At 71.3% G+C, this 99,344-nt stretch carries 90 protein-coding genes and 3 tRNA genes (1 of these 93 only partly in view); 68 read left to right on the top strand and 25 right to left on the bottom strand.

The window, feature by feature from the left end; genetic code table 11:
* Positions 1 to 168: 168 nt before the first annotated feature.
* From gltX to EDF27_RS15680, 7 genes are all read left to right on the top strand, one after another.
* Positions 169 to 1,656: a glutamate--tRNA ligase gene (gene gltX / locus EDF27_RS15715; RefSeq protein WP_132049814.1), complete on the top strand. Its 1,488-nt coding sequence runs from the start codon at positions 169 to 171 to the stop codon at positions 1,654 to 1,656.
* Positions 1,657 to 1,664: 8 nt separating this feature from the next.
* A complete protein-coding gene (locus tag EDF27_RS15710; protein ID WP_123704780.1) occupies positions 1,665 to 2,621 on the top strand; it encodes an NAD(P)/FAD-dependent oxidoreductase in 957 nt (318 codons plus the stop codon).
* 45 nt (positions 2,622 to 2,666) lie between these two features.
* Positions 2,667 to 2,738: transfer RNA gene (locus EDF27_RS15705), tRNA-Gln, on the top strand.
* A 691-nt stretch (positions 2,739 to 3,429) separates the two neighbouring features.
* Positions 3,430 to 4,254: a glycosyltransferase family 2 protein gene (locus EDF27_RS15695; protein WP_123653785.1), complete on the top strand. Its 825-nt coding sequence runs from the start codon at positions 3,430 to 3,432 to the stop codon at positions 4,252 to 4,254.
* Positions 4,251 to 5,219 (top strand): glycosyltransferase family 2 protein, encoded by a 969-nt coding sequence (locus tag EDF27_RS15690; RefSeq protein ID WP_123653784.1) that lies wholly within the window; start codon positions 4,251 to 4,253, stop codon positions 5,217 to 5,219. The genes EDF27_RS15695 and EDF27_RS15690 overlap by 4 nt, the downstream gene beginning before the upstream one ends.
* The gene (locus EDF27_RS15685; RefSeq protein ID WP_132049810.1) at positions 5,216 to 8,824 is read left to right on the top strand and encodes a glycosyltransferase; all 3,609 of its coding nucleotides are present in this window, start codon (positions 5,216 to 5,218) and stop codon (positions 8,822 to 8,824) included. Before EDF27_RS15690 ends, EDF27_RS15685 begins: the two co-directional genes overlap by 4 nt.
* 27 nt (positions 8,825 to 8,851) lie before the next feature.
* Positions 8,852 to 9,769 (top strand): glycoside hydrolase family 16 protein, encoded by a 918-nt coding sequence (locus EDF27_RS15680; protein ID WP_132049808.1) that lies wholly within the window; start codon positions 8,852 to 8,854, stop codon positions 9,767 to 9,769.
* 177 nt (positions 9,770 to 9,946) lie between these two features.
* On the opposite strand, the gene EDF27_RS15675 is transcribed toward EDF27_RS15680, so the two are convergent.
* The 4 genes from EDF27_RS15675 to EDF27_RS19805 form a co-directional block, all read right to left on the bottom strand.
* Entirely contained in the window at positions 9,947 to 11,173 is a 1,227-nt protein-coding gene (locus tag EDF27_RS15675) for a glycosyltransferase family 4 protein (RefSeq protein WP_165931527.1), read from the bottom strand.
* Positions 11,174 to 11,177: 4 nt separating this feature from the next.
* Positions 11,178 to 12,722: an oligosaccharide flippase family protein gene (locus tag EDF27_RS15670; RefSeq protein WP_123653780.1), complete on the bottom strand. Its 1,545-nt coding sequence runs from the start codon at positions 12,720 to 12,722 to the stop codon at positions 11,178 to 11,180.
* The gene (locus EDF27_RS15665) at positions 12,719 to 13,639 is read right to left on the bottom strand and encodes a beta-1,6-N-acetylglucosaminyltransferase (RefSeq protein WP_132049804.1); all 921 of its coding nucleotides are present in this window, start codon (positions 13,637 to 13,639) and stop codon (positions 12,719 to 12,721) included. The genes EDF27_RS15670 and EDF27_RS15665 overlap by 4 nt, the downstream gene beginning before the upstream one ends.
* 103 nt (positions 13,640 to 13,742) lie before the next feature.
* Positions 13,743 to 13,916, bottom strand: a complete 174-nt coding sequence (locus tag EDF27_RS19805) for a hypothetical protein (RefSeq protein WP_165931526.1) — start codon at positions 13,914 to 13,916, stop codon at positions 13,743 to 13,745.
* A gap of 158 nt (positions 13,917 to 14,074) precedes the next feature.
* Between EDF27_RS19805 and EDF27_RS15660 the strand changes: the two genes are divergently transcribed.
* Entirely contained in the window at positions 14,075 to 15,385 is a 1,311-nt protein-coding gene (locus EDF27_RS15660; RefSeq protein WP_132049802.1) for a glycosyltransferase, read from the top strand.
* 174 nt (positions 15,386 to 15,559) lie between these two features.
* On the opposite strand, the gene EDF27_RS15655 is transcribed toward EDF27_RS15660, so the two are convergent.
* Entirely contained in the window at positions 15,560 to 16,891 is a 1,332-nt protein-coding gene (locus EDF27_RS15655; protein WP_165931525.1) for a glycosyltransferase, read from the bottom strand.
* Between the two features lie 319 nt (positions 16,892 to 17,210).
* Between EDF27_RS15655 and EDF27_RS15650 the strand changes: the two genes are divergently transcribed.
* The 6 genes from EDF27_RS15650 to EDF27_RS15620 all read left to right on the top strand — a co-directional run bounded on the left by EDF27_RS15650 (position 17,211) and on the right by EDF27_RS15620 (position 22,958).
* On the top strand, positions 17,211 to 18,470 hold the full coding sequence (locus tag EDF27_RS15650; protein ID WP_123653898.1) for an ABC transporter substrate-binding protein: 1,260 nt from the start codon (positions 17,211 to 17,213) through the stop codon (positions 18,468 to 18,470).
* Positions 18,471 to 18,630: 160 nt separating this feature from the next.
* Positions 18,631 to 19,605 carry a sugar ABC transporter permease gene (locus EDF27_RS15645; protein ID WP_123653897.1) on the top strand — a complete coding sequence of 325 codons (975 nt, stop codon included), beginning with the start codon at positions 18,631 to 18,633 and terminating at the stop codon, positions 19,603 to 19,605.
* Positions 19,606 to 19,655: 50 nt separating this feature from the next.
* The gene (locus EDF27_RS15640; protein WP_243698386.1) at positions 19,656 to 20,513 is read left to right on the top strand and encodes a carbohydrate ABC transporter permease; all 858 of its coding nucleotides are present in this window, start codon (positions 19,656 to 19,658) and stop codon (positions 20,511 to 20,513) included.
* Between the two features lie 5 nt (positions 20,514 to 20,518).
* The gene (locus tag EDF27_RS19970; RefSeq protein WP_207909646.1) at positions 20,519 to 20,950 is read left to right on the top strand and encodes a hypothetical protein; all 432 of its coding nucleotides are present in this window, start codon (positions 20,519 to 20,521) and stop codon (positions 20,948 to 20,950) included.
* A 22-nt stretch (positions 20,951 to 20,972) separates the two neighbouring features.
* Entirely contained in the window at positions 20,973 to 21,992 is a 1,020-nt protein-coding gene (locus EDF27_RS15630; protein WP_132049798.1) for a LacI family DNA-binding transcriptional regulator, read from the top strand.
* A 336-nt stretch (positions 21,993 to 22,328) separates the two neighbouring features.
* Positions 22,329 to 22,958 carry an MBL fold metallo-hydrolase gene (locus tag EDF27_RS15620; protein ID WP_132049796.1) on the top strand — a complete coding sequence of 210 codons (630 nt, stop codon included), beginning with the start codon at positions 22,329 to 22,331 and terminating at the stop codon, positions 22,956 to 22,958.
* A 7-nt stretch (positions 22,959 to 22,965) separates the two neighbouring features.
* Here EDF27_RS15620 and EDF27_RS15615 read toward each other — a convergent pair whose 3' ends face one another.
* On the bottom strand, positions 22,966 to 23,823 hold the full coding sequence (locus tag EDF27_RS15615) for a DUF72 domain-containing protein (protein WP_132049794.1): 858 nt from the start codon (positions 23,821 to 23,823) through the stop codon (positions 22,966 to 22,968).
* 102 nt (positions 23,824 to 23,925) lie between these two features.
* Between EDF27_RS15615 and EDF27_RS15610 the strand changes: the two genes are divergently transcribed.
* From EDF27_RS15610 to EDF27_RS15590, 5 genes are all read left to right on the top strand, one after another.
* Positions 23,926 to 24,001 (top strand) — tRNA-Glu (locus tag EDF27_RS15610).
* 39 nt (positions 24,002 to 24,040) lie between these two features.
* A tRNA-Glu gene (locus EDF27_RS15605) sits at positions 24,041 to 24,116 on the top strand.
* Between the two features lie 176 nt (positions 24,117 to 24,292).
* Positions 24,293 to 24,730: a CrcB family protein gene (locus EDF27_RS15600; RefSeq protein WP_123653772.1), complete on the top strand. Its 438-nt coding sequence runs from the start codon at positions 24,293 to 24,295 to the stop codon at positions 24,728 to 24,730.
* Complete coding sequence (gene crcB / locus EDF27_RS15595; protein WP_123653771.1) at positions 24,727 to 25,101, top strand: fluoride efflux transporter CrcB; 375 nt, start codon at positions 24,727 to 24,729, stop codon at positions 25,099 to 25,101. Before EDF27_RS15600 ends, crcB begins: the two co-directional genes overlap by 4 nt.
* Positions 25,098 to 25,700 carry a histidine phosphatase family protein gene (locus EDF27_RS15590; RefSeq protein WP_123704762.1) on the top strand — a complete coding sequence of 201 codons (603 nt, stop codon included), beginning with the start codon at positions 25,098 to 25,100 and terminating at the stop codon, positions 25,698 to 25,700. The genes crcB and EDF27_RS15590 overlap by 4 nt, the downstream gene beginning before the upstream one ends.
* 35 nt (positions 25,701 to 25,735) lie before the next feature.
* Here the strand turns inward: EDF27_RS15590 and EDF27_RS15585 are convergent, their stop codons facing one another.
* Positions 25,736 to 26,149, bottom strand: coding sequence for a GNAT family N-acetyltransferase (locus tag EDF27_RS15585; RefSeq protein ID WP_132049792.1), 414 nt, complete (start codon positions 26,147 to 26,149; stop codon positions 25,736 to 25,738).
* 40 nt (positions 26,150 to 26,189) lie between these two features.
* Entirely contained in the window at positions 26,190 to 27,257 is a 1,068-nt protein-coding gene (locus EDF27_RS15580) for an FUSC family protein (protein WP_123653768.1), read from the bottom strand.
* Between the two features lie 171 nt (positions 27,258 to 27,428).
* On the opposite strand from EDF27_RS15580, the gene leuC reads away from it, so the two are divergent.
* The 6 genes from leuC (at position 27,429) to EDF27_RS15550 (ending at position 33,931) form a co-directional block, all read left to right on the top strand.
* Positions 27,429 to 28,892, top strand: coding sequence for a 3-isopropylmalate dehydratase large subunit (gene leuC / locus EDF27_RS15575; RefSeq protein WP_132049790.1), 1,464 nt, complete (start codon positions 27,429 to 27,431; stop codon positions 28,890 to 28,892).
* Positions 28,892 to 29,488, top strand: a complete 597-nt coding sequence (leuD, locus tag EDF27_RS15570; RefSeq protein WP_123653766.1) for a 3-isopropylmalate dehydratase small subunit — start codon at positions 28,892 to 28,894, stop codon at positions 29,486 to 29,488. Before leuC ends, leuD begins: the two co-directional genes overlap by 1 nt.
* Positions 29,488 to 30,855, top strand: coding sequence for a UDP-N-acetylglucosamine 1-carboxyvinyltransferase (gene murA, locus EDF27_RS15565; protein WP_123653765.1), 1,368 nt, complete (start codon positions 29,488 to 29,490; stop codon positions 30,853 to 30,855). Before leuD ends, murA begins: the two co-directional genes overlap by 1 nt.
* 1 nt (position 30,856) lies before the next feature.
* A complete protein-coding gene (locus EDF27_RS15560) occupies positions 30,857 to 31,678 on the top strand; it encodes a lysophospholipid acyltransferase family protein (protein WP_132049788.1) in 822 nt (273 codons plus the stop codon).
* 121 nt (positions 31,679 to 31,799) lie between these two features.
* Positions 31,800 to 32,813, top strand: a complete 1,014-nt coding sequence (locus tag EDF27_RS15555) for an NAD(P)H-dependent glycerol-3-phosphate dehydrogenase (protein ID WP_132049864.1) — start codon at positions 31,800 to 31,802, stop codon at positions 32,811 to 32,813.
* Between the two features lie 32 nt (positions 32,814 to 32,845).
* Positions 32,846 to 33,931 carry a D-alanine--D-alanine ligase family protein gene (locus tag EDF27_RS15550; protein ID WP_123653764.1) on the top strand — a complete coding sequence of 362 codons (1,086 nt, stop codon included), beginning with the start codon at positions 32,846 to 32,848 and terminating at the stop codon, positions 33,929 to 33,931.
* 192 nt (positions 33,932 to 34,123) lie between these two features.
* Here the strand turns inward: EDF27_RS15550 and EDF27_RS15545 are convergent, their stop codons facing one another.
* Positions 34,124 to 34,609 carry a DUF3515 family protein gene (locus tag EDF27_RS15545; RefSeq protein ID WP_123653763.1) on the bottom strand — a complete coding sequence of 162 codons (486 nt, stop codon included), beginning with the start codon at positions 34,607 to 34,609 and terminating at the stop codon, positions 34,124 to 34,126.
* A 23-nt stretch (positions 34,610 to 34,632) separates the two neighbouring features.
* Here EDF27_RS15545 and thiL point away from each other — a divergent pair, with 23 nt between their 5' ends.
* Positions 34,633 to 35,637 (top strand): thiamine-phosphate kinase, encoded by a 1,005-nt coding sequence (gene thiL, locus EDF27_RS15540; protein WP_243698383.1) that lies wholly within the window; start codon positions 34,633 to 34,635, stop codon positions 35,635 to 35,637.
* 225 nt (positions 35,638 to 35,862) lie between these two features.
* On the opposite strand, the gene EDF27_RS15535 is transcribed toward thiL, so the two are convergent.
* Positions 35,863 to 36,426, bottom strand: a complete 564-nt coding sequence (locus EDF27_RS15535; RefSeq protein WP_123653762.1) for an RsmD family RNA methyltransferase — start codon at positions 36,424 to 36,426, stop codon at positions 35,863 to 35,865.
* Positions 36,427 to 36,620: 194 nt separating this feature from the next.
* Here EDF27_RS15535 and EDF27_RS15530 point away from each other — a divergent pair, with 194 nt between their 5' ends.
* The 7 genes from EDF27_RS15530 to EDF27_RS15500 all read left to right on the top strand — a co-directional run bounded on the left by EDF27_RS15530 (position 36,621) and on the right by EDF27_RS15500 (position 45,779).
* Positions 36,621 to 38,822, top strand: a complete 2,202-nt coding sequence (locus tag EDF27_RS15530; RefSeq protein ID WP_132049860.1) for an ATP-dependent DNA helicase RecG — start codon at positions 36,621 to 36,623, stop codon at positions 38,820 to 38,822.
* 44 nt (positions 38,823 to 38,866) lie between these two features.
* Positions 38,867 to 39,358, top strand: a complete 492-nt coding sequence (gene coaD / locus EDF27_RS15525; RefSeq protein ID WP_123653761.1) for a pantetheine-phosphate adenylyltransferase — start codon at positions 38,867 to 38,869, stop codon at positions 39,356 to 39,358.
* A gap of 71 nt (positions 39,359 to 39,429) precedes the next feature.
* Positions 39,430 to 39,960: a DUF177 domain-containing protein gene (locus EDF27_RS15520; protein WP_123653892.1), complete on the top strand. Its 531-nt coding sequence runs from the start codon at positions 39,430 to 39,432 to the stop codon at positions 39,958 to 39,960.
* A gap of 28 nt (positions 39,961 to 39,988) precedes the next feature.
* Entirely contained in the window at positions 39,989 to 40,192 is a 204-nt protein-coding gene (gene rpmF, locus EDF27_RS15515; protein ID WP_056126067.1) for a 50S ribosomal protein L32, read from the top strand.
* A gap of 13 nt (positions 40,193 to 40,205) precedes the next feature.
* Complete coding sequence (rnc, locus tag EDF27_RS15510; protein ID WP_123653760.1) at positions 40,206 to 40,946, top strand: ribonuclease III; 741 nt, start codon at positions 40,206 to 40,208, stop codon at positions 40,944 to 40,946.
* 3 nt (positions 40,947 to 40,949) lie between these two features.
* Positions 40,950 to 41,921 carry a bifunctional DNA-formamidopyrimidine glycosylase/DNA-(apurinic or apyrimidinic site) lyase gene (mutM, locus tag EDF27_RS15505; protein ID WP_132049786.1) on the top strand — a complete coding sequence of 324 codons (972 nt, stop codon included), beginning with the start codon at positions 40,950 to 40,952 and terminating at the stop codon, positions 41,919 to 41,921.
* A gap of 39 nt (positions 41,922 to 41,960) precedes the next feature.
* The gene (locus tag EDF27_RS15500) at positions 41,961 to 45,779 is read left to right on the top strand and encodes an AAA family ATPase (RefSeq protein WP_132049784.1); all 3,819 of its coding nucleotides are present in this window, start codon (positions 41,961 to 41,963) and stop codon (positions 45,777 to 45,779) included.
* 54 nt (positions 45,780 to 45,833) lie between these two features.
* Here the strand turns inward: EDF27_RS15500 and EDF27_RS15495 are convergent, their stop codons facing one another.
* Positions 45,834 to 46,859, bottom strand: a complete 1,026-nt coding sequence (locus EDF27_RS15495; protein ID WP_123653757.1) for a TerC family protein — start codon at positions 46,857 to 46,859, stop codon at positions 45,834 to 45,836.
* A 223-nt stretch (positions 46,860 to 47,082) separates the two neighbouring features.
* Here EDF27_RS15495 and ftsY point away from each other — a divergent pair, with 223 nt between their 5' ends.
* Together ftsY and EDF27_RS19795 are read left to right on the top strand one after the other, a co-directional pair.
* Positions 47,083 to 47,952, top strand: coding sequence for a signal recognition particle-docking protein FtsY (ftsY, locus tag EDF27_RS15490; protein WP_123653756.1), 870 nt, complete (start codon positions 47,083 to 47,085; stop codon positions 47,950 to 47,952).
* Between the two features lie 59 nt (positions 47,953 to 48,011).
* Positions 48,012 to 48,170, top strand: coding sequence for a DUF4175 domain-containing protein (locus EDF27_RS19795; RefSeq protein ID WP_139199230.1), 159 nt, complete (start codon positions 48,012 to 48,014; stop codon positions 48,168 to 48,170).
* A gap of 141 nt (positions 48,171 to 48,311) precedes the next feature.
* Here EDF27_RS19795 and lipA read toward each other — a convergent pair whose 3' ends face one another.
* Positions 48,312 to 49,295, bottom strand: coding sequence for a lipoyl synthase (lipA, locus tag EDF27_RS15485; protein ID WP_132049782.1), 984 nt, complete (start codon positions 49,293 to 49,295; stop codon positions 48,312 to 48,314).
* The gene (gene lipB, locus EDF27_RS15480; protein ID WP_132049780.1) at positions 49,292 to 50,008 is read right to left on the bottom strand and encodes a lipoyl(octanoyl) transferase LipB; all 717 of its coding nucleotides are present in this window, start codon (positions 50,006 to 50,008) and stop codon (positions 49,292 to 49,294) included. Before lipB ends, lipA begins: the two co-directional genes overlap by 4 nt.
* Before the next feature lie 172 nt (positions 50,009 to 50,180).
* On the opposite strand from lipB, the gene ffh reads away from it, so the two are divergent.
* Positions 50,181 to 51,737, top strand: a complete 1,557-nt coding sequence (gene ffh / locus EDF27_RS15475) for a signal recognition particle protein (RefSeq protein ID WP_123653753.1) — start codon at positions 50,181 to 50,183, stop codon at positions 51,735 to 51,737.
* 181 nt (positions 51,738 to 51,918) lie between these two features.
* Here ffh and EDF27_RS15470 read toward each other — a convergent pair whose 3' ends face one another.
* Complete coding sequence (locus EDF27_RS15470) at positions 51,919 to 53,049, bottom strand: glutamate--cysteine ligase (protein WP_123653752.1); 1,131 nt, start codon at positions 53,047 to 53,049, stop codon at positions 51,919 to 51,921.
* A gap of 125 nt (positions 53,050 to 53,174) precedes the next feature.
* On the opposite strand from EDF27_RS15470, the gene aroA reads away from it, so the two are divergent.
* From aroA to trmD, 8 genes are all read left to right on the top strand, one after another.
* The gene (gene aroA / locus EDF27_RS15465; protein ID WP_132049778.1) at positions 53,175 to 56,339 is read left to right on the top strand and encodes a 3-phosphoshikimate 1-carboxyvinyltransferase; all 3,165 of its coding nucleotides are present in this window, start codon (positions 53,175 to 53,177) and stop codon (positions 56,337 to 56,339) included.
* Positions 56,336 to 57,505, top strand: coding sequence for an acyl-CoA dehydrogenase family protein (locus EDF27_RS15460; RefSeq protein ID WP_207909645.1), 1,170 nt, complete (start codon positions 56,336 to 56,338; stop codon positions 57,503 to 57,505). Before aroA ends, EDF27_RS15460 begins: the two co-directional genes overlap by 4 nt.
* Before the next feature lie 86 nt (positions 57,506 to 57,591).
* Complete coding sequence (locus EDF27_RS15455) at positions 57,592 to 58,440, top strand: SDR family oxidoreductase (protein ID WP_123704734.1); 849 nt, start codon at positions 57,592 to 57,594, stop codon at positions 58,438 to 58,440.
* 2 nt (positions 58,441 to 58,442) lie between these two features.
* Complete coding sequence (locus EDF27_RS15450; protein ID WP_132049776.1) at positions 58,443 to 60,566, top strand: FAD-dependent oxidoreductase; 2,124 nt, start codon at positions 58,443 to 58,445, stop codon at positions 60,564 to 60,566.
* A 168-nt stretch (positions 60,567 to 60,734) separates the two neighbouring features.
* The gene (gene rpsP / locus EDF27_RS15445) at positions 60,735 to 61,145 is read left to right on the top strand and encodes a 30S ribosomal protein S16 (protein ID WP_123653747.1); all 411 of its coding nucleotides are present in this window, start codon (positions 60,735 to 60,737) and stop codon (positions 61,143 to 61,145) included.
* 4 nt (positions 61,146 to 61,149) lie between these two features.
* Positions 61,150 to 61,386, top strand: coding sequence for an RNA-binding protein (locus EDF27_RS15440; protein WP_022905822.1), 237 nt, complete (start codon positions 61,150 to 61,152; stop codon positions 61,384 to 61,386).
* Complete coding sequence (rimM, locus tag EDF27_RS15435; RefSeq protein ID WP_123653746.1) at positions 61,343 to 61,945, top strand: ribosome maturation factor RimM; 603 nt, start codon at positions 61,343 to 61,345, stop codon at positions 61,943 to 61,945. The genes EDF27_RS15440 and rimM overlap by 44 nt, the downstream gene beginning before the upstream one ends.
* A 2-nt stretch (positions 61,946 to 61,947) precedes the next feature.
* Complete coding sequence (gene trmD / locus EDF27_RS15430) at positions 61,948 to 62,646, top strand: tRNA (guanosine(37)-N1)-methyltransferase TrmD (RefSeq protein ID WP_123704730.1); 699 nt, start codon at positions 61,948 to 61,950, stop codon at positions 62,644 to 62,646.
* Positions 62,647 to 62,852: 206 nt separating this feature from the next.
* Here the strand turns inward: trmD and map are convergent, their stop codons facing one another.
* Positions 62,853 to 63,644 (bottom strand): type I methionyl aminopeptidase, encoded by a 792-nt coding sequence (map, locus tag EDF27_RS15425; RefSeq protein ID WP_132049774.1) that lies wholly within the window; start codon positions 63,642 to 63,644, stop codon positions 62,853 to 62,855.
* A gap of 181 nt (positions 63,645 to 63,825) precedes the next feature.
* On the opposite strand from map, the gene rplS reads away from it, so the two are divergent.
* The 9 genes from rplS (at position 63,826) to EDF27_RS15380 (ending at position 71,008) form a co-directional block, all read left to right on the top strand.
* The gene (gene rplS / locus EDF27_RS15420; RefSeq protein ID WP_056126034.1) at positions 63,826 to 64,182 is read left to right on the top strand and encodes a 50S ribosomal protein L19; all 357 of its coding nucleotides are present in this window, start codon (positions 63,826 to 63,828) and stop codon (positions 64,180 to 64,182) included.
* 182 nt (positions 64,183 to 64,364) lie between these two features.
* The gene (gene lepB, locus EDF27_RS15415; protein WP_132049772.1) at positions 64,365 to 65,111 is read left to right on the top strand and encodes a signal peptidase I; all 747 of its coding nucleotides are present in this window, start codon (positions 64,365 to 64,367) and stop codon (positions 65,109 to 65,111) included.
* Positions 65,108 to 65,806 (top strand): ribonuclease HII, encoded by a 699-nt coding sequence (locus EDF27_RS15410; protein WP_123653742.1) that lies wholly within the window; start codon positions 65,108 to 65,110, stop codon positions 65,804 to 65,806. The genes lepB and EDF27_RS15410 overlap by 4 nt, the downstream gene beginning before the upstream one ends.
* A gap of 42 nt (positions 65,807 to 65,848) precedes the next feature.
* Entirely contained in the window at positions 65,849 to 66,172 is a 324-nt protein-coding gene (locus EDF27_RS15405; protein ID WP_111115750.1) for a DUF2469 family protein, read from the top strand.
* Between the two features lie 107 nt (positions 66,173 to 66,279).
* A complete protein-coding gene (locus tag EDF27_RS15400; RefSeq protein ID WP_132049856.1) occupies positions 66,280 to 66,627 on the top strand; it encodes an Lsr2 family protein in 348 nt (115 codons plus the stop codon).
* Positions 66,628 to 66,765: 138 nt separating this feature from the next.
* Complete coding sequence (locus tag EDF27_RS15395; RefSeq protein WP_132049770.1) at positions 66,766 to 67,119, top strand: YraN family protein; 354 nt, start codon at positions 66,766 to 66,768, stop codon at positions 67,117 to 67,119.
* On the top strand, positions 67,116 to 68,648 hold the full coding sequence (locus EDF27_RS15390; protein ID WP_132049768.1) for a YifB family Mg chelatase-like AAA ATPase: 1,533 nt from the start codon (positions 67,116 to 67,118) through the stop codon (positions 68,646 to 68,648). Before EDF27_RS15395 ends, EDF27_RS15390 begins: the two co-directional genes overlap by 4 nt.
* The gene (gene dprA, locus EDF27_RS15385; RefSeq protein ID WP_132049766.1) at positions 68,648 to 69,922 is read left to right on the top strand and encodes a DNA-processing protein DprA; all 1,275 of its coding nucleotides are present in this window, start codon (positions 68,648 to 68,650) and stop codon (positions 69,920 to 69,922) included. Before EDF27_RS15390 ends, dprA begins: the two co-directional genes overlap by 1 nt.
* 33 nt (positions 69,923 to 69,955) lie before the next feature.
* Positions 69,956 to 71,008: a tyrosine recombinase XerC gene (locus tag EDF27_RS15380; RefSeq protein ID WP_132049764.1), complete on the top strand. Its 1,053-nt coding sequence runs from the start codon at positions 69,956 to 69,958 to the stop codon at positions 71,006 to 71,008.
* A gap of 171 nt (positions 71,009 to 71,179) precedes the next feature.
* Here EDF27_RS15380 and EDF27_RS19790 read toward each other — a convergent pair whose 3' ends face one another.
* Complete coding sequence (locus EDF27_RS19790) at positions 71,180 to 71,743, bottom strand: M23 family metallopeptidase (protein ID WP_165931524.1); 564 nt, start codon at positions 71,741 to 71,743, stop codon at positions 71,180 to 71,182.
* Between the two features lie 624 nt (positions 71,744 to 72,367).
* On the opposite strand from EDF27_RS19790, the gene EDF27_RS15370 reads away from it, so the two are divergent.
* From EDF27_RS15370 to EDF27_RS15325, 10 genes are all read left to right on the top strand, one after another.
* A complete protein-coding gene (locus EDF27_RS15370) occupies positions 72,368 to 73,810 on the top strand; it encodes a sugar porter family MFS transporter (protein ID WP_243698382.1) in 1,443 nt (480 codons plus the stop codon).
* Between the two features lie 307 nt (positions 73,811 to 74,117).
* The gene (gene rpsB / locus EDF27_RS15365; protein WP_123653734.1) at positions 74,118 to 75,047 is read left to right on the top strand and encodes a 30S ribosomal protein S2; all 930 of its coding nucleotides are present in this window, start codon (positions 74,118 to 74,120) and stop codon (positions 75,045 to 75,047) included.
* Between the two features lie 83 nt (positions 75,048 to 75,130).
* Positions 75,131 to 75,958, top strand: coding sequence for a translation elongation factor Ts (gene tsf, locus EDF27_RS15360; RefSeq protein WP_132049757.1), 828 nt, complete (start codon positions 75,131 to 75,133; stop codon positions 75,956 to 75,958).
* Between the two features lie 117 nt (positions 75,959 to 76,075).
* Positions 76,076 to 76,795, top strand: coding sequence for a UMP kinase (gene pyrH / locus EDF27_RS15355; protein WP_123653732.1), 720 nt, complete (start codon positions 76,076 to 76,078; stop codon positions 76,793 to 76,795).
* A gap of 46 nt (positions 76,796 to 76,841) precedes the next feature.
* Complete coding sequence (frr, locus tag EDF27_RS15350; RefSeq protein WP_123653731.1) at positions 76,842 to 77,396, top strand: ribosome recycling factor; 555 nt, start codon at positions 76,842 to 76,844, stop codon at positions 77,394 to 77,396.
* Positions 77,396 to 78,394 (top strand): phosphatidate cytidylyltransferase, encoded by a 999-nt coding sequence (locus EDF27_RS15345; protein ID WP_123653730.1) that lies wholly within the window; start codon positions 77,396 to 77,398, stop codon positions 78,392 to 78,394. The genes frr and EDF27_RS15345 overlap by 1 nt, the downstream gene beginning before the upstream one ends.
* 76 nt (positions 78,395 to 78,470) lie before the next feature.
* Positions 78,471 to 79,019, top strand: a complete 549-nt coding sequence (locus tag EDF27_RS15340; protein ID WP_123653729.1) for a DivIVA domain-containing protein — start codon at positions 78,471 to 78,473, stop codon at positions 79,017 to 79,019.
* Between the two features lie 89 nt (positions 79,020 to 79,108).
* Positions 79,109 to 80,077: a lytic transglycosylase domain-containing protein gene (locus tag EDF27_RS15335; RefSeq protein ID WP_243698381.1), complete on the top strand. Its 969-nt coding sequence runs from the start codon at positions 79,109 to 79,111 to the stop codon at positions 80,075 to 80,077.
* Between the two features lie 13 nt (positions 80,078 to 80,090).
* Complete coding sequence (locus EDF27_RS15330) at positions 80,091 to 80,411, top strand: hypothetical protein (RefSeq protein WP_132049755.1); 321 nt, start codon at positions 80,091 to 80,093, stop codon at positions 80,409 to 80,411.
* A complete protein-coding gene (locus tag EDF27_RS15325) occupies positions 80,408 to 81,166 on the top strand; it encodes an alpha/beta family hydrolase (RefSeq protein WP_132049753.1) in 759 nt (252 codons plus the stop codon). Before EDF27_RS15330 ends, EDF27_RS15325 begins: the two co-directional genes overlap by 4 nt.
* 96 nt (positions 81,167 to 81,262) lie before the next feature.
* Here the strand turns inward: EDF27_RS15325 and EDF27_RS15320 are convergent, their stop codons facing one another.
* A complete protein-coding gene (locus EDF27_RS15320; protein WP_132049751.1) occupies positions 81,263 to 83,077 on the bottom strand; it encodes a hypothetical protein in 1,815 nt (604 codons plus the stop codon).
* A 186-nt stretch (positions 83,078 to 83,263) separates the two neighbouring features.
* On the opposite strand from EDF27_RS15320, the gene EDF27_RS19785 reads away from it, so the two are divergent.
* Together EDF27_RS19785 and EDF27_RS15305 are read left to right on the top strand one after the other, a co-directional pair.
* Positions 83,264 to 85,006: a hypothetical protein gene (locus EDF27_RS19785; RefSeq protein WP_165931523.1), complete on the top strand. Its 1,743-nt coding sequence runs from the start codon at positions 83,264 to 83,266 to the stop codon at positions 85,004 to 85,006.
* Entirely contained in the window at positions 85,003 to 86,019 is a 1,017-nt protein-coding gene (locus tag EDF27_RS15305; protein WP_132049747.1) for a tetratricopeptide repeat protein, read from the top strand. Before EDF27_RS19785 ends, EDF27_RS15305 begins: the two co-directional genes overlap by 4 nt.
* A 155-nt stretch (positions 86,020 to 86,174) precedes the next feature.
* Here EDF27_RS15305 and glgB read toward each other — a convergent pair whose 3' ends face one another.
* From glgB to EDF27_RS15290, 3 genes are all read right to left on the bottom strand, one after another.
* Positions 86,175 to 88,796, bottom strand: a complete 2,622-nt coding sequence (gene glgB, locus EDF27_RS15300; protein ID WP_243698380.1) for a 1,4-alpha-glucan branching protein GlgB — start codon at positions 88,794 to 88,796, stop codon at positions 86,175 to 86,177.
* Positions 88,793 to 90,793 carry an alpha-1,4-glucan--maltose-1-phosphate maltosyltransferase gene (locus EDF27_RS15295; RefSeq protein ID WP_243698379.1) on the bottom strand — a complete coding sequence of 667 codons (2,001 nt, stop codon included), beginning with the start codon at positions 90,791 to 90,793 and terminating at the stop codon, positions 88,793 to 88,795. Before EDF27_RS15295 ends, glgB begins: the two co-directional genes overlap by 4 nt.
* Before the next feature lie 173 nt (positions 90,794 to 90,966).
* Complete coding sequence (locus EDF27_RS15290) at positions 90,967 to 93,156, bottom strand: glycogen debranching enzyme (protein WP_132049745.1); 2,190 nt, start codon at positions 93,154 to 93,156, stop codon at positions 90,967 to 90,969.
* A gap of 57 nt (positions 93,157 to 93,213) precedes the next feature.
* Between EDF27_RS15290 and EDF27_RS15285 the strand changes: the two genes are divergently transcribed.
* From EDF27_RS15285 to EDF27_RS15275, 3 genes are all read left to right on the top strand, one after another.
* Complete coding sequence (locus EDF27_RS15285) at positions 93,214 to 94,377, top strand: cysteine desulfurase family protein (protein WP_132049743.1); 1,164 nt, start codon at positions 93,214 to 93,216, stop codon at positions 94,375 to 94,377.
* A 296-nt stretch (positions 94,378 to 94,673) separates the two neighbouring features.
* Positions 94,674 to 95,162, top strand: coding sequence for a hypothetical protein (locus tag EDF27_RS15280; RefSeq protein ID WP_165931522.1), 489 nt, complete (start codon positions 94,674 to 94,676; stop codon positions 95,160 to 95,162).
* 304 nt (positions 95,163 to 95,466) lie between these two features.
* Positions 95,467 to 95,937, top strand: a complete 471-nt coding sequence (locus EDF27_RS15275) for a 2'-5' RNA ligase family protein (protein WP_132049741.1) — start codon at positions 95,467 to 95,469, stop codon at positions 95,935 to 95,937.
* 27 nt (positions 95,938 to 95,964) lie between these two features.
* On the opposite strand, the gene EDF27_RS15270 is transcribed toward EDF27_RS15275, so the two are convergent.
* The 5 genes from EDF27_RS15270 to EDF27_RS15250 all read right to left on the bottom strand — a co-directional run.
* On the bottom strand, positions 95,965 to 96,186 hold the full coding sequence (locus EDF27_RS15270; protein WP_132049739.1) for a hypothetical protein: 222 nt from the start codon (positions 96,184 to 96,186) through the stop codon (positions 95,965 to 95,967).
* Positions 96,187 to 96,261: 75 nt separating this feature from the next.
* On the bottom strand, positions 96,262 to 96,579 hold the full coding sequence (locus EDF27_RS15265) for a hypothetical protein (RefSeq protein ID WP_123704693.1): 318 nt from the start codon (positions 96,577 to 96,579) through the stop codon (positions 96,262 to 96,264).
* Between the two features lie 47 nt (positions 96,580 to 96,626).
* Positions 96,627 to 97,874, bottom strand: coding sequence for an MFS transporter (locus EDF27_RS15260; protein WP_123704692.1), 1,248 nt, complete (start codon positions 97,872 to 97,874; stop codon positions 96,627 to 96,629).
* A gap of 236 nt (positions 97,875 to 98,110) precedes the next feature.
* The gene (locus tag EDF27_RS15255) at positions 98,111 to 98,752 is read right to left on the bottom strand and encodes an NAD(P)-binding oxidoreductase (RefSeq protein WP_132049737.1); all 642 of its coding nucleotides are present in this window, start codon (positions 98,750 to 98,752) and stop codon (positions 98,111 to 98,113) included.
* A 14-nt stretch (positions 98,753 to 98,766) separates the two neighbouring features.
* Positions 98,767 to 99,344, bottom strand: the end of a protein-coding gene (locus EDF27_RS15250) for an MFS transporter (RefSeq protein WP_132049735.1). 883 nt of this gene lie beyond the right edge of the window; only the last 578 of its 1,461 coding nucleotides appear in the window; its start codon lies beyond the right edge, outside the window; its stop codon occupies positions 98,767 to 98,769.

Genomic DNA, 99,344 nt, shown 5'->3' with positions numbered 1-99,344 from the left:
GAAGCTAAGCCTCTCAGCGCCGATGGTACTGCAAGGGGGACCTTGTGGGAGAGTAGGACGCCGCCGGACTCAACGTTGCAAGAACAGGGAACCCCTGGCCACTGGCCAGGGGTTTTCTGCGTTCCGGGGCCGATCCGCACCGGGGCGCCACGGTAGGATCGGTGCGTCATGACTGCGCCATTCACCACCGCCACCGGTTCCGACGTCCGTGTTCGTTTCTGCCCGTCCCCGACGGGCACGCCCCACGTGGGGCTCGTCCGGACGGCGCTCTTCAACTGGGCCTACGCCCGGCACACCGGCGGCAAGCTCGTGTTCCGCATCGAGGACACCGACGCCGCCCGGGACAGCGAGGAGTCGTACGCGCAGATCATCGAGGCGCTGCGCTGGCTGAACCTCGACTGGGACGAGGGCGTCGAGGTCGGTGGCCCGCACGGCCCGTACCGGCAGTCGGAGCGGTCGGGCGTCTACGCGGACGTCGTCGCGAAGCTGCAGGCCTCCGGGCACGTGTACGAGTCCTTCGTCACGCCCGAGGAGATGGAGGCGCGGAACATCGCCGCCGGCCGTGACCCGAAGCAGGGCTACGACAACCACGAGCGCGACCTGACCGAGGACGAGCGTCAGGCCTTCCGTGACCAGGGTCGTGCGCCCGCGCTCCGCCTCCGTGTGCCGGACCGCGACCTCAGCTTCCAGGACCTCGTCCGTGGGGAGATCACCTTCAAGCAGGGCACCTTCCCGGACTTCGTCGTGGTGCGCCCGAACGGCAAGCCGCTCTACACGTTCACGAACCCGGTCGATGACGCACTCATGGGGATCACCCACGTGCTCCGCGGCGAGGACCTGCTGTCGTCCACCCCGCGGCAGATCGCCCTGTACGAGGCGCTGTTCGAGATCGGCCTGACCGAGTTCATCCCGCTGTTCGGCCACCTGCCGTTCGTGATGGGGGAGGGCAACAAGAAGCTCTCCAAGCGCGACCCCGAGTCGAACCTGTTCCACCACCGCGCCGCCGGCATGATCCCCGAGGGGCTCATCAACTACCTGGCGCTCCTCGGTTGGTCGATCGGCCCGGACCGCGACGTGTTCTCCATCGACGAGATGGTGCAGGCCTTCGACGTGGTGGACGTCAACCCGAACCCGGCCCGGTTCGACCACAAGAAGGCCGAGGCGATCAACGGGGACCACATCCGGCTCCTCGAGCCCGCCGACTTCCGTGGACGGCTGAAGCCCTACCTGACCGACTTCATCGCCGACCCGGCGACCCCCGAGCAGGAGCACGTGCTCGAGCTCGCGGCGCCGCTCGTGCAGGAGCGCATGCAGCTGCTCAGCGAAGCCCCCGGGATGCTCGGGTTCCTGTTCACCGCGGACGCCGACCTGGTGGTCGAGGACGACGCGCTCGCGAGCCTCAAGGGCGACCCGACCGAGGTCCTCACCGCCGGCATCGCCGCGCTCGAGCAGCTCGACGACTGGCGCACCGAGGCGATCGAGGGTGCGCTGCGCGCGGCGCTCATCGACGGTCTCGGCCTGAAGCCCCGGGTCGCGTTCGGTCCGCTCCGCGTCGCGGTCTCCGGTCGCCGCATCAGCCCGCCGCTGTTCGAGTCGGTGGAGATCCTCGGCAAGGACTCGACGCTGGCACGCCTCCGCAGCCTCGCGGCTCGCTGACCGCCCCGATGACGAAGGACACCCAGGAGCACGCCGGGGCGCAGTACGACGTCGCGGTCGTCGGCGCCGGCCCGGCCGGGCTGAGCGCCGCGTTGAACCTGGTCCGGGCGAAGCGCACCGTGCTGCTGCTCGATGCGAACCGTCCGCGCAACGCCGCGACGCTCGCGTCGCACGGGTTCCTCACCCGTGACGGCATCTCGCCCCTGGAGCTCAGGAAGCTCGGCCGCGCCGAGGTCGAGCAGTACCCGGAGGCGACGGTCGCGCAGGCCCTCGTCGACGCGGTGACGCCCGAGGACGACGGCTTCCGGGTGCACGGCGCGTGGCGGGGGACCGAGGTCGAGGGCACCGCACGTGCGGTGGTCATCGCCACCGGGCTCCGCGAGGAGTTCCCCGCCCTGCCCTCGCTCCGCGCCTTCTACGGCACGGCGGTGCACAGCTGCGTGGAGTGCGACGGCTACGAGAAGGCCGGTGAGCCGCTCGCCTTCGTCTGCGAGACGCCCGACGTCGTCGACCGCGCGCTCCTCGTCGCGTCCTGGGCGGACGACCTCATCGTCTACACGAACGGGGTCGCTCCGCTCGACGAGTCGGGGCGGTCCCGCCTCACGGCCGCCGGCGTCCGCGTCGACGAGCGCCCGCTGGCCGACCTCGAGGGGGACCGCACCGGGATGACCGGCGTCCGCCTCGCGGACGGGCACGTGGAGCCGCGCACGGGCGGGTTCGTCCGGCCGACGTGGCACGTGGACCTCGACTGGGTGGGGGCGCCGCTCGAGCGCGACGCCGAGGGGCTCGTCGTCGTCGACCGCGTGGGGCGGACGAGTGTCCCCGGGATCTACGCCGTGGGCGACGTCACGCCGCCGGGGCCCGAGCAGCTCATCGTTGCCGCCGGGCACGGGGCGATGACCGCCGCCGCGGTGCACCGGGACCTCGTCGGTGGTCTTGTGGACCTCCGGGATGCTGTACAGTAGATGACCGTGCCCCGGACAACGGGGACGGAAGGCCAGCAGGCCTTTTGGGGTATGGTGTAATTGGCAACACAGCGGTTTCTGGTACCGTCGTTCTTGGTTCGAGTCCAGGTACCCCAGCACTCATGAGACAGGCCCCCGGGAGATCCCGGGGGCCTTCTTCGTGCGCCCAGGCGCGCCCCGCGACGCGCCGCGCGGGCCCGCTCCGCCCGCGCGCGCCACGCCGAGCCCGCTGAGATCGCACTGCTCGTCGCCTCCGCCCCAGGGAGCCGACACGAAGTGCGATCTCACGCCCGGTGTCCGGCCCGGCGCCCGGCGCCCGGCGCCCGGCGCCCGGCGCCCGGCGCCCGGTGCCCGGTGCCCGGCGCCCGGCGCCCGGCGTGCGGCTCGCGCCCGGCGGTGGGCCCGGCCACACGGCGGACGGGAGGCTCGGGGCGGCGCCGCCCCGAGCCTCCCGTCCGGTACATGGTGACGCCGTGGCGGACGCGACCCGTGCCGGTGCGCGGTGACGCCGCGAGCGACGCGACCCGCGCCGGTCCCGCGGGCACCGGACGCGCGATTGCGGGTTTCCGTATCCACGGTCGGCGGCCCGCAACTGACCGCACATCGCATTGACCGCGCACCCGCGCCCAGCGAGGGTGGGAATCCCCAGGAAGCGGTGTACCCCCGCTGTCGAGGGGAACGGCGGTGCACCCTCACCGCCGGGCAGCGAAGCCGACGTACCCGCGTCCCGTCCTCCGTACCCTGCGGACGACCGTTCGCCATTCCGGCGAACTCACCCACTTGCAGCCCTGAACCCGACAGGAGCACCATGTCCGCCAGCACGATCCGGCCCCGAGACCCGCGCGTCTCGGTCGTCATCCCCGCTCGGAACGAAGCGAGGAACCTGGAGATCATCCTCCCGAAGCTCCCGCCCGTGTACGAGGTGATCCTCGTCGACGGCAACTCGGTCGACGACACCATCGCGACGGCGCAGCGGCTGATGCCCTCCGTCAAGGTCGTGCAGCAGACCCGCAAGGGCAAGGGCAACGCCCTCGCCTGCGGGTTCGAGGCCGTCACCGGCGACGTCGTCGTCATGTTCGACGCCGACTGCTCCGCGGACCCGGACGAGATCCCGCGCTTCGTCGACGCACTCGTCGCCGGCGCGGACGTCGCCAAGGGCACCCGGTACGCGCTCGGCGGTGGCAGCGACGACATCACGATCGTCCGCAGCCTCGGCAACCGTGGCCTGAACCTGATCTGCAACGTGCTCCTCGGGACGCGCTACAGCGACCTCTGCTACGGCTACAACGCCTTCTGGGCCGACGCCCTGCCGAAGATCGGGCTGCTCTCCTCGACGCTCCCGCAGCCGACCGACGGCTCGATGCTGTGGGGCGACGGGTTCGAGATCGAGACGGTCCTGACCTGCCGCTGGTCCGCCGCGGAACTGGCGATCACCGAGGTCCCGAGCCACGAGAAGCTCCGCGTCCACGGCACCAGCAACCTCAACGCGATCACCGACGGCATCCGGGTGCTGAAGTCGATCATGCACGAGCGTCGTCGCGCCGCCGACGCGCAGGCCCGTGCCCGCCTGGCTCCCGTCCCGACCCGCGTCGTGCCGACCGCCGTGCCGGCCCTCGACGAGGAAGCGGCGTGAGCACCCCGACGGTCGCCGTCGTCATCTGCGCGTACACGCAGCAGCGCTGGGGAGACCTGCAGGACTCCGTCGAGTCGGCGAAGCGCCAGCCGGACACCACCGAGGTCGTCGTCGTGATCGACCACGAGCCCGAGCTCTTCCTCCGGGCGAAGGCCCGCTGGCCCGAGCTCCGGGTCGTGGAGAACACCGAGGACCGCGGCCTCTCCGGCGCACGGAACACCGGTGTCGCCCTCACGGACGCCGACGTCGTGGCCTTCCTCGACGACGACGCCACGGCGGACGACGACTGGCTGGAGCACCTCGTCGCAGCGCTCGAGCTGCCCGACGTCGTCGGTGTCGGCGGCCGGGCGACCCCGTCGTGGCCGACCGCCACCGGCGCGGGACCGTACCCGGACGAGCTGCTCTGGATCGTCGGCTGCAGCTACGCCGGACTGCCGACGGCCCCCGGTGACGTCCGCAACGTGATCGGGTCGAGCATGGCCTTCCGTCGCGACGTGCTGCTCGGCGCCGGCGGGTTCCGGTCCGGGATCGGTCGCGTCGGCAACCAGCCGCTCGGCTGCGAGGAGACGGAGCTCTGCATCCGGATCGCGCAGGCCCGTCCCGCGTCCCGGATCCGCTACGAGCCGCGCTCGAACGTGTCGCACCGGGTCTCCCCGGACCGCGTCGAGATGCGGTACGTCCGTCGTCGGAGCTACTACGAGGGCATCTCGAAGGCCGTCCTGAGCCGTCGTGTGGGCACGGGTGACTCGCTCGCGAGCGAGTCCACGTACCTGACGAAGGTGCTCCCGGGCGCGCTGCTCCGCGAACTCGGCGGCATCGGCCGTGGTGGGGGACGCCGTGCGTTCGCCATCGCGCTGTCGGTCGCCTCGACGGTCACCGGGTACGCCGTCGGTCGGCTGTTCGGCGGCGTTGTCGTCTCCGCGCCCGCTCCGGTCCCCGCCCCGCAGCCGGTGGGTGCGCCGTGACCCGCGCCACCCTGGCGATGGTCGTCTCGCCGATCGTCACGGGTCCGCTGTTCCCCACGTGGGACGGCGCCCTGTGGGTCGGCGAGGTCGACCGTGCGGACGTGCACGCGTCCAGCCACCGCGACGTCATCGCGCTCGAGGGCGCCGAGGGGTACCGCCGTGCGCGGCTCCTCGTCCGTGACCACGGCGAGCCCCTCGGGTTCGTCGAGGCGGACGTCACGGAGCGCCGGCGCATCGGCGCGACGATCGACGTCCGCACCCTCCAGCGCGCGATCCGGCCGATGCCGGCGCCGACGGTCCGGCCGGCAGCAGACCAGGTGCTGCCGTCCGTCACCGTCGTGCTCTGCACGGACGGTGCCGCCGACCAGACGATGCGTTCGGTGCTCGCCGTCGCGTACGACGACTTCGACGTCGTCGTGGTGTCCCGTGGCGCACGTGCCGCCGCCGGGGCCGACACCGACACCGCTGCCGGCGAAGCGCCCGCCGCGGACGTCGCCGACGTCGCCGACGTCGTCATCGAGGGCCGCCGCGTGCGGACCATCCCGGCACCGGCCGGCGGTCTCGCCGCTGCCCGGAACGCGGGACTCCTCGCCGCCACCGGCGACGTCGTCGCCTTCGTCGACGAGGGCGCCGTCGTGGACGCCGGGTGGCTCCGCGCCATCGGCACCGCGTTCGCCGCGGACGCCGACGTCGCGTGCGTGACCGGACTCGTGCCGAGCGTCGAGCTCCGCACGCCGGCGCAGCGCTGGCGCGACGACCGCACCCCGGCCGCCCGCACGGTCCGCCGCCGGGTGATCCGCCTCGACGACGACCGGGACGACCTCCCGATGCACCCCTTCGCCGCGTCCGCCTACGGCACCGGCGCCAACCTCGCCGTGCACCGCGCCACCGCGCTCCGGATCGGCGGGTTCGACACCGCGTTCGGTCCGGGGACCCGCGTGGGTGCCGGCGACGACCTCGACCTCTTCACACGACTGCTGTTCGCGGGTGCCGCGATCGCCGTCGAACCCGCCGCGATCGCGTGGCAGCGAACGGCCGACGACGTCGCGTCGCTCCGCGCCGCCGCCGCCGCGCACGGCCACGGACTCGGAGCCTGGATGACCAAGAACGCCTTCGACCGGGAGACGTTCACCGCGTCGGTCGACGTCGCGCCCGAGGCCCTCAGCGCCTTCGCCCGCCTCGGACTCGAGCAGGGCGACCACGCGACGGACGTCGACGGGGAGCACGACGCGCACCCGCTCGACGCCGTCGACGAGGCCTTCGTCGCGACGAAGCGTCGCCTCCGTGGCGTCGAGCGACGCTCGGCACTGACGGCGCCGTTCCTCGCCGCGCGTGAGCGCCTCGGTGGCGCCGGCACCATCGACCGGACGGCGCACGGGCGTCACGAGCTCCAGCGCGGGCTCGAGACGGCCGGTGCCGCACGTCCGGTGGCGTCCGACGCGATGGGTCCCGCCGCCCGCCTGGTCGCCGCGGGCATCGTCGTCCTGTCGCTCGTCCTCGCGGCGGTCGGCAGCGTCCTCGGCCTGCCCGCCCTGCGGGGGAGTGCGATCGGGGTCTTCCTCTTCGCCCTGCTCGGCGTCGCACCGCTGCTGCTGGTCCGCCCGATGCCCCTCGCCCGGTTCGCCGTGCTCGCTGTCACCGGGTCGCTCGCCGGCACGATCGCCATCGGGTACACGATGGCGACCTTCCACCTCTGGGTCCCCGCGGTGCCGTTCGTCGGCGTGGTCGTGCTGACCGCTGCTGCCGTGGCGATCGCGGTGCCCCGGGACGTCGCGGACCTGCGCCGTGCGGGTCTCGTCCGCCGGGACCGCCCCGTGCGGGCCCGTTGGAGCACGACCGCCACGGTCACCGCGGGGTCGCTCCTCGGCCTCGTCGTCGTGGTCGTCGCCGCGCTCACGCACATCGGCGACCCGGTCCCCGCCGGGCTCTTCGGGTCGCTCGGCCCGGGACTCGTGATCGGGCTCGCGATCGTCGTGGCCGCCGCGGTCGTGGCGCTCGTGCGCGGCCGTGGGCTCGCCGTGCCGGTCGTCGTGCTCGGTGGTGTCATCCAGCTCGCCCAGGCAATCACGTACGGCGTCCCGACCGTGATGGCGGCCGCTCGGCACATCGGCGTCCTGGAGTACATCCGGCAGAACGGCGGCACGAACCCGTCGTCGGACATCTTCCAGACCTGGTCCGGCCTGTTCGCCGGTGGTGCCTGGGTCGCCGACGTCGGCGGGATCGTGAACGCGATGACCATCGCCGCGTGGGTGCCGGTCCTCCTGGCGTTCAGCACGACGATCGCCGTCGGCGTCCTCGCGTCGCACTGGCTCCCCGGGAACCGGCGTCCGTGGATCGCGGCGTTCCTCACCGCGGCGACCGGCTCGCTCAACACGACGTACTTCTCGCCGCAGTCGACCGGCATCCTGATGTCGATCGTCATCCTGGTGCTCGCGACCGGCCCGCTCCGCAAGGCGGTCACCACCGCCGGGAACACGGCCGACACGAACGGCGCTGCCGCCAAGCCGCGGGCCCGGAAGGTCGGGCTGTCCCGGATCATCGCGATCACCGCGATCGGCATCGTGCTCGTGGTCACGCACCAGATCTCCCCGTACCTGACCGTGGCCGCCCTCGTGGCGCTCATCGTGTTCCGCCTGGTCCGCCCGTGGTGGCTCCCGGTCGTGGTGCTCGTCCCGGCGATCGTGTTCGCCGCGCTGAACGGGGACGTCCTCGGGCGCTTCCTCTCGCTCGCGGCGGTCGGCAAGGTGCTCGACAACGTGCAGCCCCCGACGCACGACCTCACGGTCCTGCCGAAGCCGCTCGTCACCCGGCTGGCGTTCGACATCCCGGCAGCGGCGCTCGTCGTGCTCGGGCTGCTCGCGCTGATCACCGTGCTCCTCCGCCGGGACCGCGTGCACTGGGGTCTCCTCGCGGCGGCGGCGAGCCCGATCTCGCTCCTCGTCGCCACGAACTACGGCCAGGAGGGCATCTTCCGCGTCGTGCTGTTCGCGACGCCGTGGATCGCGATCCTCGCCGCGGCCGTGCCGATGCCCGCCGGGCGCCTGGCCTGGGTCGGTGGACTCGTCGGCCGGGTGATGCGCCCGACGGCCGTCAAGTACACCGTCGCCGCCGCCGGGATCGCCGCGCTGGTCGCGATCGGGGCGTTCGGGCAGACCTCGCTCGACTGGAACCGCGTGATGACCCGCAGCCAGTCCGAGGCCACCCAGCTCTACGACGCGACCGCACCGAAGGGCTCCGTGCTGCTCCTGACCGGATCGGGCAACGCCGTCCCGAGCAACACCGGTGCCCGGTACTTCGACGTCGGCTACCTCTCGCGTGAGGCGCTCGGGGCCTACCCGGACCCGACCGGCACGTACGACGCGACGACCGACGTCGGCGACATCACCAGCGAGCTCGTGAACAACTGGACCGCGACGAAGTACTACGCCCTCGTGGCGGAGCCGTTCGGCGCGTACGACGAGCGTTACGGGTACCAGAGCGACGCCGACTACCAGCAGCTCGCGAAGGCCATGGCCTCGTCGCCGTACTGGCACGTGGTGTGGTCCTCCGGCACGACGGCGATGTACGAGCTCACCGCGGCAGGGCTCCGGCATGCCTCCTCGTGAGCCGGAGCACCCTCCGGTGGCACACCGGTGAGTCCGCTGCAGGCCGACGCCCCGCCCCTCGCGGCGGAGGCGTCGGCCTCGCACGGTGCCGCCCCGGCGCACGGGCTCGGCGTGCCCCGACACGGCGCCGGCCACCGGCGGTGGCACGGACGACGGACCGCCGCGCTGGTCGGGACCCTGGTGCTCGCCGCCGGGGTCCTCGTCGCGTCCACGACCGCGCTGCAGGGCGACGGCACGAACCCGAGCGGAGCGTCCATGCCGACGAGTGACGGCGACGGCTGGAACCGGGTCTTCTCGGAGGACTTCGACACGACCAGTCCGTCCGGCAGCTTCGAGGCGGACTACGCCGACCGGTTCTCCGTCTACCACGGCTTCGCGGACACCGCTGGGACCGGGCGCTACCAGTCCTCGGTGCTGAGCACGCACGACGGCATGCTCGACATGCACCTGCGCACCACCGCCGGGGGCACCCCGCTCGCCGGCGGTATCGTCCCCCTGGTCGACGGGCAGTGGGGTGGCCAGACCTCCGGCCGCTACAGCATCCGGATGAAGAGCGACCCGGTGGACGGCTACGGGGTCGCGGTGCTGCTCTGGAGCGACGCGAACAAGTGGTCGGACGGCGAGGTCGACTTCCCCGAGGGCGCCCTCGGTGCGCCGGCGTGGCTCAACGTGCACTGCCTCGCGGACCCCGCCGAGAAGTGCGTCCACCAGGAGACCGCGGCGTCGCTCGAGCACTGGCACACGTACACGATCGAGTGGACCGCGTCGCGGATGTCGTTCCGGATCGACGGCGCGCTCGTCGGCACGACCACGGAGGACATCCCCACCGCCCGCATGCACCTCGTCGTGCAGGCCGGTTCGAACGACGGCGCGCCGCCGGCGGACGCCGAGGGCTCACTCCTGGTCGACTGGATCACGATCGACGTCCCCACCACGTCCGGCTAGCAAACGGGTCACGGTCCGGCTGGCAGACGGGTCACGGTCCGGCTGGCAGACGGGTCACGGTCCGGCTGGCAGACGGTCACGTCGCACCCGGACGGGAGGCTCGGGGAGCGCCCGGTACGCCGGCCCTGCCACGAAGCGGACCCGCCCGGCGCGCCGGACCGGACCGCACGGGGCCGGTCAGCGGTCGGCGAGCGAGCCCAGGGCACGCAGCAGCGACCGGACGTGCGGGCCACGCCCGTAGCGGTCCCGCACCCAGGCGCGGCACCGGTCGCCGAGCGACGGGTCGAGCACGGCCTCGTCGAGCGTGTCGAGGACCTTGCGTGCCAGCGCCTCGGTGTCGGTCGGGTCGACCGTGAACCGCGCCCACTCCCCGGAGAGGATCTCCCCGGTGCCCCCGGACGCCGCCGCGACGACGGGTCGCCCCGCGGACATCGCCTCGACGACCACGCGGCCGAAGCCCTCCGGTTCGATGGACGGGGCCACGACGATGTCCGCCGCGTGCAGGAGCGGCACGACGTCGTCCCGCTCGGGCAGCACGAGGACCGAACCGTCGGGGAGCGCAGCGATCGCGCGTCGGACGTCGTCGGCGTCCTCGGGTGGCAGCGCCCCGGCGAGCACCAGGAGCGGCGACCGACGTGCGGAACCGGCCACGGGGGGCACGGTGACCGGCAGCCGGGCCGCAGCGGTCGTCAGGACGCGCCCCCAGGCCTCCAGGAGGGCCAGGACGCCCTTCGCCCGCGTGAGCCGACCGTAGTAGAGCACCGTCGGGGTGGCGTCGTCGATGCCGAGCGTCGCGCGGGTGCTGCGGACCTCGGCAGGCGTCGGCGGCGGGAACGCCGTCGTGTCGACCCCGTTCGGGACGATGGTGATCCGGTCGACCGGCACGCCGACGGCCGCCCATGCACGCGCCATCGCGTGCGAGACGGCGAAGTACCGGGTGCGGCCGCCCGCGATCGGTGCGAGGCGGCGGTAGTTCGGGGCGTGGTGCAGGTGCACCGCGAGCGGGACGCCGGACACGATCGACGCGACCCGGCCGAACGGCAGGAACTCCGGCCGGTTCAGCCAGAGGACGTCGAGCCGGGAGCGGCGGATGCGCAGCCCCTCGCGCGCGAACCGGAGGCCGTCGCGGAGCGCCGTCCGGACGCCGAAGCGGTAGTCGGTGGCGTCGACGAGCCGGACGCCCATGCGCTCGAACGGCGCCTGACCGTCCTCGGCGCGGCCGGGTTCCTCCGGACGGTGCCAGAGGGTGACGTCGTGGCCGGCGGCGACGAGCTCACGGGTGTCCTCGAGGACGCACCGTTCGACGCCCCCGGTGATCGCGAGGCCGTTCGTCACCACGCCGATGCGCAGACGTCGACCATCGACGGGGTCCGGCTTCGTCGCCGTCGTGCTGTTCGGTGACACGGACTCACACACTCCCTCGTGCGGCACGGAGCCGACGGAAGAACCAGGGCAGGCACGCCAGGACGCCGGCGATGCGGATCCAGTTCCAGAGGGCGTCCTGCGGGACGAAGACCGACGCGGTCGCCACGAGCAGCGTGGCGGTGACGGTCAGGATGATCCGGAGCCCCGGGCCGCGCCACTCGCGGCGGTCCGGCAGCGCCATCTGCTGCAGTGCGGCGAGCACGAGGTACGCGATCACGGTGGCCACGGCGGCGCCGGCGATGCCGAGCAGCGGGACGAACACCAGGTTCGCGCCGATGTTCACGGCACCGGCGATCGCGGCGATCACACCGACGGCGACACCGCGGCGCTCGACCAGGAGCAGCCGGCCGGTGGCGCCGCTGGCGACGACCGGGAACGCCGTGATCGCGACGATGAACACCACGACGGTGAGCTCGTGGACGCGGTACGACGCCGGCGCGAGGATCGGCAGCGCGACGGGGGAGACGAGCGTCACCGCGAGGAGGACGGGCGCGAGCATCCGGTACAGCTCGTCGCGGGAGTGCATCGCGAGCTGCCGGCGGGCGACGGCGTCACGGAGCGCGGCGAAGTGCGGCGCCCAGGCGGAGTTCGTGAACGTCAGCAGCAGGATGACCGCCGAGCCGACGACGTAGGCGATCTGGTAGCGGGCGACCTCGTCCGGACCGAGCAGCCGCTGCACGACGAGCCGGTCGCCGACGTTCAGCACGAAGTAGGACAGGTTGCCGAGCGTGATCGGGATGCCGAGCTTGAACGCCCGCGCCATGGTCTTCGTGTCGACGAGCCCGGACAGCCGCGGTCGGGTCGCCGCGATGCCGATGACCATCGCCACGACCTGCGCGACGACACCGCCCCAGGCGTAGGTGACGGCGTCGGCGTGCACGAGCGTGAGGAGCCCGAGGCCGATGATCGACCCGCCGATCGAGGACAGCAGGCTCGTCAGCGCGAACACCTTGATGCGGTCCTGCGCGACGAGGAGCGCGAGCGAGATCTGCACGATCGCCGCCGGCCCGGTCCAGAGCACCGCGACGAGGAGGAGCGGGTGGTTGCCGATGAAGCCGGCGGCGTCGCCCCACACCGGGATCGTCGTGAGGGCGAGGACGGTTACGATGCTCGCCGTGACCATGCCGACCGCGATCAGGCCCCTGGCCTTCCGGTCGTCACCGTCCTCCGCGCGCTGCAGCACCGTCGCCTGGTCGATGCCGACGACCGCGAGGACGACGAGCGCCTGGTACAGCGCGATCGCCGACGCCAGCACGCCGAACTCCGACGGCGGCATCAGGTGCGCGAGCACCGGGGAGATCAGCGACGAGACGACGAGCTGCATCGACCAGACGACGACGTAGAGCAGACCGCGGCCGAACAGGACCGAGGAGCCCTTGCGGACCGCCACCGCCCCGGTGTCGAGGGACTCGGGCACCGGAGCGACAGGAGCCTCCGAGACGGACTGGTCGACGACCGGTGCGTCGAGCCCGGCGGCGGCTTCGCGTGCTGCCCTCGCCTCGCGCCGGGTCTGGGGAGGGAGCGTCACGGTGCGACCACCGCCGCTGCCGCCGTCGCCCGTGCACCCTCGCGCAGCCCGAAGGCCCCGTCGACGATGTCGAGCAGGTCCGAGCTCCGGTCCGTGGAGAACTTCCGCGCGAACACGTGCGGCAGCTCCACGTCCGAGGTCGTCCGACGCTCGAGCAGCTGCCCGGCGTCCGGCGTGGTCAGCCACGGCGGGCTCTTCATCGCCGTGCCGTCCCACCCGATGAACCACAGCGCGTGGGGCACGTGCTCGTCGGCGAAGCCCGGGGTCAGACCCGGGGTGCTCAGCACCGACGGCACGAAGGTCTCGTCCGCGATCCAGGAGCGCTGCCAGAACCGGACGAGGTCCGGACGGGTGTCCACGACGTCGACGACCACGGCCGCGTGGTGCCGCGCGAGGACCTTCATCTGCGACCCACCGGCGAACACCACGTCACGGGGGACCCGACGCGGGATCGGCAGCCGCAGCATGTGCTTCCGCCACGCCCAGTGCCGGAACCGCATCCGGCCCATCCCGCCGTCGCGCCCCCACTCTGCCCACGGCAGCTCGTGCACGGCCACGAAGGAGTCCTCGCGGTGCGCCTCGAGCAGGCCGGAGATCTCGGCGGCGTTCGCGAGCGGGTAGTCGCTGCCGGTCAGGACCGCCACGTGCGAGGCGTCCGTCTCGGCGAGGGCGGCCCGGTACCCGGACACCTCGGCCTCGACGTTCTCCCACTTCGCCCATCCGGTGCGGATGCGGGGGAGCACGCGGACACGAGCGGGCAGGCCGTCGGTCATCGCGCGGAAGACCGACTCCGGGGTGCGCGCGTCGCAGTGCAGGAACACCGGGAACGGGTCGAGCGCCTCGACGAGCCGGCGCACGTGCTGGGGGTCCTCGTGGGCGAGGACGATGCACGCGGGAGCGGCGGGGGAGATGGCCATGGAAGCGACGCTAACCGCGCCGTTCCGGGGCGGACAAGGCGATCCGACCCCCTCTGCGGGTTCGCGGCGGTTTCCCGCACCCACCCTGGGAAGCGCCCCCTGATCAGCGCTTCTTGCGGAACTTCCGGCAGTCGCAGAGGGCGCAGTCGCTGCCCGGCCGGTAGTGCTCGTGCGCGTCCTGCACGTGACCGCAGACACAGGTCGCGGCGTCCACCACGACGACGGTCTCCTCGGACGGGAGGACGGCACCGAGCTCGGTCCTGGGGCCCAGCGGCATTCGTCCTCCTCGTGTCCGGCGTGCTGCCGCCGGATCGTCCCTGCGATCTTACGGGCAACGGCCTGGTCGGTGGCGGCAAACCGCAAGAGGAACGGGGGTCGCCGCAACCGGCGTGACCCGCCGTTGCGCCCGTGCGGAGCGCCCCGGAGCATCGGAGCATGACCGACCACCAGGCCACCGCGTCCCGCGTGCTCACGATCGCCCCCGCGATGCCGTCGCCCGACGTGCCCACCTGGGCCGGCGCGGCGTGGGTCGGCGCCGTCGACCGGCAGGAGGCGCTCGCCGCGTCCGCCGTCGCCCTCGCCGGCGCCGAGGGCTTCCGGCGCGCCCGCCTGCTCGTCCGCGACGGACGCGAGGTCGCCGGGTTCGTCGACGTCACCGTCGACGCGGGTGGGGACGTGGACCCGGCCGAGCTGGAACCCGCCCTCCGCGGCCTCCGTGCCACGAGCCTCCCGGCCGCCCCGCAGGGCGACGCGACCGGCCGCATGTCGGTCGTCATCGGCACCCGCGACCGCCCCGAGGACGTGCGCCGCTGCGTCGCCTCGGTGCTCGCCTCCGCGTACGACGACTTCGAGGTGTTCGTCGTCGACAACGCCCCGACCACCACCGCCACCCGCGACGTGGTCGCGTCGTTCCGCGACGACCGCCTGCACTACGTCCTGGAGGCCCGACCCGGCGTCTCACGCGCACGGAACGCCGGTCTCGCCCTCGCGTCCGGGGCCGTGGTCGCGTTCGTCGACGACGACGTCGTCGTCGACCGCCACTGGCTCGCCGCGCTCGCCGAGGCGTACGCCCGCGACGCGGACGTGGTCTGCGTGACCGGGCTCGTGCCGAGCGGTGAGCTGCGCTCCCCGACCCAGCGGTACTTCGACGAGCGCGTGACCTGGGCGCGGAACCTCGACCGCCGGGTGTTCCGCACCGCGGCACCCCCGGCGGACCTGCCGCTCTTCCCGTTCTCGGTCGGCGCGTTCGGCACCGGCGCGAACATGTCGCTCCGGCGCTCGGCCGCACTCGCGCTCGGCGGGTTCGACGTCGCGCTCGGCCCGGGCACCCCGTCCCGCGCGGGGGAGGACCCGGACCTGTTCACCCGTGTGCTGCTCTCCGGTGGGGCGCTCGCCGTGGAGCCCTCCGCCTTCGTGTGGCACAAGCACCGCTCGGACCGGGAGGCGCTGCGCTCCCAGGCGCTCGGCTACGGCACCGGGCTCGGGGCGTGGGTCGCGAAGCTGATGACGCGTCCGCGCACCGCACTGGCCGTGTTCCGCCGGGCGGCCGGCGCGCTCCGGCAGCTCGGGGCGCTCGGGCAGGGCTCGGGGGCGGACCAGGTGTCCGCTGCCGTCTCCGCCGCGGCGACGTGGCCGGTCGACGACGAGTTCCGCGCCGCGACGGCCGGGCTCAAGCGGGTCGAGCTCGTCGCCGCGCTCGGCGGCCCGTGGCGCTACGTGCTCGGGCGCTTGCGCTCGCGCGCGTAGGCCGCGCCGCGCGCCCGCTGGCGCGCCCGCTGGCGCCGCGCTTCGCGTCCGCGGTGCGACCGGGCGCCGCACAACCAAAAGCACCCGGCACCACGGGAATCCGTGGTGCCGGGTGTCTTTCGTTGTGCGAAGCGGCGCCGTTGCCGCCCCGCACGCCCAGGGGGCGCGGCGCGGCTACGCGCGGAAGCGCCCGGCCTCCACGTCGCGCCAGCGCCGACGGCTGCGGAACCAGGCGGCGGGGCCGGCCGGGAAGCCGCGGAGCTCGTGGTACGCCAGCGAGCGCGGGATGTGCGTCGTCGAGGCCTCGTTCGTGGTCTCCGTCGCCGCGTCTCGACGACCGGCGAGCCGGGACGCCATCTGCTTCGCCTTGACCTTCGCGGCCAGCGGCATCAGCCGGGCGAGGACCGTCAGGTGCCGACGGTCCTTCGCGGCGAGCGCGCACATCAGCGCGGTGAACCCGACGCCGTTGCCGTGCAGCTGCTTGTGCAGGTCCTCGATGGTCTGGCGGTGCCGGTGGTGCACGACCGCGTGCGGCTCGAAGCCGATGCGTCCGCCGCGCCACAGCGTCTCGATGAACATCGCGAGGTCCTCGCCGCCGCGGGCGGGGGAGCCGGCGCCGAGCGTGGTGTCGAAGCCGCCGACCGTCTCGATGAGGGAGCGGCGGTACGCCATGTTCGCCCCGGCGCCGTACGCGCCGATGCCGTACACCGCGAAGTGCTTCCGGACGGTGCCGTCGGGCCGCACGGCGGAGACGCGGGCGTGCCGCATCGCGCCCTGTACGTCGTCGGGGACGATCGTGACGGGGGAGAAGGTGCGCTCGGCACTGAAGCCGCCGTAGTACGCCTCGTACCAGATCTGCGCCGGGGTCGTGAGCTCGACGGGCAGGATCACGCCGGTGACGGCGTCGAGGCCGGGCTCGCGGACGAACCGGGTGCCGATGGCGCGGAGCCACTGCGGGTCGACGCGGACGTCGTCGTCGGTGAACGCGATGACGTCGCCGGTCGCCGCTGCCACGCCGGCGTTGCGTCCGGCGGAGAGCCCGGGGCGCCGCTCGGTGACGAGCCGCACGTCGCGACCCTCGAGGAGTGCGGGGAGCGCGTCGATGTCGGGGACCTTCACGCGGTTGTCCACGAGGATGACCTCGTGCCGCGGGTAGTCGAGGTGCTCGAGGACGTCGAGCAGCTTCCCGAGGTCCTCGACGCGGTCGACGACGGTGGAGACCACGACGGAGATCGTCGGGAGCTGGTCGTCGGTGACGGGTGCGTGGTCGTCGAACGCGCCGGCCTCGACCAGGGAGTCGACGAGGGGCGCGAGCGCACGGGTGGCGTCGGCGGGGTCGTCGGTGAGCAGCACGTCGAGGGTGCTGACGGGGTAGCCGTCGCGGTAGCCGATGACCAGCGCGGAGGAGCCGGTCTCGTCGGCGACGAGCTCGGGCAGCGGACCGTCGAGGTTGACGCCGATGACTCGGCGCGGGCCGGGGACGGTGACGGCGGAGAGGGATGCCATGTCGGGGACGCTACGGTCGCCCTCCTGACCCCCACAACGGCAGCCGGTGACCGTGGCGGGGATCATGCGGGACCCCGCACCGCGTCCCGCACGGCGACCACGACCCGCGTGAGCGCTCACCCAGGAACGCTTGGCAACTCCGAAGGTCACACTCAGGTCACGGCTTCGATGCAACCGGTTGCGGAACGCCGGGGGCGGGCGTAGCGTCCACGCCCAGCAGGCAGCGTCGCCTGCTCCAGGAGCGCACCGTCGACACCCGATCGTCGCGCCCTGGTGATCTCGATGAGGAGACAACGCTGTGAAGAACACACGCGCGAAGATGCGTCTTGCATCGGTGGCGGGGGTCGCCGTGATCGGCCTCACCCTCGCGGGCTGCTCGAGCGGCAGCTCGGCATCGGACGACGCCCAGAGCGGCACCGACAGCCACGGCCCGATCACCTACGTCCAGGGCAAGGACAACTCCAACGTGGTCCGCCCGCTGATCGCCAAGTGGAACAAGGCCCACCCGAAGGAGAAGGTCACCTTCAAGGAGCAGTCCGACCAGGCCGACCAGCAGCACGACGACCTCGTGCAGCACTTCCAGGCCAAGGACGACGGCTACGACGTGGTGGACGTCGACGTGGTGTGGACCGCGGAGTTCGCCGCGAAGGGCTGGCTGACGCCGCTCAAGGGCGACATGAAGATCGACACGTCGAAGCTGCTGCCGGCCACGGTGAAGACCGCGACGTACAACGACACGCTCTACGCCGCCCCGCAGACCTCCGACGGCGCGCTGCTCTACTACCGCAAGGACCTCGTCAAGACGCCCCCGACCACGTGGGCCGAGATGATGAAGGACTGCCAGATCGCCAAGGACAACGGCATCGGCTGCTACGCCGGCCAGTTCGCGAAGTACGAGGGCCTGACGGTCAACGCGTCCGAAGCGGTCAACGGCTCCGGCGGCTCGATCCTGAACAAGAGCGGCGCACCGGACGTCGACACCGCGAAGGCCAAGGCCGGCCTGCAGAACCTGGTCGACGCGTTCAAGGACGGGAACATCCCGGCCGAGGCGATCACTTACCAGGAGGAGCAGGGCCGCACCGCGTTCGAGAGCGGCAAGCTGCTGTTCCTGCGCAACTGGCCCTACGTCTACAACCTCGCGAAGACCGATGGGTCCTCCAAGGTGAAGGACACCTTCGGCATCGCCCCGATCCCGGGTGCCGACGGCGTCGGTGCCTCGACGCTCGGCGGGCACAACGCCGCGATCAGCGTGTACTCGAAGCACAAGGCGACGGCGCACGACTTCCTCGAGTTCCTCACCTCGAACGACACGCAGAAGTTCTTCGCGACCCAGGGCTCGCTCGCCCCGGTCGTCGGTGACCTCTACACGGACTCCGAGCTGACCTCGAAGCTGCCGTACCTGCCGACCCTGCTGAAGTCGATCCAGAGCGCGGAGCCCCGCCCGGTCACGCCGTACTACCCGGCCGTGACGAAGGCGATCCAGGACAACTCCTACGCGGCCCTGAAGGGCTCGAAGAGCGTCGACGAGGCGATGAAGGACATGGAAGCCGCCCTCAAGACGGCGACCACCAGCAACTAGCGACACGGTCGCGAGCGGCTCACGCCGCATCGGACTGGAGGCTCGTGGCGGCATCGCCACGAGCCTCCAGACCGCCCCAACGTGCGTTCCGACACCGGCAAGGAGGCCGTCAGTGTCAGCAGCAACCGAGATCCCAGCAGCGATCCCGAATCCCCAGGGTCTGGAGCCGCAGAAGCGGCGACGCGGCGGACTCAACGCGGAACACGGCCGGTGGGCCGTGTACCTCATCGGTCCCACGATCGTGCTCCTCGCGGTCGTCATCGGCTACCCGGTCGTCAGCGCGATCATCCAGTCGTTCCAGCTCGACGCCGGACTCGACAAGGCGACCGGCCTGTTCGTCGCCGGCGGTTTCGCCGGCGTCACCAACTACGTGCACTGGCTCGGTCAGCAGTGCGGCGACACCGTGTGCCCGCCCGGCAGCCTCGGCTCCCAGTTCTGGGTGTCGTTCGGCAACACGTTCTTCTTCACCGTGGTGACCGTGCTCCTCGAGACGCTGATCGGCGTCTGGATGGCGATCATCATGAACCGCAACTTCAAGGGCCGCGCGCTCGTCCGTGCCGCGATCCTGGTGCCGTGGGCGATCCCGACCGCCGTCACCGCGAAGCTCTGGTACTTCATCTTCGACGCGAACGGCGTGCTCAACCACGTCATCGGCCACCAGGTCCTCTGGACCTCCGGCGAGTGGGCGTCCCGGTTCGCGATCATCATCGCGGACACGTGGAAGACCACCCCGTTCATGGCGCTCCTCATCCTCGCGGGGCTCCAGCTCATCCCGGAAGAGGTCTACGAGGCCGGGAAGATGGACGGCGCCTCGACCGTGCAGCGCTTCATGCTCATCACGCTGCCCCTGCTGAAGCCCGCACTCATGGTCGCGATCCTGTTCCGCGTGCTCGACGCGCTGCGCATGTACGACCTCCCCGCGATCCTGACCGGCGGCGGCGGTGGTTCCGGCAACGCCACGACCACGCTCTCGATCCTCGTCGTGGACCAGATCCGGCAGGGGTTCAACTCGGCGTCGGCCCTGTCGACGATCACGTTCCTGATCATCTTCATCGTCGCGTTCCTGTTCGTCCGCTTCCTCGGGGCGAACGTCGTGCAGACGCAGGCAGCACAGCAGAAGGGTGAACTCAAGTGACCCTCGCAGCGGACCGGCCCCGGTCCACCACCCGCTCCCGCGAACGGTCCATCGACCGTGCCGAGGTCCGCGTCAAGCGCGACACCGGCCCGAAGCTCCGCACCGGCATCCAGGCGGTGATCATCGCCGTCTGGTGCCTGCTGCCGTTCTACTGGATGGTCGTGACGAGCTTCCGCGACGTCGGGTTCACGTTCGACCCGACCCCGTGGCCGACGCACGTGACGCTCGACAACTACACGACGGCGTTCGCGACCTCGCTCGGCAACCACCTCGGACGGGCGCTGCTCAACAGCCTCATCATCGGTGGCGTCGTGACGATCATCGCGCTGCTCGTCGGCACGAGCGCCGCGTACGCACTGGCCCGGCTGGAGTTCCGTGGCAAGTCCCTCATCGCCGGGGCGATCCTCGCCGCGTCGATGTTCCCGGGCGTCGCGCTGATCTCCCCGCTGTTCCAGCTCTTCACCGACATCGGGTGGATGGGCACGTACCAGGCGCTGATCCTGCCGAGCATCTCGTTCGTGCTGCCGCTGACGGTCTACACGCTCGCGTCGTTCTTCCGCGAGATGCCGTGGGACCTCGAGGAAGCGGCCCGCATCGACGGCTGCACCCGCGTGCAGGCGTTCCGGCGGATCATCCTGCCGCTGGCGGCCCCCGCGGTGTTCACGACGGCGATCCTGGCGTTCATCTCCTCCTGGAACGAGTACCTGATCTCCTCGCAGCTCTCCAGCGACGCCACGCAGCCGGTGACCGTCGCGATCGCCTCGTTCGCCGGCACCCAGCCGCACCAGGAGCCCTACACGGCGGTGATGGCGGCGGGCACGATCGTCACGATCCCGCTCGTCATCCTGGTGCTCATCTTCCAGCGACGCATCGTGGCCGGCCTCACCGCCGGTGGTGTGAAGGGCTGATCGTCATGGCACTCAAGGCACCGCGCCGTCCCTCCGCACCGATCGAGGAGGCCATGGGCTTCGTCGGGTTCTTCGGCATCGCGTTCCTCGCCGTCACCGTGTTCTGCGAGTTCACCGGTCGTCCCGCGCTCGGCTGGGCGCTCACGCTGCTGGCGTGCGTGCTCGTCATCGTGGTGCTCGACCGCTGGCGGGTCCGGGTCGTCCGGCGCACCGAGGCCGCCGAGGCCGAGGCAGCCGGACGCCCCGTCCGCCGTGATGCGCACCCCGTCGGCGTGCACGTCCCCGGTGGCGAGCAGCCCGTCGCGACGGTCTTCCGGGACCACGCGCACTCCGGGTGGGACGACCCGGCGCCCCGCCGTCCGCGACCCGTCGCCGTGACCGGTGTGGGGCACGGGAGCCGTGACGTCGGTGACGTGACGCACGCCACGGACGGCTGACGGGCCTCCCGGCGGCGTAGCGATGGGGATCCAGGAGATCGCGACCGTCACCGGACTGTCGAAGGCGACGGTGTCCCGCGCCCTGCGTGGACTGCCGTCGGTGGCCGACACCACGATCGACCAGGTGCGGCGGGTCGCCGACGAGCTCGGGTACGTGCCGAGCTCGGCGGCTGCCGGCCTCGCCACCGGGCGGCAGCGCGCGGTCGGCGTCGTCGTGCCGGTGCTCGACCGGTGGTTCTACGTCAAGGCGCTCGGCGGTGTGGACGCTGAGCTGCGGCAGGCCGGGTACGACCTCGTGCTCTACAACCTCGGCGGTCCGGACGGCGACCGTGACCGGGCGTTCCGCCGCTCCATGCTGCGGCAGCGGGTGGACGCGCTCGTGCTGCTCTCCCTCGTCCTCGACGAGACCGAGCGGTCCGAGCTGCAGCTGAGTGAGCACCCGATGATCGTGATCGGCGGGCCCGCGCCCGGCCTCCGGAACGTCGGAGTGGACGACGACGTCGTCTCGCACTTGGCCGTGTCGCACCTGCTCGGGCTCGGGCACCGGCAGATCGCGTACGTCGGCGGGCAGGACGAGGCGGGGATGAACGTCGCGGTGCCGTTCCGGCGGCGGGACGGGTTCCTCGACGCGATGGCCGCAGCGGGTCTCGCCGTGCCGCCGCGGTGGATCGTCGACGGGCGGTTCTCGTTCGCGGGCGGGGTGGCTGCGGGTGCGGCGCTGCTGGACGGTCCGCCGGCTGCCAGTCCCGGCCGCCCGACGGCCGTCTTCTGCGCGTCCGACGAGATGGCGCTCGGGGTGATGCTCACCGCGGCCCGGCTCGGGCTCGACGTCCCCGGGGACCTGTCCGTGATCGGCATCGACGGGCACGAGTACGGCGCGGCGGTCGGGTTGACCACGATCGCGCAGGACCCGGAGGCGCAGGGGAGGACCGCCGCGCGGGCGGTGCTCGCCGAGGTGGACGGGGCCCGGCCGCGGGCGGTGGCGCCGGCGCCGGTGTCGCTCGTGGTGCGGTCGAGCACGGGGGCGCCGCGGGCGCGCTAGGCGCGGGGCGGCGCGGGCGCGGGCGGCGCGGGCGGCGCGGGCGCGGCCGGCGCGGGCGCGGCCGGCGCGGGCGTGGGCGCGGCCGGCGCGGGCGCGGCCGGCGCGGGCGCGGCCGGCGCGGTGCGAGTTGTATTCGCACAGCGGAAACCGGCTCGCACCACGGACGTCCGTGGTGCGAGCCGGTTTCCGTTGTGCAAGGGCAAACGGCACCGGCGCGCCGGCCCGGCCGGCCCGGCCCCGGCCGGCCCGGCCCCGGCGGCCCGGCCCCGGCGGCCCGGCCGGCCCGGCCGGGCCGCCGCCCGCTGCGCCGCGCCGCGCGCGCGTACGCTCGCCGGCATGGACGTCACGAAGCTCGAGCACGCCTGCCAGGTCGTCGAGATCGTCGGATCCCGGCTCGTCATCGACCCCGGCAACTTCACGCGGCCGGTCGACGTCACCGGTGTCGCCGCGGTCGTCCTCACCCACGAGCACCCCGACCACGTCACGCCGGAGCAACTGCAGCGGGTCCTCGACGCGAACCCCGGGGCGCTCGTGTTCGGCCCGGCCGGGGTCGCCGCGGCCCTGCCCGACTTCGCCGTGGACGTCGTCACCGACGGGGACCGCCGCGTCGTCGGGCCCTTCGAGCTCACCTTCCACGGCACCCGCCACAACGTCATCCACTCGTCCGTCCCCGTCGTGGACAACACCGGGGTGTTCGTGAACGGCCGGCTCTTCTACCCGGGCGACAGCTACACCGACCCGGGCGTCCCGGTGGAGGTCCTCGCCGCACCCGTCGGCGCCCCGTGGCTCAAGGTCGCCGAGATGATGGACTACGTCGCCGCGATCGCACCGCAGCGCGCGTACCCGGTGCACGAGGCCACCCTCTCCGAGGTCGGCTACGGCATGCACAACGGCCGGCTCCGGGAGATGATCGAGCCCGTCGGCGCGCTGGTCGTGCTCCGGCCGGGCGAGTCGCTCACGATCTGAGCGCGGATCACCGGCCTGGAGGCTCGGCTCGTCCCCGTCCCGCCGCCCGGGTCCGCAGGCGGTCGCCGACGATCCGGTCGAGGGCCAGCGCGTCCCACGGTGCGTGCCGTTCCGCGTCGTTGTCGAAGTACACGTAGGCGTCCCGGCCGGCGTCGAGGTGGTCGAGGACCGTAGTGGCCCACCGGCCGAGGGCCTGCGGCGAGTACCCGTCGTGGTACGTCCTTGGTGCGCCGTGCAGGCGGAGGTAGGCGATCCGCGCGCCGGTGTCCGCGCGGAAGCGTGGGAAGTCGCCGGCGTGCGAGTCGACGAGCGCCACGCGGTGCCGGCGGAGGACGTCGAGCTGCTCCGGGGTGACGGTCGAACGGAACTCGACGGCGTGGTCGATCGTCCGTGCCGGGTCCTCGGCGACGACCGGCGCGTCCGCGACCTTGTCGTCGTGCCGTGCGGCGAGTTCGGCGGCCGCGGCGTGGGTGTCGGGCAGCAGCGACAGGAAGGTGTCGAGCACTTCGGGGGTCGGGCTGAGCGCTTCCGGCAGCTGCCAGAGCACCGGGCCGAGGGTGTCGCCGAGCTCGAGCGGGCCGGACGCGAAGAAGTTCGCCAGCGCCGTCTCCGCGTTCCGGAGCCGCAGCATGTGCGTGACGTACCGGCCGCCCTTCACCGCGAACCGGAAGCCCGGCGGGACAGCGGCACGCCAGGCCCGGTACCGCTCCGGTCGCTGCAGGGAGTAGAAGGAGCCGTTCAGCTCGACCGTGGAGAACCGCTCGGCGACGTACTCGAGCCACCGCCGCTTGGCCAGTCGTTCCGGGTAGAAGTCGCCGCGCCAGCCGTCGTACTGCCACCCCGAGAGCCCGATCCGCGCGGTCATCGATCCACCGTATGCTCCGAGCGGCATGGCGGCACACCCGGGCGACACGCCTCGTTTTGGCAGGTTGCGAGCCGTGTGCCATACTTGTCGAGTTGTCGGAACGGCCCCATCGTATAGCGGCCTAGTACGCTGCCCTCTCACGGCGGTAACGCGGGTTCGAATCCCGCTGGGGTCACCACAGGTGGCTAGCTTCCGAGTCCGACAACATGCCTGCCGCGGCCCCATCGTATAGCGGCCTAGTACGCTGCCCTCTCACGGCGGTAACGCGGGTTCGAATCCCGCTGGGGTCACCAACCGAAGGTCCTCGTCCACCCGGACGGGGACCTTCGTCGTTCATGCCCGTGCTGGTTCCGCCCCGCTGGCCGTCGAGTGCGCACACGTTGCGCGCGAAGGGCGCCCTGGCCGCAACGACTGCGCTCTCGATCGGCCTGGTCGGTATGGTGGGGCGGCTCGGCGAGAGGAGAACCGCGTGACCGTGCCCCGCGACGCCCGACCACCGCACCTGCAGTGGGGGTACATCGGACTCGTCGTACTCGGCGGGGCGATCGGCACGGCGATCCGCGCGGTGCTCGCCGACCTGCTGCCCGCCGTGGACGGCGTGAGCTGGACCATCGTCGGCATCAACGTCGTCGGGGCGTTCTGTCTCGGGCTGCTCCTGGACACCCTCGCCCGCCGCGGTCCGGACGTCGGGCGACGTCGTGCGCTCCGGCTGTTCGTCGGGACCGGCGTGCTCGGCGGCTTCACGACCTACAGCACCCTGGCGGACGACACGGCGCGGTTGCTCGACGTCGGGCGGTGGGGCGCCGGCTCCGGGTACGCGCTCCTGACCGTCGTGGCCGGTCTCGCGGCGGTCGTCGCCGGGCTCTGGGTCGCGTCGCTGCTGCGTCCGCGTGGAGCCACCCGGTGAGCGCGCTCGAACTGCTCCTGGTGGCGATCGGCGGTGGCGTCGGTGCCGCGCTCCGGTTCGTCCTCGACGGCCTCGTCAAGGCGCGGGTCACCGGCTTCCCCGTCGGCACGGCGATCATCAACGTCACGGGGTCGTTCGTCCTCGGGCTCCTCACGGGACTCGGGGAGTCCGGCACGCTCGCGATCCCGGGAGTCGCCATCCTCGGCACGGGCATGATGGGTGGGTACACGACGTTCTCGACGGCGAGTGTCGAGACCGTGCAGCTCCTCCGATCCGGCAAGACCCGGCTCGCCGTCCTGAACGGCCTCGGCATGCTCGTCGTCTCGGTCGGCGCAGCCGCGCTCGGCCTCTGGATCGGAAGGAACCCATGACCTCGGAACGCCCCGGCGAACTCGTCCTCGTCCGCCACGGAGAGACGGAGTGGTCGAAGAGCGGTCAGCACACCGGCCGCACCGACATCCCGCTCACCGACAACGGCATCGAGCAGGCGGAGCGTGCCGGCCGGTACCTGGCGGACCGTGACTTCGCCCTCGCGCTCTCGAGCCCGCTGCAGCGCGCCCGCGACACCGCGGCGCTGATCGGCGTCGACCCGGAGCTCGACGAGGACCTCTACGAGTGGGACTACGGCGCGTACGAGGGACTGACCACGCCGCAGATCAAGGTGCAGCGGCACGGGCCGTGGGACCTCTGGACCGACGGCGTGCCCGAGGGGGACACCCCCGGCGAGAGCGCTGCCGAGGTCCGGGTCCGTGCGGAGCGCGTGCTGAACCGTGCGCGTCCGGTGCTCGCCGAGGGCCAGGACGCGGTGTTCGTCGCGCACGGGCACGTGCTGCGGGCGATCGGTGCCGCCTGGATCCGGCTCGCGCCGCAGGACGGCGCCGTGCTGAAGCTCGGCACGGCCTCGGTGAGCATCCTCGGGTACGAGCACGGCCGCCCGGTCATCGACGCCTGGAACATCCAGCCCGACTGACGGACGCCGCGACGGAGGTACCCGTCGCTGGCCGACTACCGCAGGACGGCTGCCATCCCCAGGCTCGGAGCGACGTCGTCGAGTCCGAGCGAGCGGTACAGCGGCTGCCCGGGCGGGTCCCCGATGAGCGAGACGTACGCGCCCTCGGGGGCTCGTGTCCGGATGTCGGCGATGAGCCACTCGAGCACGCGCCGCCCGAGGCCTCGGCGCTGGTGCGCGGGGTCGGTGGCGATGTCCGCGATGTGGAAGTACCAGCCGCCGTCACCGAGCACTCGGCCCATCGCGACGGGTGCGCCGTCGGCGGCCACCACGTGACAGGCGGACCAGCTGCCGCTGATCGCCCCGGCTCCCTGGTCCGGACGGACCGGGGTCAGCCCGGAGTCGCGGCGGAGGCGGAGGTAGTCGTCGAGCGGCGGCGGGCCCTCGACGATCCGGTAGTCGTCGTCCATGCCCTGATCCTGCCGGGCGCCGCCGACAAGCGGCCCGGCATCAGACCGTGCGGATGGCGCTCGTGGCGCCGAGCGCGCGGCCTCGCCGACGCTCGATCGCGCGCCCGACGACGAGCAGCGCGACGCTGACGAGGGCGCCGAGCGTGGTCTGCGCGACGCGGTCGAGCGCGAGGAGCTCCGGCGCCTCGGGGAGACTCAGCCACGACACCGCGAGCGCGAGCGGCGTCAGGAACAGCAGGCACACGGCGTAGTTCCGGGCGACGAAGATCTCCGCGAAGAACTGCCCGACGACGGCGATCACGACGATCCACCACGCTCCGGGTTCGAGCAGCAGGATCCCGACCGCGATCACGGTGCCGCCGATCGTGCCGATGAAGCGCTGGAACGCCCGGAGGACGGTGTGCCGCTGCCGGAGCGCCGGCAGCGTCGACACGACCGCGATCACGGCCCAGTACGGGTGCCCGAGGCCGGGGATCGACTCCGCGATCGCGCCGGCGACGAGCGCCCCGACGACGTTGAGCCCGACGGTCTCCCAGAGCGCCCCGGTTCGGAGGATGCCGAGCCCGCGCTCCTTCAGCGGCGCGAGCGGACGGAAGCGGTGCGGGGCCCGCGGGTGCCAGAACCGGCGGATGACGAAGCCGGACATCGCGACGAGCCATGCCCATGCGACGGACCCGAGGATGATGGTCACGACGAGCGGCAGGTCGGCGGGCTTCAGCGGCACGAGCGCGGACACCACGAACGCGAACGTCGGGAAGATCGGCTGTGCGGGGATCGTCCGCAGGGTGCTGAGCGTGCACACGGCCACCACGAGCACCCCGACGAGCCCGACGGCCTGCAACCAGAGCTGCGAGCCGGCCAGGGACACCGCGATCCCTGCGAACATGCACAGGATCTGCAGGCCGCCCGCGACGCCCGTCGTCACGGCACGCTGCCGGTACTGCTCCGTCGCGCCGAAGATCGCGGTGAACCCGGCGAACATCGCGAAGGCCGCGTACCCGGGCATCCCGAGCGCGATGAGCAGGGCGAGCGGAGCGCCTCCAGCGATCGCGGCGCGTGCGGCGCCCTCGAGGTTGACCGTTCGGGTGGAGTGCGCGGGGTTCGTCATGACCCGGCCATTCTCCCACCGCGACAGGTGTTGCAGAACGCACGCCGAGCCTCCCGGCCGGGTGGAACCGGCCCCGTGGCGGAGGTGGGCCAGTTGGTATACCAGTGCTAGAGTGACCGGATCGCGCCGCGACAGCGGTGTCCGACGAACGCGAACCGAAGGGTCGAGAGCATGGGCAGGACGCTCGCCGAGAAGGTGTGGGACGACCACGTCGTCGTCAAGGGTGAGGACGGGAAGCCGGACCTCCTCTACATCGACCTGCACCTCGTGCACGAGGTGACGAGCCCGCAGGCCTTCGACGGGCTGCGGCAGGCCGGTCGCCCGGTGCGCCGACTCGACCTCACGATCGCGACCGAGGACCACAACACCCCGACGCTCGCCATCGACCGGCCGATCGCCGACCCGACGAGCCGCACCCAGATCGAGACGCTCCGTCGCAACTGTGCCGAGTTCGGCGTCCGCCTGCACTCGCTCGGCGACAAGGAGCAGGGGATCGTGCACGTCGTCGGCCCGCAGCTCGGCCTGACGATGCCCGGCATCACGGTGGTGTGCGGCGACTCGCACACCTCGACGCACGGCGCGTTCGGCGCGATGGCGTTCGGCATCGGCACGAGCGAGGTCGAGCACGTCCTCGCCACGCAGACCCTGCCGCTGAAGCCCTTCAAGACGATGGCGATCACCGTCGAGGGCGCACTCCGCCCGGGGGTCACGGCGAAGGACATCATCCTCGCCGTGATCGCGAAGATCGGCACCGGCGGCGGGCAGGGCTACGTGCTCGAGTACCGCGGCTCGGCGATCCGGGCGCTCTCGATGGAGGGCCGCATGACGATCTGCAACATGTCGATCGAGGCCGGCGCCCGTGCCGGGATGGTCGGCCCTGACCAGATCACCTACGACTACGTGCAGGGCCGCGACCACGCACCGGCCGGCGCCGACTGGGACGAAGCGGTCGCGTACTGGGACACGCTGAACACCGACGACGACGCGGTGTTCGACGCCGAGGTGTTCATCGACGCCGACTCGCTCGAGCCGTTCGTCACCTGGGGCACGAACCCCGGCCAGGGCGTCTCGCTCTCCGAGTCCGTGCCGAACCCGGCCGACTACGCGGACCCGAACGACCAGGCCGCCGCACAGCGCGCGCTGGAGTACATGGACATCGAGGCCGGCACGCCGATGAAGGACATCGCCGTCGACGCGGTGTTCATGGGCTCGTGCACGAACTCGCGCATCGAGGACCTCCGGGCCTTCGCGTCCGTGATCGAGGGCCGGACCAAGGCCGAGGGCGTCCGCGTGATGGTCGTGCCGGGGTCCGCCCGGGTGCGGCTCGAGGCCGAGGCCGAGGGGCTCGACAAGGTCTTCATCGACTTCGGGGCGGAGTGGCGGTTCGCCGGCTGCTCGATGTGCCTCGGCATGAACCCCGACCAGCTCGCGCCGGGGGAGCGCTGCGCGTCCACCTCGAACCGCAACTTCGAGGGACGCCAGGGCAAGGGCGGCCGGACGCACCTCGTGTCGCCGCTCGTCGCCGCCGCCACCGCCGTCCGTGGCACGCTCTCGAGCCCGTGGGACCTGGCCGAGGACGATGCACGCACCAACGTCGACGCGATCGCGTCGGAGAACACCGAAGGGGTCCGCTGATGGACAAGATCGGCACCGTCACCGGGATCGCCGCACCGCTGAAGCGGTCGAACGTCGACACCGACCAGATCATCCCGGCGGTCTACCTGAAGCGCGTCACGAAGACCGGCTTCGAGGACGCACTGTTCTCCGGCTGGCGCCAGGACCCGGCGTTCGTGCTCAACCAGCCCGAGTACCAGGGCGCCCAGGTGCTCGTCGCCGGCCCGGACTTCGGCACCGGTTCCTCGCGCGAGCACGCGGTGTGGGCACTCCGTGACTTCGGCTTCAAGGTCGTGGTCTCGCCCCGCTTCGCGGACATCTTCAAGGGCAACGCGGGCAAGCAGGGCCTGGTCACCGCAATCGTGACCGAACCGGAAGTCGAGCGGCTCTGGGCTGCGATCGAGGCGAACCCGGGCATCGAGGCGACGGTGGACCTGGCGACCCAGCGCGTGTCGCTGGGCGATGTGGACGTGGCTTTCGAGATCGACGCTTACACTCGTTGGCGGTTGATGGAAGGGCTCGACGACATCGGGCTCACCCTCCGTGACGAGACCTCGATCACGGAGTTCGAATCCCGCCGGGGAACCTGGCGGCCGAAAACATTGCCGGTGAAGTAGTGAACTCTCTCGTACAGGACGCAGCAGCTGCAGGGGCACGCGTGGGACTCAAGTCGGACGAGATCGTCATCCGCGGCGGGAAGCCGCTGGTCGGACGCATCGAGGTGCGCGGCGCGAAGAACCTCGCGACGAAGGCCATGGTCGCCTCGCTGCTCGGCGACACCCCGTCGATCCTCAAGGACGTCCCGGACATCTCCGACGTCAAGGTCGTCCGCGCGCTGCTCGAGGTGCACGGCGTGCGCATCACCGATCCTGCACGAGGCGAGCTCATCCTCGACCCGTCGAACGTCGAGTCGGCGCACTTCGCCGAGATCGACGCCCACGCCGGGTCGAGCCGCATCCCGATCCTGTTCTGCGGCCCGCTGCTGCACAAGCTCGGTGAAGCATTCATCCCCGACCTCGGTGGCTGCCGCATCGGCGACCGCCCGATCGACTTCCACCTCGACGCGCTCCGCGCCATGGGTGCCGTCGTCGACAAGCAGATCTCCGGCATCCACATCACGGCGCCGAACGGCCTCAAGGGGGCGAACATCGAGCTCCCGTACCCGAGCGTCGGTGCGACGGAGCAGGTCCTGCTCTCGTCGACCCTCGCCGACGGCGTGACCGAACTCCGGAACGCCGCGATCGAGCCCGAGATCATGGACCTCATCGCGATCCTGCAGAAGATGGGCGCGATCATCACGGTCGAGCCGAGCCGCACGATCTTCATCGAGGGCGTCAAGTCCCTCCGTGGCTACACGCACCGTGCGATCAACGACCGCAACGAGGCAGCGAGCTGGGCGTCCGCCGCACTCGCGACCAACGGCGACATCTTCGTCGAGGGCGCGAAGCAGCAGGAGCTCATGACGTTCCTCAACGTCTTCCGCAAGGTCGGCGGCGGCTTCGACATCCAGGAAGACGGCATCCGGTTCTACCGCGAGCTCGACGTCCTGAAGCCCGTCGTCATCGAGACCGACGTGCACCCCGGCTTCATGACCGACTGGCAGCAGCCGCTCGTCGTGGCGCTGACGCAGGCCGAGGGCCGGAGCGTCGTGCACGAGACCGTCTACGAGAACCGCTTCGGCTTCACCGACGCGCTCAACGAGATGGGTGCGGACATCGTCGTGCACAAGGAGGGGCTGCCCGGGCACGACCGCCGTGTCGCCCGCCGCCCGTTCGAGCAGGCCGCGGTCATCACCGGCCCGACCAAGCTGCACGGGGCGAACGTCCGCGTGCCCGACCTCCGTGGTGGCTTCAGCCACCTCATCGCGGCGCTGACCGCGGAGGGCGAGTCGCACATCACGAACGTCGGCATCATCTCCCGCGGGTACGAGCACTTCATCCCGAAGCTGCGGAAGCTCGGCGCGGACTTCGACTTCGCGGGCTGACGTGGCAGCGAACGACGGCCCCGGCGCGCCGGCGTCCGGCCGTGACCTCGACCGGGTCACGACCGGCCTGCCGAACCCCGGCCGCCGGTGGAAGCGCGGCGACCTGAACCTGGCGTTCCGGATCACCGCGATCTTCGTGATCCCGACGTTCCGGTTCACCGCGCGCTACCACTGGCACGGCCCGAACCGCCTCCCCGAGGACGGCGCGTTCGTGCTCGCGCCGAACCACTACACGAACATCGACCCCCTGGTCGTGGGCACCGCGGTGTACATCAGCCGCCGGCAGCCCCGCTTCCTGGCGAAGGCGTCGCTGTTCCGCGTCCCGGTGCTCGGCAAGCTGATGAGCGGCATGGGGCAGATCCCCGTCGAGCGCAGCGGCCGGACCCGGCTGAACGACCCGCTCCGCGGGGGCAAGTCCCTCGTCGAGTCGGGCGGCGCCGTGATCGTCTACCCGGAGGGCACGCTCACCCGTGACCCGGACCTGTGGCCGATGCGCGGCAAGACCGGTGCGGTGCGGATCGCGCTCGAGAACGACGTCCCGCTCATCCCGATGGCGCACTGGGGCACGCAGAAGATCATGGCGCGGTACTCGAACAAGCTCCGGCTGTTCCCGCCGTCCCGCGTGGACATCGTCTTCGGCGACCCCGTCGACCTGTCGGCGTACCGCGGCCGGCCGATCGACCAGCAGATGCTCATCGAGGCGACCGCCATCGTGATGGACCGGATCACCGAGCTCGTCGAGCAGCTCCGCGGGGAGCAGGCACCGGCGAAGCGGTGGGACCCGTCCGCGAACAACCAGAAGGAAACCGGCAAGTTTGAGTGACGCACGCGCCGCCAGCGGACCCGACCGGGCCGCCGCGCCCGGCCTCCGCCCGCACGACGACCACCCGGATCCCACCGCCGCCGCTCGTGGCGCCGTGGACACCGCCGCCATCCGCGTCGTGATGCAGTCCACCGACAAGCCCCGCGTCGCCGTGATCGGCGCCGGGAGCTGGGGGACCACGTTCGCGAAGGTCCTCGCCGAGGGCGGTGCGTCCACCGTCCTGTGGGCACGTCGTCCCGAGGTCGCGCGCGAGATCACCGAGACGAAGCGGAACTCCGAGTACCTGCCCGGCATCAACCTGCCCCGCACGCTGACCGCGTCGACGTCGCTGGCGTCCGTGCTCGACGGCGCGGAGCAGGTCTACGTCTCGGTGCCGTCGCAGACGCTGCGCTCGAACCTCGCCGCGATCCGGGAACTGCTGCCGGCCGGCGTCCCCGTCGTCAGCCTGATGAAGGGCGTCGAGAAGGCCACCGGCCTCCGGATGAGCGAGGTCCTGCTCGAGGGCCTCGGCATCGACCAGGACCGCATCGCCGTCGCGAGCGGCCCGAACCTGGCGCTCGAGATCGCCCGACGCCAGCCCACCGCGGCCGTCGTGTCCTCGTCGAGCGCGGACACCGCCAGCGCCGTCGCCGCGGTCGCGACGAACCCGTACTTCCGGTCGTTCATCAACACCGACGTGATCGGTACCGAGTTCGGCGGGGTGCTGAAGAACCTCATCGCCGTCGCGATCGGCATCGTCGACGGTGTCGGCTACGGCGAGAACACGAAGGCGTCGATCATCACGCGCGGCCTCGCCGAGATGACCGACTTCGCGGTGTCGCTCGGCGCGCAGCCCTCGACGCTCTCCGGGCTCGCGGGCCTCGGCGACCTCATCGCCACGTGCCAGTCGCCGCTGTCGCGGAACAACACCGCCGGGCGCCTGCTCGGCCAGGGGTACCGCTTCGACGAGGTCGTCCGGCAGATGAACCAGACCGCCGAGGGCCTGGCGTCCGTCGCACCGATCCTCGAGCTCGCCGCGGCGAACGGCGTCGACATGCCCATCGTGGGGCAGGTCGCCGAGGTGCTCGCCGGTAGGCTCGATCCGCGCAACATCGCGCCGCACCTCACCGAGACCGACGAGCCCCAGGGCGAGTGACCGGTCCGGCCACTCTGCATCCGGGAGCGCCCATGACCAGCACCACCACCGTCGTCGTCCTGTTCGGCGGCCGGTCCAGCGAGCACGAGATCAGCTGCGTGACCGCCGGCGGCATCATGGACGCGGTCGACCGCGCCGCGTACGACATCGTGCCGGTCGGCATCACGAAGGACGGCGCGTTCACGCTCCAGCCCGACGACCCGGAGCAGTGGGCGCTCGTCGGGCAGCAGCTGCCGACCGTGCCCGACAACGGGACGCGGGTCCGGTTCCCGAGCGCCGCGGAACCGCGCGCACTGACCGTCGAGCACGCGGACGGCAGCGTCACCACGATCCCGGTCGACCTGGTGTTCCCGATCCTGCACGGCCCCTTCGGCGAGGACGGCACCATCCAGGGCCTCCTCGAGACCGCCGGCCTGCCGTACGCCGGGGACGGTGTCCTCGCGAGCGCGCTCGCGATGGACAAGCACGTCGCGAAGGCCGTCCTGGAGCACGCCGGACTCCGGGTCGCACCGTGGACGACGGTGCTCCGCCGCGAGTGGGAAGCGGACGAGCTCGACGTCGCCGAGCGCATCGCCGCGCACGGCTGGCCGCTGTTCGTGAAGCCGGCGCGTGCCGGGTCGAGCATGGGCGTGTCCCGTGTCGACTCGCCCGAGGACCTCGCAGCCGCCATGCGGCTCGGCTTCGAGCACGACAGCAAGGTCATCGTCGAGCCCCGGATCGTCGGCCGGGAGGTCGAGGTCGCCGTGCTCGAGGGCCGTGACGGTGTGCCGCGCACGAGCCTCCCCGGCGAGATCGTCGTCGCCGAGGACGGCTTCTACGACTTCGCCGCGAAGTACCTCGGCGGTGACGAGCAGCTGCTCTGCCCGGCGCCCCTCACCGAGGCCGAGACGGACGAGATCCGCTCCATCGGCGCCCGTGCGTTCGAGGCCATCGGCGGCTCCGGGCTGGCCCGCGTCGACTGCTTCCTCACCGACGACGGTTTCGTCGTGAACGAGGTCAACACGATGCCCGGCTTCACCCCGTTCTCGATGTACCCGCGCTGCTGGGCGGCGACCGGGGTCACCTACCCGGAGCTGGTCACCGAGCTCATCGAGCTGGGGCGCGCGGCGGTCCGCTGACCGCACGACGGCCTGTGGCCGGTTCCGTACCGGACGGGAGGCTCGGTGCGGGCCCGACCCGGGCCTCCCGGCCGGTACCGGGTCGCGTCAGCCCTGCACGTCGCGACGAGCGTCGGGGCGCGTCAGCCCTGCACGTCGCGACGAGTGTCGGGGCGCGTCAGCCCTGCACGTCGCGACGAGCGTCGGGTCGAGTCAGCCCTGCACGTCCGAGGGATCGAGGCACTTGTGCCCGTCCTTCGGCAGGGTCTCGACGGCGGTGCCGATGTCCTGCAGGACCTGACTCGTCGTCTTCGAGGTGTCGATGACGACCTGGACGGCCGGGTCGCGGCCGAAGGTCGTGTACACGATGCGCTTGTCCTGGTCGTCCCGGATCCAGTCGACCGACCCCTGCGAGAAGCACGGCAGGTCGGACACCGTCGGGACCGCGACACCGCAGTGGTAGAGCGCCGCGGACGGGTCGCCCCACGCGGCGGTCGACTGTGCGTTCGTGTTGCGGAGCGCGTACTTCGTGTCCACCGTGTCGGGCAGGCGGACCTGGGCGGCGGCGCACGCGGCGGCGTCAGCGGACGGGGCAGCGGTCATCGCGACGGCGTTCGTGCAGCCCGTCAGGCCGGCAGCCAGGGCGACGACGACGCCGAGCGCGGCGAGGATCCGGGTGGGGCGGCGCACGGTGTCCATCGGCTCCAGGCTACCGTTCTCGTGTGGACGCGAGGGACGAACGGGCTGCGCCGGTGGACTGGACCGGGCCGACGGTGGGGGAGTTGGGGGAGCTGGTCGTGCTCGACCGGGTGACCTCCCGGTTGCCGGCCGGGTCGCCGATCGTCGGACCCGGCGACGACTGCGCCGTGGTCGCAGCGCCCGACGGCCGCTTCGTGGTGACGACGGACATGATGGTGCACGGGCCGGACTTCCGGTGGGCGTGGTCCTCGCCCGAGGACGTCGGGTGGAAGGCCGCGGCGACGAACCTGTCGGACGTCGCGGCGATGGGCGCGGTGCCGTCCGGACTCGTGGTCGCGATCGCCGCGCCGCAGGACACGCCCGTCGCGGTGCTCGAGGGCATCGCGGACGGCTTCCGACTCGCGGTCGATGCGTTGGCGCCCGGGTGCGGCGTGGTCGGCGGGGACCTGTCGACCTCGTCGGCGTTCACCCTCGCGGTGACGGCGTTCGGTGACCTCGGAGGACGGGCTCCGGTGCTGCGGTCCGGTGCCCGCGCCGGGGACGTCGTGGCGGTGTCGGGAGAGCTCGGACGTGCGGCGCGGGGGCTGTCGCGGCTGTTCCGCGACGGGGTCGATGCGTCGGGGACGCCCTCGGCTGCGGCGACCCGGGCGAGCGGCGCCGACGAGGACCCGGACGTGGGACGGCAGCGCCGGCCGGTGCCGCCGATCGCGGACGGGCCGGCAGCTGCTGCGGGTGGGGCGACGGCGATGCTCGACCTGTCGGACGGGCTGGCGATCGACGCGGGCCGGCTGGCGCGGGCGAGCGGGGTGACGCTGACGTTGTCCGTCCACCTCGACGATGTCTCCCTGCACGGCGGCGAGGACCACGGGCTGCTCGCGACGTTCCCGCCGGACGTGGCGCTGCCGGGTGGGTTCCGGGCGATCGGTGTGGTGGTGCCCCGGGGCGCGGCGGACCTCGTCCGCGGCGGCGTGCCCGTGCCGACCACGGGGTGGGACCCGTACGCCGACTGGGACGGCGTCGCGGGCTGAGCCGCGCGCGGGCCGGGCGGTCGGGCGGGCGCCGGTTCGCGCGGGCCGTCGAGCGCGCGGTCGCGCGGGGTCGCGGCGCGGATTCGACACGGCACGAGTCGATCGACCTCTGCCGTGTCGAAGCATGCGGAAGGATCCGGTACGTCCGCATGTTCCGACACCGCACGAGTCGATCGACCTCTGCCGTGTCGGAAGACGCATGCGGACGGGCGCACGGAAGGACGCTCAGGGCGCGGCGACCACGGCCTCCCAGGCGATGGTCTCGCCGTAGCTCCGCTTGCTGAAGGGCTCGAGTCCCGCGGGCCAGGTCGGCTCCGGGGAGCGCTTGCTCCGCTCCACGACGACCACGGCCTCCGCGGTGAGCCGGGGCACCAGCGCTTCGAGGACGTCCGCGATCTCGGACTCGGCGACGTCGTACGGCGGGTCGATGAACACCAGGTCGAAGGTCCGCACGGTGCCCCGCAGGAACCCGAGCACCGGCTGCGCGTGCACGTCGATCCGCACACCGGGGACCCGCTTCTGCACGGCCCGCGCGTTCTCACGGCAGGACGTCGCCGCCGCGGAGGCCCGGTCGACCAGCACGACCTCCACCGCACCGCGCGACGCTGCCTCGAGCCCGAGCGCACCCGTCCCCGCGTACAGGTCCGCCACCGCGGTGTCGTCCACGAGCCCCCGCGCTTCGAGCGAGGAGAACAGGGCTTCCCGCACCCGGTCGCTCGTCGGACGGGTGCCCGACTTCGGCACCCGGAGCGTCAGGGAACCGGCGGCGCCGGCGATGATGCGGGTCATGCTGCAACCGTAGCGGCCACCGGGTGCCCACCAGGCGCTCTCCACAGGCCCGTCCGGTCGTCCACAGGCCCGCCTGGTCGTCCACAGGCCCGCCGGGAGGCCCGGTGCGGGTCGGCCGTCCCGGGTACCGTTGCCGTGTGGTCACCTCCAGAGCCGCCGCACCGGCCGACACGACGCCCGACGACCCGTCGGACGTGCCCGCGGGGACCGACTGGGGGCCGGCGCCGCTCGACACCCGCCTCGCGAACGTCCTGGGCGGCCGCACCGCGAAGGCCGTCGAGAAGGCGTTCGGCTACCGCACCGTGGGGGAGTTCCTCGAGCACGCGCCCCGCCGGTACGCCGAACGCGGCGCACTGACCGCACTCGACTCGCTCGCCATCGGGGAATCGGTGACCATCGTGGCCGAGGTGGTGGACGTCCGGGAACGCACGATGCGGGCACGCCGCGGCTCGATCCTCGAAGCCAAGATCGGCGACGGCAAGGGGCTCCTGACCCTCACGTTCTTCAACCAGGGCTGGCGGACGAAGGACCTCGTCGTCGGCGCGCGGGGCATCTTCGCCGGCAAGGTCGGCGACTACCGTGGCGCCCGGCAGCTGGCGCACCCCGACTACGAGCTCTTCGACGCCGACGACCCCCGGGCCACCGCCGACCCGGAGTCCGACGAGGCGATCCGGTTCTCCCGGCAGCCGATCCCGATCTACCCGGCGACGGCGTCGCTGTCGTCGTGGCAGATCGCCAAGGCCATGGCGGTGGTGCTCGACACCTTGCCGGACATCGCCGACCCGATCCCGTCCTCGGTCCGCACCCGGCTCGACCTGGTGCCGTTCCGGCGCGCCCTCGAGCTGCTCCACCGCCCGGAGAAGGTGGCCGACTTCAAGCGCGCGCAGGACGCCCTCCGCTACCGGGAGGCCTTCGTCTTGCAGACCGCCCTCGTCAAGCGCCGGATCGCCGCGCGTGCGACCGCCTCGACCCCGCGTACGGCCACGCCGGGCGGCATCCTGGAACGCTTCGACGCCACGCTGCCGTTCACGCTCACCGACGACCAGCGCTCGGTCGGCGCGGAGATCGCCGAGGACCTCGCCGGCTCGTGGCCGATGCACCGTCTGGTCCAGGGCGAGGTCGGCTCCGGCAAGACCCTCGTGGCGATCCGCGCGATGCTGACCGTCGCCGAGTCCGGCGGGCAGTCGGCGCTCATCGCCCCGACCGAGGTCCTGGCGGCGCAGCACCTCCGCTCGATCGTGAAGTTCCTCGGGCCCGACCTGGCCGCCGAACTCCGCCCCGTGATCCTCACCGGCTCGCAGTCCACCGACGAACGCCGGCGGGCGCTCCTCGCGGCGGCGTCCGGCGGCTCGCGGCTCGTCGTCGGCACGCACGCGCTCCTCGGCGACCGGGTGGACTTCGCCGAGCTCGGGCTCGTGGTGGTGGACGAGCAGCACCGCTTCGGCGTCGAGCAGCGCGAAGCCCTGCGCACCAAGGGCCAGGCGCCGCCGCACGTGCTGGTGCTCACCGCGACGCCGATCCCGCGCACCGTGGCGATGACCGTGTTCGGCGATCTCGACGTCTCCACGATCGCGGGCATGCCCTCCGGTCGCGCGGGCGTGGAGACGTTCGCGGTCGGGCTCTCGGAGCACCCGGGCTGGGAGTCCCGCATCTGGACCCGGATGGCGGAGGAACTGAGCGCCGGGCGGCAGGCCTTCGTGGTCTGCCCCGCGATCGACGACGCCCACACCGAGGACGACGGCGAGCCCGCCGTCGACGGTCAGGAGGACGCCCCGAAGCGTGCTCCGTCGACGGTGCTGGCGACCGCGGAGCGGATGCGCACGATGCCCGTGCTGCAGGGACGCCGGATCGAGGTCCTGCACGGCCGGATGTCCGGCGACGAGAAGGACCGCGTGATGACCGCGTTCGCTGCGGGCGACGTGGACGTCCTCGTCGCGACCACCGTGATCGAGGTCGGGGTCGACGTCCCGAACGCCTCGATGATGGCGATCCTCGACGCCGACCGGTTCGGGGTCTCGCAGCTGCACCAGCTCCGCGGCCGCATCGGCCGTGGGCAGTACGCCGGCGTGTGCCTCCTCGTGACCACGGCAGAAGCGGAGACGGTCTCGCGGGAGCGTGTGGACGCCGTGGCCGCCTCGGACGACGGCTTCGAGCTGGCGCGGGTGGACCTCGAGCTCCGGCGTGAAGGCGACGTGCTCGGCGAGCGGCAGTCGGGTGGGCGGTCCTCGCTCAACCTGCTCCGGGTCGTGCGGGACGCGGACCTCATCGTCGACGCCCGCGGGGAAGCCGAGCGGCTGCTCGAGGCAGACCCGACGCTCGACGGGCAGGCGGAGCTCCGTGCTGCGCTGGCCCGGCGGCTCGACGAGTCCGACGCCGCCTTCCTCGGCAAGAACTGACCAGGCGGGGCACGCGTCCCCGCCGCCCCGGTATCGTCGGGGGCATGGCGCAGATCGCGGTCGTCCCCGGCTCCTTCGACCCCGTGACCCTCGGTCACCTCGACGTGATCGGCCGCGCGGCCCGGCTCTTCGACGAGGTGCACGTCCTCGTCGTGCACAACCCGGAGAAGCCGTCCGCGATGTTCGACGCGGTCGACCGGGTCCGGCTGATCGAGGACTCCCTCGCCGAGGTCGGTGCCCCGGCGAACATCCGGGTCGGGGAGTGGACCGCCGGTCTCCTCGTCGACTACTGCCGGCAGGTCGGTGCGACGGTCCTGGTCAAGGGCGTCCGCTCCGGTGAGGACGTGGCGTACGAGACACCGATGGCGATCATGAACCGCCACCTCGCCGACGTCGAGACGGTGTTCCTGCTGCCGGAGGCCTCCCGTGCGCACGTGTCCAGCTCGCTCATCCGGCAGGTGTCGACGCTCGGCGGCGACGTGAGCCCGTACGTCCCCGCCGTCGTGGACGCAGCGCTCCGCACGCGGAGCCGCTGAACGCGACACGGCACGCCGCTCCTCGACCTGACGGCGAACCCGCGCTAGGATGGTCGATCGTGTCTTCCCCCGTGAACAGCCCCTACGCCCTGCGCGTGCGTGACCTCGCGCACCGCCCGGGCGAGATGCGCGAGCACACGCTCGACATCGCCGTCCCCGAGACCCTCGGTGCCGGCGTGGTGGCCGTCCGTGAGGGCGCTGACATGCACATCGAGTTGCGGCTCGAGGGCCTCCACGAGGGCGTGCTCGTCTCCGGACACGCCTCCGCTGAGGCGACGGGGCAGTGCTCGCGCTGCCTCATCGACATCTCCGAACCGGTCGAAGTCGATTTCGCCGAGCTGTTCGCGTATGATCCCTCGGAGGATTTCGACTTCCATGTTCACGATGACCACGTGGATTGTGAACCGGTCGTTCGAGACGCGGTGGTGCTGTCACTGCCGTTCCAGCCGGTCTGCCGGCCGGACTGCCCCGGACTCGACCCGGAGACGGGCGAACGCCTGGCAGACCTGGGTGACCGCGCGGCTTCCGAGCCCACGGATCCCCGCTGGGCAGCACTCGGCGGACTGATGTTCGACGACAGCGACCGCACTCCCACCGACTGACCAACCGACCAACCGAAAGAGAACCACCATGGCCGTTCCCAAGCGCAAGCAGTCCCGTGCCAACACGCACGCCCGTCGTTCGCAGTGGAAGGCCGCGCCGGTCCAGCTCGTGAAGACGATCGAGAACGGCCAGGTCACCTACAGCCTCCCGCACCGCGCGAAGGTCGTCGAGGACTCGGCCGGCACGCCCCTGTACATGGAGTACAAGGGCCGCAAGGTCGCCGACGTCTGATCGGACGAACCACATGAGCACGACGTCCGGCTCCGCGGGGTCCAACCCCGCGGGGTCGGACGTTGCTCGTCTGCGTGACCTCCTCGGGGTCCCGGTGGACCCCGAGCTGCTCCAACTCGCACTGACCCACCGCTCGTTCGCGTACGAGCACGGCGGGATCAAGCACAACGAACGCCTCGAGTTCCTCGGGGACTCGATCCTCGGCCAGGCCGTGACGGTGAAGCTCTACCGCGACTTCCCGGACCTCGACGAAGGCGACCTGGCGAAGCGCCGCGCGAGCCTCGTCTCGACGGTCGCCCTCGCGGAGATCGCCCGGATCAACGGTCTCGGCGCCTTCCTCCGGCTCGGCAAGGGCGAGGAACAGACCGGCGGCCGTGACAAGTCGTCGATCCTCGCCGACACCGTCGAAGCGATCATCGGCGCCACGTACCTCTCCGCTGGGCCCGACGAGGCCACCGCGCTGGTGCTCCGGCTCGTGGAACCGCTCCTCATCGACCCGGATCGCTTCGGTGCGGCGATGGACCCGAAGACGAGCCTGCAGGAACTCGCGTCGGCGCAGTCCCTCGGCAACCCGGCCTACCGGGTCACCGAAGAGGGCCCTGACCACGACAAGACCTTCCACGCGACCGTGGTGCTGCAGGGCGAGGACATCGCCTCCGGTTCCGGTTCCAGCAAGAAGACGGCCGAGATGTCCGCCGCGCTCGACGCCTGGACGCGACTCTCCGGCCGCACCAGCGAGACGCCGGCAGCGTAGGGCGTGCCCGAACTCCCCGAGGTCGAGGTCGTCCGCGCCGGCCTCGAACCCGCCGTCAGCGGCGCCCGGGTCCTCGCGGTCCACGTCCTGGACGACCGGGCCCTGACCCGGCACGACGGCCCCGCCGAGGACTTCGCGCACCGCCTGACCGGCCGGACGATCGCCGCCGCCGTCCGTCGCGGCAAGTTCCTCTGGATGCCCCTCGCCGAGCCTGGTGACGACGGACGGCCAGAGGCCCTCGTCGCGCACCTCGGCATGAGCGGGCAGATCCTCCTCGGCCGTGACCGCCCCGCCGCGAAGCACCGACGCATCCTGCTCGAGGTGCAGCCGGCCGGCACGGACCGCGACGGCAGCCCCGAGCAGCCGGTCGAACTCGAGTTCGTGGACCAGCGCACCTTCGGCTCGATGGCGCTCGACGCGATGGTCCCGACGATCGACGGCGCTCCCGCCGGGTTCGCCGGCGTCGTCGACGTGGCCGAGCCGGATGCCCCGTGGCGCCGGAACGTCCCCGGGCAGGTCTCGCACATCGCCCGCGACCCGCTCGACCCGGCGTTCGACGACGCCCGGTTCATCCAGATGGCCCGGAAGCGCTCGAGCGGGATCAAGCGGGTGATCCTCGACCAGGGCGTCGTGAGCGGCATCGGCAACATCTACGCGGACGAGTCGCTGTGGGCGGCGAAGCTGCACTACGACCGCCCGGCCGACCGGCTCCCGCGGTCGAGCCTGCAGCTGCTCCTCGACGAGGTCCGGAGCGTGCTCGCGCGTGCGCTCGAGGACGGGGGCACGAGCTTCGACGCGCAGTACGTCAACGTGAACGGGCAGTCCGGGTACTTCTCGCAGCGGCTCAACGTCTACGGGCAGCAGGGCAAGCCGTGTCCCCGGTGCGGCACGACGATCGTCCGGGAGGAGTTCATGAACCGGTCGAGCCACATCTGCCCCGTGTGCCAACCGCGCCCACGCCTCCGGACGCGTTAGCCTGCCCGGGAGCGAGCCAACGACCCACCCGGAGACCGCATGTACTTGAAGAGCCTGACCATCAAGGGGTTCAAGTCCTTCGCGCAGCCGACGACGTTCGCGTTCGAGCCGGGCGTCACGTGCATCGTCGGTCCGAACGGGTCGGGCAAGTCCAACGTCGTCGACGCCCTCGCGTGGGTGATGGGGGAGCAGGGGGCGAAGACCCTCCGCGGCGGCAAGATGGAGGACGTCATCTTCGCCGGCACCTCGACCCGCGGGCCGCTCGGCCGCGCGCAGGTGCTCCTGACGATCGACAACGCCGACGGGCTGCTGCCGATCGACTACAGCGAGGTGACGATCTCCCGCACGCTGTTCCGGAACGGGGGCAGCGAGTACGCGATCAACGGCGAGAACTGCCGCCTGCTGGACGTGCAGGAGCTGCTGAGCGACACGGGCCTCGGCCGTGAGATGCACGTCATCGTGGGACAGGGGCAGCTCGACAAGGTCCTGCACGCCACCCCCGAGGACCGCCGCGGCTTCATCGAGGAGGCCGCCGGCATCCTGAAGCACCGTCGTCGCAAGGAGAAGACCCTCCGCAAGCTCGACGCGATGCAGACGAACCTGACCCGGTTGTCCGACCTGGCGGGGGAGATCCGCCGCCAGCTGAAGCCGCTGGGTCGCCAGGCCGAGGTCGCCCGCAAGGCGCAGTCCGTCGCCGCGGTCGCCCGTGACGCCAAGGCCCGGATCCTCGCGGACGACGTCGTCCGCCTGCGCCGCGAGCTCCACGAGCACCAGGAGGTCGAGGCGGGCCGGAAGTCCGAGCGGATCGTGCTCACCGAGCGCCTCGACCAGACCCGCGCACGCCAGCAGCACGTCGAGCAGAGCATGGTCGGCGACGACGTCGACCGCGCCCGCACCGTGGTGCACCGGCTGGAGAGCGTCCAGGAGCGGCTCCGGGGGCTGTCGAGCCTCGCGAACCAGCGCTTGATGTTCCTCGCCCAGCAGGCCGACGCCCCACAACAGGGCCCCACGATCACGCCGGAGCGGGTGGCCGGTGTCCGTGCCGAGGCCGACCGGCTCGACGCGCGGGCGACCGAGATGGCGAGCGGACAGGTCGCGGCGGCCGAGGCGGTCCGGAACGCCCGCGCCACGCTCGACGCCCTCGACGAGCGGATCGCCGCGCAGGCCGCGCTCGTCTCCCAGCACGACCTCGACGCCCAGCGCCTCGCCAGCACCGTGGACGTCGCGCGGTCGAAGCGGGGCTCGGCCGTCGCCGACCGTGAACGCCGCGAGCGTGCACTGGCCGAGGCCACCGAGCGCGCCCGCACCGCAGAGGCGGCCCTCGCCGAGGTCGGCACCGACCCGTCCGCCGACACCGACCCGGAGGCGCTGCAGGCCGCGCTCGAGACCGCCCGCGAGCGGCTCGAACGCGCGCAGACCGCCCGCGACGACCTCCGTGACCGGCTGCACGCCCTCGAACGCGAGCGGGACGCCCTCGACGCCCGCGTCGCCGCGCTCGGCATGTCGATCGACGTCCGCGACGGCTCGCAGGCACTCATCGACGCCGGACGCGCCGGCATCGTCGGCCGGCTGGCCGACCGCCTCACCGTCACGCCCGGGTTCGAGGGGGCGATCGCGGCGGCCCTCGACGGGCTCGCCGACGCGGTCCTCGCCGAGGACCGCACCGTCGCGCTCGACGCCGTCGCGCACGCCCGCCACGAGGACATCGGCCGCATCGACGTCGTCGTCGCCGACGGCGGAGCGCCCGGAGCGGCGGACACCGCGGCCGTCCCGGTCCCCGCCGGCGTCCGCCGCGCACTCGACCTGGTCACCGGCCCGCCGGCACTCGCCGCGATCCTCGCCGACACGCTGGTCGCGGTGTCCGACGACGTCGACCTGGAGGCCGTGCTCGCCGCCGCCCCGCACGCCACGGTCGTGACACGCTCCGGTGACCTCGTCCGCGCGGTCCGGGTGACCGGTGGCGGTGAGCGGACCACGTCACGCATCGAACTCGTCGCGGAGCGGGACGCGGCCGTGGAGCGACGCGACGCGATCGCGACCGACGCCGAGGACGCGGCCACGGGCCTCCAGGCCGCGCGGAGCGCCGTGGACGAGGCGAGACGCGCCGCGGACGACGCCGACCGGGCGAGCCGTGCGCATGCCGCAGCGGTTGCGGAGTACGACCGGACCAGCGCCTCGGTGCGGGCGAAGGCGGAGAACGCGAGCGCCGAGGTGGAGCGGCTGCGCGCCGCGCTCGGCGAGACCGACGGCGCCGTGGAGGCCGCAGAGGCCGTGCTGGCCGAGGCGGAGCGGACACGGGAGGCGCACGCCGCCGAGCCGCGGCCGAGCGTGGATGCCTCCGAGCGACCGGCGCTGCTGGACGCGCTCGAGGCCGCTCGGGCCGCCGAGATCGAACAGCGCATCCAGATCGAGACCGTCCGGGAACGCGCGCGGTCCGAGCGGGGGCGCGCCGCCCAGCTCGCCCGGCAGCTCGAGGCCGAGCGTGCCGCGGCGGAAGAGGCGGCACGGCTCGCGGTGATCCGACGTGGGCAGATCGCGACGGCGGAGAGCGTCCTCGCAGACCTGCCCGAGGTGCTCGCCGCGGTGGACCGCTCGCTCGCCGAGGCGCGGGTGCAGCTCGCGACCGAAGAGGCCGAGCGCGCGAAGCGGAACACCGAGCTGCAGACCATCCGGAACGAGGAGCGCGAGCTGCGGGACCGGCTGCAGTCCATCACCGACGGGGTGCACTCGCTCGAGATGGAGATCTACGAGAAGAAGCTGCACGTGTCGGGGGTGCTCGACCGGGCGCAGAGCGAACTCGGGCTCGTCGAGGCCGTGCTCGTCGCCGAGTACGGCCCGGACGTGCCGGTGCCCGTCGACGTGCTCGTGGACCCGCGCGTCCTGGCCCGGAAGCACCGGGAGGCGGAGCGGGCGGCGGCTGCTGCTGCTGCGGCGGACGGCGAGCCCGCTGACCTGGCGGACGAGGACGGCGAGGCCGCTGACCTGGCGGACGACGGCGGCGACGCCGCTGACCTGACGGGCCTCGACGACGGTGACGTGGTGGACCTCGTCGACGCCGAGTCGACGCTGCCGGGCGGCCCCGCGCTCCCCGATGACCTGCCGGACGCGCTGCCGGAGTTCGACGCGACCGCCGACGTCGACCTCGCCGACGTCGAGACCGTGCCCTACGTCCGCGCCGAGCAGGAACGACGCCTCAAGGCCGCCGAGCGTGACCTGGGTCAGCTCGGCAAGGTGAACCCGCTCGCGCTCGAGGAGTTCCAGGCGCTCGAGCAGCGGCACGGGTTCCTCACCGAGCAGCTCGAGGACCTGCAGAAGACCCGCACGGACCTGATGACGATCATCGAGGAGCTCGACCAGAAGATGCAGACCATCTTCGAGTCGGCGTTCAACGACACGAAGGACGCGTTCGACGTCATCTTCCCGATCCTGTTCCCGGGTGGCTCCGGGTCGATCACGCTGACGAACCCGACGGACCTGCTCGCGACGGGCATCGACGTGCAGGTGAAGCCCGCCGGCAAGAAGATCGACCGCCTGACCCTGCTGTCCGGCGGGGAGCGGTCCCTGGCGGCGGTGGCGCTGCTCGTGGCGATCTTCACCGCGCGGCCGTCGCCGTTCTACATCATGGACGAGGTGGAGGCGGCGCTCGACGACGCGAACCTCGGCCGGCTGCTGACCGTGTTCGAGCGGCTCCGCGAAGCGTCGCAGCTCATCGTCATCACGCACCAGAAGCGGACGATGGAGATCGCCGACGCGCTGTACGGGGTGTCCATGCGGCAGGACGGCGTCTCCGCGGTGGTCGGTCAGCGCGTGCAGCGCCGCGAGCCGGCGACGGCGGAGCCGGAGGCCGCCGTCGCCTGACCCGGGGCGCGCCGCCTGCCGGTCCGGGGCGCGCCGCCCGCCGGCCCGGGGGCGCTACGAGGCGTCGGAGGACACCGTGGGCTGCGAGCCCGTCGGGGTCAGCCCCCGCGCCTGCCGCTTGCTCGACACCACGAGCGAGGCGACCGTCGCGACGGCGATCGTCAGCATGATGAACCCGAGCGAGAACCAGATCGGGATCTCCGGCGCCCACTCGATGTGCTCGCCGCCGTTGATGAAGGGCAGCTCGTTGACGTGCATGGCGTGGAACACGAGCTTCACGCCGATGAAGCCGAGGATGACCGCGAGGCCCTGGCCCAGGTAGATGAGCCGCTCGAGCAGCCCGGCGATCAGGAAGTAGAGCTGCCGGAGGCCGAGGAGCGAGAACGCGTTCGCGGTGAACACGATGAAGGCGTCCTGCGTCAGGCCGAAGATCGCCGGGATCGAGTCGAGCGCGAAGAGCACGTCCGTCAGGCCGATCGCGACCATCACGAGCAGCATCGGGGTGAAGAGCCGCTTGCCGTCGACGCGCGTGGTGAGTCGGTCGCCGTCGTAGTGGTCCGAGGTCGGGATGACGCGCTTGAGGATCCGGATGAGCCGCGAGTCGCCCTCGTCGGCGCTGTGGTCGTTCCCGCTGCGGGCCTGGGACCACGCGAGCCAGAACAGCAGCGCCCCGAACAGGTAGAACACCCACGAGAAGTTGTCGATGATCGTGACGCCGAGGGCGATGAACACACCGCGGGCGGCGAGGGCGATCGCGACGCCGACGAGCAGCACCTTCTGCTGGAACTCCTTCGGCACCGCGAAGGAGCTCATGATGATGAGGAAGACGAACAGGTTGTCGACCGACAGTGCCTTCTCTGTCAACCACCCGGCGAAGTACTCACCGCCGGCCTGGTGTCCGCCGAACACCCAGACGCCGATGCCGAAGACGATCGCGAGGGCGATGTAGACCGCGGACCAGATCGCCGATTCGCGGATGTGCGGCACGTGCGGGGTGCGCACGTGCGAGAAGAAGTCGAACACCAGCAACGCGAGGATGCCGGCGATGGTGATGAGCCAGACTGAGGTGGGGACGTCCAACGGAGTTCCTTCAGGTCGGGAGGCACACCCAGGTGATGGGTACGCCGAGGCCTGAAGGTCTCTTCCGTCGCGATCGGTCCGAGATCCGGGCCGCTCACGACCGGCGCCCCGGGCCCGGGTCGTTCCGGGCCGTACTGACGGGGTCACCGAGAGGGAATACTCCCCTTCGTGTCACCGAGCATACCGGGGACCGGCCGGGGGCGCCGCGCCCTAAGCTGGGAGCATGGCGAGTTCCTGGTCACTGTCCTCCCGGCTGCGCGGTCTCTTCCAGCGGAAGACCATCGACGAGACCACCTGGGACGACCTCGAGACGGCGCTGATCGGTGCGGACTTCGGCCCGGACATCTCCGAGGAGATCATCGAGGACCTCCACGCACGCGTCGACCGGTACGGCACGACCGACCCCGCCGACCTGCAGCGGATGCTGCGCGAGGTGCTCGAGGAACGGCTCTCGAAGCTCGATACCACCCTGAAGCTCAGCGCCCGGCCCGCCGTCGTGCTCGTCGTCGGGGTGAACGGCGTCGGCAAGACCACCACCATCGGCAAGTTCGCCAAGTTCCTCAAGACGTACGACCGCACCGTGCTGGTCGGCGCGGCGGACACCTTCCGCGCCGCCGCCGTCGAGCAGGTCGCCACCTGGGCCGAGCGGGCGGGCGTCGACGTGGTCCGTCCCTCGCAGCCCGGGCAGGACCCGGCGTCGGTGGCGTACCAGACGGTCGAGAAGGCCATCGCGGACGGCACCGAGATCGTCGTCATCGACACCGCCGGGCGCCTGCACACCAAGGCCGGCCTGATGGACGAGCTCGGCAAGATCAAGCGCGTCGTCGAGAAGCAGACCGAGATCGCCGAGGTGCTGCTCGTGCTCGACGCGACGACCGGGCAGAACGGCCTCGCGCAGGCACAGGCGTTCATCGAGGGGGCCGGCGTCACGGGTCTCGTCATCACCAAGCTCGACGGCTCCGCGAAGGCCGGGTTCGTGCTCAGCGTGCAGGAGAAGACCGGCATCCCGATCAAGCTGATCGGCCAGGGCGAGGGCATCAACGACCTCACCGGCTTCACCCCGCACGTCTTCGTGCAGAACCTCGTGGGCTGATCTCGGGTACCGTCTTCGCAGTACAGGGATCGTCCAGGTACGTCGGAAGGAGTCCCCACATGCCAGCACTGCTGATCATCGCGATCATCGTCGGCCTCGTCCTGCTCTTCAGCGGCATCTTCGTCGGTGCACTGAAGTTCCTGCTGTGGGTCGGGATCGTCCTCATCATCCTGGCCGTCATCGGCTGGCTGCTGCGGAGCATCCGCGGCCGCGCATAGGCGCGGAACGACCGACGGGAGGCACGGTGCCAGCTGGCACCGTGCCTCCCGTTCGTCGTGGGTCGCGCGCACCCGCCGAAAGCGACACCGCACGCCGGTTCGCGCCGCGCAGACGGCCGCGCGTTGTCGCCTCCGTCGCGGTCAGACCGCCTGACGTCCCGCCGGGGCGTCCACCAGGTGCGCGAGGTGAGCCGGGACCGTGCCGCCGCGCGCGACCGTCGCCCGCGCCCACAGCCGGCCGGCACGGTACGAGGACCGGACCAGGGGCCCGGCGAGGACCCCGGCGAAGCCCATGCCCTCGGCGAGTTCGCGGAGCTCGACGAACTCCTCCGGGCTGACCCATCGCGCGACCGGCAGGTGCCTCGGCGAGGGACGGAGGTACTGCGTCAGCGTGATGATGTCGGTGCCCGCGTCGTGGAGCTGCTGCAGGGCGTCCTCGATCTCGGCGCGCTCCTCGCCCATCCCGAGGATGAGGTTCGACTTCGTCACGAGGCCCGCGTCGCGCCCCTGCGTGATGACGTCGAGCGAGCGCTCGAAGCGGAAGGCCGGGCGGATGCGCTTGAAGATCCGCGGGACCGTCTCGACGTTGTGGGCGAACACCTCGGGCCGGGCGTCGAAGACCTGCCCGAGCTGGTCCGGTCGGCCGTTGAAGTCCGGCACCAGGATCTCCACGCCGGTGCCGGGGGAGTGCTCGTGGATCGCCCGGATGGTCTCGGCGTAGAGCCAGGCTCCGCCGTCGTCCAGGTCGTCGCGGGCCACACCGGTGACCGTGGCGTAGCGGAGCCCCATGTCGGCCACGGAGTCCGCGACCCGGCGGGGTTCGTCGCGGTCGAGGGGGTCGGGCTTCCCGGTGTCGATCTGGCAGAAGTCGCAGCGGCGCGTGCACTGCGAGCCGCCGATGAGGAAGGTGGCCTCGCGGTCCTCCCAGCACTCGAAGATGTTCGGGCAGCCGGCCTCCTGGCACACCGTGTGCAGTTGCTTGTCCTTCACCAGGGCCGAGACGTCGCGGAACTCGGGGCCCTGGGTCGCGCGGGTCTTGATCCACGCGGGCTTGGTCTCGATCGGGGTCTCGGCGTTCCGGGCCTCGACGCGGAGCATGCGGCGGCCTTCGGGGGCGAGGGTCATGCGGGGATCCGTTCCTTCGTGCTCGTGCTCGTGGGCGTCCTCGCGGGCGTGCTCTGCGGGTGCGCGATCCGGGTGCCGGTCTGCATGCCGTGCACCGCGCCCTGGACGCGGGACGCGACCACCGCGGCGATCTCGTCGACGGTCACGGGCCTCCCGGCTGCCCTGGTCAGGGTGGTGACGCCCGCGTCGGCGATGCCGCACGGGACGATCGCCCCGTAGGCGTCCAGCGCGTTGTCGCAGTTGATCGCGATGCCGTGGCTCGTCACGCCCTCGGCGACGTGCAGGCCGATCGCGCCGACCTTGGCGGTGCTGCCGCCGTCCGACCGGACCCACGCGCCGCTCCGGCCGTCGACGCGCTCGGCACGCACGCCGACCGCGGCTGCCGCGTCGAGGATCACCTGCTCCAGGTCACGGACCCACGCGACGACGTCGAGCGGTTCCGCGAGACGGACGATCGGGTAGGCGACGAGCTGGCCGGGGCCGTGCCAGGTGATGCGGCCGCCGCGGTCGACCTCGACGACGGGTGCGCCGTTCGTCGGGAGGTCGGAGGGCTCCGTGCGTCGACCGGCGGTGTACACGGGCGGGTGCTCGCAGAGGACGAGTGCGCCGGGGGAGCGGTCGGCGACGACGTCGGCGTGGAGGGCTCGCTGCAGGGCGAGGCCGTCGGCGTAGGGGAGCAGGCCCGGTGGGCGGACCACCTCGAGTTCCGGCATGCGGCGAGCGTACGGCAGTTCTTGGACTCCGTCCAACAACCGTCCAGCGCGATCACGCCCCGCTGCGGACATCGCGCCCGCGCGTGACAGTGCGCGATGTTCGCACCGGGGCGCGACGCAGGCCGGCCCTGACGGCACGACCCCCAGCGCGGCCCTGTAGAATCGTCGGATCATGGCGCAATTCGGATCCCTCTCTGATCGGCTGACCGAGACCTTCCGCAACCTGCGGACGAAGGGACGACTCTCCCCGGCGGACGTGGACGGCACCGTCCGCGAGATCCGTCGGGCCCTGCTCGACGCCGACGTCGCGCTCGAGGTCGTCAAGGCCTTCACCGCCGCGGTGCGTGAGCGTGCCCTCTCCGACGAGGTCAACCGCGCGCTGAACCCGGCGCAGCAGGTCGTCCAGATCGTCAACGAAGAACTCGTCGGCATCCTCGGCGGCCAGCAGCGTCGCCTCGAGTTCGCGAAGAAGCCGCCGACGGTCATCATGCTCGCGGGCCTCCAGGGCGCCGGCAAGACGACCCTCGCGGGCAAGCTCGGCAAGTGGCTCAAGAAGGACGGCCACACCCCGATGCTCGTCGCGGCGGACCTCCAGCGTCCGAACGCGGTGCAGCAGCTCCAGGTCGTCGGCGAGCAGGCCGGCGTGCACGTCTTCGCCCCGGAGCCCGGCAACGGCGTCGGCGATCCGGTCAAGGTCGCGAAGAACGCCATCAAGGCCGCGGTCGACCAGCAGTACGACACCGTCATCGTGGACACCGCCGGTCGTCTCGGCGTCGACGCCGAGCTCATGAAGCAGGCCGCGAACATCCGCAAGGCCGTCGACCCGGACGAGGTCCTCTTCGTCATCGACGCGATGATCGGTCAGGACGCCGTCACCACCGCCCGCGCGTTCCAGGAAGGCGTCGACTTCACCGGTGTCGTCCTGTCGAAGCTCGACGGTGACGCCCGCGGTGGTGCCGCCCTGTCGGTCGCCAGTGTCACGGGCCGTCCGATCATGTTCGCCTCCACCGGTGAGGGCCTCGACGACTTCGAGCCGTTCCACCCGGACCGCATGGCGAGCCGCATCCTCGACCTCGGCGACATCCTGTCCCTCATCGAGCAGGCGCAGGGCGCCTTCGACGAGGAAGAGGCGCGCAAGGTCGCGGACAAGATCGCGACCGACAACTTCACGCTGAACGACTTCCTGCAGCAGATGCAGCAGCTGCGCAAGGCCGGCTCGATCAAGGGCATGCTCGGCATGCTCCCCGGTGCCAAGGGCATGCGCGAGGCGCTCGACAACTTCGACGAGCGCGAGATCGTCCGCACCGAGGCGATCATCCAGTCGATGACCCCGAAGGAGCGCGAGCTCCCGAAACTCCTCAACGGCTCGCGTCGTCTCCGCATCGCGAAGGGTGCCGGGTCGACCGTCACCGAGGTCAACCAGCTCGTGAACCGCTTCGAGCAGGCGGCGAAGATGATGAAGACCGTCGCTCGCGGTGGTGTGCCGCAGATGCCGGGCATGGGTCCGATCCCGGGCATGCACGGTGGCAAGAAGCAGCAGCAGGGCGGCGGCAAGAAGAAGTCGAAGGTCGGGAACCCGGCGAAGCGTGCGGCGATCGCGGCCGGCACGGCGGCTGCGCCGCAGCAGGCACCGCAGGGGTCCGGTCTGGGTCTCGGCGGCGGCGCCAAGGGCGGCAAGGCGCCAACCGAGGAAGAGCTGGCGAGCCTGCAGAAGTTCCTCGGTCGCTGACGCGACCACGTGAGCGACGGGAGGCCCGGTGCCAGCTGGCACCGGGCCTCCCGTCCGTCGTCTGGTGACGCGCGTTCTTTCCCATCACGGGTGCGCTGGAACGTCGAATCGCGCGTAGGCGGTCGAAACTTCCGACCGCCTACGCGCGATTCGACTGACCACGCGCGAAACGACCCGGGCGTCAGAGGGAGTCGGTGAACTCCTGGACCAGGTGGCGGACGACGGCGCGCAGGTCGCCGCCGTTCTCCTGCGCGACCTTGAGCTGCCGCTGGTACGACGCACCGCGCTCGATCATCGTGTCGAGGTGGTGCAGTTCCTCGAGGCAGCCGAGCCGTTCGGCCACGGGGTCGAGCCGGGTGACGAGGTCGTGCACCTCGTCGGTGACGAGCCGTTCGTCGCCGGCGGTGTTCGTGATGATCTCCGCCTCCATCCCGTAGCGGGCGGCACGCCACTTGTTCTCGCGGATGAACCACGGCTGCATGGTCGGCAGGGTCTCGCCGGCGTCGAGCCGGTCGGAGCACGCGGTGACGAGGCACTGCACGAGTGCGGTGACGGCGCCGACTTCCTGCAGGGTGGAGATGCCGTCGGACACACGGTTCTCGAGCGTGCCCCACTTCGGCGACGGGCGGATGTCCCAGCGCAGGTCGCCGACGCCCTCGATGACGCCGGTGTGGGTGAGGTCACCGACGACCTCCTCGAAGTTCGCCCACGCGCCGAGCTGCGGCGGCAGGCCACCGGTGGGGAGCTGCTGGAACATCAGGGCACGGTTCGACGCGTACCCGGTGTCGGTGCCCGCCCAGAACGGGCTGGAGGCGGTGAACGCCTGCACGTGCGGCACGTACGCGAGCATCGCGCCGAGGATCGGCAGGGCCTTGTCGCGGTCGTCGATCCCGACGTGCACGTGCACGCCCCAGATCAGCATCTGGCGTCCCCACCAGCGGGTCCGGTCGATCAGCGTCGTGTAGTGCTCGCTGTCCGGGGTGATCTCCTGCTGGTCCCAGACCGCGAACGGATGCGTGCCGGAGCACATGACCTGGGCGTCGAGGGGTGCGGCCGCGTCGATGACCTCGCCGATGGTGCCGGACAGCTCGCTCGTCGCGTCGCGCACCCGGGAGTGCACACCGGTCACGACCTCCACCGTGTTGGTCAGGAGCTCCTCGGTGACCTTGTCGTGGTCGCCGAGCCGCTCGTGCACGGCGGCGATGACGGCGGGGGCGCGCGGGGTCAGGTCGCCGGTCTCGCGATCGACCAGCGGGAGCTCCCACTCGACGCCGATGGTCGACGGGCGGGACTCGGTGAAGCGGATGTCCATGGAGCCATCCTGCCGGGGCGTTGTCGGACACGCACAAGGAAGAGTTGTCCCCATCGTGCGGATCGGTTTCTCAGGACCTTCCCACCGGGACTACCGTAGAAGCGCTCAACAGGGAAGAGGAACGCATGCAGCTGGTCGTACGCGGTACGTCCGCACCGCTCGTCGGAGAGCTCGACATCCCGGTCTCGAAGTACCACGCGCACCGCGCGCTGGTGCTCGCGTCCCTGGCGAAGGGGACGAGCATCGTCTCCGGGATCAGCACGACGCGGCAGGTCGAGTGGACCGTCGGCACCCTCCGTGCGCTCGGGATCGACATCAAGCGCCGCGGGAACGAGTACCACGTCACCGGTCTTGGCGGGCGGTACGAAGCGACGGACGTCGTCGACCACGGATCACGCGGCGCCGACGGGATCCTCAACATGGGCTCCTCCGGCACGACGCTCTACTTCATGACGGGCTTGGCGTCCCTCGCGGACAAGCCGATGACCCTGTCGGGCATGAAGTACTTCCAGCGCCGCCCGATCAAGGCGCTGCTCACCTCGCTGACGCAGATGGGCGTCGAACTCGAAGCGACGAACGACTGCCCGCCGGTCACCGTCCAGCCGAAGCGCCCGCGCGGCGGTGACGTGCAGATAGCCGGCACGCTCTCGCAGTGGATCTCCGGCCTGCTCCTCGTCGCGCCCTTCGCCGACCAGGAGACCCGGATCCACATCACCGGCGGCCGTCTCAACGAGCAGCCCTACGTCGAGCTGACGGTGCGCATGATGCGCCAGTTCGGCCTGACGGTGGAGGTCTCCGACGACTGGCTCGAGTACCGGATCCCGGCGAACCAGCAGGCGACCCCGCACGACTACGTGATCCCGCCGGACATCGGGTCGGCAGCGTTCGGCATCGCCGCCGCCGGCATCCGCGAGTCGAACGTGCTGCTCCGCGGCATGACCTCGTTCACGACCGCCGACACGGACCACCCGGAGAGCGAGTTCCTCGACCTCGCGACGGCGATGGGCGTGCCGATGCGCATCGACGAGGAAACGGGCTTCGTGCGCATCGAGCACGACGGTTCCCCGCTGAAGCCCCTCGACATCGACTGCCAGCCGATCCCGGACCTCCTGCCGATCCTGTCCACCATGGCGACCTTCGCCGAGGGCACGACCCGGCTCTGGAACGTGGCGCACATCCGCCTCAAGGAATCCGACCGCGTCGCGGCGATGCTCCAGCTGAACCGGATGGGCGGCCGCGCCGAGCAGGGCGCCGACGAACTCCGTGTCACGGGCGTCGGCGCGGGGGAGCTGCACGGGGCCTCGATGTCCTCGTTCAACGACCACCGCGTCCTGATGTCGCTCGCGGTCGCCGCGTCCAAGGCCGAGGGCGTCTCGGCCATGACGTACCCCCGCGCGTACCGGATCTCGTACCCGACCTTCCTCGAGGCGATGAACTCCGTCGGCCTCGAGATGGAGGTCGGCGACGCCGAAGCAGCGATGGCCGCGGCCGACGCCCGCGCCGACCGCGCGGACGTGGCGAACCAGCACACCGACCTCGGTGAGGACACCGACGCGGTCACCCGCGCCGAGGACCTCCCCGAGCTGACCGGTGTGGACGCCGACCCGCTGGTCCTCAGCGAGAAGGTCCGCACCCTCTCGCAGGAGGACCCGGACGGCCTCGCCGTGATCGAGGTCGGCGGCCCCGAGCCGGTCAACACGACGTGGAAGGAACTGCAGGACGAAGCCGACAAGGTCTCGGCGCTGCTCCTCGAGCTCGGGGTCCGCACCGGCGAGTCCGTCGCGATGCAGCTCCCGAACTGGCGCGAGTTCGTCTCCATCACGCTCGGCGCGATCCAGATCGGCGCCGTCGCGACGCCGATCATGCCCGTCTTCGGCCCGCGCGAGACCACGATGACGCTGGCACGCTCCCGTGCCCGCGTGGTGTTCCTGCCGAACGTGTTCCGGAAGCGCCGTCCCGCACTCGAGCTCCTCGACGTCGTCGACGAAGCGAAGGCGCAGAACCGCCGCCTCGCGGTCGAGCACGTCGTCGTCATCCGCTCGGAAGCCCGCGGCCAGGGGGACACCCCGACCAACCAGGCACCCCTGCCCGCTGATGCCGCCGAGCGCGTCGCCGCGAGCGAGTGGAACTGGCGGTACTTCGACACGGCGCTCGAGAGCGTCCAGGTGGACGTCGAGCAGATCGCCTCGCACGCCCCCACCCCGGACGACATCTGCCAGCTGCTCTTCACCTCCGGCACCACCGGCGAGCCCAAGGGCGTGCAGCACCCGCACCGCACGCTCGGCCTCGCCACGGCGATGCACGTCGCGCAGTCCGGCTTGACGAGCGCGGACCGGATCTACATCCCGTCGCCGCTCGCACACCAGACCGGGTTCCTCTACGGCATGCTCCTGGCGTTCCGCCTCGGCGCACCGCAGGTCATCCAACCGGTGTGGGACGGCCGTGTCGCCCTCGAGCAGGCCTTCGGTGCGGCCGGCGCGACGTTCGTGCAGTGCGCCACGCCGTTCCTGACCGACCTCGTCGACCTGGTCGAGGCCGGGGCACCGCAGCCCGAGGCGCTCCGGATCTTCGTCCCGACCGGTGCCGCGGTTCCCCGTGCGCTGGCCCAGCGGGCGGCGACGGTGCTCGGCACCGCGATCCTCGGTGCCTTCGGCACGAGCGAGACGTGCCTCGGTGCGCTCTCCAGCCCGACCGACGACCCGTCGGACGCGTACGGCCACGACGGCCGTGCCCTGCCCGGGATCACGATCCGCATCGTCGACGACGAGGGCAACGAACTCCCGGCGGACACCGAGGGCAACTTCGAGCTGTACTCGCCGACGATGTTCGACGGCTACCTCGACCGCCCCGACCTCACCGACGACGTCTTCACCGAGGACGGCTGGTACAAGACCGGCGACCTCGCGAAGCTGTCCGAGCAGGGCTTCCTGTCCATCACCGGACGCATCAAGGACGTCATCAACCGTGGTGGCGAGAAGATCCCGGTCGTCGAGATCGAGAACCTGCTCTACCAGCACCCGCTCGTCACCGACGTCGCCATCGTGGCGATGCCCGACGAGCGGCTCGGGGAGCGTGCCTGCGCGTTCGTGGTGTCGGCCCGCGCGGACGAGTCGCTCGACTTCGACGCCATGCAGCAGTACCTCGAGGCTGCGGGCGTGTCCAAGTACTACTGGCCGGAACGGCTCGAGTACATCGCCGAGCTGCCGCGCAACGCGGTCGGCAAGGTCCAGAAGAACGTCCTGCGCGAGCAGGCTGCAGCGCTCGTCGCGACCAAGGAGAACGAACGATGACGATGGTGATGGAAACCGCCGCCGAGCAGGACTTCCAGCAGCTCAAGGCCGAGGTCACCGAGTGGGTGCGCGGCCGTGGCGAAGAGTGGGCGAACGAGATCGAGCGCACCGGCCAGGTCGCGCCGGAGCTCTTCCAGGAGCTCAAGGACAAGGGGTGGCTGAGCCTCGCGGCGCCGACCGAGCTCGGTGGGCGCGACATCCCGTTCTCGCGCTACCTCGAGATCATGGAGATCGTGTCGCGCTCGCACGCGTCGATCCGGATGCTCGTGCACGTGATCAACGGCACCTGGCGCGCGATGGCCCCGTACGCCACCCCCGAGCAGATCGAGGAAGTGGTCAAGCCCTCCGTCGCCGGTGACAAGCTCGTCGCGTTCACGCTGACCGAGGCCACGGCCGGCACCGGCGCGGACATCCGCACCACGGTCCGCCGTGAGGGCGACACCTACGTGATGAACGGCGAGAAGCACCTCATCACGTTCGGCGTCAAGTGCGACTACTGGCTGATCGCGGCCCGGCTCGAGGGCACGACGGGCCAGGACGGCACCGTCGCGTTCCTGATGCCGAACACCGGGCTGCCGGGTGCTGAGGTGATCGACGACTCGGACACCATGGGCATCCGCGGCACCGACCACGCGATCCTCCGCTTCACGGACACCCCGGTCCCGGCCAGCGCGCTCCTCGGGGAAGAGGGCCAGGGCCTCGAGGTCGCGCTCGGCGGGTTCCTCCTGCCGAGCCGCGTCTCGGTCGCGATGAGCGCCGTCGGGCTGGCCGAGCGGGCGAACGAGCTCGCCGTCGAGTACGCCAACGAGCGCGAGACGTTCGGCAAGAAGCTCTCCAGCCGCCAGGCCATCCAGTTCTACATCGCGGAGAACTACGCGGACATCGCCGCTGCGCGTGCGCTCGTCCTCGAAGCCGCCCGCGCCTACGAAGAGGGCCGCCCCGATGCCGGCACGCTCTCCAGCGCCTCCAAGATGGTCGCGGTCGACATGCTCGCCCGCGTCACGGACAAGGCACTGCAGGTGCACGGCGGCCAGGGCTACTGGAAGCGCAACGCGATCGAGCGCGTGTACCGCGACGCCCGCGCGCAGCGCTTCGAAGAGGGCACCAACGAGATCCAGAAGCTGGTCGTCGGCCGCGCCGTCGTGACCGGCCAGGCCGGGTTCTAGCCGCAACCAACCACCGGACGGGAGGCCCGGTGCGGGCCCGCCCCGAGCCTCCCGTCCGTCTCGCACCACGTCAGCAAAGGACACAAGTGACCGACAGCACCGCACCCATCGCGCTCATCACCGGCGCCTCCCGCGGCATCGGCCGTCTGCTCGCGCAGAAGCTCGGCCAGCGCGGCGTGACCGTCGTCGTGACGTACAAGGGCAACGCCGACCTGGCCGAGGAGTCGCTCGCCGACGTCAAGGCCGCCGGTGGCGACGGGATCACCGCCCAGGTGGACATCGAGCAGCCGGAGTCGATCGACGCCCTGTTCGACCTGGTGCGCGACACGTACGGTCGCCTCGACTACTTCGTCGCGAACGCCGCCGCGAGCGCCTTCAAGCCGGTCGCCGACCTGAAGCTGCACCACCTCGACCGCAGCTACGCCACGAACGCCCGCTCGTTCGTGCTCGGTGCCCAGCGCGCCGCACAGCTCATGGACAAGGGCGGCCGCATCGTCGTCGTCACCTCGTACGGCTCGCTCCGCGCGTTCCCGACGTACGCCGCGCTCGGTGCCGCGAAGGCGATGAGCGAGTCCTACATGAAGTACATGGCGGTCGAGTTCGGTCCGCGCCAGATCACCGTGAACGCGGTCAACGGCGGGCTCATCGACACCGACTCGCTCGAGTACTTCTACACGAAGGTCCCCGGCCAGGCGCCGATCGAGACCGTCTACGAGAAGCTGCCGCTGCAGCGCCCGGGCACCGCGGACGACATGGCAGACGCCGTGGACTTCCTGCTCTCCGACAAGGCGTCGTACATCACGGGTCAGGTCCTCTCCGTCGACGGCGGGCTCACCGTCATCGCGCCGCCGTACTGGGCGGACACGACGTCGCCGCTCCGCGACGCGGTGCTGCCGTCGGACGGCTCGGTCACGAACGCCGCGGACGCCTCGTAGCCATGACCGTCGCCGCTCCCGACACCGCCGTCGCGACCGTCGCGTCCCCGTGGACGCTCGGCCCGCTGCACCTGCCCAACCGGGTCGTGATGGGGTCGATGCACACCGGGCTCGAGGTGCACGACGACGGCGGGGTCGGGATGGCGGCGTTCTACCGTGAGCGCGCGGCCGGCGGTGCCGCGTGCATCATCACCGGCGGGATCGCGATCTCCGACGAAGCGCGTGGTGGCCCGGACTTCGCGGTGTTCGGCGTCGACGGCGCGGACGAGCGGTTCCGCCTCGCGGTCGAGGCCGTGCACGAGTCCGGCGGCACCATCCTCGCGCAGCTGTTCCACGCCGGCCGGTACGCGCTCGTCGCGGGCATGACGGACCGGCACGGCGCTCCGCAGCGTGCGGTCGCGCCGTCCGCGCTGCCGTGGGCGGCCGCCCGTGGCGTGGTGCCGACGGAGCTGACCGGCGCGGAGGTCGAGCAGACCATCGAGGACTTCGCCGCCGCGGCGCGGAGCGCCCGGGACATCGGCTTCGACGGCGTCGAGATCATGGCGTCCGAGGGCTACCTGATCAACCAGTTCGCGTCGCCGCTGACGAACCTCCGCGACGACGAGTGGGGCGGCTCGGCTGCTGCGAGGCGGCGGTTCCCGGTCGAGGTCGTCCGCGCCGTGCGTGCCGCGGTGCCCGACCTCGCCGTGACGATCCGGCTCTCCGGCGCCGACCTGATGCCCGGTTCCTCCACGGACGACGACGTCGACGCCCTGGTGCACGAACTCCTGCCGCTCGGGCTCGACGGCATCTCGGTCGGCATCGGTTGGCACGAGTCCCGCACCCCGACCGTGCAGGCCGCGGTGCCGCACGGGGCGTGGCTGTCCTACGCGGAGCGCATCGCCCGGGTGGTGCGCGCCTCGGAGCACCCGGACGTCCGGGTGATCGCGTCGAACCGGATGACGGACCTCCGCGACGGTGAGGCCGTGCTCGCGGACGGGCTGATCGACGCCGTCGCCCTCGCGCGCCCGTTCCTCGCCGACCCCGAGATCGTGTCGCGTTCCCTCGGCGGACGATTCGACCTCGTCAACACCTGCATCGGCTGCAACCAGGCCTGTCTCGACCGCTCGATCATCGGCCAGCCGGTGTCCTGCCTGGTGAACCCGCGCGCCGCACGCGAAGTCGCGTTCCCGGCGCGGCCGACCGCCGAGCCGAAGCGCGTCGACGTCGTCGGCGGGGGACCGGCCGGCCTCGCCGCCGCGGTGGACGCCGCACGGCGCGGGCACCGGGTCACCCTGTGGGAAGCAACGGACACGCTCGGCGGTCAGTTCGGCCTCGCCGCGCTCGTTCCCGGGAAAGAGGACTACGCCGCGACCATCCGGGCCGCGCGCACCGAGCTCCACGACCGGGGTGCCACCGTGCACCTCGGCCGTGCGGCGACCGCTGCCGACCTCGCCGACAGCGAGGCCGTGGTCCTCGCCGCCGGGGTGGTCCCGCGCCTCGTCGACATCGCGGGCGCCGACCTGCCGCACGTCCGCTCGTACGAGCAGGCCCTCCGCGAAGGTGTCCCTGACGGCACCGTCGCGATCATCGGCGGCGGTGGGATCGGGGTCGACACGGCCGCGTTCCTCACCGAGTCCCCGGACGAGGTCGTGCGCGCAGCGGAGTTCGCTGCACGCTGGGACCTCGCCGTGGCGACCGAGGTCGTCGGCGACCTGCCGCAGCGCCAGCCCACGGCGCTCCGGACCCTGCGTCCCGGCGACCAGGTCACCGTGCTCCGCCGCTCGGGCAAGTTCGGGCAGGGCGTCGGGCTCACCTCGCGCTGGGTCGCCCTCGGCCGGCTGCGCGACGCCGGGGTGCGCATGGTCGGCGGTGTCCAGGAGTACCTGCGCATCGAACCCGGTGCGCTCTGGATCCGCGACGAGGACGGCGCGGAGCGCATGGTCCCGGCGGACAACGTCGTGATCTGCGCGGGGCAGGAGCAGGCGATCGACACCGACGGTGACGACCCCACCGGACTGGTGTCGGGCCTCCAGGCCGCGGGGGTGCCGTACGCCGTCGTCGGCGGCGCACGCGACGCCCGGAGCGTCGACGCGGTCCGCGCGACGTCCGAAGCGCTCGAAGCCGTGCGCGCACTCGCACCGTAGCGGCGCGTCCCGGCTCGCTTCTCGGGCCGACATCTGTAAGAATGAACGGTCGAAACGTGTCCGCTCGACCCTCTATCCAGCGGATCACGTATCTCTCGAGCTTCCACCGCGCGTGCCCCCACGCCCGCGGTTCCGGTTCAACCACAACAACACGCAACAGGAGCATTTGTGGCTGTCAAGATCCGTCTCAAGCGTCTCGGTAAGATCCGGGCGCCGTACTACCGCATCGTCGTCGCCGACTCGCGCACCAAGCGCGACGGTCGCGTCATCGAGGAGATCGGCAAGTACCACCCGACCGAGGAGCCCTCGTTCATCGAGGTCAAGTCGGACCGTGCGCAGTACTGGCTCGGCGTCGGCGCGCAGCCGACCGAGCAGGTCGCGGCCCTCCTCAAGCTGACTGGCGACTGGGCCAAGTTCAAGGGCGAGAAGGACACCGAGTCCAAGGTCCAGGTCAAGCAGCCGAAGGAAGCCTTCGTCGTCGACTCGTCGAAGAAGGCCGTCCTGAAGCCCAAGTCGGAGAAGAAGGCCCCGGCCGCTCCGGCCGAGGCCGACGCCGACGCAGAGACGACCGAGGCGTAATTCCTTGCTCGAATCCGCGCTGACGCACCTCGTCAAGGGGATCGTCGATCACCCTGACGACGTGCGCGTCGCCAGTTCCACCTCCGCGCGGGGCGAGGTCCTCGAGGTGCGCGTGCACCCCGAGGACCTCGGCCGCGTGATCGGACGCGCCGGTCGGACCGCCAAGGCGCTCCGCACCCTCGTCACGGCTCTCGCCGATGGCAAGCGGGTGCGGGTCGACGTGGTCGACACCGATTCCTGACGAGGCGACCCAACTCCGGGTGGGTCGCATCACCAAGGCGCACGGGCTCAAGGGCGGTCTCAAGCTCGAGCTCTACACCGACGACCCGGATCGTCGGTTCACGCACGGAGCGGTCTTCACGCTCCAGGTCCCCGACGACTCACCGTGGTCGGGGAAGACCATCGCCATCGACGAGCTCCGCTGGTACAACGGTCACCCGGTCGCCTTCTTCGAGGGCATCGCGGACCGTTCCGGCGCCGAGACGCTCGCGCGGGCGATCCTTTGGGTCGACCAGGACCCGAACGAAGAGACCGGCGAAGAAGACGCCTGGTACGACCACCAGCTGGTCGGCCTGAGCGTCGTCCGTGACGGCGTCACCGTCGGCACGGTCGCCCGTGTCGACCACCTGCCGGCGCAGGACCTGCTCGCCGTGTCGACGCCCGACCGGGGCGAGGTCCTCGTGCCGTTCGTCTCCGCGATCGTGCCCTCCGTGGACATCGCGGCCGGCATCGTCACGGTCACGCCCCCGCAGGGTCTGTTCGAGGACCCCGAGGACACGTCCCGACCCGAGACGTTCTAGCCGTGCGCATCGACATCGTCACGATCTTCCCGGAGTTCTTCGGGGTGCTCGACGTCTCGCTGCTCGGCAAGGCACGGCAGGGCGGGCTCCTCGACCTGCACGTGCACGACCTCCGCTCCTGGACCACCGACCGACACCGCACCGTCGACGACACCCCGTACGGCGGCGGTGCCGGCATGGTGATGAAGCCGGAACCGTGGGCACAGGCGCTGTCCTCGATCCTGCGGTCCGACGGCTCGTCGACGCTCGTCGTCCCGACCCCGGCCGGCACCCCCTTCACGCAGTCGATCGCCCGGTCGCTCGCCGCGGAGTCCGACCACCTCGTGTTCGCCTGCGGACGCTACGAGGGGATCGACGCCCGGGTGTTCGAGTGGGCGGCGTCGCGCTGCTCCGTCGTCGAGCTCTCGCTCGGCGACTACGTGCTGAACGGGGGCGAGGTCGCGGCGATGGCCATGATCGAGGCCGTCGGGCGACTCGTCCCGGGGGTCGTGGGCAACCCCGAGTCCCTGGTCGAGGAATCGCACGAGGACGGCCTGCTCGAGTACCCGTCCTACACGAAGCCCGCCGTCTGGCGTGACCTGTCCGTTCCCCCGGTGCTGCTGAGCGGCCACCACGGGAACGTCGCCGCGTGGCGGCACGAGCAGCAGCTGGAGCGGACGCGGCGCGTCCGGCCGGACCTGCTGCCGGAGGCGGGCGCGTAGGTTCCAGCGGTCTCGCGGGGGTTCCGCGCGTAGGCAGTCGTTTCGCGCGTGGGCAGTCGTTTCGCGCGTGGGCAGTCGTTTCGCGCGTGGGTGGTCGTTTCTTTCGACCCCCGACGCGCGTTTCTGCTTTCTCGCGCGCGCGGCATGGGACGGAACGGTCCACGGTCGGGAGGCTCGTGGCGGGGCCGCCACGAGCCTCCCGGCCGTCACACGGTTGCGTCTGCGCGCTGGGCGCGACGCAGCGTCAGGATCTCGGGACCGGTCTCGGTGACCGCGACGGTGTGCTCCACGTGCGCAGCACGGGACCCGTCGACGCTCTTGAGGGTCCAGCCGTCGTCGTCCTGGTAGAGCTCCGCGGTCCCCTGCATGAGCCAGGGCTCGATCGCGACGACGAGCCCGGGGCGGAGCTTCAGCCCGCGCCCGGGGCGACCGTCGTTCGGGACGTGCGGGTCGCCGTGCATCGTGCGGCCCACGCCGTGACCGCCGAACTGCAGGTTGACGTCGTAGCCGCCCTGGTGCGCGACCTCGCCGATGGCGTGGGAGACGTCGCCCAGCTTGTTACCGGGCGCCGCCTGCGCGATGCCCGCCGCGAGCGCGCGTTCCACCGTGTCGATGAGGCGCTGGTCCTCGGCCTGGTGCGTGCCGACCTGCACCGTGACGGCGGAGTCCGCGACCCAGCCGTCGACGCTCGCGGCGAAGTCGAGGCTCACCAGGTCGCCGTCCTGCAGGGAGTAGTCGAACGGCAGTCCGTGGAGTGCGGCGTCGTTGACGGAGGTGCAGAGGTTCTTGCCGAACGGTGACTTGCCGAAGGACGGGTGGTAGTCGACGTAGCAGCTCACCGCGCCGCGCTCCGCGATCATCCGCGCGGCCACCCGATCGAGGTCGAGGAGGTTCACGCCGACGTCCACTGTCGTGAGGAGCTCGTCGAGCACGTCGGCGACGAACCGGCCGGCGACGCGGAGTCCGTCGAGTTCAGCGGGGGTGCGGAGTTCGATCATGCGTCCATCCTCGCGTGTTTTCTGCCTCCGCTGTTTTGTGCGGTGCGACCTCTGTGGCAGTATGGACAGCTGTGCCCTGGCTGGACTCTGCCACGGGGGAGTCGCCGACACCGGGCACATCACCACTTCATCCAATTCGATCCGCGGCGACCCGTGTGCGTCCGCAGAGAGTGACCCAATCATGAGCCAACTCCTCGACAACGTCGACGCAGCATCGCTGCGTACCGACGTCCCGGACTTCCGCGCCGGTGACACCGTCAAGGTCCACGTCAACATCATCGAAGGCACGCGTTCGCGTATCCAGGTCTTCCAGGGTGTCGTCATCGGCCGTCAGGGCCACGGCCTCGGCGAGACCTTCAAGGTCCGCAAGGTCAGCTTCCAGGTCGGTGTCGAGCGCTGGTTCCCGGTGCACTCCCCGATCATCGACCACATCGAGGTCGTCACCCGCGGTGACGTCCGTCGCGCGAAGCTGTACTACCTGCGCGAACTGCGCGGCAAGGCGGCCCGTCGCAAGATCAAGGAGAAGCGCGACAACTGATCGCCTTCACAGCGAGCGTCCGCGAGCCGGACTCTGCTGGCAGCCCCTCGTCCATGTACGGTTGTGCATCGACGGGGGGCTTTCCCGTTGCGCGGGTCCGGCCCGCGTGGGCCCCTGTTCTGCCCGCCCGCGTGGGCCCTGTTCTGCCCGTTGCGCGGGTTGTGTTCTGAACGAGAGCGGAAATGACCGACACCACCGAGGAACCGGGGCGCAGGCCCCGTCCGCACAAGCAGCGGAACGGTGTCCTGACCTTCCTCCGCGACCTGCTCATCATCTTCCTCGCGGCACTCCTGGTCTCGTTCCTCGTCAAGACGTTCCTGATCCGCTCGTTCTACATCCCGTCCGCGTCGATGGAGAACACGCTGCAGATCAACGACCGCGTGATCGTGAACGAGCTCGTCCCGGACACGGTGTCGCTCAAGCGTGGCGACGTCGTCGTCTTCAAGGACCCGGGCGGATGGCTCACCGGGTCCGAGGTGCCGAGCGTCACGCCGACCTCGCAGCCCGCGAAGGCGATCGACTGGCTCCTGACGCAGGTGGGGCTCGGGACCGGTGACAGTGACGACCACCTCATCAAGCGCGTGATCGGTCTGCCCGGGGACAAGGTGGCGTGCTGCAACGACCTCGGCCAGATGACGGTCAACGGCGTCCCCATCAAGGAGCCGTACCTGAAGCTGCCTGCGGCGGAGACCCGCGCATCCGGGACCGACTTCTCCGTCACCGTGCCGAAGGGCACGATCTGGGTGATGGGCGACAACCGCTACGACTCCAAGGACTCCCGGTACAACGGCGACACCCCGTCCAAGGGCTTCGTTCCGCTGTCCGACGTCACCGGGCGTGCGTTCGTGATCTCCTGGCCGACCAGCAGGTGGACCTGGCTCGACGACTACCCGGACGTCTTCGCCGGCGTGGAGGAGAAGGACAAGTGACCCCCGTCCGCCCGTCGCTCCGCCTCGAGAAGTCCTACTTCGCCGAGGGCCGCGTGACGGTCATCGGGGTGGACGAGGTCGGACGCGGCGCGATCGCCGGACCGGTCGCCGTGGGGGTCGCGGCGGTCACCGTCGACGTGCGCCGGGTGCCACAGGGGCTCGCGGACTCGAAGCTCCTCTCCGCGGCACGTCGTACCGAGCTCGTCCCCGTCGTCACGCGGTGGGCCCGCACGGCGGTGGGCATGGCGTCGGCCGAGTTCGTCGACGAGCGGGGGATCATGCCGGCGCTCGGACTCGCGGGAGCGCGTGCGCTGGCGTCGCTCGCGTCGTCCGGGGTGTCGTTCGACGGCGCGATCGTGGTGCTCGACGGTTCGTTCGACTGGTTGTCGAGCGCCCTGCCGCCGTCGTTGGCGCCGGTCTCGTCGCCGCTCGACGTCGTGGTCCGTGTGAAGGCGGATCGCGACTGCGCCTCGGTGGCGGCCGCGTCCGTCGTCGCCAAGGTCGAGCGTGACGCCCTGATGGTGGCCGCGCACGACGACGCCCCGCACTACGCGTGGGCGTCGAACAAGGGGTACGGGTCGACGGCACACTACGACGCGATCCGGGCGGTCGGGCCGCACGCGCTGCACCGGAAGAGCTGGCTGCACGCCGCGTCGAGCGTCGCGCTGGACGGGTTCGACGAGCTCGTGGGGTGAGGTCGTCCGCGGTGCGCGTGTGCGCCGTAGACTATGGGCGCAATGGATGACGACGAATTCGACGACTACGACCGAGAGGTCGAGCTCGCTCTCTACCGTGAGTACCGCGACGTCGTGGCGCAGTTCCGCTACGTGGTCGAGACCGAGCGACGGTTCTACCTCGCCAACGAGGTGGAGCTCGCGCGTCGCGACACCGAGCACGACTTCTACTTCGAACTGACGATGAACGACGTCTGGGTGTGGGACGTCTACCGTTCCGACCGCTTCGTGAAGTCCGTCCGCGTGCTGACGTTCAAGGACGTGAATGTCGAAGAACTCACCTCGCGTGAACTCGAACTCCCGAAGGAACTCGCACTCGACGAGTGATCGTCATTTCGACGGAATCGCTGTGAAACGCCCAGTGCATTTCCGTGGGTGATGTATTTCCCGCTACGCTGGTCGGGAAATACATCCACCGTGCAGAGGAGTACGTAATGGCGCAGAAGGTCACCGTTCAGCTCGTCGACGATCTCGACGACTCACCGATCGCCGCGGGCGACGGTCGTACCGTCGAATTCGCATTCGACGGATCCACCTACGAGATCGACTTGAGCAACGACAACGTCGACAAGTTCCGTGAAGCGATCTCCGACTACGTCGCCGCAGCGCGCAAGGTGAGCGGGCGCCGCACCGGTGGGACCGCGCCGAAGTCCGCGCCGAAGCGCGGCAATTCCGAAGAACTCGCGAAGGTCCGTGAATGGGCCAAGGAGAACGGGTACGAGGTCTCGACCCGCGGCCGTATCTCCACCCAGGTGCAGGAAGCGTACGCAGCCGCACACTGACCCTGCTCCGCGAAGCCCGGTCGACCGTCATGGTCGGCCGGGCTTCGTCGTTCCTCCACAAGGGCTCTCGAGTGCACCGCCGTCCACAGGTCTTCGTGACGGGCTTGGGTTCTGCGACGGCTTCGCGAGTCTTGCCGCATGGGAACAGCGACATTGGGAGCCCGCGGCGAGACGATCGCCGCCGAATGGCTCGAAGCACACGGCTACACGGTGGTCGAACGGAATTGGCGGTGTGCCCGCGGCGAGATCGACATCATCGCCCGACATTCCGGTGATCTCGTCTTCATCGAGGTGAAGGCCCGCGCCGGCGCCACGACCGGGCATCCGCTCGAGGCGATCACGGCAGCGAAACTCAGTCGGTTGCGGCGCCTCGTGCCCGCCTGGTTCGCGGCACATCCCGAAGCGTCGGCGCGGCACATCCGGATCGACGCGATCGCCGTGCACGTCCTCGGCGCTCGCTCCGTCGTCGAGCACGTCGAGGCGATCGCATGACCGAGATCGGTCGCGCCGCCGCCGTCGCGCTGCTCGGGGTGAGCGGACGTCTCGTCGAGGTCGAAGCGCACCTGACCAGCCAGCTGCCGGGGTTCAGCATCATCGGCCTGCCCGACACCTCCCTCGGCGAAGCCCGGGAACGCGTCCGCTCGGCGGCGACGAACGCCGGGTGCCCGTTGCCGGCACGGCGGATCACCGTGAACCTGACACCCGCGGCGATCCCGAAGCGGGGATCCGGCTTCGACCTGGCGATCGCGATGGCGGTGCTCGCCGCCACGGGCACCGCGCCGCGGGTGTCCGGCCGTGTCGTCTACATCGGTGAGCTCGGGCTCGACGGTCGAGTCCGTCCGGTCCCGGGCGTGATCCCGATGACCCTCGCGGCACGGGCGGCCGGAGCCGACCGCGTGGTCGTCCCGATCGGGAACCTCGACGAAGCACGGGTCGTGCCCGGAGTCGTCGTCCACGGCGTCGACTCACTCCGCGGGGCCGCGATCGATGCGGGGGCGCTCCTGCCCCCGGTCGACGTCGACCCGGTCCTGCTCGAGTCACCCGCCGACACCGCGATGCCGCTCGCGGAACTCGGCGACGTCGTCGGCAACGAAGTGGGCGTCCGCGCGATGATCGCGGCCGCTGCCGGTGGGCACCACGTCCTGCTCCTCGGACCACCCGGAGCGGGCAAGACCATGCTCGCCGAACGGCTGCCGGGCATCATGCCCGACCTCCGTGGTGAAGCCGCGCTCGAAGTCGCGGCCGTCCGCTCCGTCGCCGGGCTCGGATCCCGGTCGTGGACCACACGGCCGCCGTGGGAAGCCCCGCACCACTCCGCATCCGCAGTCGCGCTCATCGGCGGCGGGTCCGGCACCATCCGACCGGGCGCGGTGTCCCGGGCCACCCGGGGGATCTTGTTCCTCGATGAAGCCCCCGAGTTCCCGCGGGTCGTGCTCGATGCGCTCCGACAGCCACTCGAGTCCGGGCGCATCACCGTGCACCGTGCTGCCGGCGCCGCCGAGTTCCCGGCACGGTGTCAGGTGGTCCTCGCGGCGAACCCCTGTCCGTGTGGCCACGCCGGCGCCCGCCCCGACCTCGGCGGTCCCGCGTGCGACTGCAGCCCGACGACCGTCCGGCGGTACCTCGGACGGATGTCCGGGCCGCTGCTCGACCGGATCGACATCCGCGTGCACGTGCAGCGAGTGACGACCGGCGCGATCCGACGTGCCGACGGGGCGACCCCGACGAGTGCGGGCGCCCGGGGGATCGTCGCGACCGCGCGGGACCGGATGACGACGCGGCTCGAGGGCACCGGGTGGGGCACGAACGCCGAGGTCGCGGGCAGTTGGCTGCGCAGAGCCGGACGCTTGGAACCGGGGGCGACGTCGCTCCTCGACCGCGCACTCGACCTCGGCACGCTCACCATGCGGGGATGGGACCGGGTCATGCGCCTGGCGTGGACGATCGCCGACCTGGACGGCGTCGACCGTCCGGGTGAGGCGCAGGTCAGGGCCGCTCTGGCACTCCGGAGCGCACTGTGATGCCGGCGACTCAGGCCCGACCCGAAGCAGTCGACCTGCGGTCGGTTCGGCCGTGGGGTCTGCCCGAGGACACCGCCGACGCCCTCGCGCGCATCGCGTGGAGCACCATCGTCGAACCCGGTGACTCGACCGCGGGCCGGCTCGTCGCGATGCTCGGAGCGTCCCGGTCGCTCGGCCTGGTGCTCGACACGATCAACGGCCGCGGCTCGTCGATCGTGCGTGCCTGCTGGGACTCCGGCGAGGTCACGGGCGACGACCTCCATTCGCTCGAGCCATCGCTCGACGCCGGGCTCGCGCGGTGGCGCCCCCGTGCCGACCGGATCGACGTGGCCGAGGTCGTCCGTGCCGCGGCAACCGTCGGCGGAGCGCTCGTCCTGCCCGGAGATCCGGACTGGCCGACGCGGTTCGACGACCTCGAGGCACACGCACCGCTCGTGGTCTGGAGCCGAGGCACTCCGCTCGCCGACCGGTCACGCCTGGTCCACCCGCCGACGCTCGCCGTCGTGGGGTGCCGGGCGAACACGCTCGCCGGCGCCGAAGCCGCGGCAGAGATCACGTCGTCCGCGGCCGATGCGGGATGCACCGTGGTCAGTGGCGGCGCGTACGGGATCGACGCCGTCGCGCACCGGGTGGCGATCGCCGCGGGCACGCCGACGGTCGCGGTGCTCGCCGGCGGGATCGACCAGCTGTACCCGACCGGGCACGTCGAACTCCTGCGCAACGTCAGCCGGCAGGGGGTGCTCCTCGCGGAGTCGCCGCCCGGCACCCGGCCGACACGGTGGCGATTCCTCGCCCGGAACCGGCTGATCGCCGCGCTCGGGGACGCCGTCGTCGTGGTCGAAGCCGCAGCCAGATCCGGCGCGCTCAACACCGCCAACCACGCGGCGCAGCTCGGGCGGCCGGTCCTCGCCGTACCCGGCGCGTTCTCCTCGCCCGCGTCCGTCGGGTGTCACCGGCTCGTCGCCGACGGTCGTGCCGTGCTGGCCGTCCGCCCCGAGGACCCCGCGCGGGCGGCGATCGCGGCGCACTCCGGAGTGGACCGGTTCGAGGACACCGCGCTCACCCTCAGCGGGCCGGCCGAGGACCCGGAGGTCCTGCGGGTCATCGACGCGCTCGGACGCCGCCGGGCGACCACGACCATCGACGTCGCCCGACGATCGGGGCTCTCGGTCATGGCCGCCACGGACGCGCTGGCACTCGCCGAGCTGCAGGGGCTCGTCCACCGCCGGTCCGACGGTTGGGCGGCCGTCCCACCTCCAGCGAGGCGGTCGTGATCGCGCGTGCACGACCCGCCTACGCTGGGCGGCATGGACGACCACCGAGGCGGTGCTCCCGCTGGAAGGCTCGACGTGGCCGTGGAGGCGTTCCTCGCGCACGCCGCCCACGGGCGCGGGCTCAGCGAACAGACGGTCCGTGCTTACCGCGGGGACCTCGAGGACCTCCTCCGGTCGGCCGCGGTCCGCGGTGTCGAACAGCTCGACGGGCTGACGCTCGACGTCCTCCGCGACTGGCTGTGGGAAGCGAACGAGCGGGGACTGGCCCGGGCGAGCATCGCCAGGCGCTCGTCGTCCGTCCGCGCGTTCACCCGGTGGGCGAGCGAGACGGGGCTCGTGGCGACGGACCCGGGGGTGCGGTTGCGGGCGCCGAAGGGGGCGTCGCACCTCCCGCGCGTCGTGTCCGAGGACCAGGTGCGCGTGCTGCTCGACGGGCTCGCTGCCCGTGCGGCGGGGGACGACCCAGGGGCGCTCCGCGACGTCGCACTCGTCGAGCTCCTCTACGCGGCGGCGATCCGCGTGAGCGAGCTGGTGGGCATCGACACAGCCGACGTGGACCGCGGGCGGCTCACCGTCCGGGTCCTCGGCAAGGGCGGGAAGGAGCGGGTGGTGCCCTTCGGTGTGCCCGCTCGGGACGCGATGGAGGCCTGGCTGTCGCGAGGCCGCCCGGTGCTCCTCGAGCGCGCCGCGGCCGCGAGCTCAGGCTCGGCCGCGGCCGCTGCCGCTGCCGCTGCCGCTGCCGCTGCGGGCGCGGGCGCGGGCACGGGCGCGGGCGCGGGCACGGCGACGGGGAGATCGGCTGTGGCCACGGACGCGCTGTTCCTCGGGGATCGCGGTGGTCGGCTCGGGGTCCGGAGCGCGTACCGGATCGTGGCACGGCTGCTCGAGGACCTGCCCGGCGAGGGGCCGAGCGGACCGCACACCTTCCGGCACACCGCGGCGACGCACCTGCTCGACGGGGGAGCGGACCTCCGTGCCGTCCAGGAACTCCTCGGTCACGCAAGCCTCGGCACGACGCAGATCTACACCCACGTTTCCTCCGCCCGCCTCCGCGAGGTCTACCGCACGGCCCATCCCCGCGCCTGACCGCGCGCAGGTCAGCGACTCGGCTCGGTCTCGGTCTCGGTTCGGTCGCGCGACCGGCTCGTTCCGGCCCGGTCGGCTCGTTCCCGCGGGACGAACTCGTTCCCGCGCGACCGGCTCGCTCCGGCACGACCGCCTCGGTCACGATCGGCTCGGTCTCGCGCGACCAGTGGGTCACCCGGGCCACGCCGACTCGGGCAGCAGTACCGGCCACTCCGCGGCGGGCAGGTAGGGCGTCGGATCGACGTACCGGTCGTCGAGTCGGGCACCGAGGTGCACGCACGGAGCCGTCGCCGGGCAGTGCCCGACGGCGACGGCACCGACGGGATCGCCCTGGCGCACCGCGTCGCCCTTCGCCACGAGTGGAGTGACCGAGTCGAGCGTGCTCACCAGCCCCGAACCGTGGTCGATCGTCACGACCGGGCGTCCGCCGACCGACCCCGCGAACGCCACGACCCCGTCGTCGACCGCCACCGCCGGGAGCCCGAGCGGCGCGGCCACGTCGATCCCGCGGTGTCCCGCCGAGTAGTCGTCCGCGGGGGCTTCCCACCCGCGCTCGACCACGCGAGACCCGGTCGGCCACATCCACGGCGGCTCACCGGTCTCGCCCGGTTCGGTCACGCGCACGGTGACGCTCGCCGGTGCCGGTGCCGGTGCAGCCGAGTCGAGCGGCCCGACCGCGCCCACGAACAGCGCCGCCACGAGGAGCGCGGGCGGTGCCAGGGTTCGTTGATTCATGAGAACCAGCCTCGTGCGCTGGGGCCGCAGCGCACCGGGGCGGAGGTCCATCTGTGGATGGCGGGGCGAGCCTCCAGGCTGTGGGGGAGTCGGCGTTCCTGCGTGCGTCTGCATCTTCCGACACCGCGGGTGTCGTTCGACTTGCGCGGTGTCGACGCATGCGGGTGCATCCGGTACGTCTGCTTCTTCCGACACCGCGGGTGTCGTTCGACTGGCGCGGTGTCGACGCATGCGGGTGCATCCGGTACGTCTGCATCGTCCGACACCGCGGGGCCGTTGCGCGGGCAAGCAGCGACGATGCTGATGTCGTACGACAGCGACCTCGTCGTTCCGCATCGGGCGGGGCCGTTGCGCGGGCAAGCAGCGACGATGCTGATGTCGTACGACAGCGACCTCGTCGTTCCGCATCGGGTTCCGCCCCGCCGCGCCGCCGCCATGCGCCGCCGCCCTGCCGCTCGCCGCTCGCCCCGCCGCCCCCGAACACAACCCGGTTATGACCACCAGCCGATCGGAGAGTAACGTCGGGGCCGCTCCGGACCACGCAACGCCGCTCGGACGGCGAATCGAGCCGACCGCCGGGGCACCGTGCACCATCCCGCACGGCGGCAGAACACCAGGAGCATCGTGTCGAACACAGCCACCGGGCACGGCGAAGACCGTGCGTTCAAGGGGAAGGTCACCGCGTTCGCCATCGCAGCAGCGGTGGGCGGTTTCCTCTTCGGATTCGACTCGTCCGTCATCAACGGCGCGGTCGACGCGATCAAGGGCGAGTTCGGCCTGTCCGAGGCCGCCAGCGGCTTCGCGGTCGCCTCAGCCCTCATCGGCTGCGCGTTCGGCGCGTACTTCGCCGGCCGCCTCGCGGACCGCTGGGGTCGCACCCGCGTGATGTTCTGGGCGGCGGTGCTGTTCTTCGTCTCGTCGATCGGTGCCGGCTTCGCCTTCGCCACGTGGGACTTCGTGATCTGGCGTCTCGTCGGTGGTCTCGGCATCGGGACCGCGTCGGTCATCGCGCCGGCGTACATCTCCGAGGTCTCCCCGAAGGCGATCCGCGGCCGTCTGGCGTCGTTCCAGCAGCTCGCGATCACGCTCGGCATCTTCGCCGCGCTCCTGTCCGACCAGTTCTTCGCGGTCACGGCGGGCGGCGCGTCCGAGGTCGTCGCCGGTCTTCCGGCGTGGCGCTGGATGTTCCTGGTCGGCATCGTCCCGTCGGTGGTCTACGGCATCCTGGCGATCACGCTGCCGGAGTCGCCGCGGTACCTGCTCGCGAAGGGCCGCAAGGACGACGCGCGCGAAGTCATGACGAAGATCGTGCCGCGCGACACCGTGAACACGAGCCTGGAAGAGATCCAGGACGGCATCGAGAAGGAAGCCAAGGAGAAGAAGGGCTCGATCCGCGGCAACCGCTTCGGGCTGCAGCCCATCGTCTGGGTCGGCATCATCCTCGCCGTCCTGCAGCAGTTCGTCGGCATCAACGTGATCTTCTACTACTCGACGACGCTCTGGCAGGCCGTCGGCTTCAAGGAGAGCGACTCGTTCCTCATCTCCACGATCACCTCGGTGGTCAACGTCGCGGTGACGTTCATCGCGATCTTCCTCGTCGACAAGGTCGGTCGGAAGCCGCTCCTCGTGGCCGGCTCCGCGGGCATGTTCGTGTCGCTCCTCATGGTCGCGATCGCGTTCTCGCAGTCGAAGCTCGTGGACGGCGCCCCGAGCCTCCCGGGCGCATGGGGCCTGATCGCCCTGGTCTTCGCGAACCTCTTCGTGGTGTCGTTCGGCGCCACGTGGGGACCGCTCATGTGGGTCCTGCTCGGTGAGATGTTCCCGAACCGCATCCGCGCCACGGCGCTGGGGATCGGTTCGGCGGCGAACTGGATCGCGAACTTCATCGTCACGATCACGTTCCCGGTGCTCTCCGGCTTCAACCTCACGGTGACCTACGGCATCTACGCGCTGTTCGCGCTCGTCTCGCTCTTCTTCGTCATCGCGAAGATCCCCGAGACGAAGGGCCGCTCCCTCGAGGAGATGGGCATCAGCGCCGAGGGCGATGCGGTGAAGGCCAAGTCCTAGCAAGACCGGAAGAACCGGCCTGGAGGCACGGTGCGGGTCCGACCCGCACCGTGCCTCCTTTCTGTTAGCATTTCTCCAGCAGTGCGCTGATGCGCGCTGACTTCGCGTGTCCACAGTGCTTGTCACGGGCAGTGCTCTTCACGGGCAGTGCTTGTCATCGAGCACGGCATCCGACCACCGGTCCCGCTCTCACGAGCGGGCGGTCGTGCGCCAGGACACCAGGGATCGCGACCTCCGGTCGCGTTCGACACAACCGCAACAGGTCCGCAGCACGCCTGCGCGCCGAAACACAGAAGGAGGACGGCACATGGCCGTCGTCACCATCCGCCAGCTGCTCGACAGCGGCGTCCACTTCGGACACCAGACCCGTCGGTGGAACCCGAAGGTGAAGCGCTTCATCCTCGCCGAGCGCTCGGGCATCCACATCATCGACCTGCAGCAGTCGCTGGCCTACATCGACCGCGCGTACGACTTCGTCAAGGAGACGGTCTCGCACGGTGGCACGATCCTCTTCGTGGGCACCAAGAAGCAGGCGCAGGGCTCCATCGCCGAGCAGGCGACCCGCGTCGGCCAGCCGTACGTCAACCAGCGTTGGCTCGGCGGTCTGCTCACGAACTTTCAGACGGTCTCCAAGCGCCTCGCGCGCATGAAGGAGCTCGAGGAGATCGACTTCGACGACACGACGAAGGGCTTCACCAAGAAGGAGCTCCTCATCAAGAAGCGCGAGCTGGACAAGCTCCACAAGACCCTCGGTGGTATCCGCAACCTCACGCGGACCCCGAGCGCGCTCTGGATCGTCGACACCAAGAAGGAGCACCTCGCCGTCGACGAGGCGCAGAAGCTCGGGATCCCGGTCATCGGCATCCTCGACACCAACTGCGACCCCGACGAGATCAACTACCCGATCCCGGGGAACGACGACGCGATCCGCTCCGTCGGCCTGCTGACCCGCATCATCGCGGACGCCGCTGCCGAGGGCCTCAAGACCCGCCACAACGGTGGCTCCGACGAGGAAGCGGCCGAGCCGCTCGCCGAGTGGGAGCAGGAGCTCCTCGGTGGCGAGACGACGACGGCCCCGGCCGCCGACGCCGCGCCCGAGGGCAGCACCGTCGAAGAGAACGACGCTGACGCGCAGGTCGCCGCCAAGGAGATCGGCGAGCCGATCGCCGACGAGGCGAAGAACGCCGAGCCGACCGCTGAGGCCGAGGCCGCTGCGGAGACCACCCCCGCCGAGTGAGTGTCCGAGGGCGTCGGGCCACACGGCCCGGCGCCCTCGACTCCGCTCTCCACACACGCATAGTCCAGAAAGGACGCCATTCAATGGCAAACTTCACCGCTCAGGACGTGAAGAAGCTCCGCGAGGACCTCGGGGCCGGCATGATGGACGCGAAGAACGCGCTCGTCGAGGCCGACGGCGACTACGACAAGGCCGTCGAGCTGCTCCGCATCAAGGGTGCGAAGGCCGTCGCCAAGCGCGATGACCGTGCCACCTCCGAGGGCGTCGTCGTCGCGACCGCCGACAACGGTGCCGCCACCGTCGTCGAGCTCGCCAGCGAGACCGACTTCGTCGCGAAGAACGAGAAGTTCACCACCCTCGCCGACAAGGTCCTCGCCGCGGTCGCCGCTGCGGGTGCCGCCGACGTCGCCTCGGCGAACGAGGCCCCCCTCGACGGCAAGACGGTGCTCGACGTCGTCAACGAGAGCGCCGCGGCGCTCGGCGAGAAGCTCGAGGTCCGCACGGTCCGCCGTGTCGAGGGCTCGAAGTTCGAGATCTACCTGCACAAGACGAGCCAGGACCTGCCGCCGCAGATCGCCGTCGTCGTCGCCTACGACGGTGACAACGCCGCCGAGGCCCGCTCGATCGCGCAGCACGTCGCGTTCGCGAACCCGTCGTACCTCACGCGCGACGAGGTCCCGACCGAGGCGATCGAGAAGGAGCGTGCGACCGTCGAAGCGATCACGCGCGAAGAGGGCAAGCCGGAGGCCGCCCTCCCGAAGATCGTCGAAGGTCGCGTCAACGCCTTCATCAAGGGCATCGCGCTCCTCGACCAGGACTACGCGAAGGACAACAAGATCTCCGTCGCGAAGGCCGCCGAGAACGCCGGCATCACGATCCAGGGCTTCGCCCGCGTCAAGGTCGGCGCGTAACGAACCCATGACGGGGTCAGGAACCAATCGGTTCCTGGCCCCGTTTTCGCGCCCGCGGCCCACCGGCCGCCCGGGCGCTAGTAGATTCCACGAGACTCCGTAACGAAGGGCGAGCACATGACCGACGAGAAGACCGGACGACGACGGGTCCTGCTGAAGCTCTCCGGAGAGGCCTTCGGTGCCGGCTCCCTGGGCGTGAACCCCGACGTGATCGGCAGCATCGCGAAGGAGATCGCCGTCGCCGCGCGTGACGTCGAGGTCGCCATCGTGGTCGGCGGAGGGAACTTCTTCCGCGGCGCCGAGCTCTCCCAGCGCGGCATGGACCGTGGGCGTGCCGACTACATGGGCATGCTCGGCACCGTCATGAACGCCCTCGCGCTGCAGGACTTCCTCGAGCAGGCCGGTGCGGCCACGCGCGTGCAGTCCGCGATCAGCATGACCCAGGTCGCGGAGCCGTACATCCCGCGGCGCGCGGAGCGACACCTCGAGAAGGGCCGCGTCGTGATCTTCGGTGCGGGTGCGGGACTGCCGTACTTCTCGACCGACACCGTCGCCGCACAGCGTGCGCTCGAGATCGGTGCCACCGAGGTCCTCGTCGCCAAGAACGGCGTCGACGGCGTGTACTCGGCGGACCCGAAGAAGGACCCGACCGCCGAGAAGCTGCACCACGTGACCTACCAGGACGCGCTGCTCAAGGGCCTCAAGGTCGTCGACGCCACCGCGTTCTCGCTCTGCATGGACAACGGCATGCCGATGCACGTGTTCGGCATGGAGGGCGAGGGCAACGTCCAGGCCGCGATCCGCGGTGAGCGCATCGGCACGGTGGTCAGCAACTGACCTCCCCGGCTGACTAGACTCGACGACGTACCGAAGGAGAACCACCGTGATCAGTGATGTCATGAGCGAAGCCACCGAGAAGATGGCCAAGGCCGTCGACGTCGCCAAGGACGACTTCTCGACCGTCCGGACCGGCCGCATCAACGCCGCGCTCTTCCAGAAGATCCCGGTCGACTACTACGGGTCCCCGACGCCGCTCGCGCAGCTCGCGTCCCTCCAGACGCCCGAAGCGCGCACGCTGATCGTGACGCCGTACGACAAGACGGCGCTGAAGGAGATCGAGCGGTCCATCGCGACCTTCCCGAACCTCGGCGCCAGCCCCACGAACGACGGCGAGATCGTCCGTGTGACGATCCCGGAACTCACGCAGGACCGCCGCAAGGAGTTCGTCAAGCTCGTCCGGAGCAAGGGCGAAGACCACAAGGTCGTCATCCGCAACATCCGCCGCAAGGCGAAGGACGACCTCGACGCGCTGAAGGGTGAGATCTCCGACGACGAGATCGCCCGCGGCGACAAGGACCTCGAGGCCCTCACGAAGAAGCACGTCGACCTCATCGACGACGCGCTGAAGAAGAAGGAAGCCGAACTCCTCGAGGTCTGATGCCCCGTCGTGACGAGGGCGCTGACCGCCCCACAGCAGATGACCCCCGTCCGGCGGCGAAGGGCCTCAGGCACGATTTCGATGCCAGGGCCCGCGCCGCTCGGACGGACTTCGAGGCGCAGATCCGCCAGCGCCGCGCGTCGTTCGACGCCCGCAACGAGGCGCTGACCGCGCGCACCGGACGGAACCTCCCGGCCGCCATCGCGATCGCCCTGGCGTTCGCGGTGGTGATGCTCGGGTCGCTCCTGATCTGGGAGCCCGCCTTCATGGTGGTCGCCGCCTTCCTGATCGGCTTCGGCGTCTGGGAGCTCGCGAGCGCCATGCGCTTCGCCGGCCGCGACGTCCCGCGGATCCCGAGCGTCGCCACCGCCATCGCGATGGTGCCGGCGGCGTTCCTGGGCGGTCAGGTCGAAGCGCTCTTCACCATCCTCGGTGGGATCGTGCTGATCACGGTGTGGCGCCTGGTCGAGGTCCTGTTCGCCCGGCAGAAGCCGTCGGCGGGCAACGTCTTCCGTGACCTGACGAACGGCTTGTTCGTCCAGGCGTACGTCACCCTCCTCGGCGCCTGCGTCGTGCTGCTCTCCGCGCTCCAGGACGGTGCGCTTTGGGTCGTCGGCTTCATCCTCGTGGTCGTCGCGGTCGACACCGGCGCCTACGCCACCGGCCTGAACTTCGGGAAGCACCCGATGGCCCCCCGGATCAGCCCGAAGAAGACCTGGGAGGGCTTCGCGGGCTCCGTCGCGGCGAGCATCATCGTCGGGATCCTGGTCGCCTGGCTCATGCTCGGGCTGCCGTGGTGGACGGGCGTGGTCCTCGGTGTGCTCATCTCCGGGTCCGCGACGCTCGGCGACCTCACGGAGTCGATGATCAAGCGTGACCTGGGGATCAAGGACATCTCGTCCTTCCTGCCCGGGCACGGTGGTCTGCTCGACCGGATCGACAGCATCCTGCCGTCCGCGGCCGTGGCGTACCTGCTCTACCTCGTCGTCAACCACTGAGCCGCGACCGGGACCCTCGGAGCCGCTGCCCGCGCGTCCAGCTCCCACCAGGGGAGTGTGCTGGCAGAATGTCGGCGTGCCCACGACGTTCCCGACAGCTCCCCGTTCGGTCCTCGGTTACGACATCGACGAGGTCGAGCGTTTCCTCGAGGATGCCCGCAGCGCCTACACGGCCAACGACAGCGCCCCCGGCATCGAGGCGGCGAAGATCCGCGCGACCGCGTTCTCGATGAAGAAGGGCGGCTACTCGACGCAGCACGTCGACGCCGCACTCGAGCGGCTCGAGGACGCCTTCGCCACCCGGGAGCGCGAGCGCGAGATCGCCGACGTCGGGCAGAAGTCCTGGTACGCCGAGGCCCGCACGAAGGCGTCCGACGTGGTGGCCCGCCTCGAACGTCCCGAGGGGCAGCGCTTCCACCGGGTGAACTTCCTGTCGACGGGGTACCACCCCAAGGACGTCGACGCGTTCGCCAAGCGGCTCGACGGGTACTTCCGTGAAGGCAAGCCGCTCAGCCTCACCGAGGTCCGCTCGATCGTGTTCCGACCGAAGCACGGCGGGTACCGCGAGGCCCAGGTGGACGCCCTCCTCGACGCCGTCGTCGAGGTCATGCTCGCGGTCCGGTAGCCCCGAACCGCGCCGCAGACCGCGCGAACCGACGCGCCGGGCACCGGTGCTTCGCTTTCCGTGATCGTTCCGTTATCCTGGACGGACTCATGGGCAGGCACACGGCAGACATTCGATCCGACCGCGCAACCCGGCAGCAGTTCGACCACCCCGTGGTCAGCGAACGCCGCGCGGCACAGAACCGAATCCGCACCGCGGACACCTCGGTTGCTCAGACGAACCCGACGGCGACGATGCCGGCACCCGGGAACGTCGCTCCCAAGTCCGTCGCGGAGAACCGCGTCAGTCCGCAGGTCGAACTCGCTCCGGCGACGCCCGCTGACCCGCGCATCGTGAAGCAGCGCCGCGCGAGCGTCGCCCGCACCACCGCGCCGAAGGCCCTCAAGCCGGTCTCCGAGCGGGGGCTCAACGGTTTCATGCGCAAGCGCGCCACGATCCCCGCGCTCTCCTTCTTCGCCGTGTTCGGCTTCGTCGGCGGTTCGCTCTTCAACCCGCTGCAGGCGGACGTCGCGCAGGCCGCGGTCTCCACGCCCGTCCTGACGAAGGCCCCCGCGGTCCCGCAGCAGTACACCGCGCACGGCACCTACGCCGCGTTCGACGTCACCCGCGACGGCTACGACATCACGAAGCCGGCGCCGAAGGTCGTCAAGCCCGCCGTCACTGCGACCGATGACGCCGACACCGCGACCGACAGCACCGCGGCCAAGACCACGGTCACCGCGTCGAACAGCATCGCCGCCGTCGCAGCGACCCCGGACCCGGGCAGCGCGCAGGCCATCGCACTCCAGCTCGTCACCGCACGCGGCTGGGGGACCGACCAGTACAACTGCCTCGTCTCCCTGTGGAACAAGGAGTCGGGCTGGCGCGTGAACGCCTACAACCCGAGCGGCGCGTACGGCATCCCGCAGGCACTGCCGGGCAGCAAGATGGCCTCGGCCGGCGCCGACTGGCAGACGAACCCCGCCACGCAGATCACGTGGGGTCTCAACTACATCTCCGGCGTCTACGGCACCCCGTGTGGCGCCTGGGGTCACAGCCAGTCCTTCAACTGGTACTGATCGGCGGTTCCGGATGCCGCGCAGCAACCGGCCGCGGCGTCCGCGTGGTCGGGTCGACGATCGTCGCGTCGCGACCCCTGGCCCCGAGGAATCCGGCCTCGACCGCCTGATGAGCGGGTGGAAGCGGACCGAGGTTCGTCGTGGGCGCGAGTACGCCGTGCAGCCGATCTCCGCCGCGTCGGCGCAGAAGGAGTACGTCTGCCCGGGCTGCGGCGGTGCCGTGCTGCCCGGCGTCGCGCACGTCGTGGTCTGGCGCACCGACGGGGTCCTGGGCGATGCCGCCGACCTCGCGTCCCGCCGCCACTGGCACACCCACTGCTGGAGGACCGCATGACCGGTGAGGAGACCCCGACCGACGGGCCCGACACGGAGATCCGCTCCGCCACCGTCCTGCCGGCCCGTCGCACCGACATCGAGCTCATCACCGACGACCACCTGACCCTCGTCGGGGAGCTCGCCGAGCCGCTTGATCGCCCTGCCCGCGGCACGATCGTCACGCTGCACCCGCTCCCCACCGCGCAGGGCTTCATGGACTCGCACGTCCTGAAGAAGGCCGCCGCGCGGCTGCCGGAACTCGCGGACATCGCGGTGCTCCGCTTCAACTTCCGCTCGGTGTCCTCACCCCGAGGCACGTCCGAGGGCACCTTCGGTGAGGGGGTCTCGGAGGGCTTCGACCTCCGCGCCGCGGTCACCGACGTCGTCGACCGCGGATTGCCGACCCCGTGGCTCGTCGGCTGGTCCTTCGGCACCGAGGTCATCCTCAAGCACGCGCTCGAGCACGTCGACGCCGGTACCGTTGCCGGGGTCGTCCTGCTGTCGCCACCCCTGCACCGCACCACGGACGACGAGCTCGCCCGCTGGGCCGCGGTGTCGGTCCCGGTCGTGGCGCTGGTCCCCGAGCACGACGACTTCCTGCAGCCGGCGGAGGCAGCACGGCGTTTCGCGCTCGCACCGAACGTCCGGGTCGTCCCCGTGGCCGGTGCGAAGCACCTCTGGGTGGGGGAGCGCTACGTCCGCGTCGTGCTCGACGCGATCGCCGACCTGGTGGTCCCGGGCAGCGCACCGCTGCCGACCGACTGGCCGCGCTGAGACCCTGCTCCGGGCCGCGTGTGCGCCCGGAACCGGCCGTCTGAGCGCGGTGACCCGGTCTGGAGGCGCGTCACGGGCCTCCCGACCGGATCCGTCTCAGGAGTTGGTGGCGTCCACCCCGGCCGGGGAGTCGTCGACGACCCCTGCGGCATGCGACAGCACGCCCCGGAGGTTCTCGAGGTACCCGGCGACCGCTTCGCGCTCGGTGCGGATCGCGGCGAGGCGGTCCTCCGCCTCGGCGATCTGCTCTGCCGTGCGCTCCTCGGCTTCGGCGACGATGCGGTGCGCGCGCTCGTTCGCCTCGTGCAGGACGGTGCGCGCGTGCTCCTCGGCGTCCGCGGTGCTGGTGCGCTCGAGGTCGTTCGCCTCTTGCTGCAGGCGCTCGGCACGCTCCCGGGCCTCGGTCGCGCGGCGGGTGGCCTCCGCGAGCTGCAGGTTCGCCTCGTCCAGGTACTTCTGCGTCTCGGTGACCGTCTCGTGGTGCTTCTGCAGGTAGTCCTGCTCGGCGTCGTCGCGGCGGCCGGCGAGCTCGGACTCGAGGGTCGTGCGGGCTTCGTCGCGCTCCCGGGCGATCTCGGCGCGGACCTCGTCGCGTTCCTTGGCGAGGTCGGCGCGCGCGGTGTCGATCTCCTGACGGAGGGCGGTGCGCTCGGCTTCGAGGGCGCCGAGTTCGGTGCTGCGGCGGTCGGCGATCTCGGTGTCGACCTCGGCGTGCTCGCGCTCCCGCCGGGCGGCGAGCTCGGCGTCGTGGTCCTGAGCGGCGCGTTCGGCGGCGGCGAGGGCCTCGGCGCGCTCCCGCTCGATGCGGCTGCGGTGCTCCGCGGTCTCGCGGGCGATCCGGTCCGCGGTCTCCTGCGACAGGCGCTCGTTCTCGGCGGCCGTCTGCTCGGCATCGACGCGGAGCTGCGCGCGAGCGGCTTCGATCTCCTGCGCGAGCGCGGTGCGGGCGGACGCCAGCTCACGGTCCCACTCGGCGCGGGCGGCGGCGAGTTCCTCGTCGAGGAGTCGGCTGCGGTCGGCGAGTTCGGCGTCGAGTTCCGCGCGGCGGCCATCGACCTCTGCGGCGAGGTCCGCGCGCCCGGTCGCGATCTCGAGCTCGAGGGCGCGGCTGCGCTCGGCGTGCTCGTGCTCCCACGCGGCGCGACCGTCGGTGATCTCGCGGTCGAGGGCTTCGCGGCGGGTGCGTTCGTCGCGGTCGAGGTCGTCCACGCGTCGGGCGTGGTCGGCATCGAAGACGCTGCGACGGTGCTCGGTCTCGCGGTCGAGGTCCGCGGCGGCGCTCCGGGCGTCCGCAGCTTCGCGCTGGGCGAGTTCGCGGAGCTCGGCGACCTCGTGCTCGACACCGGCACGGAGGGCGTTCGTGTCACGGATCGCGACCGAGCGGGTCTCTGCGGCTTCGGTCACGGCGGCACCGCGGATGGCGGCGGCTTCGTTCCGGGCGTCCTGCGTGAGCATGCCGGCTTCGGCGCGGGCGCGCTCGACGGTGTCGGCGGACTCGGCGCGGGCACGGGCGAGTTCGTTCGTCGCGCGGGTGCGGGCGTCTTCGAGGGTCTCGCGTGCTTCTTCGGTGGCTTCGCGGACGGTGCGGTCGGCCTCGGCGCGGCTGGAGGCACGGAGGCGCTGTGCGTCGATGTCGGCCTGGCTGATCAGCCGGGTGGACTGTTCTTCTGCGACGCGGAGCGTGGACTCGAGGCGTGTGCCGAGTCCGCTGTAGGTGGGGGTGCCGGCTTCGTCGAGCTCGGCCTGCACGTCGGTGAGACGGGTCTGCAGGAGACGGATCTCCTTCGCGGCTTCCGCTCGGTCGTTGTTCGACTTGATGAGCTCGCGACGCAGGTCGTTCAGAGCGCGGTCCACGTCGTCCTTGCGGTACCCCCGCATCTCGGTCCCGAACTCTGCCTCGTCGTTCGCCACGTGTCGCTCCCGCTGCTCCTCCGGACGGCTCGGTGCCGCCCGCGCGTCGAGTGTAGTGGTGCCGCTCGGGCCGCGTCTGAGCCTGTGGAAAGTGCCCCGGGATGCGCCACCCAGCGTCTCTCGCGTATCCTGGGCCGTTGATTCGCGCGCCGATTCCCCCACCCCGGCGCGGAGGGAGAGAGATCCGTGCGATTCGTCCTGGCGATCGTCGCCTTCGTCATCGGGTTGCTGCTCGTCGGCCTCGGTGTGGCACAGCGGACCGTGTTCGCCCCACCGTCGTCCATCGTCGCGCAGTCCTCCACGACCACGAAGGCGCCGGTGACCGTCATCCCGGGCACCGTCCTCAACGCGAACCCGGGGTACCAGCGGATCAACATCGCCGGTTCCGGCACGGTGTTCGCGGCCTACGGCAAGACCTCCGACGTCACGGCGTGGGTCGGTGACGCGGAGCACAACACGCTCCGCTACGACGCCGACACGTCGAAGCTCGTCGCGAAGACGACCGGCAGCGAGTCGACCGTCCCGGACCCGAAGGGCAGCGACCTCTGGTACCAGGAGTACGACGGCGCCGGGCAGTTCACGGTGCGTCTGCCCGCGGACACCTCGGTGATCATCGTGGGCGACGGCAAGTCCGCCGCTCCGGCCGACGTCTCGGTGACCTGGCCGCGTGACACCGCGACCCCCTCGGTCGGCCCGCTGATGACCGCCGGCGGGGTCTTCGTCCTCGGCGGGATCGCCCTGCTGATCTGGGCGTTCCTGCACCAGCGGCGCTCCCGCGGACCGCGTCGTCGGAGCGGTGGCACCCGTCCGCCGCGCGTGCGTGCCTCGCGCCGTGCAGCCGCCGCCGGTGCGCAGGTCCCGTCGCGGTCCCGTCGCGGCCGCCGCTCGATGATCGCCGTCCCGGTGGTCCTCGTCGGTGCACTGGCCCTGACCGGGTGCTCGTCCGAGTACTGGCCGCAGGGCGGTGGCGCCGATTCGGCGACCCCGACCCCGACGGCCTCCGCCACGGGAGCCGCCGAGCAGGCCGAGCCGACCGCAGCCACCCGGCAGCAGATCAGCCGCGTGGTGACCCGCGTCGCCGCCGTCGCCACGAAGGCGGACGCCGACCGTGACTCCACGCTCGCCGAGACCCGCTTCACGGGACCGGCGCTCGAGCTCCGCAAGGCCAACTACGCGATCCGCGCGAAGGACACCGACGTCGACGCCCCGCCGGCGATCTCGGCGTCCGACATCTCGGTGTCGCTGCCGCAGCAGACCGACAGCTGGCCGCGCACGGTGTTCGTCGTGGCGTCCGACCCCGACGACGCGAAGACCGCGCCGCAGGCGTTGACGCTCGTGCAGGAGTCCGCCCGCGACGACTACAAGGTCATGTACGACGTCTCCCTCGAGGCCGACGCCAAGCTGCCGTCCGTCGCCCCGGTGTCGATCGGCACGGCGCAGCTCGCGTCCGACACGAAGCTCCTCGCGCTCGCGCCCGACCAGGTGGCACCCGCCTACGGCGACATCCTCTCGAAGGACACCGACAGCGAGTACGCAGACCTCTTCCAGGCCGAGGGCGACGACCTCCGCGAGAAGATCGGCAAGGCGTACAAGGACAAGAAGTCCGCGTCGCTGCCGGACACCGCGAAGATCGAGTACTCGTCCGAGTCGCCCGAGGACACCGCGATCGCCCTCGCGACGAACGGCGCCGGCGCCCTCGTCTCGGTGAACCTGAACGAGATCGAGAAGGTCACCCCGACCGCGTCCGGCGCCGAGGTGAACACCGAGGGTGCCGTGAAGGCCCTCTCCGGTGTCGACTCCAGCAAGAAGGGCGTGAGCGCCACGTACGGCGTCCAGCTGCTCTTCTCCGTGCCGGCCGTCGGGTCGGACGACAAGATAGTCCTGCTCGGGTTCACGCAGGGCCTGACCGCAGCGAGTGAGGTGCAATGACGAACGTCCCCCCGACCCCGTCCGGACTCCGCGGAGCCGTCGACCTGTCATCCCTGGTCGACCGTGCGCAGCGACCGGCAGCACAGCAGCAGCCCGGCGGCGCCTCCGGTGCTGCCGGCGGCCCCGGTGGCGCCCCGTCCGGCCCCGGATCCGAGACCGGCGCGGACGTCACCGTCCCGTCGCTCGTCGTCGACATCACGGACGACACCTTCCAGGACGTCCTGCAGCTCTCGACCATCGTCCCCGTCATCGTGGACATCTGGGCCGAGTGGTGCGGGCCGTGCAAGCAGCTCTCGCCGATCCTCGAGCAGCTCACCGAGGAGTACGCGGGCCGCGTCGTGCTCGCCAAGGTCGACGCGGACACGAACCCGCAGCTCGTCCAGGCGTTCCAGGCGCAGTCGATCCCGACCGTCGCGGCGCTCATCGGCGGTCGCCCGCTCGGACTCTTCGTCGGCGCGCTCCCCGAGGCACAGGTCCGCGACGTCTACGAGCAGGTGCTCCAGGCCGCCGAGCAGAACGGTGTCTCCGGTCGCGTGACCGTGGACGGCGCTGCCGCCCCGGCCGAAGGCGCCGAGCAGGGCGAGCCCGAGCCGGAACCGCTCCCGCCGCACCACCAGGCCGCGTACGACGCGATCGAGCAGGGCGACTACGCCACCGCGATCCAGGAGTACAAGACCGCGATCGCGCAGGACCCGCACGACCAGATGGCCGTCGCGGGGCTCGCGCAGGTCTCGCTGCTCGACCGGCTGAACGGCCGGACCGCGGACGAGATCCGGAGCGCCGCGGGTGCAGCACCGACGGACGTGTCGGCGCAGCTCGCCGTCGCCGACCTGGACATCAGCGGCGGCCACGTCGAGGACGCCTTCGGGCGGCTGCTCGACCTGGTCCCGACGGTGTTCGGCGAGGACCGCGAAGCACTCCGCGTCCGGCTCGTCGAGTACTTCGAGCTGATCGGTGCGGAGGACCCGCGGGTCGTGGCGGCGCGCCGCCGACTCGCGAGCGCGCTCTACTAGGAGTCCCGGAAAGCGACAGTGCCCACGCGGGATCCGCGTGGGCACTGTCGCTTTTCCGTACCGGACGGGAGCCCTGTACCGGACGGCAGCCCGGTACCGGACGGGAGGCCCGGTGCCAGCTGGCACCGGGCCTCCCGTCCGTGGAGGGGTCGCGACTACCGCGTCAACTTCAGCCAGACCGCGCCGAGCGGCGGCACCACGAGGTGCGCCGACGCCGGGCGTCCGGCCCACGGGGTGTCCTCGGCGGTGACGACCCCGAGGTTCCCGACCCCGGACCCGCCGTACTCGGCGGCGTCCGTGTTGAGCACCTCTTGCCACTGCCCGGCGACCGGCAGCCCGAAGCGTCGCTCGACCGGCACGCCGGAGAAGTTCACGAACACCGCGAGCCGCTCGTCCCCGGTCTTCCGGAGGAACCCGATCGTGGAGTGCGGAGCGTCGCCGCCCTCGATCCACTCGAAGCCGTCGGCCGTGGAGTCGTGCGTCCAGAGCGCCGGCGTGTCCTTGTACACCCGGTTCAGCGCGGCGACGAGGTCCTGCACGCCACGGTGGCCCGGGTCGTCGAGGTGCCACCAGTCGAGCCCGCTGGCCTCGGACCACTCCGAGATCTGCGCGAACTCCTGCCCCATGAAGAGCAGCTGCTTGCCGGGGTGCGCCCACATGAACGCCAGGTACGCCCGGACGTTCGCGAGCTTCTGCCACTCGTCGCCGGGCATCTTGCCGTAGAGCGAGCCCTTGCCGTGCACGACCTCGTCGTGGCTGATCGGCAGCGTGAACTGCTCACTGAACGCGTACACGAACGAGAACGTCAGCTCGTCGTGGTGGTACGCGCGGTACGCGGGGTCGCGCTGCACGTACTCGAGCGAGTCGTGCATCCACCCCATGTTCCACTTCTGGCCGAAGCCGAGCCCGCCGGCACTCGTCGGCTGGGTGACCCCCGGCCACGAGGTGCTCTCCTCGGCGATCATCACGATGCCGGGGTAGCGCTTGTACGCGGTGGCGTTGGTCTCCTGCAGGAACGAGATCGCCTCGAGGTACTCGCGGCCGCCGTGGATGTTCGGCAGCCAGTCGGTCCGGGAGTAGTCGAGGTAGAGGATCGAGGCGACGGCGTCCACGCGGAGCCCGTCGATGTGGAACTCCTCCATCCAGTACAGCGCGTTCGCGACCAGGAAGTTCCGCACCTGCGGCTGCCCGAAGTCGAACACGTAGGTGCCCCAGTCGAGCTGCTCGCCGCGGCGGGGGTCCGGGTGCTCGAACAGGGCGTGCCCGTCGAACTTCGCCAGTGCCCACTCGTCCTTCGGGAAGTGCCCGGGGACCCAGTCCATGATCACGCCGATGCCCGCGGAGTGCAGGCGGTCGATGAGGTACCGGAGGTCGTCGGGGGAGCCGAAGCGGGCCGTCGGTGCGTAGTACCCGGTGACCTGGTAGCCCCACGAGCCGCCGAACGGGTGCTCGGAGAGCGGCAGGAACTCGATGTGCGTGAACCCGAGGTACTGCACGTGCCCGATGAGCTGGTCCGCGACCTCGCGGTAGCTGAGCCCCGGGCGCCACGAGCCGAGGTGGACCTCGTAGACGCTCATCGGCCGGTCGTGCGTGGTCGTCTTCGCGCGGTGCTCCATCCACGCCCGGTCGCCCTCGGACCACTGGTAGTCCGAGCTGGTGATCACGGAGGCGGTGAGCGGCGGCACCTCGGTGCGGCGTGCGAACGGGTCGGCGCGCTCCACCCAGCCGCTGTCGGTGAGGATCTGGAACTTGTAGCGCTGGCCCTCGAGCGCACCGGGCCAGAACAGCTCCCAGACACCGAGGTCGCTGAGCCGGCGCATCGCGGTGGTGCGGCCTTCCCAGCCCTCGAAGTCGCCGATCACGCGGACGGCGGTGGCGCGGGGTGCCCAGACCGAGAACGCCACGCCGTCGACGCCGTCCATCGTGCGGACGTGCGCACCGAGGTGGTGCCAGAGCTGTTCGTCCCGGCCTTCGCCGAAGAGGTGCAGGTCGAGTTCACCGAGCGTCGGCGGGAACCGGTACGCGTCGTCGGTCGTCCACGTGGCGTCGTCGGTGTCCGTCGTCTCGTCGTAGTCGTAGTCCGCTTCGACCCGGTACCGGCCGAGTGCTTCGGCGGTGGCGCCGGCCCAGAGGCCGTCGCCCTCGTGGGTCAGCTCGATGTCGTCGCCGTCCAGGCGGACGAGGCGCACGGCGTGCGCCAGGTGCCGGACGACGCGGACGCTCGTGCCGCCGTCGACGGGGTGCGGGCCGAGGACGTCGTGCGGCTGGGACCAGCGGCCCTCCGCGACGGCCTGGCGCAGCCAGTCCTCGATGGGGGCGGGACGTGGCTCGGCGTGGGTCTGCTCGCCCGAGGCCGAAGCCGACGCAGGGGCAGATGCAGAGGGAGGAGTCGGTGTCGGGCCGGAGGCTCGGGTCGGCTCCGCAGGGACGCTGCGGTCGTCGGGTGCGTCGCTCACGTGCCGCGGGTGCGCCGCGTCGGGGGAGTGCCCCGCGAGCGTGGCCGACTCCTCGACGCCGCGGTCCGGTGCCTCACGGCGCGGCAGGCGAGCACCGGGTAGGTCCTCACCGGGCGCCGACGTCCGCGGTTCGGTCCGCGGAGCGGGCTTCGCGGTGGCCGCCGGGACGCGCGGGGGCGCCGGGGTCGGCGCGGGCGTCGGCGCCGACGAGCTCGGGCGCGCCGCGACGGGCGGGGGTGGCGGCTGGACCGGCGGCACGCTCGGCCCCTGTCCGCGGTCCCGGGGTGTGGTCCGGTCGGCCTCGTTCGGGTCGGTGGTCATCGGTGCGGTCCTTCCACGACGAGCAGGTGCACGGGCTCCTGGAATGCGTCCAGGCGGACGTAGTTCGACGATCCCCAGACCCAGCGGGCGCCGGTCACGACGTCGCGGACGTCGAACTGCTGCTCGGGATCGAGCCCCAGCGCGGTCAGGTCGAGGTGCACGGTGGCTTCCCGAGCGGAGTGGGGGTCGACGTTCGCGACGACGATCACGGTGTCGTCGCGGCCCGAGCGGATGAACCGTCCGGGGAGGTGCTTGGAGTACACGACGATGGCGTCGTCGTCGCTCTCGTGCACGTGCAGGTTCCGGAGCTGCCGGAGTGCGGGGTGTGCGGAGCGGAGCCGGTTCAGCATCGTCACGTACGGGGCCAGGCTCGCGCCTTCGGCTTCGGCGAGCGCGAAGTCGCGCGGCTTGTACTCGTACTTCTCGTTGTCGATGTTCTCTTCGGAGCCCGGTCGTGCGACGTCCTCGAAGAGCTCGTAGCCGGAGTACATGCCCCACGTCGGAGCACCCGTCGCGGCGAGCGCGGCCCGCACCTTGTAGCCGGCACGGCCGCCGAACTGCAGGTACTCGGTGAGGATGTCCGGCGTGTTCACGAACAGGTTCGGACGGAGGTAGTCGCTGGTCTCGTGGGCGAGCTCGTCGAAGTAGTCCGCGATCTCGTCCTTGGTGTTCCGCCACGTGAAGTACGAGTACGACTGCTGGAACCCGGCTTCGGCGAGCGCCCGCATCATCGCCGGGCGGGTGAACGCCTCGGCGAGGAACACCGTGTCCGGGTGCTCGTCGCGGATCTCGCGGATGACGCGCTCCCAGAACCACAGCGGCTTGGTGTGCGGGTTGTCGACGCGGAAGATCCGGATGCCGAGGTCGATCCAGTGGCGCAGGACCCGCTCGACTTCCGTCACGAGCCCTTCCGGGTCGGTGTCGAACTGGATCGGGTAGATGTCCTGGTAGCGCTTCGGCGGGTTCTCCGCGGTGGCGATGGAGCCGTCGGCGCGGGTGGTGAACCACTCCGGGTGCTCGGTGACCCACGGGTGGTCGGGGGAGCACTGCAGCGCGAAGTCGAGGGCGACTTCCATCCCGGTGTTCTTCGCCGTCTCGACGAAGTCGCGGAAGTCGTCTTCGGTGCCGAGGTCCGGGTGGATCGCGTCGTGGCCGCCTTCGGCCGAACCGATCGCCCACGGGCTGCCCGGGTCGTTCGGTCCGGCGTCGAGCGTGTTGTTCGGCCCCTTGCGGGCGGTCTGCCCGATCGGGTGGATCGGCGGCAGGTAGACCACGTCGAAGCCCATCCGCGCCACGCCGGGCAGACGACGGGCAGCGGTGCGGAAGTCGCCGCTCTTCCAGGACCCGTCCGCGTTCCGCTTCGCGCCTTCGCTGCGGGGGAAGAACTCGTACCAGGCGCCGACGCCGGCGCGGGTGCGCTCGACGTCGAGCAGCTGCACGGGGGAGTGCGTGCGGAGCGAGGTGAGCGGAGCTTCTTCGACCTCGGCGGTGATGCGGGGGTCGTCGACGGCGGCGAGGCGCTCGGCGGGGTCGAGGTCGGTGTCGCGGACGCGCGCCGCTGCACGGCTGGCAGCGGGGGAGTCGGTCTCGGTGGCGAGCCGGTCGAGCAGGACCGCACCGTCGAGCAGGGTCGCTTCGGTGTCGACGCCCGCCGCGATCTTCAGGCGTGCTCCGTGCAGCCAGGTGTCCCAGTCGTCGGAGTACGCCTCGACGTGCCAGGCCCAGACCCCCACGTGGTCGACCTGCACGGTCGCTTCGTAGCGGTCGGTGCCCTCGGCGACGAGCCGCAGCGGGACGGTCCTGGTGCCGCCGTCGGGGCGTTCGAGGACGAGGTCGGCGCCGATCACGCCGTGTCCTTCTCGGAAGACGGTCGCGCCGAACGTGATCACCTCGCCGTCGAACGCCTTGCCCGGGAAGCCGTTCGGCGTCCTCGGGGCGAGTTCGGTGATCGGGATGCGCCCGATCTTCGGACGCCGGGGTCGGTCTGCGGTGGCCACGGACCCGACGCTACCCGGCGGCGCCCTCCGTGTTCCCCGGAACGGGCGACCTGTGGACAACTCGTCGGGGCAGTGGGGCCTCACACGCACCGGACGGGAGGCTCGTGGCGGCCTGGCACCGGGCCTCCCGTCCGGTGTTGACGCGCGTCCGCACCCAAGGTGGGCGGCGTGCGTCAGAGGACGTCGAAGACGTGGATGCCGGGACCGTAGGCGGTGAACACCGTGCCGGCCGGCCGGTGCCGGTCGTGGTCGCGGTGCTTCTCGCTCGACCACGCCAGGCGGTACGCGAGCACGTCGTCCCGCACCGGCAGGGCCAGGTCACGGGTCCGACCGCTGCCGTGCACCACGACGAGCACCCGGTCGTACGGCTCGTGCTCCGGAGTCGACTCGACGAACCACTGCACGGCGCGGTGGATCGGCTGGTCCCACCACTCGCCCGTCATGGGGCCGCCGTCCGGCCCGTACCAGGTCATCCGGGAAGCGCTCGGCGTGCTCTGCCCGTCGACCCCGTACCGGTACGGCCGGAGCGCGGGGTGCGCAGCACGCAGTGCCGTGAGTGCGGCGACGGTCTCCGTCATCGCCTCGGCGTCCTCGTCGTCGGACCAGCCGACCGGGGTGAGGTCCTCCGAGACCACGTACGCGTTGTTGTTGCCGTTCTGGGTGCGGCTGCGCTCGTCACCCGCGGTGAGCATCGGGATCCCGGCGGAGAGGAAGAGCGTGCCGAGCAGGTTCCGCATCGACCGCCCCCGTGCCGCACGGACGCCGCGGTCCTCGGTCTCGCCCTCGACGCCGTGGTTGAACGAGCGGTTGTCGTTCGACCCGTCGCGGTTCTCCTCGCCGTTCGCCGCGTTGTGCTTGGTGTCGTACGCGGTGAGGTCGTGCAGCGTGAAGCCGTCGTGCGCGGTCACGAAGTTCACGCCCGCGAGCGGCCCGCGGGGGACCCCGAAGATGCTCCGCGACCCGGTCAGTGCGCCGGCGAGCGCGCCGATGCCGGAGCCGGGGACCCCGGAGCGGCGCTCCTGCGCGATGTCGGTGAGCCAGAACTGCCGGACGGTGTTCCGGAAGCCGTCGTTCCACTCGCTGGTGCCGGAGCCGGAGCCGCTTTCGGAGCCGGTGCCGGTGCCGGTGCCGCTGCCGCTGCCCGGGCCTCCGGTCGGCCCGAATGACCCCGTGCGCCACCCGTCCGGCCCGACGTCCCACGGCTCGGCGATGACCAGGACGTCCTGCAGGTCCGGATCCCGCCGGATGCGTTCCAGCAGCGGGTGCGCCGGGTCGAACACGTGCGACGCGTCGCGGGCGAGTGCGGCCATCAGGTCGAACCGGAAGCCGTCGACCTGCACCTCGCGCGCCCAGTACCGCAGGCTGTCGAGGACCAGGTCCGCGGTGGCCTCCACCGAGGTGTCGAGGGTGTTGCCGCAGCCGGTCGTGTCGAAGTACGTGTCGTCGGACGCCCAGCGGTACCGGTTCGCGCCGTCGATGCCGCGGAGCGAGGACGTCGGGCCGCCGAGCCCCTCTTCCGCGGTGTGGTTGTAGACCACGTCGAGGACGACCTGGATGCCGGCCTCGTGCAGGAGCCGGACCATGCCCTTGAACTCCCGGAGCACCCCGTCCGCTCCCCGTGCCCGGGCATCGGCCGAGGCGTGCGCGGCGTGCGGCGCGAAGAACCCGAGGGTGTTGTACCCCCAGGCGTTCTCCCGCCCGGCGTCCTGCAGCCAGTGCTCGGTGTCGAACGCGTGCACGGGGAGGAGCTCGAGCGTCGTGACGCCGATGCGCTGCAGGTGCGCGATGGTGCTCTCGTGCGCGACGCCGGCGTACGTGCCGCGGAGGTGCTCCGGCACCGCGTGGTTCGCGGCGGTCAGGGTGCGGACGTTCGCCTCGTACACGACGGCGCGGTCGAGCGGGACCACGGGCTTCACCGAGTCGCCCCAGTCGAAGGCGTCGTCCACGACGACGCTCGTCCAGCGCTGAGCGGCGTCCTGGTGCTGGTCCTCGTCCCTGTCCTGGTCCTTGCCCGGGTGCTGGTCCTGGTCCTGGTGCTGGTGCTGGTGCTGGTCCGCGTCCGCGGACACGGTCGGCGTCCGGACGATGCCCCGCGCGTACGGGTCGAGCAGCGGCCGCGTCGGGTCGAAGTCGTCCCGTGGCCCCGACGGCCCGTCGACGAGCAGGTGGTACGTGTCCCCGGGGCGGACGCCCTCGAGCGACCCCGTCCACACGTCGGTCTCCGGCAGCCGCTCGAGCGTCACGGACCCGCGTCCGTCAACGACGAGTGTCGCCGAAGTCGCGGTGGCCGATCGCATCGCGAAGTGCGCGGCACCGTCACCGAGGCGGAGCCCCTGGTCGATGTCCATCGCGATCTCGTGCATCCGTCAAGAGTACGAGGACCCGCGGGTATCCTGAAAACGCTCGAAAAGGGGGTACCCATGCCGGTCTACCTCGACCACGCTGCCACGACACCGATCCTGCCCGAGGCGCTCGCCGCGTTCACCGACGCCCTGGCGACCGTCGGCAACCCCTCGTCCATCCACAGCGCCGGCCAGCGCGCGAAGATGCTGCTCGAGGACGGCCGCGCCCGCGTCGCCGCGTCGCTCGACGCCGAACCCGTCGAGATCGTCTTCACCTCCGGCGGCACCGAGAGCATCAACCTCGCCATCAAGGGCCTGTTCTGGGCCCGCCAGCAGGACCGTCCACGCCCCCGCATCGTGGTCGCGGCGGGGGAGCACCACGCCACCGTCGACACCGTCGACTGGCTGGAGCGCCACGACGGCGCAGTCGTCGACGTGGTCCCGTTGGACGCGGACGGTCGCGTCGACCTCTCCGGCCTGGAGGCTCGGCTCGCCTCCGCCTCGGACGTCGCCCTGGTCACGTTCCTCTGGGCCAACAACGAGGTCGGTACCATCCAGCCGGTCGCCAGGATCGTGGAGCTGGCGCACGCCGCCGGCGTCCCCGTGCACTCCGACGCGGTCGCCGCCTACGGGCAGGTCCCGGTGTCCTTCCGCGACTCCGGACTCGACGCCCTCAGCGTCTCTGCGCACAAGATCGGCGGGCCCGTGGGGATCGGCGCGCTCGTCCTCGGGCGCCGCGCCACGGTCGAGCCCCTCATCCACGGCGGTGGCCAGCAGCGGCAGGTCCGGAGCGGCACGCAGGACGCACCGGCGGCGATCGCGTTCGGGGTCGCCGCGTCCGCACCACACACGTCCGTGCAGGCCCTCCGTGACCGGCTGATCGCCGGGGTGCTGTCCGCCGTGCCCTCCGCGGTCCTCCGGGGCGACCCGATCGACCGGCTGCCCGGCAACGCGCACTTCACGTTCCCAGGGTGCGAGGGGGACTCGCTCCTGTTCCTCCTCGACGCCGCCGGCGTCGCCGTGTCCACGGGGTCCGCGTGCCAGGCCGGTGTGCCGGAGGCGTCGCATGTCCTGCTCGCGATGGGGCTGACCGAGGACGAGGCCCGCGGGGCGCTCCGCATCACGCTCGGGCACACCTCGACGGACGCGGACGTCGATGCGTTCCTGGCGGCGCTGCCGGACACCGTCGCGCGTGCGGGTGCGGCGGGGATGGCGTCCCGGGAACCGCTGCTCGGGCGGTAGGGCGGGGCGGGCGGGGCGTTCGTTCGGCGCGCCGTCAGTGCGACGCTCCGCGGACCACCTCTGTGCGACAGCGGACTTCTCGTCCCCGTTGGTCGCCGGGGCGCGACCGATGAACGACCGGCTTCTGGGACGAGTGAATGGGCTTTGGCGAGCCGCTAGGTCCATCGCACTTCACTACCGCCCCAAGTCAGACTGATGTCACCTGAAGACCGCAATCCCCAACCGCTCGTCAGCTTTCCTGGAAAGCTGTTGGCATGGGGTTGATGAGGCGGTGGCCATGGTGGCTGGCTGCGCTCGTGCTTGCCGTCGCGTTCGGCGGCCTGTGGTTTCTGGTGATGGTCGTCGTGATGCCGGAGCTCAGCACTGGCGAACGAGTCATCCTCTCTGCCATCCCGAGTTCCGCCTACGGCATCGTGATGGCGATATTCCTCATTCGCCAGCGGCGAGGTGACGGCGCAGCCCTGCAGCCTCCAGGCTTCCGCCGCGCACTCCGCCGCGCCGTCGTCCCACCCGACGTAGACATCGACGGATGGCGCCGAGCAGTGCAGCACCAGCGGAAGCAGTTCCGCCCACTGCGATGGGCGGCACCGCTGCTGTACGTGCCGATGACCGGCATCTCCATCTGGCTCGCAGTGACCGGACAACCGCTCTACTGGATTTTCGCCGGCCTCTTCGTCGCGATGCTGGTCGCCTCCCTGATCGTCATCCCTCGGGTGCTCCGCAGGACGGACACGATGCTGACCGAACTCGACCGGCGGAAGCAGTCAGTCCCGTCCAATCGGTGACGCTCGCGTCGTGAGCGAAATTGACGAGTCTGACGACCCCGCACCAAAGACTTGGACAACGAGATATCGGATCCCGATGGGAATCGGAACCGGCTTCTCGACCGCGCTGTGCTTCTGGCTGCTGTCCACCGGTGACACGACCGAGAAGTGGATCGGCGGGTAAGGTCGGCCGCCCTCGTCGCCTGGGTGTTCGTGTTTCGAACGCGCTACCGCCGCGGCTACTGACCTATCCTCGTCGGCGGCACGTGACCGTCCCACTGGCCGATCCGCTGTCGGGCTTCGCCGCCTGTCCTAGAGTCAGCGCGTGAAAAGCTACGCCGTTGTTGCGCTGTTTGATCCGCTGGATGTCGGTGCTGTCATCAATCGCCGAGCATGGCCGGCCCACGTCACCCTCGCGTCGAACTTCGTCACTTCCGCGTCGACCAGCGGGATAGCCCGGGCGGTTTACGAAGCCGCGCCCGTCGATGCGCCCATGAGGGTCCACGTCGGCGAGCAGGCTCTCTTTGGTCCGAATCGCGACGTACGAGTCCGTCTCGTGGATTCGAACCAGGCCGTCAGCGTGCACAACCGCCTTGCCGATCAGTTCGAGTCTCTCCCGGGCTTCGTTCCGGAGGAGCCCGCCTACTGGCGTCAGGGATACCGCCCGCATCTCACTCTCGGCCCGGCGGCGGCGGGCGAGGGCGACCGCGAGACCTCGAATTGCGTAGTCATCGTCGAAATTCGCGACACCGACGCCAGGGTCCTCGCTGCCTTCAACTCGCGAGGTGCGCTGTAGCCGATCATCGGGCGGGCATCTGACTCGTCAGCGCCTGATGAGTCCGACGACCAGCGTTGCTGCTGCGATGAGGCCTCCGAGGAAGAATCCGCATCCGATGAACCGCGTCAGCTCCGGAGTGATCTGGCCTTCCCAGAACTCTCCTTCGACCTTCCGCGCAAAGCGGGCGATCGGGTCCGGGAAAAGCACGAGGGCACAGCCCCAGGCAATACAGATCACCGCTCCGACCGCAAGGAAGAGGGCACCCACGTCCCGGACGGTACCGGATGACTGCCCGAGATGAGCGCTCTGCGTTTCGGCACAGGATCGGCTACCGGTCGTAAGTCACTCCAGGAGCGATTGCACCGCGTTCCAGAGGTCCATCTGCTTCCCGCCGGCGAAGAGCGCTCCAGCCTTCTTGAATCGGTAGGTCGTAGCGCCCGGCATTCCCGCTCCGAGCAGACGCACATGACCCACCAGGCGGCCATCCTCTGCGCTGGACACGTCCCAGTCCGACGGTGAACCAACAGGAGGGCCCTGACACACGACGACGTACCTGTGGCCAGCGTCCGTCTCAACCTCGAACTGTTGCACATGGTCCAGGTCCGCATCGCGGCCCTGCTGCTCGCCACGGACGGTCGCCAGCCGGATGTTCGCCTGCATACCCGAAGGATCCCACCAATCCCCGAGCGCGCCCGGTCAACGATCGGCTACCGGACGGCGTTCGTCCTGAGTGGTGAGCAAATCGCCACGACCACGGAGGCAGTGAACACGAGAGTCACCGCGAGCAGCGCGATGCTATCCCCGGCGATGGTCATCAGAGCGCCGCCACTCACTGCTCCCGCAGCCGCAAGGGTTCTGTTTGCGCTGCGCATCGTGCCGTTCATCCGACCGAGAAGCGCGTCGGGTGTGACAGTCTGGCGGAGGCTCATTTCGTTGGCGTTCTCGCAGCCCGCGGCAGCGCCGTGCACGGCGAACGCGACGAACAAGACCACGCCAGTCACCGGCGGTGCTGCGACGCCGAGGCCAACGGTCGTGAGCGCGATGGCCGCCCATGCGATCGGGTACGCGGCTCGAGCGGCAATGATCGTCCGGCCGGCGCCGAAGCGGGTGCCGAGGCGCGGTGCCGCAGTGGCGCCGAGGAGCATCGCGACGCCGCTGACGGCGAGGATGGCCCCGTACACGGCCGCTGGGAGCGCGAGGGTGCGGAGCGCTAGGGTCGCGAACACCGTCAATCCTGCGGCATTGGCGAGGAACCAGAGATGTGTCGACAGCGCCAGCGGTGCGAGCGTCGCATGACCGTACGTCCACCGCAGACCATCAGCGATATCGCTCCGCAGCCGCGCACCCGCCACGCGTGCTGCCTTCTGCTCGACAACCTGGACCCGGGCGATGAGGACAGCGTCGACAAAATAGCTCACCGCATCGAGCGCTACAGCCACCGGGGCGGTCACGATGCTGACCAGGACACCTCCGAGAGCCGGGCCCACCGTCTGCGCTGCCGCGTCACTCTGATCCACCCGCGCATTCGCCGTCAGGAGGAGCGAGCGGGGCACGATTCGAGGCAGAAGTGACTGCGTGGCGGCGAAGCCCACGACCGACAAGATGCCGAACACGAACAGTGCTGCCGCCGTGACCCAGAGATTCAGGAGCCCCGCCGCCCAGAGCACCGGGATCGCACCGAGGCACACTCCCCGACCGACACTCGCCCAGATCAGCAGCGGCTTCCGGCGGAAGCGATCGACGTACGCGCCGACGATCAGACCGAACAGTGCGTACGGCAGGAACTGGGCAGCGTTCACCAGCCCCACCTCGAACGGGCTAGCGTGCAGCACCGTCACCACGAGAACCGGCACGGCCACCGCGCTCACCGCTGATCCGAACGACGACACGGTCGCGGCAGACCAGTATGGGCGGAACCCGGGCACTCGACGCAGCGTGGTTACGTCGTCGCCCATGCGCCAACGCTGGCAGACCGCAACGCTGCGAGCAAGACAAGTCGCACCACGCCTGGCCCAAGTGCCCGAGGCGTGTCCGGTCACCGATCCTCGAACGGGACGTCGGCGGCTTGAGGTGTGCCAGTCCGATCGTCCACCGGCGAACGGACGCAGGACGTGGCGGGATCCGCCCGCCGGAAGGGCGCGATCGGTACCTACGGGTCGGAGGTCGTCGGGGTCGGGACCCGTGGAATCTGTCACGTGGTGATGGTCGGATTCCGACGGGTCCAGTGTTCGTTGTCCGCGCAGGAGATGACGAAGTCTGCGACGTCTTTCCTGGAGATGCTGATGCCGCCCTTCGGGTTCTTGCCGTCCTCGATCCGGTAGTTCCCGGACGGGGCCTCGTCGAGGAGCCGCCCCGGCCGGACGAAGGTCCAGGGGAGGTCGCTCGCCCGGAGCGTCGATTCCATCTGTCGCATGTCGCCGTAGGTGTTCTCCATGAACGGGACCATGAACGATCGGTACCACCAGGGGTGGTTCGGGTCGTCGTCGCGGACCCCGCTGGAGGTGATGCCGACAAAACGGTGGCTGCCGCCGGCGGTCGCGTCGACGACGGCTCGGGCGACGGCGGAGTACAGACCGTTCGACTTGCGACCGGACGGGCCGACTGCTGAGACGATGACATCGCCCGGTCGGAGAGTGCTCCGCAGGACGCGGGCATCGCGAGCGTCGGCAGCGATGACCTCGAGGCCGTCACGGGCGGCGAGGTTTGCACGTTCCGGCGAGCGGACGAGGGCGACTGCCTGGTGGCCTCTGTGGAGGGCTGATTCGAGAACGAGCCGGCCAGTGCGGCCGCCCGCGCCGAGGACGATGATCCGTGTTCGAGGGGTGGTGGTCATGAGGTGCGTGCCTTTCAGCGGGTGTGGGCGTGCGTGGGGATGCGGAGGACGAGCAGCGCGGCACACGCCATGAGTGCGATGACCACGGCGAGGCCGGTGATCATGGAGGCTGTGCTGGTGCTGGCGAGGAACACGGTGCCGAGGATCGAGATGCCGAGCACCGCGGCGATCTGCTGCAGGGAGGTCATGGCGCCGGCGGCGCTTCCGATCTCGTGACCGTCCGCGGTGCCGAGGATCGTCTGGATGACCGGGCCGAAGAGCAGGCCCTGGCCGAGACCCGTGACGAAGATCCCGACCTCGAACACGCCGACGTTCTGGTCCATCAGCACGGCCGTGGCGATGAGGACGAGGCCGATGACCTCGACGAGGAAGCCGATGTGCAGGCCGTGTCGTCCGACGGATGCTCGGAGGCGCGCGGCGATCGGCGCACCGACAGCGATGCCGATCGCGAGGGGCGCGAGTGCGAGCCCGGTGGCGATGGCGTCCTGGCCCCCGCTCAGCTGCAGGAAGAGCGACAGCAGCAGGTTGAGTCCGCCGGTGCCGGCGAACAGGGCGGCTGCGACGGCGAGCCCCGCAACGAAGGTCGGCTTCC

The sequence above is a fragment of the Curtobacterium sp. PhB136 genome (assembly GCF_004346855.1).
GTDB lineage: Bacteria > Actinomycetota > Actinomycetes > Actinomycetales > Microbacteriaceae > Curtobacterium.
This window is presented reverse-complemented; position numbering and strand designations above follow the sequence as displayed.

Excerpts from the sequence above, each read along its gene's own strand:
- lipA (WP_132049782.1), bottom strand. The coding sequence starts at position 49,295 with ATGACCCTCGCCCCCGAAGGCCGCCGCATGCTCCGCGTCGAGGCCCGG.
- rpsB (WP_123653734.1), top strand. The coding sequence starts at position 74,118 with ATGGCCGTCGTCACCATCCGCCAGCTGCTCGACAGCGGCGTCCACTTC.
- EDF27_RS15580 (WP_123653768.1), bottom strand. The coding sequence starts at position 27,257 with ATGACGAACCCCGCGCACTCCACCCGAACGGTCAACCTCGAGGGCGCC.
- coaD (WP_123653761.1), top strand. The coding sequence starts at position 38,867 with ATGGCGCAGATCGCGGTCGTCCCCGGCTCCTTCGACCCCGTGACCCTC.
- EDF27_RS15590 (WP_123704762.1), top strand. The coding sequence starts at position 25,098 with ATGACCTCGGAACGCCCCGGCGAACTCGTCCTCGTCCGCCACGGAGAG.
- EDF27_RS15255 (WP_132049737.1), bottom strand. The coding sequence starts at position 98,752 with ATGACCACCACCCCTCGAACACGGATCATCGTCCTCGGCGCGGGCGGC.
- rnc (WP_123653760.1), top strand. The coding sequence starts at position 40,206 with ATGAGCACGACGTCCGGCTCCGCGGGGTCCAACCCCGCGGGGTCGGAC.
- EDF27_RS15630 (WP_132049798.1), top strand. The coding sequence starts at position 20,973 with ATGGGGATCCAGGAGATCGCGACCGTCACCGGACTGTCGAAGGCGACG.
- EDF27_RS15655 (WP_165931525.1), bottom strand. The coding sequence starts at position 16,891 with ATGGCATCCCTCTCCGCCGTCACCGTCCCCGGCCCGCGCCGAGTCATC.
- leuD (WP_123653766.1), top strand. The coding sequence starts at position 28,892 with ATGGACAAGATCGGCACCGTCACCGGGATCGCCGCACCGCTGAAGCGG.
- EDF27_RS15335 (WP_243698381.1), top strand. The coding sequence starts at position 79,109 with ATGGGCAGGCACACGGCAGACATTCGATCCGACCGCGCAACCCGGCAG.
- EDF27_RS15265 (WP_123704693.1), bottom strand. The coding sequence starts at position 96,579 with ATGCAGGCGAACATCCGGCTGGCGACCGTCCGTGGCGAGCAGCAGGGC.
- EDF27_RS19970 (WP_207909646.1), top strand. The coding sequence starts at position 20,519 with ATGGCACTCAAGGCACCGCGCCGTCCCTCCGCACCGATCGAGGAGGCC.
- dprA (WP_132049766.1), top strand. The coding sequence starts at position 68,648 with ATGCCGGCGACTCAGGCCCGACCCGAAGCAGTCGACCTGCGGTCGGTT.
- EDF27_RS15400 (WP_132049856.1), top strand. The coding sequence starts at position 66,280 with ATGGCGCAGAAGGTCACCGTTCAGCTCGTCGACGATCTCGACGACTCA.
- gltX (WP_132049814.1), top strand. The coding sequence starts at position 169 with ATGACTGCGCCATTCACCACCGCCACCGGTTCCGACGTCCGTGTTCGT.
- EDF27_RS15450 (WP_132049776.1), top strand. The coding sequence starts at position 58,443 with ATGACCGTCGCCGCTCCCGACACCGCCGTCGCGACCGTCGCGTCCCCG.
- EDF27_RS15395 (WP_132049770.1), top strand. The coding sequence starts at position 66,766 with ATGGGAACAGCGACATTGGGAGCCCGCGGCGAGACGATCGCCGCCGAA.
- EDF27_RS15260 (WP_123704692.1), bottom strand. The coding sequence starts at position 97,874 with ATGGGCGACGACGTAACCACGCTGCGTCGAGTGCCCGGGTTCCGCCCA.
- ftsY (WP_123653756.1), top strand. The coding sequence starts at position 47,083 with ATGGCGAGTTCCTGGTCACTGTCCTCCCGGCTGCGCGGTCTCTTCCAG.
- EDF27_RS15660 (WP_132049802.1), top strand. The coding sequence starts at position 14,075 with ATGACCGACCACCAGGCCACCGCGTCCCGCGTGCTCACGATCGCCCCC.
- EDF27_RS15500 (WP_132049784.1), top strand. The coding sequence starts at position 41,961 with ATGTACTTGAAGAGCCTGACCATCAAGGGGTTCAAGTCCTTCGCGCAG.
- EDF27_RS19805 (WP_165931526.1), bottom strand. The coding sequence starts at position 13,916 with ATGCCGCTGGGCCCCAGGACCGAGCTCGGTGCCGTCCTCCCGTCCGAG.
- EDF27_RS15665 (WP_132049804.1), bottom strand. The coding sequence starts at position 13,639 with ATGGCCATCTCCCCCGCCGCTCCCGCGTGCATCGTCCTCGCCCACGAG.
- EDF27_RS15325 (WP_132049753.1), top strand. The coding sequence starts at position 80,408 with ATGACCGGTGAGGAGACCCCGACCGACGGGCCCGACACGGAGATCCGC.
- rimM (WP_123653746.1), top strand. The coding sequence starts at position 61,343 with ATGGCAAGCGGGTGCGGGTCGACGTGGTCGACACCGATTCCTGACGAG.
- EDF27_RS15695 (WP_123653785.1), top strand. The coding sequence starts at position 3,430 with ATGTCCGCCAGCACGATCCGGCCCCGAGACCCGCGCGTCTCGGTCGTC.
- EDF27_RS15305 (WP_132049747.1), top strand. The coding sequence starts at position 85,003 with ATGACGAACGTCCCCCCGACCCCGTCCGGACTCCGCGGAGCCGTCGAC.
- EDF27_RS19795 (WP_139199230.1), top strand. The coding sequence starts at position 48,012 with ATGCCAGCACTGCTGATCATCGCGATCATCGTCGGCCTCGTCCTGCTC.
- tsf (WP_132049757.1), top strand. The coding sequence starts at position 75,131 with ATGGCAAACTTCACCGCTCAGGACGTGAAGAAGCTCCGCGAGGACCTC.
- EDF27_RS15555 (WP_132049864.1), top strand. The coding sequence starts at position 31,800 with ATGCAGTCCACCGACAAGCCCCGCGTCGCCGTGATCGGCGCCGGGAGC.
- leuC (WP_132049790.1), top strand. The coding sequence starts at position 27,429 with ATGGGCAGGACGCTCGCCGAGAAGGTGTGGGACGACCACGTCGTCGTC.
- EDF27_RS15585 (WP_132049792.1), bottom strand. The coding sequence starts at position 26,149 with ATGGACGACGACTACCGGATCGTCGAGGGCCCGCCGCCGCTCGACGAC.
- glgB (WP_243698380.1), bottom strand. The coding sequence starts at position 88,796 with ATGACCACCGACCCGAACGAGGCCGACCGGACCACACCCCGGGACCGC.
- EDF27_RS15650 (WP_123653898.1), top strand. The coding sequence starts at position 17,211 with ATGCGTCTTGCATCGGTGGCGGGGGTCGCCGTGATCGGCCTCACCCTC.
- aroA (WP_132049778.1), top strand. The coding sequence starts at position 53,175 with ATGCAGCTGGTCGTACGCGGTACGTCCGCACCGCTCGTCGGAGAGCTC.
- EDF27_RS19790 (WP_165931524.1), bottom strand. The coding sequence starts at position 71,743 with ATGAATCAACGAACCCTGGCACCGCCCGCGCTCCTCGTGGCGGCGCTG.
- EDF27_RS15290 (WP_132049745.1), bottom strand. The coding sequence starts at position 93,156 with ATGCACGAGATCGCGATGGACATCGACCAGGGGCTCCGCCTCGGTGAC.
- EDF27_RS15615 (WP_132049794.1), bottom strand. The coding sequence starts at position 23,823 with ATGACCGCGCGGATCGGGCTCTCGGGGTGGCAGTACGACGGCTGGCGC.
- EDF27_RS15330 (WP_132049755.1), top strand. The coding sequence starts at position 80,091 with ATGCCGCGCAGCAACCGGCCGCGGCGTCCGCGTGGTCGGGTCGACGAT.
- rplS (WP_056126034.1), top strand. The coding sequence starts at position 63,826 with ATGAGCCAACTCCTCGACAACGTCGACGCAGCATCGCTGCGTACCGAC.
- EDF27_RS15550 (WP_123653764.1), top strand. The coding sequence starts at position 32,846 with ATGACCAGCACCACCACCGTCGTCGTCCTGTTCGGCGGCCGGTCCAGC.
- lipB (WP_132049780.1), bottom strand. The coding sequence starts at position 50,008 with ATGCCGGAACTCGAGGTGGTCCGCCCACCGGGCCTGCTCCCCTACGCC.
- EDF27_RS15535 (WP_123653762.1), bottom strand. The coding sequence starts at position 36,426 with ATGACCCGCATCATCGCCGGCGCCGCCGGTTCCCTGACGCTCCGGGTG.
- EDF27_RS15285 (WP_132049743.1), top strand. The coding sequence starts at position 93,214 with ATGCCGGTCTACCTCGACCACGCTGCCACGACACCGATCCTGCCCGAG.
- EDF27_RS15470 (WP_123653752.1), bottom strand. The coding sequence starts at position 53,049 with ATGGACATCCGCTTCACCGAGTCCCGCCCGTCGACCATCGGCGTCGAG.
- map (WP_132049774.1), bottom strand. The coding sequence starts at position 63,644 with ATGATCGAACTCCGCACCCCCGCTGAACTCGACGGACTCCGCGTCGCC.
- ffh (WP_123653753.1), top strand. The coding sequence starts at position 50,181 with ATGGCGCAATTCGGATCCCTCTCTGATCGGCTGACCGAGACCTTCCGC.
- EDF27_RS15405 (WP_111115750.1), top strand. The coding sequence starts at position 65,849 with ATGGATGACGACGAATTCGACGACTACGACCGAGAGGTCGAGCTCGCT.
- rpmF (WP_056126067.1), top strand. The coding sequence starts at position 39,989 with ATGGCCGTTCCCAAGCGCAAGCAGTCCCGTGCCAACACGCACGCCCGT.
- EDF27_RS15620 (WP_132049796.1), top strand. The coding sequence starts at position 22,329 with ATGGACGTCACGAAGCTCGAGCACGCCTGCCAGGTCGTCGAGATCGTC.
- pyrH (WP_123653732.1), top strand. The coding sequence starts at position 76,076 with ATGACCGACGAGAAGACCGGACGACGACGGGTCCTGCTGAAGCTCTCC.
- EDF27_RS15345 (WP_123653730.1), top strand. The coding sequence starts at position 77,396 with ATGCCCCGTCGTGACGAGGGCGCTGACCGCCCCACAGCAGATGACCCC.
- EDF27_RS15460 (WP_207909645.1), top strand. The coding sequence starts at position 56,336 with ATGACGATGGTGATGGAAACCGCCGCCGAGCAGGACTTCCAGCAGCTC.
- EDF27_RS15380 (WP_132049764.1), top strand. The coding sequence starts at position 69,956 with ATGGACGACCACCGAGGCGGTGCTCCCGCTGGAAGGCTCGACGTGGCC.
- EDF27_RS15545 (WP_123653763.1), bottom strand. The coding sequence starts at position 34,609 with ATGGACACCGTGCGCCGCCCCACCCGGATCCTCGCCGCGCTCGGCGTC.
- lepB (WP_132049772.1), top strand. The coding sequence starts at position 64,365 with ATGACCGACACCACCGAGGAACCGGGGCGCAGGCCCCGTCCGCACAAG.
- EDF27_RS15390 (WP_132049768.1), top strand. The coding sequence starts at position 67,116 with ATGACCGAGATCGGTCGCGCCGCCGCCGTCGCGCTGCTCGGGGTGAGC.
- EDF27_RS15710 (WP_123704780.1), top strand. The coding sequence starts at position 1,665 with ATGACGAAGGACACCCAGGAGCACGCCGGGGCGCAGTACGACGTCGCG.